The sequence below is a fragment of the Methylomonas sp. AM2-LC genome, from assembly GCF_039904985.1.
Lineage (GTDB): Bacteria > Pseudomonadota > Gammaproteobacteria > Methylococcales > Methylomonadaceae > Methylomonas.
Genome location: NZ_CP157005.1, coordinates 2,768,230 through 2,883,572, shown reverse-complemented (window position 1 = coordinate 2,883,572; position 115,343 = coordinate 2,768,230). Strand labels below are relative to the sequence as shown.

99 protein-coding genes and 1 pseudogene (2 of these 100 only partly in view) are annotated in these 115,343 nt (G+C 41.8%); 47 read left to right on the top strand and 53 right to left on the bottom strand.

The window, feature by feature from the left end:
• The 3 genes in view from ABH008_RS12960 to ABH008_RS12950 are tightly spaced (at most 5 nt apart) and all read left to right on the top strand, a layout consistent with a single transcriptional unit that may run on beyond the window.
• Nucleotides 1–871 carry the 3' portion of a hypothetical protein gene (locus tag ABH008_RS12960; protein ID WP_347986042.1) on the top strand. It extends 509 nt beyond the left edge of the window, so only the last 871 of its 1,380 coding nucleotides appear in the window; the start codon falls outside the window, past its left edge; the stop codon is at nt 869–871.
• A 5-nt stretch (nt 872–876) separates the two neighbouring features.
• Nucleotides 877–1,224, top strand: a complete 348-nt coding sequence (locus ABH008_RS12955) for a DUF2523 domain-containing protein (RefSeq protein WP_347986041.1) — start codon at nt 877–879, stop codon at nt 1,222–1,224.
• A complete protein-coding gene (locus tag ABH008_RS12950; RefSeq protein ID WP_347986040.1) occupies nt 1,224–2,579 on the top strand; it encodes a zonular occludens toxin domain-containing protein in 1,356 nt (451 codons plus the stop codon). Before ABH008_RS12955 ends, ABH008_RS12950 begins: the two co-directional genes overlap by 1 nt.
• A gap of 455 nt (nt 2,580–3,034) precedes the next feature.
• Here the strand turns inward: ABH008_RS12950 and ABH008_RS12945 are convergent, their stop codons facing one another.
• Complete coding sequence (locus ABH008_RS12945; RefSeq protein WP_347986039.1) at nt 3,035–3,364, bottom strand: hypothetical protein; 330 nt, start codon at nt 3,362–3,364, stop codon at nt 3,035–3,037.
• A gap of 739 nt (nt 3,365–4,103) precedes the next feature.
• Here ABH008_RS12945 and ltrA (ABH008_RS12940) point away from each other — a divergent pair.
• The 4 genes from ltrA (ABH008_RS12940) (at nt 4,104) to ABH008_RS12925 (ending at nt 8,699) form a co-directional block, all read left to right on the top strand.
• Nucleotides 4,104–5,813, top strand: coding sequence for a group II intron reverse transcriptase/maturase (gene ltrA / locus ABH008_RS12940; protein WP_347985959.1), 1,710 nt, complete (start codon nt 4,104–4,106; stop codon nt 5,811–5,813).
• Between the two features lie 164 nt (nt 5,814–5,977).
• Nucleotides 5,978–7,423, top strand: a complete 1,446-nt coding sequence (nhaD, locus tag ABH008_RS12935; RefSeq protein WP_347986038.1) for a sodium:proton antiporter NhaD — start codon at nt 5,978–5,980, stop codon at nt 7,421–7,423.
• Between the two features lie 437 nt (nt 7,424–7,860).
• Nucleotides 7,861–8,346: a hypothetical protein gene (locus ABH008_RS12930; protein ID WP_347986037.1), complete on the top strand. Its 486-nt coding sequence runs from the start codon at nt 7,861–7,863 to the stop codon at nt 8,344–8,346.
• 14 nt (nt 8,347–8,360) lie between these two features.
• The gene (locus ABH008_RS12925) at nt 8,361–8,699 is read left to right on the top strand and encodes a TfoX/Sxy family protein (protein ID WP_347986036.1); all 339 of its coding nucleotides are present in this window, start codon (nt 8,361–8,363) and stop codon (nt 8,697–8,699) included.
• A gap of 7 nt (nt 8,700–8,706) precedes the next feature.
• On the opposite strand, the gene ABH008_RS12920 is transcribed toward ABH008_RS12925, so the two are convergent.
• The 5 genes from ABH008_RS12920 to ABH008_RS12900 all read right to left on the bottom strand — a co-directional run bounded on the left by ABH008_RS12920 (nt 8,707) and on the right by ABH008_RS12900 (nt 12,590).
• Nucleotides 8,707–9,126: an energy transducer TonB gene (locus tag ABH008_RS12920; protein ID WP_347986035.1), complete on the bottom strand. Its 420-nt coding sequence runs from the start codon at nt 9,124–9,126 to the stop codon at nt 8,707–8,709.
• Nucleotides 9,127–9,136: 10 nt separating this feature from the next.
• Nucleotides 9,137–9,370, bottom strand: a complete 234-nt coding sequence (locus tag ABH008_RS12915; protein ID WP_347986034.1) for a hypothetical protein — start codon at nt 9,368–9,370, stop codon at nt 9,137–9,139.
• A gap of 34 nt (nt 9,371–9,404) precedes the next feature.
• The gene (locus ABH008_RS12910) at nt 9,405–9,944 is read right to left on the bottom strand and encodes a hypothetical protein (RefSeq protein WP_347986033.1); all 540 of its coding nucleotides are present in this window, start codon (nt 9,942–9,944) and stop codon (nt 9,405–9,407) included.
• A gap of 107 nt (nt 9,945–10,051) precedes the next feature.
• Nucleotides 10,052–11,158 carry a HupE/UreJ family protein gene (locus tag ABH008_RS12905; RefSeq protein ID WP_347986032.1) on the bottom strand — a complete coding sequence of 369 codons (1,107 nt, stop codon included), beginning with the start codon at nt 11,156–11,158 and terminating at the stop codon, nt 10,052–10,054.
• A 193-nt stretch (nt 11,159–11,351) separates the two neighbouring features.
• Complete coding sequence (locus tag ABH008_RS12900; RefSeq protein WP_347986031.1) at nt 11,352–12,590, bottom strand: HupE/UreJ family protein; 1,239 nt, start codon at nt 12,588–12,590, stop codon at nt 11,352–11,354.
• A gap of 722 nt (nt 12,591–13,312) precedes the next feature.
• Between ABH008_RS12900 and ABH008_RS12895 the strand changes: the two genes are divergently transcribed.
• The 3 genes and pseudogenes from ABH008_RS12895 (at nt 13,313) to ABH008_RS12885 (ending at nt 15,837) form a co-directional block, all read left to right on the top strand.
• The gene (locus ABH008_RS12895; RefSeq protein ID WP_347986030.1) at nt 13,313–14,758 is read left to right on the top strand and encodes a tetratricopeptide repeat protein; all 1,446 of its coding nucleotides are present in this window, start codon (nt 13,313–13,315) and stop codon (nt 14,756–14,758) included.
• Between the two features lie 40 nt (nt 14,759–14,798).
• Nucleotides 14,799–15,020, top strand: a pseudogene (locus ABH008_RS12890) (IS5/IS1182 family transposase); the annotation flags it as partial.
• Between the two features lie 316 nt (nt 15,021–15,336).
• Nucleotides 15,337–15,837 carry a transcriptional repressor gene (locus ABH008_RS12885; RefSeq protein WP_347986029.1) on the top strand — a complete coding sequence of 167 codons (501 nt, stop codon included), beginning with the start codon at nt 15,337–15,339 and terminating at the stop codon, nt 15,835–15,837.
• Between the two features lie 65 nt (nt 15,838–15,902).
• Here ABH008_RS12885 and ABH008_RS12880 read toward each other — a convergent pair whose 3' ends face one another.
• The 7 genes from ABH008_RS12880 to ABH008_RS12850 form a co-directional block, all read right to left on the bottom strand.
• Nucleotides 15,903–16,139 (bottom strand): hypothetical protein, encoded by a 237-nt coding sequence (locus tag ABH008_RS12880; RefSeq protein ID WP_347986028.1) that lies wholly within the window; start codon nt 16,137–16,139, stop codon nt 15,903–15,905.
• 244 nt (nt 16,140–16,383) lie between these two features.
• Nucleotides 16,384–18,771 carry a TonB-dependent receptor gene (locus tag ABH008_RS12875; RefSeq protein WP_347986027.1) on the bottom strand — a complete coding sequence of 796 codons (2,388 nt, stop codon included), beginning with the start codon at nt 18,769–18,771 and terminating at the stop codon, nt 16,384–16,386.
• Nucleotides 18,772–19,140: 369 nt separating this feature from the next.
• The gene (locus ABH008_RS12870) at nt 19,141–19,488 is read right to left on the bottom strand and encodes a hypothetical protein (protein WP_347986026.1); all 348 of its coding nucleotides are present in this window, start codon (nt 19,486–19,488) and stop codon (nt 19,141–19,143) included.
• Nucleotides 19,489–19,610: 122 nt separating this feature from the next.
• Nucleotides 19,611–20,894, bottom strand: a complete 1,284-nt coding sequence (locus ABH008_RS12865; RefSeq protein WP_347986025.1) for a PepSY-associated TM helix domain-containing protein — start codon at nt 20,892–20,894, stop codon at nt 19,611–19,613.
• Between the two features lie 432 nt (nt 20,895–21,326).
• On the bottom strand, nt 21,327–23,936 hold the full coding sequence (locus ABH008_RS12860) for a TonB-dependent receptor (protein WP_347986024.1): 2,610 nt from the start codon (nt 23,934–23,936) through the stop codon (nt 21,327–21,329).
• A 129-nt stretch (nt 23,937–24,065) separates the two neighbouring features.
• Entirely contained in the window at nt 24,066–25,046 is a 981-nt protein-coding gene (locus ABH008_RS12855) for a FecR family protein (RefSeq protein WP_347986023.1), read from the bottom strand.
• 413 nt (nt 25,047–25,459) lie between these two features.
• The gene (locus ABH008_RS12850) at nt 25,460–26,041 is read right to left on the bottom strand and encodes a sigma-70 family RNA polymerase sigma factor (protein ID WP_347986022.1); all 582 of its coding nucleotides are present in this window, start codon (nt 26,039–26,041) and stop codon (nt 25,460–25,462) included.
• A gap of 370 nt (nt 26,042–26,411) precedes the next feature.
• Between ABH008_RS12850 and ABH008_RS12845 the strand changes: the two genes are divergently transcribed.
• Nucleotides 26,412–27,047 carry a glutathione S-transferase family protein gene (locus tag ABH008_RS12845; RefSeq protein WP_347986021.1) on the top strand — a complete coding sequence of 212 codons (636 nt, stop codon included), beginning with the start codon at nt 26,412–26,414 and terminating at the stop codon, nt 27,045–27,047.
• Between the two features lie 152 nt (nt 27,048–27,199).
• Here the strand turns inward: ABH008_RS12845 and ABH008_RS12840 are convergent, their stop codons facing one another.
• The 5 genes from ABH008_RS12840 to ABH008_RS12820 form a co-directional block, all read right to left on the bottom strand.
• On the bottom strand, nt 27,200–28,504 hold the full coding sequence (locus ABH008_RS12840) for a PAS domain-containing methyl-accepting chemotaxis protein (RefSeq protein ID WP_347986020.1): 1,305 nt from the start codon (nt 28,502–28,504) through the stop codon (nt 27,200–27,202).
• Between the two features lie 468 nt (nt 28,505–28,972).
• On the bottom strand, nt 28,973–32,068 hold the full coding sequence (locus ABH008_RS12835) for an efflux RND transporter permease subunit (RefSeq protein ID WP_347986019.1): 3,096 nt from the start codon (nt 32,066–32,068) through the stop codon (nt 28,973–28,975).
• A complete protein-coding gene (locus ABH008_RS12830; protein ID WP_347986018.1) occupies nt 32,065–33,177 on the bottom strand; it encodes an efflux RND transporter periplasmic adaptor subunit in 1,113 nt (370 codons plus the stop codon). The genes ABH008_RS12835 and ABH008_RS12830 overlap by 4 nt, the downstream gene beginning before the upstream one ends.
• Nucleotides 33,174–34,721, bottom strand: coding sequence for an efflux transporter outer membrane subunit (locus ABH008_RS12825; RefSeq protein WP_347986017.1), 1,548 nt, complete (start codon nt 34,719–34,721; stop codon nt 33,174–33,176). The genes ABH008_RS12830 and ABH008_RS12825 overlap by 4 nt, the downstream gene beginning before the upstream one ends.
• Entirely contained in the window at nt 34,718–35,383 is a 666-nt protein-coding gene (locus ABH008_RS12820; protein ID WP_347986016.1) for a CerR family C-terminal domain-containing protein, read from the bottom strand. Before ABH008_RS12820 ends, ABH008_RS12825 begins: the two co-directional genes overlap by 4 nt.
• A gap of 476 nt (nt 35,384–35,859) precedes the next feature.
• Here ABH008_RS12820 and ABH008_RS12815 point away from each other — a divergent pair, with 476 nt between their 5' ends.
• Together ABH008_RS12815 and ABH008_RS12810 are read left to right on the top strand one after the other, a co-directional pair.
• Nucleotides 35,860–36,687 carry a penicillin-binding transpeptidase domain-containing protein gene (locus ABH008_RS12815; protein ID WP_347986015.1) on the top strand — a complete coding sequence of 276 codons (828 nt, stop codon included), beginning with the start codon at nt 35,860–35,862 and terminating at the stop codon, nt 36,685–36,687.
• A gap of 508 nt (nt 36,688–37,195) precedes the next feature.
• A complete protein-coding gene (locus tag ABH008_RS12810) occupies nt 37,196–40,255 on the top strand; it encodes a hypothetical protein (RefSeq protein WP_347986014.1) in 3,060 nt (1,019 codons plus the stop codon).
• A 248-nt stretch (nt 40,256–40,503) separates the two neighbouring features.
• On the opposite strand, the gene ABH008_RS12805 is transcribed toward ABH008_RS12810, so the two are convergent.
• The 5 genes from ABH008_RS12805 to ABH008_RS12785 form a co-directional block, all read right to left on the bottom strand.
• Entirely contained in the window at nt 40,504–42,342 is a 1,839-nt protein-coding gene (locus tag ABH008_RS12805) for an alkaline phosphatase family protein (protein ID WP_347986013.1), read from the bottom strand.
• Nucleotides 42,343–42,519: 177 nt separating this feature from the next.
• Entirely contained in the window at nt 42,520–42,750 is a 231-nt protein-coding gene (locus ABH008_RS12800) for a DUF2934 domain-containing protein (RefSeq protein ID WP_347986012.1), read from the bottom strand.
• Nucleotides 42,751–42,771: 21 nt separating this feature from the next.
• On the bottom strand, nt 42,772–42,966 hold the full coding sequence (locus ABH008_RS12795) for a DUF2934 domain-containing protein (RefSeq protein WP_347986011.1): 195 nt from the start codon (nt 42,964–42,966) through the stop codon (nt 42,772–42,774).
• Nucleotides 42,967–43,053: 87 nt separating this feature from the next.
• Nucleotides 43,054–43,494 (bottom strand): vitamin K epoxide reductase family protein, encoded by a 441-nt coding sequence (locus ABH008_RS12790; RefSeq protein WP_347986010.1) that lies wholly within the window; start codon nt 43,492–43,494, stop codon nt 43,054–43,056.
• 28 nt (nt 43,495–43,522) lie between these two features.
• Entirely contained in the window at nt 43,523–45,742 is a 2,220-nt protein-coding gene (locus ABH008_RS12785) for an EAL domain-containing protein (protein WP_347986009.1), read from the bottom strand.
• Nucleotides 45,743–46,118: 376 nt separating this feature from the next.
• Between ABH008_RS12785 and ABH008_RS12780 the strand changes: the two genes are divergently transcribed.
• The 5 genes from ABH008_RS12780 (at nt 46,119) to ABH008_RS12760 (ending at nt 49,763) form a co-directional block, all read left to right on the top strand.
• Nucleotides 46,119–46,604 (top strand): hypothetical protein, encoded by a 486-nt coding sequence (locus tag ABH008_RS12780; RefSeq protein WP_347986008.1) that lies wholly within the window; start codon nt 46,119–46,121, stop codon nt 46,602–46,604.
• A 37-nt stretch (nt 46,605–46,641) separates the two neighbouring features.
• Entirely contained in the window at nt 46,642–47,100 is a 459-nt protein-coding gene (locus ABH008_RS12775) for a PAS domain-containing protein (RefSeq protein ID WP_347986007.1), read from the top strand.
• A gap of 9 nt (nt 47,101–47,109) precedes the next feature.
• Complete coding sequence (locus tag ABH008_RS12770; protein ID WP_347986006.1) at nt 47,110–47,937, top strand: sterol desaturase family protein; 828 nt, start codon at nt 47,110–47,112, stop codon at nt 47,935–47,937.
• 261 nt (nt 47,938–48,198) lie between these two features.
• The gene (gene msrP / locus ABH008_RS12765; protein ID WP_347986005.1) at nt 48,199–49,128 is read left to right on the top strand and encodes a protein-methionine-sulfoxide reductase catalytic subunit MsrP; all 930 of its coding nucleotides are present in this window, start codon (nt 48,199–48,201) and stop codon (nt 49,126–49,128) included.
• Nucleotides 49,128–49,763 (top strand): protein-methionine-sulfoxide reductase heme-binding subunit MsrQ, encoded by a 636-nt coding sequence (locus ABH008_RS12760; protein ID WP_347986004.1) that lies wholly within the window; start codon nt 49,128–49,130, stop codon nt 49,761–49,763. The genes msrP and ABH008_RS12760 overlap by 1 nt, the downstream gene beginning before the upstream one ends.
• 275 nt (nt 49,764–50,038) lie before the next feature.
• On the opposite strand, the gene ABH008_RS12755 is transcribed toward ABH008_RS12760, so the two are convergent.
• The 3 genes from ABH008_RS12755 to ABH008_RS12745 all read right to left on the bottom strand — a co-directional run bounded on the left by ABH008_RS12755 (nt 50,039) and on the right by ABH008_RS12745 (nt 52,952).
• Nucleotides 50,039–51,403, bottom strand: coding sequence for a caspase family protein (locus tag ABH008_RS12755; protein ID WP_347986003.1), 1,365 nt, complete (start codon nt 51,401–51,403; stop codon nt 50,039–50,041).
• A 31-nt stretch (nt 51,404–51,434) separates the two neighbouring features.
• Nucleotides 51,435–51,902, bottom strand: a complete 468-nt coding sequence (locus tag ABH008_RS12750) for a hypothetical protein (RefSeq protein ID WP_347986002.1) — start codon at nt 51,900–51,902, stop codon at nt 51,435–51,437.
• Nucleotides 51,903–52,322: 420 nt separating this feature from the next.
• A complete protein-coding gene (locus ABH008_RS12745; protein WP_347986001.1) occupies nt 52,323–52,952 on the bottom strand; it encodes a hypothetical protein in 630 nt (209 codons plus the stop codon).
• Nucleotides 52,953–53,562: 610 nt separating this feature from the next.
• On the opposite strand from ABH008_RS12745, the gene can reads away from it, so the two are divergent.
• The 6 genes from can to ABH008_RS12715 all read left to right on the top strand — a co-directional run bounded on the left by can (nt 53,563) and on the right by ABH008_RS12715 (nt 58,743).
• Entirely contained in the window at nt 53,563–54,195 is a 633-nt protein-coding gene (gene can, locus ABH008_RS12740; RefSeq protein ID WP_347986000.1) for a carbonate dehydratase, read from the top strand.
• A gap of 25 nt (nt 54,196–54,220) precedes the next feature.
• Nucleotides 54,221–55,753 carry a SulP family inorganic anion transporter gene (locus ABH008_RS12735; protein WP_347985999.1) on the top strand — a complete coding sequence of 511 codons (1,533 nt, stop codon included), beginning with the start codon at nt 54,221–54,223 and terminating at the stop codon, nt 55,751–55,753.
• 52 nt (nt 55,754–55,805) lie between these two features.
• Entirely contained in the window at nt 55,806–56,156 is a 351-nt protein-coding gene (locus ABH008_RS12730) for a hypothetical protein (protein ID WP_347985998.1), read from the top strand.
• Between the two features lie 406 nt (nt 56,157–56,562).
• The gene (locus ABH008_RS12725; protein WP_347985997.1) at nt 56,563–56,808 is read left to right on the top strand and encodes a hypothetical protein; all 246 of its coding nucleotides are present in this window, start codon (nt 56,563–56,565) and stop codon (nt 56,806–56,808) included.
• A complete protein-coding gene (locus ABH008_RS12720; RefSeq protein WP_347985996.1) occupies nt 56,805–57,479 on the top strand; it encodes a response regulator transcription factor in 675 nt (224 codons plus the stop codon). The genes ABH008_RS12725 and ABH008_RS12720 overlap by 4 nt, the downstream gene beginning before the upstream one ends.
• Nucleotides 57,480–57,555: 76 nt before the next feature.
• A complete protein-coding gene (locus tag ABH008_RS12715) occupies nt 57,556–58,743 on the top strand; it encodes a HAMP domain-containing sensor histidine kinase (RefSeq protein ID WP_347985995.1) in 1,188 nt (395 codons plus the stop codon).
• 458 nt (nt 58,744–59,201) lie between these two features.
• Here the strand turns inward: ABH008_RS12715 and ABH008_RS12710 are convergent, their stop codons facing one another.
• From ABH008_RS12710 to ABH008_RS12665, 10 genes are all read right to left on the bottom strand, one after another.
• A complete protein-coding gene (locus ABH008_RS12710; protein WP_347985994.1) occupies nt 59,202–59,786 on the bottom strand; it encodes a hypothetical protein in 585 nt (194 codons plus the stop codon).
• Nucleotides 59,787–59,878: 92 nt separating this feature from the next.
• Nucleotides 59,879–60,148 (bottom strand): hypothetical protein, encoded by a 270-nt coding sequence (locus ABH008_RS12705; protein WP_347985993.1) that lies wholly within the window; start codon nt 60,146–60,148, stop codon nt 59,879–59,881.
• Nucleotides 60,149–60,240: 92 nt separating this feature from the next.
• Nucleotides 60,241–61,050, bottom strand: a complete 810-nt coding sequence (locus tag ABH008_RS12700; protein WP_347985992.1) for a heme-binding protein — start codon at nt 61,048–61,050, stop codon at nt 60,241–60,243.
• 448 nt (nt 61,051–61,498) lie between these two features.
• Entirely contained in the window at nt 61,499–62,056 is a 558-nt protein-coding gene (locus ABH008_RS12695) for a flavodoxin family protein (protein ID WP_347985991.1), read from the bottom strand.
• A gap of 770 nt (nt 62,057–62,826) precedes the next feature.
• Nucleotides 62,827–63,498 (bottom strand): SIMPL domain-containing protein, encoded by a 672-nt coding sequence (locus ABH008_RS12690; protein WP_347985990.1) that lies wholly within the window; start codon nt 63,496–63,498, stop codon nt 62,827–62,829.
• A 600-nt stretch (nt 63,499–64,098) separates the two neighbouring features.
• A complete protein-coding gene (gene accC, locus ABH008_RS12685) occupies nt 64,099–65,442 on the bottom strand; it encodes an acetyl-CoA carboxylase biotin carboxylase subunit (protein ID WP_347985989.1) in 1,344 nt (447 codons plus the stop codon).
• Nucleotides 65,443–65,459: 17 nt separating this feature from the next.
• Nucleotides 65,460–65,903, bottom strand: coding sequence for an acetyl-CoA carboxylase biotin carboxyl carrier protein (gene accB / locus ABH008_RS12680; RefSeq protein WP_347985988.1), 444 nt, complete (start codon nt 65,901–65,903; stop codon nt 65,460–65,462).
• Entirely contained in the window at nt 65,893–66,354 is a 462-nt protein-coding gene (aroQ, locus tag ABH008_RS12675; RefSeq protein ID WP_347985987.1) for a type II 3-dehydroquinate dehydratase, read from the bottom strand. The genes accB and aroQ overlap by 11 nt, the downstream gene beginning before the upstream one ends.
• Nucleotides 66,355–66,449: 95 nt before the next feature.
• Entirely contained in the window at nt 66,450–66,977 is a 528-nt protein-coding gene (locus tag ABH008_RS12670) for a TlpA disulfide reductase family protein (protein ID WP_347985986.1), read from the bottom strand.
• Between the two features lie 178 nt (nt 66,978–67,155).
• Entirely contained in the window at nt 67,156–67,716 is a 561-nt protein-coding gene (locus tag ABH008_RS12665; RefSeq protein WP_347985985.1) for a thioredoxin family protein, read from the bottom strand.
• Between the two features lie 239 nt (nt 67,717–67,955).
• Here ABH008_RS12665 and rpe point away from each other — a divergent pair, with 239 nt between their 5' ends.
• Both rpe and ABH008_RS12655 read left to right on the top strand, forming a co-directional pair.
• Nucleotides 67,956–68,627, top strand: a complete 672-nt coding sequence (rpe, locus tag ABH008_RS12660; protein ID WP_347985984.1) for a ribulose-phosphate 3-epimerase — start codon at nt 67,956–67,958, stop codon at nt 68,625–68,627.
• A gap of 159 nt (nt 68,628–68,786) precedes the next feature.
• Nucleotides 68,787–69,947 carry an IS30 family transposase gene (locus ABH008_RS12655; protein WP_347985983.1) on the top strand — a complete coding sequence of 387 codons (1,161 nt, stop codon included), beginning with the start codon at nt 68,787–68,789 and terminating at the stop codon, nt 69,945–69,947.
• 460 nt (nt 69,948–70,407) lie between these two features.
• Here ABH008_RS12655 and ABH008_RS12650 read toward each other — a convergent pair whose 3' ends face one another.
• Both ABH008_RS12650 and ABH008_RS12645 read right to left on the bottom strand, forming a co-directional pair.
• A complete protein-coding gene (locus ABH008_RS12650; protein ID WP_347985982.1) occupies nt 70,408–70,608 on the bottom strand; it encodes a type II toxin-antitoxin system prevent-host-death family antitoxin in 201 nt (66 codons plus the stop codon).
• 197 nt (nt 70,609–70,805) lie between these two features.
• Nucleotides 70,806–71,681: a LysR family transcriptional regulator gene (locus ABH008_RS12645; RefSeq protein WP_347985981.1), complete on the bottom strand. Its 876-nt coding sequence runs from the start codon at nt 71,679–71,681 to the stop codon at nt 70,806–70,808.
• Nucleotides 71,682–71,799: 118 nt separating this feature from the next.
• Here ABH008_RS12645 and ABH008_RS12640 point away from each other — a divergent pair, with 118 nt between their 5' ends.
• Nucleotides 71,800–72,126 carry an EthD family reductase gene (locus ABH008_RS12640; RefSeq protein WP_347985980.1) on the top strand — a complete coding sequence of 109 codons (327 nt, stop codon included), beginning with the start codon at nt 71,800–71,802 and terminating at the stop codon, nt 72,124–72,126.
• Nucleotides 72,127–72,288: 162 nt separating this feature from the next.
• On the opposite strand, the gene ABH008_RS12635 is transcribed toward ABH008_RS12640, so the two are convergent.
• Nucleotides 72,289–73,557 (bottom strand): PepSY-associated TM helix domain-containing protein, encoded by a 1,269-nt coding sequence (locus tag ABH008_RS12635; RefSeq protein WP_347985979.1) that lies wholly within the window; start codon nt 73,555–73,557, stop codon nt 72,289–72,291.
• 236 nt (nt 73,558–73,793) lie between these two features.
• Between ABH008_RS12635 and ABH008_RS12630 the strand changes: the two genes are divergently transcribed.
• Nucleotides 73,794–75,806 carry a multicopper oxidase domain-containing protein gene (locus ABH008_RS12630; protein ID WP_347985978.1) on the top strand — a complete coding sequence of 671 codons (2,013 nt, stop codon included), beginning with the start codon at nt 73,794–73,796 and terminating at the stop codon, nt 75,804–75,806.
• Between the two features lie 350 nt (nt 75,807–76,156).
• Nucleotides 76,157–76,705 carry a copper resistance protein NlpE gene (locus tag ABH008_RS12625; protein WP_347985977.1) on the top strand — a complete coding sequence of 183 codons (549 nt, stop codon included), beginning with the start codon at nt 76,157–76,159 and terminating at the stop codon, nt 76,703–76,705.
• A gap of 56 nt (nt 76,706–76,761) precedes the next feature.
• On the opposite strand, the gene ABH008_RS12620 is transcribed toward ABH008_RS12625, so the two are convergent.
• Nucleotides 76,762–77,052, bottom strand: coding sequence for a hypothetical protein (locus ABH008_RS12620; RefSeq protein WP_347985976.1), 291 nt, complete (start codon nt 77,050–77,052; stop codon nt 76,762–76,764).
• Nucleotides 77,053–77,299: 247 nt separating this feature from the next.
• Here ABH008_RS12620 and ABH008_RS12615 point away from each other — a divergent pair, with 247 nt between their 5' ends.
• Complete coding sequence (locus tag ABH008_RS12615; RefSeq protein ID WP_347985975.1) at nt 77,300–78,943, top strand: alginate export family protein; 1,644 nt, start codon at nt 77,300–77,302, stop codon at nt 78,941–78,943.
• A 90-nt stretch (nt 78,944–79,033) separates the two neighbouring features.
• Entirely contained in the window at nt 79,034–79,795 is a 762-nt protein-coding gene (modA, locus tag ABH008_RS12610) for a molybdate ABC transporter substrate-binding protein (RefSeq protein WP_347985974.1), read from the top strand.
• A 154-nt stretch (nt 79,796–79,949) separates the two neighbouring features.
• Here modA and ABH008_RS12605 read toward each other — a convergent pair whose 3' ends face one another.
• From ABH008_RS12605 to ABH008_RS12580, 6 genes are all read right to left on the bottom strand, one after another.
• Nucleotides 79,950–81,173, bottom strand: coding sequence for a hypothetical protein (locus ABH008_RS12605; RefSeq protein ID WP_347985973.1), 1,224 nt, complete (start codon nt 81,171–81,173; stop codon nt 79,950–79,952).
• Between the two features lie 20 nt (nt 81,174–81,193).
• Nucleotides 81,194–84,481: a transglutaminase family protein gene (locus ABH008_RS12600; protein ID WP_347985972.1), complete on the bottom strand. Its 3,288-nt coding sequence runs from the start codon at nt 84,479–84,481 to the stop codon at nt 81,194–81,196.
• A gap of 148 nt (nt 84,482–84,629) precedes the next feature.
• The gene (locus ABH008_RS12595) at nt 84,630–85,388 is read right to left on the bottom strand and encodes a proteasome-type protease (RefSeq protein WP_347985971.1); all 759 of its coding nucleotides are present in this window, start codon (nt 85,386–85,388) and stop codon (nt 84,630–84,632) included.
• Nucleotides 85,389–85,397: 9 nt separating this feature from the next.
• Nucleotides 85,398–86,399 (bottom strand): alpha-E domain-containing protein, encoded by a 1,002-nt coding sequence (locus ABH008_RS12590; RefSeq protein ID WP_347985970.1) that lies wholly within the window; start codon nt 86,397–86,399, stop codon nt 85,398–85,400.
• Nucleotides 86,400–86,403: 4 nt separating this feature from the next.
• Nucleotides 86,404–87,831 carry a circularly permuted type 2 ATP-grasp protein gene (locus ABH008_RS12585; protein ID WP_347985969.1) on the bottom strand — a complete coding sequence of 476 codons (1,428 nt, stop codon included), beginning with the start codon at nt 87,829–87,831 and terminating at the stop codon, nt 86,404–86,406.
• A 358-nt stretch (nt 87,832–88,189) separates the two neighbouring features.
• Entirely contained in the window at nt 88,190–88,945 is a 756-nt protein-coding gene (locus ABH008_RS12580; protein WP_347985968.1) for a peptidase, read from the bottom strand.
• Between the two features lie 371 nt (nt 88,946–89,316).
• On the opposite strand from ABH008_RS12580, the gene xrtB reads away from it, so the two are divergent.
• From xrtB to ABH008_RS12565, 3 genes are read left to right on the top strand one after another with little or no spacing between them, the layout of a single operon-like run.
• Nucleotides 89,317–90,174: an exosortase B gene (gene xrtB / locus ABH008_RS12575; RefSeq protein ID WP_347985967.1), complete on the top strand. Its 858-nt coding sequence runs from the start codon at nt 89,317–89,319 to the stop codon at nt 90,172–90,174.
• Between the two features lie 9 nt (nt 90,175–90,183).
• Nucleotides 90,184–90,849: an exosortase C-terminal domain/associated protein EpsI gene (locus ABH008_RS12570; protein ID WP_347985966.1), complete on the top strand. Its 666-nt coding sequence runs from the start codon at nt 90,184–90,186 to the stop codon at nt 90,847–90,849.
• A 3-nt stretch (nt 90,850–90,852) separates the two neighbouring features.
• A complete protein-coding gene (locus ABH008_RS12565; RefSeq protein WP_347985965.1) occupies nt 90,853–91,857 on the top strand; it encodes a type II secretion system F family protein in 1,005 nt (334 codons plus the stop codon).
• A gap of 864 nt (nt 91,858–92,721) precedes the next feature.
• Here ABH008_RS12565 and ABH008_RS12560 read toward each other — a convergent pair.
• The gene (locus tag ABH008_RS12560) at nt 92,722–93,195 is read right to left on the bottom strand and encodes a helix-turn-helix domain-containing protein (protein WP_347985964.1); all 474 of its coding nucleotides are present in this window, start codon (nt 93,193–93,195) and stop codon (nt 92,722–92,724) included.
• A 611-nt stretch (nt 93,196–93,806) separates the two neighbouring features.
• On the opposite strand from ABH008_RS12560, the gene ABH008_RS12555 reads away from it, so the two are divergent.
• The 4 genes from ABH008_RS12555 (at nt 93,807) to ABH008_RS12540 (ending at nt 97,356) form a co-directional block, all read left to right on the top strand.
• A complete protein-coding gene (locus tag ABH008_RS12555; RefSeq protein WP_347985963.1) occupies nt 93,807–94,943 on the top strand; it encodes a methyltransferase in 1,137 nt (378 codons plus the stop codon).
• Between the two features lie 273 nt (nt 94,944–95,216).
• Complete coding sequence (locus ABH008_RS12550; protein ID WP_347985962.1) at nt 95,217–95,993, top strand: tetratricopeptide repeat protein; 777 nt, start codon at nt 95,217–95,219, stop codon at nt 95,991–95,993.
• 256 nt (nt 95,994–96,249) lie between these two features.
• Nucleotides 96,250–96,771 (top strand): hypothetical protein, encoded by a 522-nt coding sequence (locus ABH008_RS12545; RefSeq protein WP_347985961.1) that lies wholly within the window; start codon nt 96,250–96,252, stop codon nt 96,769–96,771.
• 105 nt (nt 96,772–96,876) lie between these two features.
• On the top strand, nt 96,877–97,356 hold the full coding sequence (locus tag ABH008_RS12540; RefSeq protein WP_347985960.1) for a hypothetical protein: 480 nt from the start codon (nt 96,877–96,879) through the stop codon (nt 97,354–97,356).
• A gap of 161 nt (nt 97,357–97,517) precedes the next feature.
• Here ABH008_RS12540 and ltrA (ABH008_RS12535) read toward each other — a convergent pair whose 3' ends face one another.
• Nucleotides 97,518–99,227 carry a group II intron reverse transcriptase/maturase gene (gene ltrA / locus ABH008_RS12535; RefSeq protein ID WP_347985959.1) on the bottom strand — a complete coding sequence of 570 codons (1,710 nt, stop codon included), beginning with the start codon at nt 99,225–99,227 and terminating at the stop codon, nt 97,518–97,520.
• Nucleotides 99,228–99,887: 660 nt separating this feature from the next.
• Between ltrA (ABH008_RS12535) and ABH008_RS12530 the strand changes: the two genes are divergently transcribed.
• The gene (locus ABH008_RS12530) at nt 99,888–100,550 is read left to right on the top strand and encodes a hypothetical protein (RefSeq protein WP_347985958.1); all 663 of its coding nucleotides are present in this window, start codon (nt 99,888–99,890) and stop codon (nt 100,548–100,550) included.
• 224 nt (nt 100,551–100,774) lie between these two features.
• Here ABH008_RS12530 and ABH008_RS12525 read toward each other — a convergent pair whose 3' ends face one another.
• Complete coding sequence (locus ABH008_RS12525; RefSeq protein WP_347985957.1) at nt 100,775–101,830, bottom strand: bile acid:sodium symporter; 1,056 nt, start codon at nt 101,828–101,830, stop codon at nt 100,775–100,777.
• Nucleotides 101,831–102,254: 424 nt separating this feature from the next.
• Here ABH008_RS12525 and ABH008_RS12520 point away from each other — a divergent pair, with 424 nt between their 5' ends.
• The 5 genes from ABH008_RS12520 to ABH008_RS12500 all read left to right on the top strand — a co-directional run bounded on the left by ABH008_RS12520 (nt 102,255) and on the right by ABH008_RS12500 (nt 107,325).
• Nucleotides 102,255–103,853, top strand: a complete 1,599-nt coding sequence (locus ABH008_RS12520; protein WP_347989970.1) for a diguanylate cyclase — start codon at nt 102,255–102,257, stop codon at nt 103,851–103,853.
• A gap of 505 nt (nt 103,854–104,358) precedes the next feature.
• Nucleotides 104,359–105,135 carry a heme-binding protein gene (locus ABH008_RS12515; protein WP_347985956.1) on the top strand — a complete coding sequence of 259 codons (777 nt, stop codon included), beginning with the start codon at nt 104,359–104,361 and terminating at the stop codon, nt 105,133–105,135.
• Nucleotides 105,136–105,212: 77 nt separating this feature from the next.
• Nucleotides 105,213–105,482, top strand: coding sequence for a hypothetical protein (locus ABH008_RS12510; protein WP_347985955.1), 270 nt, complete (start codon nt 105,213–105,215; stop codon nt 105,480–105,482).
• A gap of 77 nt (nt 105,483–105,559) precedes the next feature.
• A complete protein-coding gene (locus tag ABH008_RS12505; protein ID WP_347985954.1) occupies nt 105,560–106,105 on the top strand; it encodes a hypothetical protein in 546 nt (181 codons plus the stop codon).
• A gap of 614 nt (nt 106,106–106,719) precedes the next feature.
• Nucleotides 106,720–107,325, top strand: a complete 606-nt coding sequence (locus tag ABH008_RS12500) for a hypothetical protein (RefSeq protein WP_347985953.1) — start codon at nt 106,720–106,722, stop codon at nt 107,323–107,325.
• 91 nt (nt 107,326–107,416) lie between these two features.
• Here the strand turns inward: ABH008_RS12500 and ABH008_RS12495 are convergent, their stop codons facing one another.
• Entirely contained in the window at nt 107,417–108,541 is a 1,125-nt protein-coding gene (locus ABH008_RS12495) for a hypothetical protein (protein ID WP_347985952.1), read from the bottom strand.
• 56 nt (nt 108,542–108,597) lie between these two features.
• Complete coding sequence (locus ABH008_RS12490; protein ID WP_347985951.1) at nt 108,598–109,218, bottom strand: ABC transporter ATP-binding protein; 621 nt, start codon at nt 109,216–109,218, stop codon at nt 108,598–108,600.
• Between the two features lie 624 nt (nt 109,219–109,842).
• On the opposite strand from ABH008_RS12490, the gene ABH008_RS12485 reads away from it, so the two are divergent.
• Together ABH008_RS12485 and ABH008_RS12480 are read left to right on the top strand one after the other, a co-directional pair.
• Entirely contained in the window at nt 109,843–111,087 is a 1,245-nt protein-coding gene (locus ABH008_RS12485; RefSeq protein ID WP_347985950.1) for a hypothetical protein, read from the top strand.
• A 195-nt stretch (nt 111,088–111,282) separates the two neighbouring features.
• Nucleotides 111,283–112,212: a prolipoprotein diacylglyceryl transferase family protein gene (locus ABH008_RS12480; RefSeq protein ID WP_347985949.1), complete on the top strand. Its 930-nt coding sequence runs from the start codon at nt 111,283–111,285 to the stop codon at nt 112,210–112,212.
• Between the two features lie 68 nt (nt 112,213–112,280).
• Here the strand turns inward: ABH008_RS12480 and ABH008_RS12475 are convergent, their stop codons facing one another.
• Both ABH008_RS12475 and ABH008_RS12470 read right to left on the bottom strand, forming a co-directional pair.
• A complete protein-coding gene (locus ABH008_RS12475) occupies nt 112,281–113,321 on the bottom strand; it encodes a zinc-dependent alcohol dehydrogenase family protein (protein ID WP_347985948.1) in 1,041 nt (346 codons plus the stop codon).
• A gap of 124 nt (nt 113,322–113,445) precedes the next feature.
• Entirely contained in the window at nt 113,446–114,399 is a 954-nt protein-coding gene (locus tag ABH008_RS12470) for an IS1595 family transposase (protein ID WP_347985947.1), read from the bottom strand.
• A gap of 439 nt (nt 114,400–114,838) precedes the next feature.
• On the opposite strand from ABH008_RS12470, the gene ABH008_RS12465 reads away from it, so the two are divergent.
• A protein-coding gene (locus ABH008_RS12465; RefSeq protein WP_347985946.1) for a D-alanyl-D-alanine carboxypeptidase family protein crosses the window boundary here: on the top strand, nt 114,839–115,343 show its beginning. 836 nt of this gene lie beyond the right edge of the window; only the first 505 of its 1,341 coding nucleotides appear in the window; its start codon is at nt 114,839–114,841; its stop codon lies off the right edge, out of view.

Genomic DNA, 115,343 nt, shown 5'->3' with positions numbered 1-115,343 from the left:
TGTTAACGCCGCTAAACAAGCTAGCATCGCTGCCGTACCACCTGCCGCCGCCGCTGCTAACAAAGCGCTAGCCGATGCCGCCGCCGCTGATTCTCAAGCTAATGCCGCCGCTAATGCACAAGCTGCTGCTGCTAAAGCCGCTTCAGATCAAGCCGCCGCTGCCCAAGCTGCTGCCGCCGCTGCTCAGTCTCCCAATCCACAATCTACTTCCGCTCTAAATGCAGATAAAACTGCCGCTAATGATTCCGCTAATGCCGCCGCTGCTAATGCCGCCGCCGCAAACGCCGCTGATGCCGCTGCCGATGCCGACAAACAGGCCAAAAAAGCGTCTGATAGTGCATCTTCTATTACTTCTGGTACAGGCGCTAATAATGCAAATGGTTATGCTAAATCCGCTTCTGATGCTGCCGCAGCCGCCGCCGCTGATGCCCAGGCCGCACTCAATGGCCAACCCCATCCAGGCGGCACCGCTGCCACTGGTACTGGTACGTCTGTTACTGGCTCTAATGATGGTCAATGTTTAGATTGTCCTGATCTTGAGTCTATGATGAAAGGTACTGGTGATAAACCATCTTCGGGTACTTCTAAAGGTTTCTCCGATCAAACAGTAACCGACTCTATCACTGCCGCTCAAAATGCGTACACTGATAAATTAGCTTCTGTACAAAAAGACCTTGGTAAATTAGTTTCTATTCCCGCCGCTAATGCTAACGCTTCCATGCCGAAAATAAACTATGGTGATTTCAAGATTGCAGGTCAGACCATTACTGTAGCTGCTGATTATTCACAATATAACGACCAATTTTCGTGGGTAGGTGCTGCTGTTATGTTTATGGCCGCTTTTTTTGCAATTCGACTATTTCTTGATTAACTTTTATGTCCGTTTTTGTTGATATTGTTAACGCTATCGTTTCCGTTCAAAATGAAGTTTCCGAATTTGTTGATACGGGTATTTATGATCTTTTGACCAAGTTCACTGCTTGGTTAATTCAATGGCTAACTGTCGCTTGGTTTAAAGCCAAATTACTAGCACTTACGTTTTCTTACTCTGTTGCTCAGCAAATGCTGACTAATCTCAATATTTCAAGTTACCTCACCACTACATACAGTAATCTCGATTCCCAAACATTTGCCGCCATCAATTTTTTACGCATACCAGATGCTATTAATTTAATGATTTCCGCTGCTATGACTAAGTTCGTTTATCGTGTCCTGGGCTTCTAATGGCAACAGCAATACACCACGGCGCTTACGGCTCGTTTAAAACCTTCTCACTTATTCAGCGTTTTGCTATACCCGCTCTTCTCGATGGCAGAACAGTTGTTCATAATGTACGTGGTTTCTCTTTTGACTTGGTTAAAAAGAATTTTCCTGATTACGTTTTTCCAGACACTGCAAAAGTTCTTAGTTTAAATACCGACATTAAAGAAAACAGACCGATTATGGCCAGATGGTTCCACTGGGTTCCTCTAGGTTCTTTAGTCATCATTGACGAAGCTCAACGCATTTACCCTAAGCGCCGAGAATTTAAAATTTCCGATCTTGACCAGGCACAATATCCAGATGGTTACATACCTGACGTAATCGATGTTTCGTATATTGATGAGACAACAGGCGAACTCATCCGCGCTGGCCGTCCAGAATCTTTCGAAACGGCCGTTGATATGCAACGGCACTACAATTGGGATTTATTCCTTTCCACTCCCGCTATTTCAAAAATTAGTGACGAATTCCGTGAAGGTGCCGAATACGGATATTTACATAAATCTTTATCCGGTAAACTTCCTTTTCTTTTCAAAAACTCATGGTATGAATTTCAACATCACCCGTCTAATAATGGTGTTGCTAAATCAAACCAAAACGGCACACCCAGGCGGTATAAAGCTGATGAAAAAGTTTTTAAATGTTATCGCTCAACGATTACAGGTAAACACGTTGACAGTAAAGCAGGTCTCAACGCCCTTAACGATCCTGCCGTTATCGGAAAACTTGCACTTGTTGTTATTTCGTTTTTGCTCTTGGGAGTTTTGGCGCTCTATAATCTCAACAAGCAAACTGATAATCAAAAAGACATTGTTCCTACTGTCCTGCAGTCTCCGCCGCCTACTGTCGTTATTCCTGTATCTAGCCAAAAAGATACTATTACGCCTCCTGATGGTTCTCTTCACAATGTTTCTAATAGGGAAGGGGGTTCACACGATCTTTTAGCGGGTTTTCGCATTGTTTCTATTGCAAAGCAATTTTTAGACAATCCTGATATTAATCATATTGAATTTTTAACAGATACACCTGACGATCTTCAAACCGTTTCATATAAACGTTTAGCATCTTCAGGCATACGCCTTGCAATTCATGGTTTGTGTGATATTTCTCTAGTAGCCACTTCCGGTCAAGTTCTAAAACTCGGCTGTTTTTCAAACATTATTCGTTATTGCCACGCCACTCTCGATACTGACCGATCTTACTCCGCTCGCGGTTGTTCTAAGCTTCCAAAGCCAAAACCTGATACTCGTATTAACGCTACTGCACCGCCACCAAACGCTATCGTTACCGCCGCAAATAATGTAATAGGCAAATAAAAAAGCGATGCCGCGAAGCTTGCGAGAGCGGCAAGCGTTTATTTGCCTAATTACTGTTGTTACCAAAGATTTTTTACGTTTATAGGTTAACGTTCCGGCAAGCGCAACGCAGCCGGCCTATAACATTCATGTGCTGACCACCCTATAATAAGACGATCTAAACGCCGCTTTGATAGCTTGCGCGTAAAATTTGCGTGGTTATGCTTTTAATTTGCTGACATTCCGAACAACGCACTCACTCATAATTCTGAAGTTTTTGGCCTGGTATTCATAAAAAAACAAAGTCGGGTGTTTTACTCATTCGACTCTGCCGCTTTTTAGTGCCCGTACCTGTAACACGGGCACTTAGTGCCATGGGTGGCACAATTCACCTGTTTCTGCAAAAAAAATATGTTAGAGTCCAAGCCTTGTTTGTTTTTGTTTTGTTCTAAAGGCAAGAGGCCACCTTGTGTGGCCTATGCCTTTGTTTTTAAAGCTTTGATGATGTCAAAAGCGTCTCTTTCTAGCTTGTTTCTAAAATCTCTATCTCTCAGAATTGACTCTGGCCTAAACCGTTGACCTTTGAACAGTAAAACATCTTGACTAAAAAGCCATCCGTTCCAACCATGGCGGCCTACGTGTTTTTTATCCCAGATTAGCAATAAACGCTCGTATGCTATAGGTGCGCCGTTCTTACAAAAATCATGCACGTCCGCAACTTCAACGCCTAAAATTTCCGCTGCTCGTTTTTCATTGATTTCAACTTTCTTCAGCGTGTGGTAAAAGCTTGGTTTTTTAACCGCCATAAATTCGACTCCTTGAATAAAAACAATATTACAGCAATCACTATACCAACTCGGTACACTTCGCATAATGTATATTATGTTAAATAACTATACTGAATACATGGGTGAACTTAAGGATTCATGCGAAGTGCGACGTGAAGTCGTATAAATAATTGTTTAGCTTTAGCAATCATGACTAAACCTGCCGTTCCTCCGGCAGTAGCCTAAGAGTGCAGGCATTAACAGTAATGTGATGTTTGAAGCCATTCCGACAATGTAACCCAATCGAAAGATGAAGTCGAGCCCGTGAGGGCAAAACGGAACTGCGAGCATTACGCGGTAGGGTGCTAGGCTTAGAAGGTAAGGTGAACACATGTGAATCAACGATAAATCTCGTTAAATCCGAGGAGTCAAAGATGCTGATAGACTCTAGCCAAAAGGCAACATGGTTAGTTTGGTATTTTCGCATAACCAAACGAGGATAACAAAACCATCGGGAGATAGTTGGCACCTAACCCTTCAGTGTTATTTATATGGAACACGGTAAACCCGTATTTTCGCCTATTTAGGCAAGTTGACCGCGAGGGAAACTGATGGGAATGCGGGCATAGGAGGTTGGAAAAAGCGAAGGCTATTCTGTAATGGAATAGATAGAGATTAAGGTATACCGCCAATATCATCTTGCTCGAAAGAGCGCAGACTTCCAACGGGTCTCAAATTGCAAGATAACTAATAGAACCTTTATAAGGAGGAAGAGCAAATGACGACGACACCTAGTGCAGTTGGTGCAGCCTCCCATTATGACGTGAACTGGCACAGTATTGACTGGGGGCAGGCTCATCGAATAGTGAGAAGGCTACAAGTACGTATTGCAAAGGCAGTCAGCGAAGGCCGCTGGAATAAGGCGAAAGCTTTACAATGGTTGCTGACGCACTCATTTTATGGCAAGGCAGTTGCTGTAAAACGAGTTACTGAAAATCGCGGTAAAAACACCCCAGGAGTTGACGGGGAAACTTGGAATACTCCTGAGCAAAAGGCCAAGGCAATTAACTCGTTCAAAGGAAGAGGCTATCAACCACAACCGCTGAGAAGAGTCAAAATTCCCAAAGCAAACGGTAAACTGCGTCCTTTAGGGATTCCAACCCTACGAGATAGAGCAATGCAAGCGCTGCATTTACTGGGCTTGCAACCGATAGCTGAAACCAAAGCGGATCACAATTCCTATGGATTCCGTCCAGAAAGAGCTTGTAGAGATGCGGCGGCACAATGCTTTGCGGCATTAGTGAGTAAAAACTCAGCGCAGTGGGTTTTAGATGCAGATATATCTGGATGCTTTGACAATATTAGTCATGACTGGTTACTGGCGAATATCCCTATGGATAAAACCGTACTCAGAAAATGGCTGAAAAGTGGTTTTGTTGAAAAAGGAAATTGGTTTCCAACGCAAGCCGGCACTCCGCAAGGGGGTATTGCCTCGCCAACGCTGGCTAATATGGCTTTAGATGGTCTTGAAATCGAACTGGCCGCGCACTTTGGTACAAAAACCAGCAAGAAAAGATGGAAGGGAAAAGTCAATTTTATTCGATATGCAGATGACTTTGTTATCACCGGCGCAACGAAAGAAACGCTGGAGCAGGCAAAGTTGATTATTGAGAACTTTCTGAAGGACAGAGGATTATCGCTATCAGAAGAAAAAACCAAGATTGTGCATATTGATGAAGGCTTTGATTTCTTAGGGTGGAACTTTCGTAAATACGGTGGGAAACTACTCATCAAACCTGCGAAAAAGAATGTACAAGCATTCTTACGGAAAATTCGACTGATAATCAAAGAAAACCAAACAGCAAAACAGGAAAATGTAATTAGGCTCCTAAATCCAATCATAAGGGGATGGGCTAATTATCACCAAAATCAGGTGGCGAAGGAAACCTTTTCTAAGGTTGATCACTTCATCTGGAAAAAGCTTTGGCAATGGGCTTGTCGAAGACATCCAAATAAACCACTTCGGTGGATAAAGGATAGATATTTTGAAAGCGAAGGACTGCGTAACTGGGTGTTTGCCACGAAGGTTAAAACTGAGGATGGAGAAGTGATAAGGGTTAAACTGGTAAATGCTAGTGATACGCCCATTCGCCGACATATCAAGATAAAAGCGGAAGCACACCCGTTCAATCCGGTCTGGGAAGAGTATTTCGAAAACAGGCTTGGCCTGCAAATGAGAGAAAGCCTCAAAGGAAAGAACCAATTGCTTTTTCTTTGGTACGCACAGGAAGGCAAATGTCCGAACTGCAACGAAAGAATTACGAAGGATACGGGGTGCAATATTCACTACATCCAGCGTAAAACAGACGGCGGTAAAAACAGAGTAACAAACCTTATGTTATTACACCCGAACTGTCATAGACAAGTCCATAACCGTAAAAATAAGGAAACTGCCGGTTCTGATCAAACAGGATTTATGGAGGCTTGAGCCGTATGATGGGAAACTATCATGTACGGTTCTTAAGGGGGGATGGCGTAGCAATACGCCGTTCCTACCTGACAATGGGCAATAGCGTCTATACTCATTGACGGAGCAATCTTTACGGTCACATTATGAGGTAATTAACCCTATTTGTTTAAAAGGTCAATTAATTGAACAGTAAATTATTTAAGTTCTTAAGCTATGCATTTTTACTATTTCCCACTGCGGCATTTGCTGGCGAAACTTTGGAAATTTTAAACACACCCAAGTCATTGGACTTAACGCATCATATCATTGGCTATCTTTCTTTAGCATTTACCGTTCTGGCTTATGTAGCCGCAATGTCTGAAGAAGTAATCGAACTTCGCAAGTCTAAACCAATGGTGTTGGGTTCTGCACTCGTGTGGTTTACGATATGTATCTACTATGCTATGCATGACGAAGCCAAAGTTGCTGCAGTCGCATTTGAAAGCAATCTACTGGCTTATATCGAATTATTTTTATTTACCCTAGTGTCGATGACCTACCTAAACGCGATGGAGGAACGCGGTATATTCAACGTACTCAGGATTTGGTTGTTAAACCGACAATACAGTTACCGGCAATTGTTCTGGATTACCGGAGTTCTTGCCTTTCTACTGTCTACAGTGATAAGTGGTATGGCAGTTGCGCTTCTAATGGGTGCTGTTGCTGCGGCGGTTGGTAAATATAAGAAAGAATTTGTTGCCCTGGCTTGCGTTAATATTATCGTCGCAACCAATGCTGGAGGTTCGTTAAGTCCATTAGGCGGCATATCAACTTTGTTCGTCTGGCAACATAAAATCCTGCATTTCTATGAATTTTTCTCATTGGCTGTTCCATGTTTGGTCGATTTTCTTTTACCAGCAGCCGTAATGCATTTTTTTGTCCCCAAAGAAATACCAATAGCGTCCACTCGTTCTATGTTGCTTCGTCGCGGAAGCAAGCGAATTATTTTACTATTCATCGTAACACTCATAATTACAGTTTGGTCTAATGTTGTTTTGGAACTGCCCCCTGCCGCTGGTATGATGGCTGGGCTTGGTATATTGGAATTTTTTTGCTTTTATCTAACCAGGACGAAACATGAAGGTAAAGGTAAATTAGACCATGTATCTCAGCTTCAGGGAGTAGTTACTACCGATAATAGGAAACAGGATTTTGACATCTTCAAAAATATAGGCAATATAGATTGGGATACGCTACTATTTTTTTATGGTGCAATGATGATGATTGGTGCTCTGGGGTTCGTTGGCTATCTTAATGCTATAGCACATTTTATGTTCGGAATGATTAGCCCCACGATTGCCAATATTAGTATCGGCCTTTCATCTGCGTTTGTTGATAACGGCACATTAATGTTTGCCGTATTAAGTATGCATCCTGAGCTTCCTAATGGCCAATGGCTGTTGTTGACGTTAACTCTCGGTGTAGGCGGTAGTCTACTTTCAATAGGATCAGCGCCCGGAGTCGCATTGCTCGGACAAATCAAGGAAGGCTATACTTTCGCTTTCCACATGCGCTGGATGCCCGTAATTTTGCTTGGTTATATAGCTAGTATTGTTGTACATTTTTGGATAAATGCCAGATATTTTTAAGCTAGGCAGAGTGAGAACGAGATTGGCCGCAGTTGGTTTAATTTAACAACAAATAGTGTCTTCGGATTTATCGGTTTCTGTAAAAAGCCTTGACTGTTTAAAAATGGCATATTCAAAGGCCAAATCTTTATTTAATACAAAAACATTACCAGTTGGCAGACTAAAGTTGTTCGAAGTAGCAGTCAAGCCAGCATCCTGGTTAACTTTAGGATGATATGTTGCAGTACAGCCTTGTATTAAGGATATCAGAACAAAAATTATAATGGTATTTATTACTCATGGAATATAAAGTTGGTTATGCTAGTAACAATGCTATGCTTATATTTTGAAAAGTGCATATACTACTCCCCTATACTATTACATCAGTGTATTGCTCATTATCTTACAATCGGTGATCATATAGCTTAATTTATCAAAGACAATCAATGGAGGTCTCTATGCAATTGCCTACCCAAGTTATCCCCATACTTGAAGCGGTTAGCAAAAGCCCAGTTGCTCCTAAGAACACACCAATAGAAATTTGGAAAGCCAATAATCACTCTAACTGCATAGACTTATTTATGGAGCTTGGAATAGCTCTGTTCAATTCTGATATTGCTGAAGAAGGTTTGCCAAAGGGGTATATTCTGGTGGCCTATCTCTTCGATTGGGAGGCGCAATGCCAATTTTCAGGCTGGTATGCTTTCGGCAACCGCGAAGCCACTATTCAACGCGTTATCGATTCATACAAGGCGGTGGGTTTAAGGTGTGAAGCTGATGCACTAGAACGCGGCTATGATGCCTGGTTATCTACCGATGGCGATGTTGATGCAGTAACGACAGCCTATAACGACTTACCGAATGAGTACACTGTTGATATTGATCGAATGGAATTTCTAGTCAGTTACTTCGTTGATAATGCAAATAGCTTATTCTATCTTTAAATTAAAATTGTTGAATGACAGCAAATACACAGCAGTTTGTTAACTACGTGTTGGAACAGTTAGACTCCATCACTGCCCTATCCTGTGTTTCATTTTTTGGCGGTATTGGCCTAAAACAGGATGCAGTACAATTTGCTATGGCTATGGGAAATGTGTTGTATTTTGTGGTTGATAACGCCACTCGCACAAAATATCAAGCACAAGGAATGAGCTGTTTTCAGTACCAGACTAAGGTAAAAACTGTGTATGTTAACAAGTACTTTACAGTGCCTGATGACGTCATAGAAAACCAAGAATTACTCACCGAATGGGCTAAAGAAGCCATACAAATCGCCCGAAAACTAAAAAAATAAGCCGCCTCTATTCACTTAAACTGAATGAAATGGGTACGATAACCGAACTAGCTACCGGCGTGTCTCCACGTTTAGCGGGTATAAATCGCCATTTTTTAACGGCCTCAATGGCGCAATCGTCCAAAATATCATGACCGCTACTTTTATCTATCTTTACACTTTCGGTTAAACCCTCTGCAGATACTTGTACACGCAATAACACCTTACCTTCCCATTCGCGGCTTCTGGCTATAGCGGGGTATTCTGGTTTTGGGTTAATCGCATAGTTAGCACGATAATTGGCCTGAGTAAAAGTTTCAGGTTCGGATGACACAGCGTTAGTGGCTGTTGTGGACGTTGAAGTGGTTGATGTTGTAGGTGTTTGTGTTGCCACAGGTGCTGGAGCCTGAGTTTCTGCTGGCGTTTCAACCACTGGCTTAGTGACCACTGGTGTTGGTTTACGGCTTAGCTTCTGTGACGACTTCGTCCTGATTAAAACGTTGCCATAAGATCCCCCAAACATGCAGCAATAGCACTAAAATAAATATGAGTATAAACATATCTCTGGGGCGTTCTTCACCTAATAAAGTCGCCCCTAAGCTTGGCTTTCGTCCCCTATTCAAGTTAGATCTAAGCTGTGTTGAGCCCATGTCAGATAGCGCAGCTGATTGTTCATTAAAAGATATATACATTGTTTATGTGCCAATACGTAAAGTATTAATTAAATTATTGTGTTCTTTTACTTCTTTCTTGCGCCAAAGCTTTATGGCGTAAATCGATATAATTGGTACCAACCCACTGCCAAAATGTTGCAATGGCATCTGGCTGAGTACTTAACAGTTTAACGGCAATCGCACCATTACTACTGATGTCGGTAATTTCGGTGTCAATATCAACTACCGCTTTACTATTAACCACCCGTCTGTCCGGTTCGAAGCGCATAGTGACTTTTTCGCCGACTTTAAATAACAATTCACGTTTCAATCCCCCCAGGAATTGCAACCGGTATTCGTTAACAGATTGAAAGGGTGTTACGAATTCTGCATGCCAACGAAACGGTGGACACTGAATGGGCCGGCTATCCTTAGGGAAATGAACGGTATATCCGTCGTCGACTTTAGATTTAATCACCCCTTTAGTGTAAATATCGTGACAATTGGTTAATACAATGTCACCTGGCTCTAAACTGTATTTATTGGCAGCCTGCGCTGGAAACTGAATAAAAATCAGTACCAAGCTTAAATAGAAGAGTTTTAACATGTTCATACTGCACCTCTTTGTTATTTTAATTATTAGCGACTATCAAATACCACTGTTAAGCATTTAACTATCAGTTTGTACGAAATCTGCCTAGCCAATAAAAACATTTATGTTTATAAAAACACAGTCCTTTCTAGTAGCCAGTAAGTACCCATTAAACAGACCGATAAGGAACAGCCTTTCAGTAGTTTTTCGGCAATCTTCATATTATTATTGATCCACCAAATGATGGGCAATACGATAGCTGCTACTGTCAATTGCCCTGTCTCTATACCTAGGTTGAAAGATAATAAGGGTACCAGAATACCCGACTCGCCAGAGGAAATGCCCATTTCTCTCAGTACACTGGCAAAGCCAAAACCATGTATTAAACCAAAACCAAATGTTAGCCACTGCCGACCTTTGGGGTGATCACCCCGAAACACATTTTCCAGACTGACGTAAATAATAGTTAAAGCAATGACAGGCTCTACAAAGGAGCTGGGTAATTCAATCAGACTTAAACCGGCACAGGCCAAAGTAATGGAATGGGCAATGGTAAAAAAAGTAATAATTTTAAGCGCAGGCCAAAAACTATGCGTAACTGCTAGTAAGGCAAACAAAAACAGTAGATGATCATAACCAGTTAGTATATGTTCAACACCGAGTTTGAAAAAATCACTAAACGAACCTAACCAGGTATATTGTGCAGCCGTTTGCTGCGCCCTGCCCTCTGCTATTACGCTATAATTCAGCTGAGCATCCTGTTTTAGCAACATTTTTTCAACCAGAGTTTTACCACTATCATCACGTAGGGTTAGATATTGTTGATGCCCCTCCGGCAGCTGTGATAAAAATCGTGAATCAATAGTCAATTGCTGCTTGGGTGTGGCTTGATAAGTAAACGTTACATGGGCGTTATTTTGCTGATCAAACTCCACTTTGCCGGGTGCTATGGGTACATACTGGCTACCATCGATGCTGATATGTAGTTGTTCGGCCAGTAATTTTGCAATACTGGGTTTAGCTGCATCGCGTTCTGCATCGCTAACTTCAGCATCTAAATCACTATCCATGGGGGCGAACGCCTCAATGTCTTGTAAGGCAAAGGTCACTTTCACCAGAGTGTTATCGGTATTAAGTCTCACGTCCATAGAACTTAAGCCTGGCGCATGTGCAAAAGCGGAAGCAGAAAATACCGTCAGTAAAAGCGCCAGCAACCCTTTAATGTAAAAATTCATTAGCAAACCTTCTCATTAATCGTTACTTGTTGGACAGTTTTTTTGAATAATAGTTTGTTTAGCTGCTGCGCAATTTGAGCGTTGGAAAGTTTAGTCAGTAAAGCCAGGGCATGGAAACCTAGACGCGTCACTAGCGGTTTTTGAATTAAAGAGTGGGTGATAGTCACGTTCATAATGATTATTGTTATTGTATTTAGCCCAATCCAAGCTGGAGAGTGCGTTGACTTTTAGGTGTAAAAAAACATAACACTACCTTGTCGGGGAAAGTGCTATTAGCGGTACTGGCTGGGTTGATAATGTTTACATAAAAACCAAAAAACAAAGCGAAATTATCGAAAGGATGAAATTTTACTTTTGTGCTGAACTTGCTTAGATAAGCGAAGGTATTGGCTAATTGCAGTGATTGAGCAGCAATAATTGAAGCGAAGCCGGAATATAAAGCAGAAGTGATTTTTATAGCAGATATAGCGTTAAACAAAGCAGGTGGTGAAGTAACACCCACACCATTGCTCAGTAAATGACGACCGGGTGATTGGTTAATATCAGGAAAAAAATGTTTAAAATGCAAGCCACTGTTAAATATATAACGGTAACTTATATTCACTATAGTTTGAAAAGGTAGCAGAACCAAAACTATCAGCGTTTCTGAAAACACTGCACTGCAAGCACTGATGGATAACGGTGTTGCTGCGCTGTTATAACTAACCGATTTGCTAACACTTTCAGAAATTTGTCCACTATTAACCGCACCTTTTACGGCATTCTGAGCGCGCTCTAAACTGAATGTAGAACTGGCAGATATAAGATTTTGCTGGGCGAATTCTAGCGTGGTAATAGCCAACGCAGAGGTAGAAAACATTAAGGTCAACAAAAAACTAAGCGATAAAACCACCAGTTTTGCCAGTAATATGCCTGCGCCATGTAATAACAGTGTGGCCAACATAAACCCAAGCGTATACGAAATTAGGCTGGCAGATGTCGAAATTTCCTGACCATGTGCAAAGCCGTGGAAAAACGCAAAAAATGCGACTATCAGTACATTAACCTTGCTACTGAAACGCACTTTACGAGTTATAAGCACGCTAAATACCGCGCTAGACAGCAGAATAATACCTTCAACACTGGGTATGCAAATCCCCGAAGCACCAGCAAGTCCACCCAGACTCATCACACCCACAAAAGCCAGTGGTAACATCCAGATAGCTTGTCCGCGTAGTTGTGCTGCCCAAATACCCACTGCCAGCATAGTTAGCAAATGATCCCAACCCGTTAACGGGTGATTGAACCCATTATTTAAACCAATACTGTCTAAGTCGATGATCTGCCGGCCTAGAAATGCCGCTAGCAATAGGATAGGCAATGCCACAGACAGCAAAACTCTGTAAGGTGTGGAACCTGTATCAGATGATTTGCTAATTAATGTGGCTGACATAGGTGTTTTAATTAAATTTTCGCATGAAAAACAATCGAAAAATAATACCAGATTCTGCTAGAAACGCCGCAATAATTTTGTAACTAAACGCGTATATAAGATGTACAGACGCTAGGTGACGCATCAATCGTTGCAGATGCACGATACTGTTTAAGCTCATCTAATTTTTCTTTAGATTTAATGGCTAATTGCAATCTAGGGTTGGAAATCAGAGCAGTTTCTGTGTGTAAATGCACTTTGTATACAAAACAAAGTTGGGTAATCGTGGCTCGTTACCGTACAAGATTGGAGGGATATTTTTTCTGATGATCGTCTATTGATTGACCTACAGCTGGCAGCCATAAACCCAAAAATGTACAACTCCCTATAGGTTGTGCCGAGCCATGCGAGGCGCAACGATCGCCAACGGTGCGCCTGACGGCAGCTCCCTATCAGTATAGCGCACATTATGGCTATGGCCTTAGCAAACAGGTTATTCATTAACACCCCGCTAGCATTCAAAAAGTCTGCGGTTAATACTGGCAGTTCTACGTGTTTTGTGGCAAGATTGATCTGAGTGTACTTTTTATGGTATTTGGTCTTCAACTAACCATTTGTATACTCTTTTAGGACACATTATTTATTATATATCAATAGTATGCATTATAATAAGCAACTTCGAAACTTTAGTTAAAAACATGTAATATCGACAATAAAAAAATAATAGGGCAAGGCGAACCATAATGAGACTAGCGTTAAACTTAATGATAAAGCGTATATCTCTACCTCTGCTGGTTCCCCTCGTTGTTTTACCCGGCTGCGCTGCTGCCCCGCAAATCACAGCCACTCCCGGCCCGGGAAAATCGGCCGCTGCTTTCGATGGTGATGACAAATATTGTAAACCGCTGGCTTTCCAGTCTCCTGACAAAGTGAGTGTCTACACAAATTGCATGCGTCAGCGTGGTAATTATGTCCAGCCTATACCGGGTGCATTTAAACCCAATCCCAATGCGACAACTCAAAACTCTCCCAGCCATTTAAAACAGCAAAACGCAACAGCTTCAGCAAACCAAACAAATCCTGAACCGCCAACTGCTTGTAATTTCAATTCTTCAGGTCATATCGCTTTCCAACAAAGGGATTACGCTCAAGCCCTGCAATTACTGCAAAACTCCAGCTCGCAGGGCGACCTGTGTGCCGAAACTACTTTGGGCTTGATGTATTCTTCGGGAAATGGCGTTCCGGTAGATCAGCAACATGCCATGCAATTGTGGCTGGACGCTGCAAACAAGGGAAACCACAATGCCGCCTACATTTTAGGTATAACCTATGGGTACGGAAATTCAGGACAGCCTATAGATGCAGCAGAAGCCTGCAAGTGGTATGAAAAAGCAGGATTATCGCCTATCGAAGCACAGGAAAGGGTTGTTAAGGATAAAGCTGCAGCGCAACGCATGGCAGATTTGGCGGCGCAGTCAAACGATAACATATCTTCAAAAAATGCGCATGATGTCAATACCAACGTGAATCTGCACCAACAAACTTTAGCGAATGCTACGAAACCAGTTAATGCAGAAAATAAGGAACAGCAAGAACAAAAAATGCTTACTAAATTGTTAAATGAAGTGCTGACAGATGACTCTAAAAGTTGGGTATTAAATCACTACGATCATGATAGCGTGAGCAATGCAAAAATTCTAGCTGGAAGCTTAGCTAGTGGAACTTATCAAGTACGAGGTGATTATAATTACAATAGTGGTAAATCTGGATGGTTTATGGTGTCGGTCGAACACAACAAGGAGCATTGCCTAACCTATTTCGACTTCCCTGGAGTCTGTCGGAAACCGCGCGATCTAAACATTTTGGTGAAGGGTATCGCCGCTTTAGCTGTTCTTTCCGCTGCCAGCGGAGGCGGACATTCGGGTAGCGACTATTCATATAGCGCCAACACTACTAACAATACCTCGGAAACAACCGCAAAACAATGGAATGAACCAGAAAACGAATACTTCAGTTATACGAACCCAAGATATAAGAATGCGGGAGTCGGATACGAGGATGCAACAAATAACCCATACGGCCAGCCCCCTTCCAATGCTTCCGATGCATACAAAAATGGCTTTAATGCTGGTCAAATGAATGAGTTTTTCCGAAGAAATACAAGCAGTTCCGAACATTCCGATGAATAGTTGTAGCATCTCGCAATCAAAACCCCGCAACCAGGGGAGGCAGTCTAGGTTGGATAGATCTTCGGACAGTATGCATATAAGAGGGCAAACCGTGGAACATCCGTTGGGTAACATTAAGGCTTGGATGGGGGCAACTCATTTTTTGACCAAGAAACTGAATCACATTAGCACCGAAATGAGCTTACATGTGTTGGCCTATAACCTGAAAAGAGTGATGAATCTGTTAGTAACTACAATTCTGATAGAAGCATTGGTGGCCTGACAGCCATTTTTGCCCATCACTAATAGCTATTAACGTCGAGTAAGTCGGTTCAAATCAGATGTACCAGTAAATATAATTTAGAAACATTCGTCGCTCAGGATGGCTTAAGTTCAACTGAATTGGCCTATACCCACGGTGGGTTTGATACTGTCGACCTTTTTACACAGCCTGGGTCGAAACAAGAAGCTCATGTTATCAACCAAACTATGAATTATCAAAAACAAATTGTGTTTAATTTTTTTAAAAAACGAACATCTGTACAGTGATAGAGAAATGTTATATAGTAACAAAATAACCTGTGAACGCCTATATAGCTATGCAATTAACTTTATCACCCTTAAACGCCCCATTTCTGACAGTTAATCACGATCATAACGGATGCCGAGATAAAGCACTCAAATCTGCCGAACGTATTTGTGATAATCGTGGGGTGCGTTTAACACCAATTCGCCGTCAAGTATTAGAGCTTATCTGGGAAAGCCACCGCGCTATTAAGGCATATGATCTGCTGGACAGAATAAAGCCCAAAGCCGGCACGGCAAAACCAGCCACTGTTTATCGGGCCTTGGATTTTTTGATGGAACAAGGTTTAATACATAAAGTGGAAAGTCTGAATGCCTTTATCGGATGCAGTTATTCCGAACATCAACACCAACAATTATTACTGACTTGTACTCAGTGCCAGGAGGTTGAAGAAAGACCCGCTGATGAGGTTATGGAAGCAATAGCAAAAGAACTTGAACGCGCGGCTTTTATTATCCATCACAAAGCCATTGAGATACATGGCATTTGTGGTCGTTGTACGTCAATTCAATAAATCATTTCAAAAAGTGTTAATTATTGAATAGTGAATCAATACAATTATGCTAGCGGTCTGAACACTTACAAAATAAATGTGTCTATTTTTTCATGATCCCAATCTAGATCACCCGCTTGTTTAATAAGACTAAAACAGCTTGAACTTTTATTGTTATTTTCTTTAATAAAATCAATTAATTGTAGCGTGGCTTTTTCCTGGCTGGAAAAAGGACCAAAATCACCGGCACTTGAACGGATGTACCATTCAAGTATTTCTGTTCCCAGTTTTTTTTTAGAAAAAATGGGGTCGGACTTAAACATAACGCCAATTAGTTTTATTCATTTTTTTATGCACCTAAAAAATTAATCACAAACCCAATATCTATAATATTAATTTTTCGAATGTACATTATCAGTCAAATGTACTAGAACTTTGCGTGGCTTTGTGTAAAATAATGTAAAGTTTTGTTAAACATTTACCTGATTAAGTGGATAGGAATTGCCACTAGTTAGGGCTGGGATGCCTATTAACGCGCTTGCGAAAAATAGTGAATCGCAGCGGTTATTAGTAAGTAATACGTATGCCTAATTGCGCACCACGTCCTGGCTCCGGTGCAAAGTTACGTAAATAGGACACCGAGTTACGGATATTTTCATTTAACAGGTTATTACCTTTCAGGTATAACAGCACCTGACTATCTTGAAAGTCTTTTATTTTATAATCTACCCCCATAGTCAGCAGATAATATCCGGCTGAGGTGGTGTCGTTAGCGCCAGGGCGATCTTGCGCCTGTCCACGGGTAAAGCGTAGATTAGCCGTCCAATCTTTATGCGTGTAATCCCATTGAAAACCAAAACGCAAAGGCGGCATACGCGGCACTGCCGCACCTGTGGACACAAAAGTGCCATTGGTATAATCGCTAAATAGCGTTAAATCTAAAGCGCCCTTCCCTAATTCCGCAATTGGAAACACCAGTTTACTTTCATAGCCTCTAAAAATAGCGCCGGCCTGATAACTGGCCGTTACAGGTGTACAACTGCCTTGTGAACCCGATAGACATTGAGCATTTGCTGTATTTAAAGAATTACCTAATGTGGGTGTAAATCCAGAATTTACAAATTCACCGGTACGTTGTTGGTATATGTAATTGTTTGCCCAATTATTGAATAAATCCAACTCTGCCCTTACCCAGCTGGTTTTATATTTATAACCCACATCAAGGTTGTAAGAGGTTTCCATTTGCAAATTTGGATCGCCTAATTCATAGCTGCGGGTGGCGTCATGAAAACCATTGGCAAACAGCTCCTGTACCTGCGGTGCCCGTTGGGAACGGGTTAGCGCCATATTCAGGCTGTTGCTACTATCCAACTTCCATAAAGCCGAGGCCGAGGCACTGACGGGTAAGTAGTTATAGGAAGAATTCACTGTATAGTTATCGGCTGCACTGCCGCTTAACATATACGGAGCTGTATAGCTGCTGCTGAGATTGGGTGTCAGTGTCGTGTCTTCAACCCGTATCCCCACTTCGTATTTAACCGGACCGTAATCTAAAGACTCTTGCCCGAACACTCCAACACTGTTGGTCTGCGTATTCGGTACTATATTGGTGACGGGTGCGGTAGGGTCTATCAGCGTATCAGGAACACCGCCATTTGGAAACGAGAAGGCGGCAAATTGGCTTGAAATGACTTGTACACCCACAGCACCATTCAAGGCACCTAAGGCTTTGTGGGTTAATTCGACCCGCCCTTCGTAGGTTTTGTTACTAAACGCTGTACCTGGGTTATAAGTAATGCCTGGCACACCACCATCCCACTCAGTATGATAATAATCTGTGTAACCTAAACGCATTTTTAATTTATCCGCAAAACGAAACGGATTATTCAATTCGCCTTTTAAATCGTACTTGGTTTGCATTTGATCAATACGCACATTAGGATCGGCATAAGTCGTATTATTGGCACCTTGGATAGAGGTACCACCATCTGGCGCTATACCGTAATTATTATGAAACTGATTGATACCAAGCCCAACAAAACCCTTATCAGTGACATAAGATCCGCCTAATGCACCATTCAGTGTTTGCGCAAATGTATTATGAATTAAACCGTGCGTATTACTCACTACGCTTAAGGTGGGATCTAACGCTTGTGCTTTAGTTGCATCAATTGATGACCCGCCGATTGCCATATCTCCGCGGTCCCGATACAAACCGTCGATATGGTAAGACCAGTTTTGATAACTGCCTTCTGACTTCATTGCCGAACTGGATTCGTTAAATGCGGTATCATAACGCTGATCAAAAACTATATTTACTGGCTTGCTATACAGATGAGTAGGAATGCGATTATCGATAATATTGACCACCCCACCCATGGCTCCACTGCCATATAATAAAGTTGCAGGGCCTCGTAATACTTCTATACTCTCCGCTAATGCGGGTTCTATACTGGTAGCATGATCTGGACTTAACTGTGACACATCATTACTGCCTATGCCATTCTCCAACACCCTTACCCTAGGTCCACTTTGCCCGCGGATTACCGGTGTACCTACACCTGGTCCAAAAGACTGACTGGTAATACCCAATTCTTGTTTTAAAGTCTCGCCTATGGTGTGACCCATTTTCATCGTTAGTTCGTCACCGCTAAGTACAGTGACAGGTACAGTGGCATCAGATAGTTTAGTCGCTAGTGGTGCTGTGATGATAACAGTATCCAATTCTGTGACTGGCGTTTCGGTTGTTGTATCTGCAAACGCTTTAGGCTTAACAGCATCTAGTTTTACATCGGTACGCGTATCTGTATCAACCACCATCAAGTGTGTGTCGGCTTGATCATCGCTGGGCGTTGGCGCAATCTGATTTGTTGCTGATTGCATGGTTTGTTCAGCCGCTTGAACGGCCAAAGCAAAGCTGGCTGAAGCCGCCATTAATATTAGTTTTTTATACATAGCTTATCCCTATCATCTTTAAACTAATGTTATAACATTACGTTTATAGTAAAAAAATACAAAAAATAATCCTTCTTATGGCATACAACGAGTTATCAAATTATAGACCATAATTGCCCAATCACATTTCCAAATACAGATATAACGTGTAGACATCTGCATACCATGAGTACGCTATAACTATCGCCAATATATCTTGCGGTAAGTGTGTTTTATAAGCAACCAACACATTATCAGGATTTGTGGTTGTCATAAAATCAATTACAGTTGGACTGTGATTAAGCATTGAAATGTGACTATATAACATTTCAATGCTTATGTCTAGTTGTGGGTGTTTCTGATATTTAAAAAACTAATAAGCTCAAAGGCCTATTTCTTATCCAGTTTTTTCTTGGCAGCATCCAGTGTGGTACCAATAGTTTCTACGCTTTTTCGATAGTCTGCCTGTTCTTTATTAGCGGTATCTGCAATCACGGTATTATCGGTATTGGCTTCATTAATCAGGCATTCGAAGTAAGTTCTGGCTTGCAGTTGCCATTCGTTGGTGGCCTTAACGCTTTTATTAAAACCGTCCACATCTTTATCATCCACGGCTGGCGGTATTGGTTTTTCACCGCATTTAGCCGGTTTCCAACCACCATCACTTAGTGTTCCAGCTTGGGCAATATTTGCTAGCGGCAATAGAATAAAGGTAGTGATTAATACAAACAGTTTCATTCGTTATCTCCGAATAATGATAAAAGAACAGGATTTTGGATCGGCTATATAAAATTTTCAAATAGAAAATAATAGAAGCATGGCTAATATTTCTGATTCAGATATTTTGGCGGGGTATTGGCTTAAGGTGTTAAACCTTTACTTTCATGCGGTATACTCATCTGCCGTTTCTGTGAGAATAATCGCGCCCGGCGTTTTTTTAGCCAAATATAGACGCCAGTGATAGACAGCATCGCCACCACCAAGCCCATGAGACAGACGAAAATCTGAAAGGGTAAACCCCAGATACCGGCCATGTGCAACGTCACCAGCCAAAGGGTAGCGGTAATACCGGCATTCTGCCCGGAAGGCATAAAAAGTGAAACAAACTTGCCACTGTCGCCATCGAAATACACAGCTGTGCCACCGTTTTTGTCACCAATATCTCTATCGGTTTTAGTCCCATAAGCGAATAAACCTTTCTCGGGCAGATACAACAGGGTGTCTTCTGCATAGATATTAAAATGCTGTAATTCTGCCTGTTCAGCCATAAACCGCTGCCCTATCGTTTGCGCGGTATGCCAATCGATACCCGGCTCGGGGCGCGGTTGCGGCAGATTGGCTATCGGTAAATTGCCTATATCGGGTAAATCAAACAGCGCGACCATTACCGGTTGATAAACTTGGGTACGCAGATTAAAGCAGACCGATGACCAAGCAAATACAAACAACATAATCCAGGTCCACAAACCTCCAGCGCGGTGCAAATCAAAATTAATGCGATAATTAGAAGCGGGCCATTTTATTTTCCAGGCGACAACCCACCGCGACCAGTAGCCTTTTTGCTGTTGTGCTAAAGGCTGTTTTAACCTGACTTCGCTATTATTCCGCCGTATTGGCAAAGTTAAATAAAAACCCACAAAACAATCCACCGTCCAGATCAGCGCCGCAATGCCGAACAGCCAGCCGCCCACTTCGCCCAGGGCTAGTGAGTAATGCAAACTATAAATTACGCTTAAAATATTGCGGCGGGATAGTGGCCATAACCCTTCATCCTTGCCATACTCGATCAATTCGCCACTATATGGATTCAGCCGAATCAAGTTGTGCCCTAAATCATAAGGCTTGCCGGTTTCTGGATCGTTTCTTGGTGATAGAAATATCTCATAGACCTGCCCCGGCTTAAGATTAAAACTAATCATGTTGACTTGTGCATGTGGCTCCAATGCCAGGGCTTTTTCACGTAAGGTATATCCATCCAGCAAGGGTTTGTCTTGTGGTACGACATAATGGCGTTCGGGATTCAGCCAGCCATCCAGTTCTTGATAAAAAGCCAGCACACTACCCGTCATTCCGGCTACGGTCAGAAAAAAGGCCATATACAGGCCTGCATAGCGGTGCACCAGCACCCAAAATTGGCGTGTCATTGGAAGGATCTCATGGATTGTTTGGATGTGAATAGCCGAATGTATAATCCGGCACAGCAGCAAAATAATGCCTTATTTAGGTAAGACGTATCAGCGCGTTAAAATCCTCATTTTTGTTGGAAATAAATGGATGTGGCATTAGCCAATCCACATTTTCCTCCCTAAATTCTTAAGCAGGATGTAACAAATCAAAATAAGTTAGGCTAAATGGCGCAACATTTGTTTGCACCGAACAAGGTATTAAATTGGATTTAACGGCCTATACCACAAAAGAAAATGTTATCTAGATTTCACCATTTCAAAGATTTAGAGACAGTAAAAAGATAAAAACCTATTACTGCTATCCAGAAATTTAACAAACAGCTCAATTCTATCAAGCTGTTTGTTAAGCAATATACAAATGATTCCAGATTTAATAAATGAGAAATATGGCTAAAATTGAATACCAATAGACCCCATAAAAAATCGTGGTTGACCAAATGTCGAAAACATACCGGTTGAAGACCCATTACCCAGAGGATCTATCCCTCCACCCAGAATATAATATTTATCAAGCAGATTTTTGATATTAAACTGCGCTGTCACTTTGGTTTTGCCAACATTAACACTATAAGCTGCCAGTAAATCAACTGTGGTGAATCCTGGAATTTGAGACAAATTGGGTTGGGAACAACAAACCAGTTGACCATCTTGAAGATTTACCCCACCACCAATTTTAAATCCCTTAAGCTCATCTTCCATAAACTCATAAGTGGTAAATAAGCTGGCTGTGTTTCGTGGTACGCCCCAGTAACGGGTGCCGACGCTGTATAGCCCTTGATAGAGTGAATTTTGCGCATCTGTTTTGGTTACATGAATATCTGTATTGGCATAGGTAGCAATGACGTTCCAATTGGGTAGTATTTGCCCCTGAATGTCTACTTCTGGACCATGGCTATTGATTTGGCCTATGGTTAATTGACAAGCACTACCGTAACAAGCAAAAGGATGCGCGGGATCGTTTGCTGCAACATTGGTTTTGGTTAAATCGTAATAGGCAAAATTAGCGCGTAAGCGACCATCATAAAATTCGGTCTTGATGCCGCCTTCATATTGCGCGGCACTGGTAGGAGCCACTGCTTGAAAATTCGGCCATGTGAAACCCGTATTCGCACCAAATCCTTCGACGTAATTGGCATAGGCGCTTAACCAGTTTTGTGGTTGCCACAAAATACCGACACGCGGAGTAACGGCATCTTGAGTTTGTGGTGGTGTAAATGATAGTGCCCCCAAATAATCTTGGGTTGATGATTTTTGATGTATGTATTGGTAACGAATACCGCCCATGACATGAAAATTGTAAGGCAGTTTTATCTGGTCTTGTATATACAGACCGTATTGATCGGTAATATTTCGAGTTTTAGTCCAGGACGTTGGGTCAACCGATGACGGATAATTATTTCCAGGATGGACAGGGTTATAGGTATTGATATTAGATAACGGTTGTCCGCTGTTAAACAACCAATTGATAAAAGTTGCATTATCGGTTGCATTGCTAGCGGTTGAATTAAGACGATAATAATCGCTACCCATCAGCAAGGTATGTTTTAGTCCTACGGTATCAAAGTGTCCGGTTATATCCAGATTAGTTGAATAGGTGTCATTAGCTGTTTTCTGATCGAAATAGTCTAAACGGTACACTGAATTAGTGCTGAGATTGTTAGTAAAGCGTTGGAAAAATGCAGCGGCAGTAGGGTCGTTAAACTGATAACTCGGATAAGAGGCAATGGGAATATTACTAGATACCCTATTTGCAGAGACTCTATGTTTTATATTCCAATCATCGTTAAATTGGTGCGACCAATTCATGCCAACAAAAATAGTATCCTGAATGCCGGGTGAGTATTCACCATAGTTATTTTTGATGGGCATATTCATGAGTTGACCGTTGATGATGGGTATAAAGCCAGTATCCACATCAAAGTTTTTATGTTGATATTCCATTTCCAGTGTTGCTTGGGTTTTTTTACTAATATTCCATTTCAATACCGGTGCCAGAAACACATTATCGTTAAAGACCAAATCGCGAAAAGATCCGCTGTTTTCATAGGACATATTCATCCGGTACAACAATGTATCATCTATGGTTAACGGGCCAGTGGCGTCAAGCGTGGTTCGGTATAAATCGTAGGATCCGAATTGCTGATTCAATGCATAATAAGGCGTGGCTAATGGCTGTTTGGTGACTACGTTTACCATGCCACCCGGTTCAGCCAAACCGTATAAAATAGCTGCTGGACCTTTTAGTACCTCAATACTTTCTATATTGGCCATTTCACGACTGGCAGAGCCCTGTTGTAAACGGAAACCGTTCCGAAAAAAAGTTTGAGAGGCAAAACCGCGTATAGTAATTTGTTGGGTTGGTGCATTGGCGTTGCCAAAACCGAAAGCAAAACTGCCTGTGGTTACCCCACTGACATTTTTTAAAGCATCGCCCAGATTAATGACTTGTTGATCTTTCAAAACCTGTTTGGAAATGACCTGTACATTCAGTGGTGTTTCCATAATGGGTGTATCGGTCTTAGTGCCGCTGGTTGCGCTGGGTAGCACATAGTCTGCATTATAAGGATCTTTAACATCATCAATGCTATTACCCACTACTGTAACCTTGGGTAAGGAAATTGGATCAGCCTGATTGATGTGTGGTGCGGGAGGCAGTTCTTCCACAGTAAAAGCGTTATCGGCGGTCTTACGAAAACCCAACCCAGAATGCCCCAGCAGTATTTTTAACGCTTGTTCCGGTGAATATTGACCAGATACAGGTTGTGAGCGTAACTTTGCGACCAAGTCTGCTTGATACAATAGACGCAGATTGGTTTTATCGGCCAACTCGGTTAACGCACTGTCTAGCGGTAGCGCCGGAATATTGAAGGTTTGCGGCTTATCGTCCGCCCAGGCAGCCATGCTCACGCTGGTAATCAACATTAGCGATGCGATTTGCTTGAGTGTAAAAATAGGAGGGGTATTTTGTCTGGAGCTGCCTATTTGACGCGTTTTTTTCATATCCATTCCATAATGTTTGCACGGTTCCACAACCGCTTCAGTGTTAGGACGGATGAAACGAAAAATCCTGTAAAGGATTTAGAAAATTGTTATGTGTAACTGATCAAACCATAACAATACGAGCCAGAATTAACCATGCAGGAGCGTCAACCAAGGGGTAATCCGGGTGACTTTAATCGGCAAAATTTGCTCGATCATGTACATGCTGGCAGCGGGATCATTAATAGGAAATACACCACTGACGCGCAGATTCGCCAAGCGATCATCGACTATGGCGATACGTCCATACACGTAACGGTCAAGCTCTGCAACCACCTCTTGTAGCGGCTGGTTTTTAAATACTAGCTTGCCACGTTGCCAAGCCGTGGCTTGATTAATATCCACAGCAACAATGGATTGCAGGCCGTTTTCCTGGTCATAAAAGCCTTGTTGTCCTGCATTGACCCGAGAGGTCTCTGCGTAGTCTTTGTCATGCAGGCCTTTGACACTAACGGCGTGTTCTTGTACTGTGATAAACGTTGTTTTTGATCGTTCCGTCACTTCAAACACTGTGCCCAAGGCTTTGATAATCGCGATGTCAGTAGCAACCTCAAAAGGTCGGTTGCGATCAGTAGCGACATGAAAAACAGCTTGGCCGTGTTTCAGTACCAACTTTCGGCCTGACGCACTGTAGTTAACGCTTAGTGCAGTGTCAGTATTCAACTTTACTTGACTGCCATCAGCAAGGGTGATGGTTTTTTGTTCGCCAACAGCAGTGTAGTAGTCGCTAAACCAGTGATCATTTAGGGAGATTAGAGGCAGCGTCAGTATAAACAGGATACTTGCTACGGCCAAACCGCGTAAGCGTCGGCCGTCATGTCTAACGCGTTTGCTGTCAATCAACGGCTGCGGTTCGCTACTAATGGGTTTTTCTGTGCCCATCACCTCGCCCATATCCAGCATCAATTGCTCTGCTTCGATAAACGCCTTTTGGTGCGATGGACTACGATTGATCCATTGTGCAGCCAACAATTTATCCTGCTTAGTCACCTTATCGGAATTCAAGCGAATGATCCAATCAATGGCTTGATCGGATAATTCGGTAATTTCTGAAACGGATGCTTTGGACATAAAGGGCGTAGTGATGTTTGTTATTATTATGACGGATGAGTGAACATTTCCTTTCGTTTTTTTTATTGACGAGGCTAACACATTCAGCTTACGCTGAAAATCGTGCCAAAGGCAGGTTATAAACGAAGGACTGATAATTTTTCCAGATACCTGTGGTACCTGGCGTTTGTGTAGCTGACGAGAAAAAATTTAAGGCATGCTAAAACGGCTTAAAACTAATGCAAACCTTGTATTGCTTTTAATCTAACCTAGTATTGATACCTAGCTTCAGCTTAGTTCTCTTGGTTAGCTAGCATGACGCACGGTAATTATTTCGCACAATAAGTCACTTAGCACTCATCTTCGATTAATTTTTACTTAAACAGACTCAGATAGTTGAGTAATCATTTTGTTGGTAACCTTCATCAATCTAATTAATGTTGTCTTAACCGATCCCGGCAATGTTTAATGGCTTGCGCTAGGTGTTTGCCAACTGCGCTTTCTGAGATGTTTAAACTGGCTGCGACTTGGGTATAGCTATAACCCTCCACGCGATGCAAATAAAAAACCTTGCGGCACAGCTCGGGTAATTCATGCATGGCTTTGTTTATCGCGGCCAAACGCTGTTGATGCAGATAATGCTTATCCGGTCCGGGTAGCATGTCTGGAATATTCTGTATCACTTCGTCGTCCACATCCAGTGATAACCGATTAACACTTAAGCGTTGGTAATCAATCACCAAATTGGCAACAATCCTATACACAAAGGCACGCGGATTGTCGATGGTTTCAGCAGGTAAGCGATTGCTAAGACGCAAGTAGGCATCTTGCAGTATGTCGGAAGACAAGTCTTCGGAACCTAGTTTCCTGGCAATAAAACGGCTAAGTTCATCCCGATGTTGCTGGATGAAGTTGGCAATAATTTGGGGCGTTAATTCTGTTCCGCTAGTATTGAGGGAATTTTCATTGTCAGCTTCTATGAAGTTTTTAAGTGGTGATAAAGTTGGATCGACCATGTAATATCAATGTATTTGCTGAAAATGATGGTTAATAGCATTATTTATGCCAGTTAGCTGAAATCATCTGTAATGTAGGTAGAGCAAGGGATTGCTGAGCAGAAAGACTGCAAAATTTGAAATAAATAATTAAAGATTACGTGATATAACACAACTTATTTATGTGAAATAACATAGTTTAATTATTTTGCAGCGCTTTTTTTAGGGCATAAATTAAAATACCACCTTGTTTACATCCATACCCGCCATTAGTACTGGTAAAAAGCCTCAGTTTTGTGTAGCTTAGTCAATTCCATAAGACCGTATCTAGCGCAAATTACATTTTCTATTCTATTACCCATTAAACTGACGACAAGCCTAAGGAGCATTTATGCAACAGTCTGAATTACCCTTGATTCTCTATACACATCCCATGTCACGCGGGCGAGTGGTACGCTGGATGCTGGAAGAAATTGGCTGCGTTTACGAGACAAAATTACTCGAATACGGCACCAGCATGAAAGCACCCGAATTTCTTGCTATTAACCCAATGGGCAAGGTGCCTGTTCTTAAGCATGGTGAAGCAGTCGTTACTGAAACTATTGCCATCTGCACTTATTTAGCACAGGCATTTCCAGCAGCCCTACTAACACCAGATCAGGATGATCATCATGCTTGGGCGGATTATTATCGTTGGTTGTTTTTTGCCGCTGGCCCACTGGAAGCCGCAATTACCGACAAATCGCTGGGAATCCAGATACCAGAAGAGCGACAAAGGTCTGTCGGTTATGGTAATTTTGAACAGGTAATAAGTGTAATTGAATCTACACTAAAACATAAAAAAGTGATTGCTGGCAATCGCTTTAGTAGCGCAGACCTTGTTCTTAGTTCCTACCTTTCCTTCTACTCCCAATTTGGAATTATTCCAGCCAATTCAATTATTTCGGACTATTTTACTTTACACAAAAACCGCCCCGCTGCTATTCGTGCAGAGCAGATTGATGTAGCCTTGTTAGGCAAACCCTAGTGATATAAAGTGTAATTTAGTTTGGTTTTCAAAAAAACTGTAGGTATGGATGCTGAGTAATTTAATGATGTAGGGTGTTAGCCAATGGAATGCCGACACCCGTATTGCCATATACACCTTTTAACGATAAATGAAGCAGTCTGGGTCTACCGCTAAAATAACGACGCTACTGTGTTAGAAACGTTGACTGCGCCTTGGTAAATTTCCTTCATGACCGCTGATACTTGCGAAATTTGCTCATTGCTGGATTGGGCGCTATTTTTAACGATATCCATACGTTCAGTAACTGTTGATGTTAAGTTACGATTAGCATCTACCACTTGGTCGATTTCGGCAGTTGCTTTGCTGGTACGTCCTGCCAACTGTCTAACTTCGTCGGCAACCACAGCAAAACCTCGCCCTTGCTCACCAGCGCGAGCGGCTTCGATGGCGGCGTTTAAGGCCAGTAAATTGGTTTGATCGGCAATTTGGCTAATGGTTGATACTATGGAAATAATACTGCTAGATTGCTCGTTTAATTGTGCAATCACTTCGCTAACTTGATTGATTTGCAGAGTAATTACATTTGACATTTCAACTGAAGTTGCTAACAGACGGGTACCATTTTCTGCGATTTGGCTGGTTTCTTCCGCCGTAGAAAACGACATTTGTGCTGCTTGAATCACGTTATTATTGCGGTTAACTTTATGGGTGATGTCAGTTGCAAATTTGATGACTTTAATCACTTTTCCATCGGCGTCGATGATGGGATTGTAGGACGCCTCTAACCATACCTGCTCGCCACGTGAATTTCGACGTTGAAATTCTCCAGCTTGAAATTGACCGCTTTGCATCAACCTCCAAAAATTGGGATTGTCAGTGTAGAAACTATCAAAACACAACATTCGATGATGATTGCCGACAATATCATGTAATTGATAGTCCATTAATTGCAGAAATTGGTTGTTTGCCGTTACGATTTGACCGTCTGGTGTAAATTCGATGACTGCCATTGATCTGTGCAAGGCTTGTTGAATGGCCAGTTGATCGCGTAATGTATTGTGCATATCAGTCACGTCACTGGCAATTTTAAATACTTTGGTAATATGGCCTTGCTGGTTAGTGACTGGAAAATAGCTGGCTTCCAGCCAGATGCTATTGCCCGATTTATGCCGACGTAAAAAGGTGCCATGTTGTTTTTTACCTGCGTTAAGATTTTTCCAAAACAATGCATATTCACTACTGTTCACATAGGATTGTTCACATAAGATTTTATGGTGACGACCTTCTAATTCGCTGGCGGTATAACCCACAGTATCCAAAAACAATGGATTGGCTTTTATGATTGTCCCATCGGGTGAAAACTCAATGGTAGCGACATTCGCTTCAATTGAGTTGCTCATATCGGTCAATTCAGCTAATTTACCCAGAGTTTCGGCTAAATTGGTTTTGAGTTTCTTGGAAAAGAAATCGAACACTATGTACTCCGTCAGTTAAAGGGGGGGTGTTAAGGAACTGAAATTACCGTTAATTTTAGCTATGGCTTACTTTACCGAGCACTTTTAGAAATTATAGACCAACCCTGATTTTTTTTTAGTTGCTAAACCAGCGTTTACTAGCGACACCCTATATTAATGCAGTTAGATGATGATAGTGAGCAGCGTTGTTCTGGATATTCCAGTTAAACAATGTAAGCGGGGATAGGTTTGCGGCGCCAGTTTGAGCGTGCCTTTGATGTAGAGGGATTTAAATACAATTGATTCAATTGCAAAACCCAATAAAGTCAGATGCGTTGGTAGTCAGAATGACTAGACAATCCAGTATCATTTCTCGCCTGTTGGGTTAATTTCCAAAAGGCAAGAAATGCTAAACATGATACTTCAATTAAATATCAATTGCTTATAGCTAACTTAACATAACTTGCAATTGAGCGACGCACAACAATGTTACTCAGATACTTTTTTATGATCAGTACGGGTAGATTTTTTTGTTAAACCTAAAATAATATTCTTTAAATCATCCAAATAGGTATAGGCAACCGGAATCACTAACAGGCTCAGTAGGGTTGATGTGACCAGTCCGCCAATCACAGCAACTGCCATGGGGCTGCGAAACGAAGCATCTGCCTCCCCCATTCCCAGGGCGATGGGCAGCATCCCCGCCCCCATGGCTATGGTAGTCATTACAATAGGCTGCGCACGTTTATGACAGGCATCCAGCAAAGCATCTACTCGACTCATGCCATGACGTCTGGCAACAATGGCATACTCCACTAACAGAATAGAGTTTTTGGTAGCAATACCCATTAACATCACCAAACCGATTAAGGAAGGCATGGAAAAACTTTTGTTGGCTAACAATAAAGCCACAAAACCACCCCCGAACGATAATGGTAAGGCCATCAATATGGTAATGGGTTGAATAAAGTCTTTAAACAATAACACCAAGACAATAAAAATACACAGCACACCAGTAAGCATAGCTAAACCAAAACTGCTGAACAATTCGGTCATCATTTCCGCATCACCAATATTGATTTTTTTTACACCATTTGGCAAATTCTGCATACTGGGTAAGTTTTCTACAGCATTGGTTACATCACCCAAGGGTAGATCAGACAGTTCTATTTCAAAGTTAACGTTACGTGAACGATCATAGCGGTCGATGACAGCCGGACCACTGCCCAAACTCAGCGTAGCCACTTGTTTAAGCATAACAGCGTTTAAGCCTGCTTTTATACTCGGTACAGCCAAGCGTTCCAACACAGACAGATCACTACGTCCTGTATCAGTCAGTTTAACCATAACAGGGACTTGTCGTTGCTCAAGATTTAATTTCGGTAAGGAATAATCATAGTCGCCAACCGTTGCAATGCGTAGCGTTTGCGCAATACTGGCACTGGTTACCCCTAAATCGGCAGCGCGTGCAAAATCGGGCAGTACCGAAATTTCGGGCCTTACCAGTGCAGCGGAAGAGGCAATACTGCCCAGTCCAGGTATGGTGCGCAAATCTTTTTCTACTGCACGAGCAGCGGTATTTAAAGCTAAGCTATCATCACCACTCAGCACTAACACATACTTTTCGCCATTGCCCCCTAAGCCCACTTTAAAGCGTGCGCTAGGTAATTGTTCCAAGGCTATGCGTATATTTTGTTCTATAACCTGTTTACGCACTGGACGGTCCTGACGCTCAGTCAATGTAACGGTTAGTGTGGCTTTACGTACTTCGCTAGATTGACTGCCAGAAAGTGCATCGCTACCGGCTGAACCACCACCAATAGTGGTATAGATAGAATCGACGTAAGGTACTTTTTTGACTAACTCCCGCGCTATTTCCGCCGCTTCATGCGTTTGTGCCAAGGTCGAACCTGGCGCTAATTCCACAAAAACTTGTGTCTGAGAACTATCATCGGCGGGGATAAAGCCTGTCGGTAATAACGGAATTAAAAATAATGTACCCACAAAAAATACAATGGCACCCATTAATGTAATCAAGCGATGCTTAAGGCACCAAGTTGCCAATTGCATGTAATATTGCATGATGCGACCTGTGCTATGTATTACCTGTCCGGTGTCTTTTAACAAATAGGCAGCCATTAACGGGGTCAGCATACGCGCAACCACCAGAGAAGCCATGATGGCAAGTGCAGCCGTCCAGCCAAATTGTTTAAAGAATCGACCGGGAATCCCATCCATAAATGCGGTAGGCAAAAACACAGCCACCAAGGCAAACGTGGTGGCAATAACCGCCAGCCCAATCTCATCAGCCGCTTCCATTGCAGCTTGATAGGGGGTTTTGCCCATCCGTAAATGACGGGTAATGTTTTCTACTTCGACGATGGCATCATCAACCAAAATGCCAATTGACAATGATAAAGCCAGCAAGGTAACGGTATTAAGCGAAAAACCAAAATAATGCATGCCAAAGAATGCTGGAATCACCGATAAAGGCAAGGCGATAGCGGAGACAAACGTTGCTCGCCAATCACGTAAAAATATCCAGACCACCAATACAGCCAATACAGAGCCTTCATAAATCATATTCATGGAACCCTGAAAGTCTTCTTGCACCATCGTAACGAAATCAAACGCTTGCGTAATTTCAATATCGCTATTTTCGGCTTCTAATACTTTCAATAACTTTTGCACGCCCGCGGCCACTTCCACTTCACTGGCGCCACGGCTACGCGTCACTTCAAAACTGACAACCGGCTTACCATTCAATAAAGCCATTTCGCGTGGTTCTGCAATCGCATCACTGACTGTGGCTATTTGCTCTAAACGTATACGGCTGCCATTATCAAGGTAGATGGGTATTGCCCCTATTTCCTGCGCAGATTTTACGTTACCCAAGGTACGCAAGGGTTGTTCGCCAACGCCCAACACGGCACGACCACCGGCACTTTCCTGCTGTATCTGCTTCAGTTGTTGTGAAATACTGGTAGCAGTGGCGTTGAGTGCCTGAAGTTTAAGTGGATCTAAAGCAATAGTAATCTCACGACTAACCCCCCCTACCCGTTTAACAGCACCCACACCTGGCACAGTTAACAGTTTTTTGGCGATAGTGTTTTCGACAAACCAGGACAAGGCTTCTACATCCCTGCTGGATGAGGCCACGGTGTAAGCCAAAATAGGCGAACTGGCCAAATCCACTTTGGTAACAATAGGATCTCTGACATCGGTGGGTAGATCAGCACGCACTTTTGAGACTGCAGAGCGAACATCTTCCATGGCTTCTTGTACGGGCTTTTCTAGACGGAACTCAACCGTAATTTTGACACTGCCATCCTGTATTTTGGTGGTCATGTGTTTTAAGCCTTGCAAAGTTGCAATCGAATCTTCGATTTTACGCGCAACTTCGTTTTCAAGCTGAGTGGGCGAAGCACCGGGCAAGCTGGCCGATACCGTCACCGTTGGTAAATCTAAATCCGGAAAATTTTGTATTTTCATGGCTTTGAAGCTCATGATGCCACCAAAACTTAACAACACAAATAACATGAGTGCCGGAATGGGATTGCGGATACACCAGGCTGATACATTCATGGTTGCACCAACCTGACGCTATCGCCGTCGTTCAAAAAGGTAGTACCACTAGCAACCATGTTATCGTTAGCACTAATGCCAGACACAATTTCCAGCGTGTTATCCTGTTGTCGCCCTACTTGCACTTTTAGTTGGCTGACGGTAGCCACATTGTCCTTTGCCTCTCCAACTCGGAATACATAGCTGAAACCTTCTCGAAATGAAACAGCAGTTTGTGGCACGGTTAATCCTTGCGTGGTATCTAATTGAAAGTGACCCGTGCCAAACATGCCGGCACGCATTCCTTGGGCAGTGGCTGCCGGTAAATCGACATAGACCAGACCATTACGGGTTTGGTTATCCAACGCCGGTGCCAGAGTACGTACCTTACCTTTAACAGTACCCACCCCAGTAACAATTACTGAAACGGGTAAGCCTGGTTTTATTTTTACCATTTCACTGGCGGTAACTTCGCCGCGCCATTCCAGGCGGTTTTGCCTGATCATGCGAAACAGTTCCTGTCCCTTATTGGCTACTGCCCCCAACGTGGCGGTACGTGAAGAGATAACCCCATCATCAATAGCCAATACCCGTGTATATTTTAATTGTATAAGTTGCGCATCCAGTTGTGCCTTGGCAGATTGCACCTTGGCGAGTGCGGTTTTTTGTGTGGTTAAATATTGAGCGATTTGTAATTGACTAATCGCACCGCTATTATTAACCGCTTCAGCCCGTTTTGCGTTCAATTGTGCATCGGCCAAATTGGCTTCGGCTTCGGCCAATGCAGCACGGCTTTTGGCGACATCCGTGGAGACAGTTTCGTCGGCAAATGTGGCCAGTACTTGTCCTTTACGCACATTATCACCCACTTGCACGGCCACTTCGTTTAAATGCAAATCGCTCACTTCTGCACCAATAATGGCTTCCTGCCAAGCTGCGATAGAGCCGTTGGCAAGTATCTGCACGGGAATGGACTGATATTGCGGGCGCACAACATTGACATTCAATGAGGGTTTAGTCGCTGTGTGACTGGGTTTTTCTTCAGCATAGGCGCAAGGGGTTGTCGTCAGCGCCAAAGCGATTATGAAGCTAGCTATACAAAGCGTGGCGTTGTATTTTCCTTTGCTCATGATTTTTCTCCTGATAAACTTTGTTGTGGATTGGTTGAAGTGGGAGGCTGTACATTGGGTTGACTAGTCTCTATTGGTTTAAGCTCACTAGTGGATTGCTGCGCTTCTTCCCAACTTCCACCGGCGGCTCTGTATAGGGCTATCCAGGCACTGACTTGTTCTTGCTCTAAATCTTTAACCGCCAACTCAGAGGATAACTGATTGCGTCTGGAGGTTTCCAAATCGATTAAACTGCCTAACCCGTTTTCAAATAATTGGCGACTGGCTTGAAAACTTTGCTGATACGCACTGGCGGCCTGACGTGCATGAACTATGCTTTGCGCAGCAGTATCAAGCCTGACCAATGCTTCTTCCACCTCTTTAACAGCAGTACGCACTTTACTGTGATAATTACTCACCGCTGCCTCATATTGCGCACGCATCGAGTCTACATTTGCAGCACGTTTTCCCGCATCAAACAACGGCAAACTCAGCGTAGGGCCAATCGACCAGGTTTGCGCCAAAGCTAGCGCCGCACCATTCATACTTTGCAAGGTTGGTGTAATATTGCCTGACAAACTTAACTTGGGATAACGCTTGGCTTGTTCAACGCCTATATTGGCACTGGCTTCTGCAACATCACGTTCCGCAGCCGCCAGGTCTGGCCGTTGAAGTAAAGCATGAGCTGGCACACTGTCTAATTTAAAAGCAGGTGCAGCAGGCAGTTTTGCTATCAATTCCGGTTGTTTCTGCAAAGACTGACGTACAGTGTTTTCATCCAATGCAGTTAAGGCAACCAGTCCTTTTATAGATCGCTCGCATTGCCCTTGTTTTTGCAGCAACGTTTTTTTAGCTTCTGCCAAGCTGGCATGACTGAGAGAGGTATCGGCCAGCGAGCGAAAACCGTGTGTTTGCGCAAGATCTAGAAGATTACTGGCGACTTGTCTAGATTCGCTATCAGCTTGCAGTTGTTGCACTTGCACTTCACAATAGCGGTAACTCAGATAAGCATTAGCCACTTCCACTGCTACGGCGACTCTGGCATCGTGCCAAGAGGCGTTGCGCGATTCTAATTGACTTTGCGAAGCTTGGGTTTGGCGGGCCAGGCCACCAAATAAATCCAGCTCCCAGCTGGATTGTAAGCCAGCTTGATACTGGGTACGGTAAAAGGCCGGACCACCAATTGAGAAAGAGGATCTGGTCGCGCCTAAATTGCCATCCAAAGTCGGTAAGAATGCAGAATCGGCACCTATTAAACTGGCACGTGCTTGCTCAATTCTTGATGCCGCATTAGCGACCGAATAACTGGCATTTTCTGCTGATTGCAAAAACTGATTTAGAGTAGTATCGTTAAAGCGTTCCCACCAGTGTAACAATGCGTCTGGCTGTCCTTGATGCGCTAACGGCAGTTGTTCTTCCTCTGGTTGCGGTGCTTGCCAGTGGTCTGCTATAGACAGCGACGGCGGGCTATAATCCGGCCCCACGGTTGCGATGAGTCCAGTAGAACACGCGGTCAACAATGACAGTGAAAATAACATTAAATAGTTTTGTTTAGTTGTCATCATACAGCGCCCTCCTCTGCTCTACGTTGCGCTTCGTTATTCAGCATTGCCAGAGCGTATCCCGACAAGCGTTTAGCCAAAATATCCACTGCCTCTGGTGTAGTGAGCATTTGCGGTGCAATAGCTGCCACAATATCCTGCCCAACAAACATATGCACACCCATACCTACAATCGCAAATGCCAGTCTTTGCATATCAATATCCACCTCTGTTACACCGAGATGCTGTTTCAGCAAGCTTAACAATTCTTCGTGTTGTGGTTTTATTTCGGTCTCAATTTCTTTCTGCCAGGCCCCGGTTGGTTCTAACATTTCCCGGTAATGTAATTTCATCACCAAGCCAATGTCATCTCCCAGTTTAAAGGGGGTTAGAAAATCGCTGAAAAATAGTTCAAGGGCCTCAGCAATAGGTAAATTGGCATAGCGTTGTCGATTGCCACGCGCAGGCATTTTTATTAGAGGCTCTGAATAAACAGCGCGATACAGCCCGGCTTTATCACCAAAGTAATAGCGGATGGCAGATATATTGGCACCTGCGGCTTCGCAAATCTCACGAGTGGTGGCTGCAACAAAACCTTTTTCGGCAAATAGCCGCAACGCGGCAACTAATAAACATTGACGAGGATCATTACTGTCTTTGACATCTGGCTGTTGTGTGTTGGACATATGAATTTATAGTGGTTAAAGTTGATTAAATCAAACGATTGAATTTAATTGTATCAATCAAACGATTGATTGACAAATTTTTTTATAAAAAAATGGATAAGCCACCTTCAACAGATAGTTATTATTTTACAACGCAGTTATATATTCATAGATATCAATGAGCTGTAGCATATGATGAATGACGCATAATTGGCAGCCATGGTGCAGTTTTAAGATTGATACTGGAGATTACGGCTTTTGTTGCGGTTCGTACCTCACCACAACCTACGAACTGCATTGAGTTAACTGTATCAACTTAGGCCATCGATTTTGATACAATTACAACAGCAATTAAAGTTGGCTTGTGAGAGTGGAAAAATTAGTGTCCTTTTTGTGTAATTTATAGTTTTCGATTGATTATCTAAACACCGCCCCATAACTATTAACTATCTAATTTCCAGTGTGCATACTGAAATCCAATTGTCCTTAATATTTCTATGAATTATCGCGCTCATCTTATATTTATTGGTTTATTTTGTATTTTTTATTTCAAACAATCACACGCCATTGATGCAATTGAAACATCCGAACATCACGATAAATCCTGTTTTTTGCTATATGAATTTGGGGTTGGTGAAATAATCCAGAATCCATCCGAAGCTTGCAAATTGAGATTGAGTCCTGCGTCAATATTCAAAATTCCACACGCATTGGCGGCACTGGATTCTGGAGTAATCACAAGTCCAGAACAGGAGTTAGAATACGATGGAAAAGGGAACTGGGCCTATTCGGCACGTCGAAACCACACCCTAGCCTCAGCAATTCGTAATTCAGTCGTTTGGTATTTTCAACGTATTGCATTACTACTTGGTTTAGAGCAAGAGAAAGCTTATTTGCATAAATTTGCTTACGGCAATGAAGATATTAGTGGAGGACTCACTAGCTTTTGGCTTGGAAATTCACTATTAATAACTCCTGAAGAGCAATTGATTTTTTTAAAAGCTCTATATCAAGATGCTTTGCCAGTAAAAAAATCAGCAATGACTGATGTTAAGACCGTTCTATTACAACCAACTAATGTCGTGGTTAATGCAGCAGGAGAGCAATCGTTTGCTGCACCTTGGCCAAATGATGCAAGAGTAAGCGCTAAAACAGGTAGTATAAATGATCAATTTGGACAGGGAATTCGATGGGTAATTGGATATATACATCGCGGTGAACGTGAGTATATATTTGTCAGTTGCGTAGTAGGAACTCCAGATATTTATGCAAATGCCGCAATAGATCAAGCAGCAAAATTACTGCATGAAAAAGGAATTTTATAGGATTTCAGCAGCCTGCCTACGGCTTACTACTTTCCAAGATTAACCCAGTATTTATTTGGCATTATTTATTGGCCTACCATTGATTATGCAGAAGCTTACTTTGACTACTGCATTGGCTTCTATTAAGCAATGATTTAATTCGGGCAAGCAACAGTCATAGATTGAACATTGTCGATAGGCTGCTGGTTGCCGAATTATCACATTGAGGTAACCAGCAAATTATCTTGTCGTCTTGTCGCCTACATCTGATCACTTTTGGTTTTTTTGAATAGGACAAATTAGCGCAGAACGAACACTTTTGGAGATGATTCAACAGGCCCCCTATACCTTTCACTGTGATATATTTAACAAATATTTGGTTAAAACACTAACAGATTAAGTATGCAATCGTTAATATAATGGTTTTAAATAGTTAAGCCCTTTCACCAAGCCTTTACTGATAATAGCCGCAGTAAGACTTGCCGATATACTGGCCGAATGTAGAGTTTAACCCCACGAGGTTTTGTGTATGGCAGAAGAAAGCAATTCTAAATCCGATTTTTCATTAGCGCATGTCACCTATTTATTATTAATAGTGGTGGCCGGCGGTTTATTTGTCGAACAAGACTCATTTCATGAAACCCGCCCTAATCAAAACCAAACGCATTGGGGTTTGAGTAACCATTTTCAGGATATAGCGGTACGTTTATGGCAGGATCCGTTTGAAGCCCTAAATCATCATAAAACCCCTAAGCTGGAATTAGTCAATAACGAAGACGCGTCGTTAGTATTGAAAAACGAGTCGAGTAACGAGGAAATGCATGACTTGCAATGGTTTAATGAACATTTGCGTGAAAAGTTTCAGAACAATTCAAACAGCATCATCATGGCCGTCATGCTTCCCGGAGGCCCCTATTATGAGGATAGTGAAACCCGTCGGCGCTTACGCTATGCCGTATTATCAGGCTTTAATGCTGCTCTGGCGTATGAGCCGGAAGATTCTGAACATATTGGTGTGTTTAGATGGTATGAGCCCAATATTGAAATCAGCTACGAAATGCTGGCTGAAACGCCTAAGCTTGATGCAACCGAATCTAAACAAGCCATAGTGCTTTATTTAAACAGTCAAGATTTTCAAAGTAAACCTTACGAAAAACTCAATAAGCTATTTGTTAATTTAGCCAGTAACTGTAATCCAAACAAGCATTGTGAGATTAGCCTGTTAGGGCCAACCGATTCGGCAATGCTACTGGAATTAGCCTCAGAAACAATGGATATGGAAACATGGCACCCGCCACTGTTAGCGGCCAATTTTCGAATATATTCGCCTCGAGCCACAATTGATGAAAAAAGCTTATTTCAAGATACAACTTTGAATGATGATCCGATTTCGGCCAATTTTAACCGCATAGGTTTAAACTTTAATCGTGTAACTGCTACTGATAAGGATTTAGCCAAACGCTTAAGCGCAGAACTCGCATTACGCGGTATTCAAATCAGCGATGCGTCGCAACATATAGTACTCATTTCGGAAAACGACACACTCTATGGTCACCATATAGGCACTACCTTTGCCCAACAACTGGCACAGTGCAATGACATTACCCCGCAAGTTTGCCAACAAAGATTAAATCAAATTCATAAATTTAGTTATTTTCGTGGTTTGGATGGTGAAAAACCCAATAAAACAGCACAAGGTACCCGCACACAACATACGGAAGGTGCCAGTAACGAAGGCAATAACGATAAAGAAGCGCAATCAAAAGCCATGGAAAGTGCTGATGGTGACAGTCAATTTGATTATGTGCGGAGATTGGTGGAAAAGCTGGAAGCATTGAATACCGACTTGGCCACTAAACAAGCCAGCATAACGGCAATTGGCGTACTCGGTAGTGATGTATACGATAAGCTACTCATATTGGAGGCATTTCATGAAAGCTTTCCGCAAGCACTATTTTTTTCTAACGAAATGGATGCGCGTATTTTACATCCTGATCAAAACCAATGGACACGTAATCTGATTGTTACTTCCAGTCTGGGATTGGAGTTGGCAGAACAATGGCAGAAAGATATACCCCCGTTTCGCGATAGTTACCAAACGGGTTATTTTCTGGCTACCGAAATGGCGTTATGGGATGCGTTTCATGCTCCTGTGCTTACGTCATCCATCTATAAGCAGACAGTTATTCATGAAATTGGCCGCACCCGCGCGTTTAATCTGCCTGATAACCGCCATGCCAATCAAGATATGCCGGATATAAACGACAGTGATTCGCAAACCATACCTGCTCCGTTGCAGATTCCCTCCCCCTATGATTCGGCCATTCAAGAGGCTGAATATCCGACATTGCCGGCCGCTAAACATATATTAGCCATAGCCAGCATTGGCTTACTGGTACTGTTTATCCTCTGGCGTTATTTTTCACATCAGCTACAAAGTGATGAATCCTACCCGTTGAAATATCAACTGCGTAAAGTTCAGAGGCAGATAAGCCTAGGACTGTTTGCTGGCGCTTTTGTGCTGATATCTGCCTTGTTAGCTGTTTGGTATATTCAGCCTGCCTGGTATCCTGCAGAACCGATAGCATGGTTAGAGGGGGTTAGCATTTGGCCAACACTACTGATTCGTTATATTGCTATTGTGGTGGCCGTTAACGGTATCGTTGCCGCCTATCATTGGCCTGATGTTATCAAAGAACAGTTATTTCATAAACTGAGTATCAAGCTAGATAACAGTATCGACTTTAACTTTAAATATGAATTTCTGGAAAATGCTATACAACGTTATCCCGCTTGTAAATCATACTTAGATTATAGTTATAAGGGTTTTAGCGTATACACGCTGTTGGGCATGACCATTAACATTTTGATCATTGCGACCTTTTCTATCATACTCATCAAAGGGTTTGGTTCCTTAAATATTCCATTTCGGGGAGAATTATCGTTCGATATTAATGCATTAATGATGATGGTGTTATTAATCACCTTTATCTTGGCACTGGTATTGGTCATTACCCGCACCCAAACCATAATTCGCTATATTGAAGACAATATTGAGACGGCGCCCCGTCACATCCATTTGCTGAAATTTTGCTGTCAGCAATTCAGTCAACAATTAAATATCCCTGCTACGCAATTGAGTGAATGGGCAAAAATTCGCCTGATTAGTGAATTAGCAGTTGAAGTAAATCAGCTTATCTTCTATCCATTAATTGTGGTGGCATTACATGTGTTTTCGCGCATGAGTTATTTTGACCACTGGAACACACCGCCGGGATTATTACTAGCACTGGCATTGTGTTTTGGCTATTTGTTTTATTGCGATTTTCGCTTGAAATCTGTGGCCGAAGAAGCGGAGAAAGAAACCATCAAAAAGATGAAGCGTCGTCTGATGCGCAGTGATGGTCGTCAGGATAGCGCATTGTCTACACAATTAAAAACACTTATTGAACGCGCCGAAATCTATGCAGCCTTAGCCTATAAACCCTTTTTGCAACGTCCTATTTTTCAAGGCTTTATGCTCATCATTGCCGCTACGGCAATCGGTTATTCGGATTACGCGTCATTAATGACGAAATTTTTGAAATAAATAACGCTATCAGCTGGATAAGTCGTAATTGGCGAAGCCGTATTGCGACACTGTTGCCTTCGACCATGTCGTGTATTACGCTGAAGCCAATGCGCTCTAAGTTGGTAATGACGACTTAGCGCCGTTGAATGTACGTTGATTTAATACATTCATACAAAGTGACGGTGGGTTTAAACGATAAGCCTATCAGCTGGCTATTAGCCAGCTGATAGGTAAAGCAGTATTATTTAATACCAGGTAAAACAGTATTATTTAATACCAGGTAAAACTTTGGTATTTTCCACTTGAACAGCTTGCAGTTCGTATGGATCAAGACCTAACAGATGTAAAATGGTCGGTGCAATTTGCACAGTTTGTACATTACTGTTGTTTACAGCATGGGCAACACCCGGCGCAGAAACAATAAGAGGTACATTACGATCATTAATATTAGCACCGCCATGCTCAGCTACTTTAGATAAGCTGCTACCAGCAAAAACGCTGCCGGTTTGAGCAATACCAATCACATCTGGATAACGGCCATCAGTGGCTTTAACACCCAATAGATTGGTCACGTCTTTACCAATTAATACGCTCGATAAGCCTGCGTTGTTAATGGTAACTGAAGTGGCTTTACCTTGATCGTCAGAACCAATGGCTGAAGGTACCACAAATGATGTACCTGCTACAGTGTTGCCTGTAGTGTAGTTTTGCAGGAATGCTTTAGCAAAGGCTGGACCGTTAACTCTATCGTTCAACCACCATAAAACACCATCGTCATCCATAGGATGCGCAATTAAAGGTTGAACGGCAGATGGATAAGCGGCTGCCCATGCTGCGTTAGCGGCATCTGTTAAGCCAGGGCCAGTAGTAGGATCCAAAGATACAGAGTTGTTACCATCGTTAATTAGTTTCAGGTCCGCTCTTAATACAGGAGACTGGCCGTGTTTGGCTGAAATGATCACTGCAATGTTATTCTTCAGCTTTGCATTATCACTAATAGCTGTTTGCATTTGTTTCAAACTGTTATCAACAAATTTAATAGCGGAAGTAACCACTGGGCCTGGAGTACCATCGGCATTATAACCACCTAATAATTTGGTAGTTGGGCTTTCTGGAATATAAGAAGCATTCAGTTTTTGTGCTGTAGATACCGCTTGGAAATTCATACCAAAAATAGCAGGAACACCCGTGGTGTTAACACCTGAATGATCTTTACCATTAATTTGGTTTATGATGGCAGCCACTTTAATGGTGTCATATTTTTGAGTATTCAGATTGCTTTTGGTCCAATCTTTATCGCTCGATAAATCAATAATACTGTTGATTTCAGGAGAGAATAGCTCATCTATACCGTAACCTGAAGGTCCGTTCAGAATTTCATAAGCGGCATGTTTGTCAGACCAAGCAGTGTGTAAACCATGAGCTTTAGCGACTTCAAAAATGGTGTTCACTTGAACATATTGATGCGGATAAACAGGCGTACAAGTGCTAGGATCTACAGGCAGAGTGCTTGGGTCGATCTCAATGTTTCTGACATCATTGGGGCTAGTTGCCAGTTTCAAGATAGTAGATGGCACACTGCTCACATCGCCAGGAACTAAGGTATTAACGATAGGATACAGGTTAGGAATGCCTTGGCCTGCGTCTAAAGAAATGTAGTTATTGGGCGCAGTACCCAATGTAGGCTCGTTGCCTTCTGTGTAAAACACTTCAACACCTGGTTTTGCTTTAGAGCAATCTGTTGTGCCTTGTGGATACAGAGTACGGCTATAAGCATCATCATAATAGATGCCGGTGGTTTTTGGGTTGCCACCTGTTACTTGACCGACCATACCAGGAAAAGAATCAGACGGGAATGGCGTTAACGCATTGTTGTAAGATGCGCCAGAATTAACCAATGCAGCTAAAGTAGGACAGGCATTGTTAGCCACACACCATTTAAGATCGTTTTGGTGCAAACCGTCGACAGAAATCAACAGTACGTGTCTAACTGCCGATTGATGATCATGGTCGCGATCAAAATGATCATCAAAATCAGCTAAAACCGAGTTAGACGCCAGAGCCATGGCAATGGCCACTGGTAATAATTTTTGAATCAGTTGCATTTTATACTCCTGCTATATTTGCGTTGTGTAGATATGCCAATCTAGCATTGTTAGGTGACAAAAATATGACAACTGCTTCAACGCAATAAGCCGGAATAGGTCGTAATAGGCGAAGCCGAATCGCGACACTGTTGCTGAAAAGAATTTTAATGGATAGAAAAATATTACCCTGACATTTCAGCCTGTTTTGTTTTGATTAACCGTCAGCATAGGGACTTGGGGTATGGGATTTGCCAATTGAACTGGATGATGTTGCCAGGCACTCAAGTGAGCGTTACCAACAGCATAAACCCGATATTCCATCTCCGCACTCAGCCAGTCATCCACTTTATGGCCTGGCGAAAATCTCCGCGCTTCAGCCTTGAAATGGGCGGATTCGGCAATAGGTAGCGAGTAAGTTTCGCTCACAGTGATTACCGTTATCTAAGCCTATTCGTAGTGATGTATCACTTCTTGCTCGGCTTCTAACCAATCGTCTATCTCATGACCTGGTTCAAAACCTCGGTTGCTGGCTTTGTAATAAGCCAGTTCAGCAATTCTTGTAATATCTGGATGCAGATTTATAATTTCTGCCGTTTGTTCAGGATTATGAGTAGTTGCCTTTTTTTCAGCTTTTGCTGCCATGTTGTTCTCCTTTCAGTTTTAAATGTTAGTAAGCTCAGTATGGCGCTTAAAATCGATAATAAATATTCGTATGATTACTGACTAAAGTTACTGGGTTGAACGCAGATAACCACGAATGGCCATCAGAAAATCTGTCAGGATCAGCAAGGTGCAAAATAGACATAATGGACACAGTTTTTGAATATAAACCACTTCGTTGTATACATACACCAAGTTAAGCATCAAGCCCATGGCGGCTATAATCGTGATAGCGTAGAACCGGTTGCGGGTATGAGTTTTAGACAGTAATTGCCATGCTAATACCATTAATATGGGATACACAAACAATGCAATACTACACACTGGCACCCCTAAAAACTGGGCGTAAGGGCTACTGATGACACTGGAACAGGATAGAGTGCTGTTGATGTCACATAGGCCAATGACGTTACTGTCCGCTGTCTCTTGCCAATACAGATAAGTTAAGTAACCCGCATTAAGCATACCGATAGTGGAAGCGGCAAAGATAGTTTTGGCGGCAAGTCTCATGGTTTATGCTCCTAATGCTAAAAGGCGTTTAATAAAATAATGCTGCAAATTCTTCAGCAGACACAGCCTTGCTTTTATAATAGCCCTGAAAATAGTCACAGCCCTTCTCTTTTAGAAAATTAAACTGTTCCACCGTTTCAACGCCTTCTGCAAGTACTTTTAAACGTAGGATATGTCCCATGCCAATAATAGCGGCAGCAATTTCCATATCATCTTCAAGTTGAGGTATATCATTAACAAACGATTTATCAATTTTTAGAATATCTATTGGAAAATGTTTTAGATAAGCCAATGAAGAATAACCCGTACCAAAATCATCAATGGCTAACCGTACACCTAAAGCACGTAAACGGTTTAAGATTAATACCACTTCTGTTTCTCTTTCCATTAGAGCACTTTCTGTTATTTCCAATTCCAGATACTCAGCAGGAAAACCTGTCTCTTTTAGTACCTGTGTTACTGTCGCGGCGATATCATGATGCCGGAACTGATGAGCGGAAAGATTGACAGCTAATTTTAGCAGTGGTAACCCCGCTTTAATCCAGCGTTGTCCTTGTAAGCAGGTTTCTGTCAGTACCCATGTACCAATTTCTTTGATTAGCCCAGTTTCTTCTGCAATAGGTATAAACTGACCAGGGGGTATGATGCCCTCCTCATGGCAGTTCCAACGTAAAAGTGCTTCAGCACCAATAATATTGCCAGTTGCAATTTCTATCTGTGGCTGATAATTAACAACAAGCTCATGTTTACTGATTGCTCTGCGTAGCATTGATTCTAAGTTTACGCGACGCAAAGAAGCATGGGTAAGGTTTTCTGAATAATATTTAAAATTTCCACGCCCTTCAGCTTTAGCGCGGTACAAAGCCGCATCGGCCTGTTTTAGAAGCTCTTCTGAAGTTTTTCCATTATCAGGGAATAAACTGATACCCACGCTGGCACCAATATGTATTTCAATTCCACTCGATAGCAGCCAGGGTTCACTCAGTGCTGCAATAATATCGGTAGCGACAATTGCGGCATCTTGTGGATGGGTTAAATCTTCTAACAGTAACGCAAATTCATCACCACCTAATCGGGTTATGGTATCAATATCACGAAGCCGGTTCGATAATTTTTTCCCGACTTGTTTTAATAATTCGTCACCGATCAAATGCCCAAAACTATCATTAACGTCTTTAAATCGATCTAAATCCAGTATAAGCAAGGCTGCCGATTTACTTTCACGATGCGATATCGAAATACAATGCTCAAGGCGCGAGAATAACAATAATCGGTTAGCTAATCCGGTTAATGGGTCATGGTGCGCCAAATAATCTAGACGTGCAAATGCATCATTTATCTGGGTATTGTCGGAAAATACACCAACATAATGTGTAATTTGATCACGTATATTACGTATGGCACTGATGCTCAACAACGCAGGATAAAATTCGCCATTTTTGCGTCGGTTCCAGATTTCGCCCTGCCAGTAGCCTGTTTTATTTATTTCAGCCCACATCGCAGCATAAAAACTACTATCTTGATGACCCGATTTAAAAGTGCCTGGTGTTTTTCCAATCACTTCATAGTTAAAATATCCAGTTAATCTACAGAAAGCCTGGTTAACAATTAGAATGCGAGTATTAGCATCAGTAATGATGACTCCCTCACGCACGCACTCAAATATAGCAGCAGCTTGTTGCATATTTTCTATATTTGCCATGCGTTTGTTAATATCGCTCATCACCAAACGAAATATTTTACTGTTATCAATATTCTTAGCCTGATTGGCTTCAAGCCTGACCCAGAAGTCAGTACTATCTGATTTAGCTAAGCGTATATCAACAGCCTCCAGCCTTCCGTTTTCAGTTAACAGCTTGCTAGCTCGATAATAAATATCCTGATCATCGAATGCTATAAATTGTGTTAATGGTCGATTGATTAATTCATTGGGGGTTTTACCAAACCATTTGCTGGCGGTTAAATTGGCCTCTAATATGAGACTCTGCTCGTTCATGGTGATATAGCCAACTGGTGCCAAATCGTATAATTCAAAATAACGTGCCTGACTAATCTCCAGATCGGTGTGCGTAGAACGCAGTTCTTCATTCTGAATTTCCAATTCTATTTGATGAACTTGCAGTTCGTGGATCAATCGTTTGTCTTGCGTTTTCTCATCTAAACGAATTTCTTGTTTAGCGAGTAGACGCTGTTCAGCCAGTTCACGTAATTCTGAATTGACTGGAAACACATTAATTTTGCTGTGCATGGTGAAATGCTCCTATCACTGTTCTAGTTTGGCAACATAAACAAAATGTAAGCTGAATAGATTTCTTATCCAAGGATGCATCGAATTATTATTTTAATTAAATCAAAGCCTTAATAGTAATGTATTTTGTAGGGCTTTTTGATTTTACGCTTTTTTAGAAAAAAAACAATGGGGTGAGCAGTTAGGCTATTAAACAGTGACTAGCTTTTACACCGTAAAAGGCATCAGCGCTGGTTGAAAGAAACGATTTTGTGACACGTACATCTTTTGTACAACTCGATTATTGACAATACTCGTACATGAAGAGCAATAATACCTCACGGTTTGCAATAAAAAATATAATTACTTAATGCAGTTTTCCAGATAGGGGGGAAACATGTCCATCGCCTTACCGTTTAACTTTTCAAAACCCATTGCTGGTGAAGCCAGTATTTCTATTGAAACACCTATTCAGAGTGTTTTTAATTTCATAGCGATTCGCTTCTTCGAAAATTACCCGAAATGGGCGGCCGAAGTATCTGAATTGCATTGTCTTGATGGCGAGGAAGTGTATGTCGGTGCCAAAGCCAAACAGATCCGCGATGAAAATGGCAGTGAGGTGGAATCAATCTTTGAAATCACTGAACTGGAACCCAACCTAAAATTGGTGTTATCCGGTATTTCTTCACCTTATAAACAATGCTATCAGCTCAATAATACAGAGGAAAGTGAGGCAACACAGTTAACCTTTCGTTTTGAGTTATTAGAGCTGGAAGTATTTATGCGGCCCTTTGAAAAACTGATTCGCTATGCCATTGAAGAAGGCGCTGAAAATACCGTAGAAAACATCCGACAACTGATTTTGCTTGATGCGCAAGCATAGTTGACAAACTAGATAAACTGAACACCGGAGTACAACAATGACATTTATAATTGATAAAGAAAACAGTTTAATTCCACAAGTATTGTCAGCTATTTTGGATGAATGCGTTAATGGAGTAACCCTGGCAGATCCTGATTTGGAAGATGCACCAATCATTTACGCTAACAAAGCCTTTGAAAAATTAACAGGCTATAGTCAAGAAGATATTATCGGTTTTAATTGTCGGTTTTTACAGGGCGAAGACCGTGAACAAGAAGCGCGATATAAAATTGCTGAGGCAATGCGTAACCATCAGGCGACAGAGGTAACTCTTAGAAACTACAAAAAAGATGGTCAATTATTTCACAACCGTTTAAAAATTATACCCTTATTTGATAAAAAACAACGGGTAGTCTATTACCTGGGTGTGCAATACGATATCAGCGAACAAGTACAAGCAGCCAATGAAATACAACAACTGTCTTCGTTACTGGAAGCTTTAGCTCCCCAAAGTTAGGAGTATTTCATGCAAGATACTATTGATACAAACGCAGGTATGCCTTATTTGGTGGCATTATTCAGTTTAGCTGCCGTGTTTTTTGTGTTGTTACTGGTGTTGGAAAAGCGTCATCCTTACCGCACTTTTCCCATACAGGTACAAAAAAACTCTTTTGTAACCAATACCTCAGTGTTTCTATTAAACAATCTGATACTGACCATACTTAAAGCGTCTTCATTGTTTCTGGTGGCAGAAAAATTCTCGGGTAGCGGTCTGTTGGCAAACATGGATGACGGCATTTTGAAAAGCCTACTTGCGTTTGCATTATTTGATCTGGCTATTTACGGTTGGCATTACGCTGGACATAAACTGGAATGGATGTGGCGATTTCATAAAGTTCATCATAGCGATAAAAGCTTTAATGTCAGTACGGGTATACGCTTTCATGTTTTCGATTTACTTTTGGAAATAATCTACAAATGTGTTTTTGTCGTGGTAATAGGCGTAAATGCCTATCTGATCTTAGCTATTGAGATAGTTGAATTATTTTTTATTTTTTTCCACCATGCCAATATCCGTTTACAGATAGAGCCACAACTTTCCGCCTGGATTATCACACCATCATTACACCGTACCCATCATTCTACTTTGCGCAATGAACACGACAGCAATTACGGCATCGTACTGGCAGTATGGGACAAACTGTTCGGTACGCGCTTGGAGCATGAGCCTGAACAGATCGGTTTAAACTTAATGGCTGCCGAAAACGTAGTGCAACTATTTTCACTGGCATTTATTACCGAACGCCAAATGAAAAAAATACTGAGTTTGATACCCAATAACAAGAAAAAGTAAGTATTGGATGTATTGATTAGCCCGATTTTATAGTCGTTAAATTATGCCCAGTGCTTAAGCTGTGTATCGGCTAATCAAGTTCTATTTAACCACCAATGTCTTGGGAGCTTCGAAAAACCTGGCTTTTGTGCTTCGACAGGCTGAGAACGAACGGTAAGCTATTGATATATATGCCGCCGTTCGCCCTGAGCTTGTCGAAGGGTGGTTTTTCGAAGTTCCCTCTTATATCCAAGCGGTCTAAACAGTACCGGAGGAATGCAAATGTCTATTAACCTAATTAAAGCAATTCCAGGTACCGAGATTACGGATGAAGAAATTTTTGTTAATCGCCGTGCATTTATTAAAAGCATGGGTGTTGGTGTGGGTATAGTCAGCAGTTTATCCCCATTTAAAAGTTTGTTTGCCAGTGACAAAGAACCGAAACTATTGGAGTCTACCCCACTTAAACTCATCGAAAATTATAATAATTATTACGAATTTAGTTTTAAAAAAGAAGATGTTAATACTCTTGCGCAATCGCTGCGCATTGATCCGTGGTCGGTGGAAATTAGTGGTGAAGTGGAGAAGCCGACAGTTTTTCATTTAGAAGATTTACTAAAACGCTTTCCAGCACAAGAGCGCCTATATCGGTTTCGCTGTGTGGAAGGATGGTCTATGGTGGTGCCGTGGCAAGGATTTCCTTTAGCCGATTTATTGCAAGCGGTTAAACCTTTATCTACCGCGCACTTTGTCAGGCTGGTATCTACCAGCCAACCCGAAGCAATGCCAAATTTGAGCAAAAATGCCATGTTGCAGTGGCCTTACGAAGAGGGATTACGCATGGACGAAGCTATGCATCCATTAACCTTACTAGCCAGCGGTATGTATGGTAAAAGCCTGGCTAAACAAAATGGTGCTCCCTTGCGCTTGGTAGTGCCGTGGAAATACGGTTTTAAAAGTATCAAAGCCATCGTAAAAATTGAGTTACTTAAACGAGCGCCCTTAACCACCTGGAATCGCTTTGCACCCAATGAGTATGGGTTTTACGCCAATGTTAATCCCGCCGTGCCACATCCACGCTGGAGTCAAAATAGTGAACGCTTATTAAGTAACGAACTATGGACACCGCGACGCACAACCGAATTGTTTAACGGCTATGCTGAACAGGTGGCTCATCTTTATAGTGCAATGGATTTAAGGCATTTTTTCTAATGAAACTATCCACACAGCAACTCAAAACCTATAGTATCGGTTTATGCCTGGTTCCATTGCTGGGTATAGTGTTTGATATTTTAACCAATAATTTGGGTGCTAATGCCATGCAAGCCCTACATATCCGCTTAGGTGATTGGGCGTTACGGTTTTTGTGCATTACCCTGCTTATTTCTCCCCTGCAAAGCATGACTAAATGGCGAGGTATGGCCGATTTTAGACAATTGTTTGGTTTATTCAGTTTTTTTTATGCCTTTCTGCACGTACTGGCCTATCTGTTATTAGATTTTCAAGGTCAATGGTCGCTTATCTATATCGACATTCTGGAAAGTAGTTATCTGTGGTTTGGATTAATTACCTTTGTGATTTTATTATTGCTGGCCATCAGTTCTCCAAACGCCGCTAAAAAAAGATTGGGCGTAAAATGGAAGAAACTGCACCGTTTTATCTATCTAGCTGCTGCCACTGCTGTGCTGCATTTTCTATGGCAATTAAAAGGTAATATGGCAGAGCCGCTGTTTTATATGCTAATTATTGGTTTATTGCTTTTATTTCGCGTGGTTAATTATTATAAAAACCGCAAATTCAGTAAATTAATGCTACCCATTGGACGCAAGAAAGTAATTGACGAATAAATTAGGTTTAATTGGTAGAAAATTAAAAATTAATGGGCTGTTACGCGTTATGCCGGATGGAACTGTTGGATGTGCTAAACGAAGTGCAGCGCATCAATCACGATTGAATTGATTACTTACAATAAGCCAGAATAGGTCGTAATAGGCGAAGCCGTATTGCGACACTGTTGCCTTCAACCATGAGACAAATTACACTGAAACTAATGCGTCCTATGAGGCCGGTGCGTGAGTAATGACAACTTACCTCGTTGCCACTAGTTACTGATGTTGAGTGCTCAACCATCGTTAGCGGATTCATCTATGCATCTGGCACCCCACTCTTGTTTGGTGCTATAAGCATCTTTTGCGACGCCTGCGGTTCTTAAACGGTTTACCAAAGTCTGTGCTTCAACCTGATTTAAGCCGTGACCGGCAACAATGGCAAATTGTTCGTTACTCTGACCATCTCTAGCTACAGTGGTCCACAGCTTGAACCTAAACTCTGGAAATTGATTGCGGAAAATCTGCAATTTATCAATCGCTTCAGAGTTATTGGCAGAATTGGGAAAGGATGCCACGATGACATTATGCGTATCAGCCAAGCAGGGTTTAAAGTAGATTGGAGCATCTGGTAATAATTGGCTATTTGAAGTCAGGGCTGGCGCTGGCGTTATTTGCTGGGGTTGGCTTAATAACAGGTTATCAGTCTTTGGCTTAGCCAGTTCTAAACGATTTACCCCCTTGAACTGATCGAACTGAAAAACAATATCACCTTTATCAAGATCAGGATTGGGAATGGGTTTTGACAGCGGATGCTGAGTATTGCCAGTGTAAGTGGATAACTTTTTTTTGAGAAAATCGCCCAGTTCTATACCGCTTAAAAAGCCACCATGCACAATTTCCGGGTAATCGCCTTCCAAGGCCTGTGTTAGCACTTTGACAAAAGTACCGTCCGTGGGCAACCTATCGTTTTCATCGCCAGCGGTGATGAATTGCCTAACAGGCGAATGACCGGTGGAGAGGATATATTGCGTCATATCATCATTAGTTAAGGTTGGACTTGTTGTATATCCCATATCTTTGAATATCATCCCGGAAAAACAACTATCAAAGATTAACAGTGCATGTCTGGCTTTAACCAAACTCTTAACTTGGTCAACTATGCTGGGCATGGACAACGCTTTTATGCGCAACTGCGTTATATTGGCTGCTTCGTTAGGTGCGTCGATGGGTACAATATAACCCACCTTGTTGTCTTTATCAGTCCAGCCATGCCCAGAATAATAAACCACTAGCCTGTTTTCACTATTCTGCCCGTAGGTGGCAAAAAACTCTTTGAAAACTGTTTGCAGGGAGATGTAATCTAAATTGGGTTTTGCGATAATTTGAAAGCCGTGCTTCCTGAGGGTATGGCTTAGACGCTCGGTTTCTTCTGGCACATTATTAAGCGTATCCCAACCACCTTTGTTTTCGCCAAGATAATTAGACATGCCTATCATCAGTGCATAACTTCCACCACTATACAGCAGGGTCTTCTTGCCTAAAGCGTTATCATAATAGGGTTGCGGCTCTGGTTGAATATCCGCTGCCAGACATTGAAGTTGAAAAATAGCTAACGATAGAAATGCCAGTACCAAAAATAAACGCTTTCTAATCGACATGATTGCCTACTCTATCTAATACCCGTATTCATTACTTTTTAGTAATGGAACTGAGTAAGTCTATAAGCTGTTGCACGGTGCCTTCGGGTGGAAAAATCTCAGTTTTACCATTACGATGCTTAATAATGGTAGTGCCTGGTATCAGTGCCTTATCGCAGCTGACTTCCAGTTTGCCACCCTTGTCAAGGATAACAGTACCCCCGCAGCGTATATCATGAGCCAGTGTTACCGTTTGTCTGGCTAATACCGTAAGTGTAACAGCTGCAACCACTACCAAAATTTCGGCACCTTTCGAATCACTATCGGCTTTTTGTTCAGTTCCCGTGCCCAGCTGGGTAATTAAATCCGCTCTAATGTCTTGTGGCACATTCCATATGACTGCCGAGACTTGTTCCGACTCCGCATAAACGGGTGGTAAAAGCAGAAAAATCAAAGCAAGTGCAAAAATGCCTATTACATAGGTCTTTTTAAAGTATACCTTGGTTAAATATATAGACATTACACTTCCCCCATTTGTTAGTAAATTCTGAAACAAACTCGGCAGATCAAAACATAAGTCATGCTATGGACGTATTTCTCGATGGAAACACTATCAAGAGATTGGGTTTAATTGGGACGTTAATATTATGGCATATGCTAACGATATGTTCATCAGTACCTGGAAAAAACAAACGTTCAGACACTGTAACAGCAATCAATGTTACTGCTAAATAACCGCCAGTGACAGCAACAGACAAAACAGAGCTGTGTGCATAAACAAATCCTAAATAGAAAAAGTAAAAAATAGATTGTACCAAGCCCCACCTATAAAAAATAAAAACTGGACGCTGGTTGGGTACTTTTAAAGCTTAAATAAACATAAGCTCTGAAATTGCTTTAATTTCAGTAAAAAAAACCGCTATTCAATAACTTAATATAATTACAGTTTAGTGATTTTTGTTTTCAAGTCAACTTGCGATTGCTGCAAACCCTTTAAAATTTTTCCATTTGCCTCTAGTTTTTTTTGAAGTAGTGAAAAATTTTCTAGAGTCGTATTGAGTGAAGTTTTAGTATTACTTCCAAATTCATTAATGTCTGTTAGAGCTTGTTTTTCTATATTTAATAGATTGGTTGCTTCTTTACGTTGAAGATTATAATTATAAACTTGGTAGCCAGTGAATATAGGGCCGAAATAAGGTATAAGGCCAATACCTTTTTTAACTAAATCAACCGGGGTTGGTATTCTTGGCTTCATAGAGAATGGACTATTAAACTCAACATCTTTTAGATTGTTTTCTGCTTCTTTTACCAACATTTGCATATGTGCAACATCATCATTATTTTGCTTTAAACTATTTTGTAACAATAATTGCTGAGAGACTAACTGATTCTGTTGTTGCTCAAGTGATGACTGTAACCTAAGCTGCTCAGATTCGTTTTTCTTGACTGATTCAAGCTGCTGATTCAGTCCTTTATATTCAGTAGCATTTCCACTAATGTAAGTCCAAAAAGGAACACTGGCATATTGATGGAAAAAGCCTTTTTTCATTTCTTCTTCTGACACACTCATAATATGATCTCCAAAATTGCTAGTTTGTTAAAAAACCAAAAAACCTTGTTTGGCAGAAATATTGGACTAGTTACCGGTAAAATGATGTATGAAGTGGCTGAACTTGATGGAACGTTTGATAAAAAGAAAATAAATAACAAGACCGCAAGCGTATTTGATTGTGTTAAAAACATAAGCAAAATACCTTAGCGAATTTAAAAAACGAAGTTATTTACACCCACTTATGCTTATAAATAGCTGTATTAGCCTAACATCTGTCATGGCGGATTATACATAATTTTATCTATTAAACAAGATGATAAGAAATTTTAATTGTTAGTAAAGCCGCTAATCTCCACATGACTAAGGTGTTAAGGGGTTAACACTTATTCAAATCTACTCAATTTAATTATACCTGACACCTTTGTCATATAAATTATGCCGATGTAAGGTACATGAAAGGTGACATTGGTAGGATGCAGTCTTAGTTCGAAAAAGACTTTTTAACCCGTTGGCTTGTCCCAGGTAATGCAATTACGATTGATACACCTGTCAAAAAGTACAGTTCGACCGATTAAGTAATATTTTTCTTCGAAAAATCCGTATCTTAAAACTTATTCATACAACTATCATGCTAAATCCAGAAAAATTACTATTAGAAAACAGAGCTTGGTCGGAAGATGTTATTAGCCGGGATCCTCATTTTTTTGAAAATCTTGCCAAAGAACAAACGCCCGAGTTTTTGTGGATAGGCTGTTCAGATAGCAGAGTACCCGCTGAAACGGTTGTTAATGCTCAGCCTGGTGAAGTTTTTGTACACCGCAATATTGCCAATCAGGTAATTAATACCGATTTTAATTGCCTGAGTGTATTGCAATACGCTATCGAGGTGCTTCACGTTAAACATATTATCGTCTGTGGGCATTATGGTTGTGGTGGTGTTAAAGCCGCACTGGAAAAGCAAAAATCGGGCTTAGTGATCACCAACAAATGGCTAATGCATATTAAAGATCTGTATCGTTTACATCAGGATGATTTGATTGCACTGAATCCCGATAAAATGTTGGATCGACTCATCGAATTGAATATTATCGAACAGGTATACCGTTTAGCGCACACATCAATTATTCAATTTGCTTGGAAACATGGTCATAAACCGACTATACATGGCTGGGTATATGGCTTAGAAAATGGTTTGCTGCATGAGTTGATCAAGCTGGATGAAAATAGCCCAATCAACAAAATTTATCAACATGCGGATTAAATGAATTAAACAAGGAATAGATTTGATGAGCTCCAATATTCACTATTACATACACTATTTACGTAACGACTTATCAGCAAGTATTGTGGTTTTTCTAGTAGCATTACCCTTGTGTCTTGGTGTAGCTTTGGCTTCTGGAGCTCCGCTGTTTTCAGGAATTATTGCTGGAATCGTGGGTGGCATCGTGGTGTCATGGGCTAGTGGCTCGCAATTAAGCGTATCTGGACCAGCAGCGGGACTGACTGTGATAGATTCCAATGCAATTGAAACTTTAGGCAGTTATAGTGGTTTTTTATTAAGTTTGGTCATTGCAGGTTGCTTACAAATCATATTCGGCTCTCTGAAAGCTGGATTGATTGGCGCTTTTTTTCCCACATCGGTGATTAAAGGCATGCTGGCCGCGATTGGATTGATTTTACTGATTAAACAGATACCCCACGCAACCGGCTATGACATCAGTTATGAGGGGGACGAAAGCTACATGCAGGAAAATGCTGAATCCAGCATTTTTGAACTGCTGCAAGCTCTGAATGGCATAACGCCCGCTGTAATGTTGGTTAGCGTTGTCGCGCTGTTAATTCTGATAGTTTGGGACACTAAATTTATCAAACGAATTAATATCTTACGAATGGTGCCCGGACCTTTAATGGCAGTAGTCTGGGGAGTCAGTTATAACTACTGGGCTTTGCAATATGTGCCAGAATGGGCTATTGGGTCGAAGCATCTGGTTACATTGCCGGAATTAAGTTTTATTGACCAGCTGCAACTGCCGAATTTCAATTTATTCACTAATCCGAAAATATACAGTATTGCATTAAGCTTGGCGATTATAGCCAGCTTGGAAACGTTATTGAGTCTGGAGGCGGTAGATAAATTAGATCCGCAAAAACGTATTGCACCCACCAACCGCGAACTTAAAGCCCAAGGTTTCGGTAATATTATTAGCGGCATGCTTGGAGGTTTGCCCATTACAGCGGTGATTGTACGCAGCTCTGCTAATATTAATGCCGGTGGGCAAACACGGGTGTCAAGCTTTATCCATGGCGTGTTGCTGCTGCTAAGCATTTTGTTCTGCGCAAGTTTACTTAATACTATCCCCATTGCTTGTTTGGCGGCAATTCTTTTACAAACCGCTTATAAACTGGCTAAACCAAAATTGTTTATAGAGTTCTACAGGAAAGGCTGGAATCAATTTTTGCCGTTTGTGATTACCGTGCTGGCAATTTTAATTACCGATCTGCTGATGGGTATTGCAATTGGCTTGGTCAGTGGATTCTTTTTTGTTTTAAAGGCTAACTTTCATTCGGCAATCACCTTGACTCGACACGGTTCTCATTACTTATTGCGCATGCACAAAGATGTCTCTTTCCTCAATAAGGCTCTGTTACGGAAATATTTGCGCGAAATATCGGATGAAAGTGAATTAATAATTGATGGCAATAAAGCTCAGTTCATTGATCATGATATTCTTGAAACCATTTCAGACTTTTTGCTGGTTGCGCCTAGCCGTAGTATCACTGTGGAAATACAAGGGCTTAAAGTTGATAGTATAACTTAGCTTTTGTTAGGTTTTATTGAACCTTCATGAATTTATGTACGGAGATTATGCTATGAAAATACTCGTTGTTTCTATCATTGTAGGCTTTGTTTTTCTCTATTTCTTTAATATGGCAGTATTTAAAGTACCTTTGCTTAATCTTATGTGGTCAATTCATGCAGGCATAAGATTTTTGGCCGGATTTTTATTACTTGGCGTTAGTTATTTTTATGCAAAAGCGCTTACATTTAAAACTGCTTTGTACATAACAGTTAGTATTATTGCTGTCGATTACATCTATGATTACTATATGCAAGATTATAGGCTTAATTTTGAGATCATATTACATGGCATTTATATGCTAGTTTGGGGTGCTACATTGGGTTATCTGACAGCAAGACATATAGATAGAAGCCGTGCGTAGTTGTCGCGATTCCCATACATCGTGGCTATGTAGGCTGCATGATGCCCCCTCCTCCAGTTCAACGGTTAATGCCAATCCAGGGAAGCCGTCAATGACCAGAATTACCAAGAGTATATAGATAAGTAATAACAGTACATTGCTATTGACTTAGCCCCCACCTAAAACAACTAAAAATACTATTCCAAAAATAAGTTGACGGATACTGCCACCTCGGCTGCAATCTAAACTGTTCATAATACTTGCTTTTCTTTTTACAAACTTTACATGCTGATTTTTTTGCTATCTGTAAGGTTGCTGAAAGTTACGATTGTTAGGATGCTTATAAGACTCGCATCTTGCGATGCTACGTCTAGGAAAATGTTTCAGCGGCATAAACTATGCAGTTATATTTAAGGTGTTTTAAGTTATGAATAATCGAACTAAAGTTTACGAAACAGTATTGTTGTTGGTGGGGTTAATATATGCTTGGCCTAAATCGCAAGTAAATATCCATCCTGAAGAGACTAGCTTATCGTTTGATGCAGATACGCACAGCTGGTTGCTGACGATCAGCGAGGAATTGTCCTCTGGCATCATCGTCAGTTTATTGATTTGTTTGGTCTATGCTTATTACTGTTATCAATATCGAAATGAGTGCAAAAAAAGCCGATGAGAATCTTAGTTGTTGAGGATGATGCGGTGTTAGGGGATGGTCTTTCTCAAATGCTCATCGACAATGGATTTACTGTTACGCTAGCCGTGACTGGGGGCTATGCGGACTGCGTGCTACGGACGCATACCTACGACTTGGTAATTCTGGATCTTGGTTTGCCCGATATTGATGGTCGGGACGTTTTGCGGCAATTACGAGCGCGTAAATCCTCCGTGCCAGTTCTAATTCTAACCGCACGAGATAGACTTTATGATCGGGTGGGCGGACTCGAACTTGGCGCCGATGACTATATGACCAAGCCTTTCGAGGTTTCGGAACTGGTTGCCAGAATTCGAGCATTACTGCGCAGAAGCCAAGGTGGTTTTAATCATACTGTCATACTCGGTCCGCTTGTGCTTGACACCCTCAACCATCAAATCAGCGTCGATGAGGAGCCATTGTTTTTGCCAATGCGTGAGTATGGGGTACTTGAAATCCTAATGTTACAAATTGGACGAGTCGTTAATAAAAATAGTATTGCCCAGTGGCTTTCCATGGAATCTGCCGACCTGACCGACAACGCCATTGAAGTTTATGTACATAGACTACGTAAACGGCTAGAACCAATAGGAATCAGCATAAGAACCGTGCGGGGATTGGGTTATTTATTGGAGAGGAATGCTAAAGAATAAATTAATGTAAGCACCAAGCAATCGATATCATAGGTACATTTAGGCCAACTGACATAGGTTTTGTTTTTCAGCTTCGATGGAGAATTTGTTGATTCAAATTAAGCACCCACTGTTAAAAAATTTTCTCAGATACTTGATTGCAATGCTCATATTGGCAATCGCCATTTTTTTGCGTTTTTGGCTTTTACCCGTGGAAGCCGGCTACCCGCATTTAACCATTTACCCAGCAACCATTCTTTGCTTTCTGCTTTGCGGCTTGGGACCCGGTATCCTTGTTACATTGATCAGTACAGTACTCACCTTTTACTTTTTTGTGAAACCGCATTATACATTCGATCTGAGTGACGAAGCCCTGATTGTTTTGCCGATCTATTTAATATCCTCTTTAATGTTAGGCTTCATTGTCATGAAATCGCAAAATTTCGCAAAGAAACTTCAGTTGGCTAATGACAAACTGAATCTAACCTTAAACTCACAAAGGCGCTTCATTGAAAACGCTTCGCATCAACTGCGCACGCCGCTTGCCGGATTGAAAGTCCAGGCGGAACGGGCGATATCCGCTAAGGATTTGGAGACGATCAAACCCGCATTGCTGCAAATCAAAAACTCAGCCGATAGGATCGCGCATTTAAGTACGCAATTGCTGGTGTTGGCACGATCAGAGTCTACCATGCAAAAATCATCAAGATTTAAAACACTGGACTTAAGTAGGCTTGCCCGATTATGCTGCATGGATTGGGTTCCCAAGGCACTAGAAAGGGATATCGATCTGGGTTTTGATGCTCCAGTCGAGCCATTGTATATTAGCGGTGATGAAACATTACTATGGGAATTGCTAAGCAACCTCCTAGACAATGCTGTGCGTTATGGCCACCCCGGTGGAGAAATCAACGTCAAAATCGAGGCGAATACCAAAGTATCATTGATCGTTGAAGACAATGGACCTGGCATCCATTCGCAGGAGACGGATAAAGTTTTCGAGCGTTTTTATCGCATTCCAGACAGTCCCGGCGATGGCTGCGGATTGGGTCTAGCCATTGTCAAAGAGATTGCCAACCTACATGAAGCTCAAGTGACAGTCGGTATTGGCTTGCTTGGTCACGGAACTCGATTTGAGATTTCATTTGAGAAAAGCGCCCGCAATGGAACCCATGGCAAATCAAAGCAGGATAAAAAGCATTTTCTCAAGTTGCTTATCGGGGCTCTAAGCCCTATACCACGTAATATTTCCAATACATTAAAAAGCAATAAGATAGCAAAATGAATTTGAAAATTTATGTATTTCAGGTTATTGATTCATAAAAGCGATAAGCCGCTATAGGTCGTAATAGGCGAAGCCGTATTGCGACATTCTGCCTTAGCATTATGCCGACGCTACTACGCCCTATGAGGCTGCGATGGAAATTACGAAATACTGTTTCATTGTTTTGAGCCCGCCCGCGTAGCCACGATTAGCGAAAGCGTAATCGTGGGAATGTATATTCGACTGCAGATACAATGGCCAGTATTTATTTAATCATCGCCACAAATTCAAATACCAAATCGTTTTAGAAACAATAAAGATGAAAGTTAGCGGCCAATCGCAAATTTTGGAAACATGTCCTTTTTATACGGGAATAAAATGCAAATAATCAACATGCCATACAAAATTTAAGTCATCCCCACGATTACGCTTGCGCTAATCGTGGCTACGCTAGCTCCATAAAGGCTAGCCAATGTGTGCTAAAAGATTATCAGCTGTTTATGGCAAAACCAATTCATTTTTTTTAAGCCAATAAATCTAGATCCTAGTCCCAGAAAGCCTAAACCAAACAAGGCGATTGTGGATGATTCCGGCAATGACTGAATAGTTCCAGAAACCAAAAAATCAGCATTGCTGCTTACGGTATTGATGCCATTATCGTCTGGGGTGAATACCGGAGCCAATGGATTGGAAAAATCTATGCTAAATAATATGCTATTGTTGACACTGCCGTTTTGTACATCTGCGGGAGATACATCCAACCACCAATTAACAGCGGTAAGAGGCGTGTTGGCATAATTAAAGGTGGAGTCAAAAACATAGGAGATCGTTTCGCTGACTGAATTGTCTACGAACCCCGCCGTACCCAACTGGTAACCGGTAAGCGTACCGTAAATTGATGTTGGCACTAGGAGGTTGTCATCAAAAGTAGCGATCCCGTTAAAAACCGCACCGGATGCGAATTGTTCAGTAATTTGGTCCTGATAGCTAGCGAAGCTCGGTTCGGTAAAGCCTATGATTGCTATCATTACGGCAGTCGCCATTGCTTGTTTTAAGTTATTCATCTCTAACTTCTCGTAAAATTTGTTGTAGAAAAAAATATTCGCGACAATCGCAATACAGGCTGGTTAAGGCCGGAGAAAATATTCCTTGGGGATTATTTGCCTTGCTTTTGTTCTGTCGGCTTAGCATTTGGACTAAACCCCGCGCTAGAATCAAGCAGCGCCGGATTGGCTTGCTGATTTTGATTTAATAGGGTTCGCAAACGATCGCCCTGCTCCAAACGGTTCTGCTCCAATTGTTCCAGCAGAACGGTGGTTTCTGCCTTGGACTGTTCTTGTTTATAACTCCACCAAGTTTCCACCATAAATAAGGCAGGTGCCGAGCCGAGAAATACACCCAAGGCAATTTGTAAAACCAGTTTCATACTGATGCCTATTCGTCCTTCGAATTCCAAAACCTATGACACTTGCAGGTAAAGCCGTAGTAAATGCTACGGCTTATTCATGATTAGAAGCGCTACTTGGGAACAGTAGTAACGACAGGCAAGGAGTTAGCTATACCCGCCACATCCTTATTACAAGCCGGATGTCCCCAACCACTGGCGCTCACACCTATTTGTAAACCTGGTACGGTGTGAATATCGTAAACAATGTTATCTGGACGCGTTTTGTCAGGTGAAACACCGGCAGGTACATGATCCAATCCTAATAAACTACGGGTGCGCCAGGCAATATTATGATCGGCACAAGAGGTGTCGCCGCTGACGCCGATAGCACCAACAATACCAACGTATGGATCGTACAATGCCAGACCGCCTCCAAAAACGTTAACCCCGCCAACGCGTTTACCGACTAAAGGATCTTGATCTGTTCCAAAATAACCAATCGGACCTGCATACGCTAAGGTCGTATCGACCGGATTACTATGTTGCAAACCAAATAAGGTGCCACCAGGCTGTACAGCTGTGTATAGATTTGCCGTTGAAAGCGCGAGGTTAGATAGGCTAAAGGCATTGGCGGTATTCGCTTTTTGTGCGGAAATAACCCGGCTGCCAGGCCACTGGTCGTTTCTTTTGTTTCCTGTATAGGCTACCGCGCAGACGAATCCATCACGATTGACTACCGTTACCCACATTTGCAAGCCAATACCACCGTTAGCGGCTTGTTGCGCTTGCGCGAGTTTACTCTGTAAAGTTGACCAGTCTGGCAGGTATTTACATTCGCTAAACGGCTGTTGTGGATCAACATATATTGTTGCAGAAAATGTGCTTTGCGACGCTAAACACATACTTCCAAAAATTGCAAGGCTAGCAATGACTTTCTTCATTTTAATACTCTCGTAAATTACAAAGGAAAATAAAAAATCTCTTCTCAAATAACTCGGTATAAATGAAAATACGCTGATAAGATTACATATCTACTATTTAACTGCATAAGAATAATGAAAACCAACCTTATTTGTTTTGGTTAAAGTTAGGTTTTTCAGTTATGGTAATGAAGTTGAATTAAATAGATATATATAAATTGGCAGCGTCAAAGTTAAGCATTTATCGGCCAATTTTCATTTTTTGTGATTTGTATCACAAAATTAAGTGCAGGTCAAACATTCCAACTTCAGCCAGCGTAGCCACGATTGATACGCCAGACGGCAACGCGATAAGCCAGAATAGGTCGTAATAGGCGAAGCCGTATTGCGACACGGTTGCCTTCAATTACGCTGAAACTAACGCGCCATATGAGGTTGGCACGTTGGTAATTAAGCCTTACCTCATTAATCAGTTACCGTTAAATTTACCGACAACTTCTGCAACACGCGCACCATACAATCTAGCCGTTTCTAAATCACCTAAATTGACTTCGTCTGTGCTGGCATCGGATGGAGTTTGCATCATAGCACCCGCAAAAGTACCCAGGTAGTTCACATCATCTCGCTTAGCCGCTTTGCTACTAGAGGGCATCAAACCTGTTCCAACCCAGAGCCCAGAATGTTGCATAGCCAAGGTGAAGAAATAATGCAGCGTAGAATGCTTATCGCCGTTCATGCTGGCAGAATTGGTGAACCCACCAAATACTTTATCTTTCCATAGCTGGCTAAACCAAGGCTTAGAGGACGCATCAGCGAATTTCTTAAATTGCCAGCTGACGGATCCCATATAGGTTGGGGAACCGAAGATGATAGCGTCGGCATTGTTCAAGGTAGCCCATTGTGCTTCGGTAATATTACCTTCTGCATCAATTACAATTAATTCAGCCTTCGCGCCTTGTGCTACTGCTTCGGCTTGTTTAGCAGTGTGGCCGTATCCACTATGAAAGACTATCGCAATTTTAGACATATTGTTCTCTAGGAAAATTTAGTAGTAGTTGATTTTGGTTGGGATTGTGCAATTCGTTCATTGATCTACTTATATCCAATTGATATAAATAGGATGCTACCTATTAATTGGCTAACATAAAAGTCGCCTATTACTCTCAAGCTTCAGCTAAACAGTCATTCCAACTGGAATGCGGGTATGCGTAAGCTTTAAAGCTGAGTTGCATTTTTATTCAACCCAGTCTACACCCAGGTTCCTGACAGTCTATACCGGAATGATGGCTTCGATGATTTAAAATTGATGTTGCTGAAGCTTATGAATATTCAGATTAAAATATATTTTATAAGGTTATCTTGGCTCTATCCGTTCGGTATAACACATAGGATGCCAACGCAAATACAAATCCGCGTAGCCACGATTAGCGACAGCGTAATCGTGGGAATGTGTACGCCACTCCATATCAATGGCCAGTATTTATTAAATCATCGCCATCAATTAAACATCTAAACCGTTACCGAAATAATAAATATTAATTCCATTTTTTGCATAATGGAGAAAGATTGAGTAGAACCAATTGTGAACTTTGAATACATGCCCATTTTATGCCGGAATTAAATGCAATTAATCAAAATGTGGTACAAAATTTAACTCAACGCGGCAATACTAACAACCTGTTGTAAAAAGCACATCTAAGAACGGAAAGTTTTTCATTCCTACGATTACGCTAACGCTAATTGTGGCTACGCTGGCTTTAAATGTTTATTGATCATTATTATTCTAAGCAATAACGGTTATTTTTCACTTAATTTGTAGATAACATTTACTTTCTTCTCAATTTTTATGACAGATGGAATATATGTTATGGAGTCTTTTCTGAATTGAGACTTTTTAAACATCATCCTGTCAGAATTATCGTCTTCATTTGCGAAGCCAAAAGCCTCATCAATGGAAAAGAATCTCTTTTCAGCCATTGCAAAAACAGAGCCTAATTGACTACCAACTCCATTTGCCATGACTTCCGCTTTATGTTTAGCATCCGCGCATGCCTCTGCTGTTAGCTGTGATTCGATCTCTTTACGCTCAAGTACGTCAAAATTTGAGTTAAAATCAGCTATATTTCGATATTTTATCAACCTGTTCATCAATGCCGTATATTTGTCTAGATCAAGCAATCTAATATGAAATACTTGTTGAATATCATAACCCAATACTTTGAGTTCTTGACCGTCATTATTAGTTTCTCTGACGGTTGACTTATCAATATCAAATGCCTCTATACTGTCATCTGAAATTTTAATTTCATCAAACAGCTTTTTCAGCTCAATATTTTCATTTTGCAGCAACTTAAAAGCTTTATCAGGATTCTCATCAAATGTTTTGATTGAAAATTTAAGATCAACCATATTAGGCTTTATTTCTTTTTTAGCTTCACCTTGCGAATAAACAAATGGAGCGTCTGGCATTTGTACTGCGTATGCGCAGGAAACCAACAGTTGAAATAAGATGACTGATAAAACTTTGTATATCATATTAATCCTAAAAAATATTATTGATTGATATTGATTTTGTATCATTTTGATAAGTTCATTTGTTGAACAACTCGATTTTTTCCTTGATTTCAGTAAATATTGGCGGTTCCAATACCAATTAAATACCTATTGTCACGCAAAGTATCAGCGACATTCAAAAGCTGCATCTGCAACTGTCTTCTTTACTCTTCTGACATGATGGATTAACACGTTAAGGCGTAATCACAAACGGAGCCAACCTCATAGGGCGACAATAGCGCAGCGCGTATTGCGCCGGATTGCATAGACGGTATATATCTGTGTAGATATGTCTGTTAGAAACTGCAAATAAATGCACAAATGGACTATAAAAGCTGTTGTTACAAGCTTTCGGCGCAATACGCGCTCTCTTTACACTTAATGCTTTACGACTGACTGCCCTTGTAACATTGTAGCGCACTACAAGCTCATTTAATCATTCGATCTAATTTCGACCGCAATATATAAAAAAAGAATAACCCCTTGCCAACCAAGGGGTTATAACAAACCAACCGCTTAATGAATACCTAATTTCTTTTCCAGATAATGAATATTCTGACCGCCCTGTGCAAATGCTGCGTCGGCCATAATGTTTTGCTGTAAGGGGATATTGGTTTTAATACCATCTATCACCATTTCGCTTAACGCGGTTTTCATGCGGGCGATGGCGCTGTTGCGATCTTCGCCGTGGGCGATGAGTTTGCCTATCATGGAATCATAATACGGCGGTACTTTATAGCCGTTATAGATATGCGTTTCGCAGCGGATGCCGGGGCCGCCAGGCATGTGGAACTGCTCTATTAAGCCTGGGCAAGGCATAAACGTTTCAGGGTCTTCTGCGTTAAGACGGCATTCAATAGCGTGGCCGGTAAATGTTACTTGATCTTGAGTAATCGATAAAGGCATGCCTGCTGCTATGCGCAATTGTTCTTTAACGATATCAAAACCGGTAATCATTTCGGTAACGGGGTGTTCTACCTGGACGCGGGTATTCATTTCGATAAAGAAAAACTCGCCTTTTTCGTACAAAAACTCAAAAGTGCCAGCACCAAGATAACCAATTTCGCGACAGGCTTGTGCGCAACGTTCGCCCATGCGGTTACGTTCTTCAGCGGTAATGCCCGGCGCAGGTGCTTCTTCAACCACTTTTTGGTGGCGGCGTTGCATAGAGCAGTCGCGTTCACCCAGATGGATGGCATTACCAAAAGAATCGGCCATCACTTGAAACTCAATATGACGCGGATCTTCCAGAAACTTTTCCATGTACACCGTATCGTTACCAAAAGCGGCACCGGCTTCGGCTTTAGTTAAGCCAATGGCTGCAATCAGTGCGGCTTCAGAATGCACGGTACGCATACCTCTGCCACCGCCGCCACCCGCCGCTTTAATAATCACCGGATAGCCTATTTCGTGGGCCATTTTCAAATTAGTTTCGTCATCATCGCCTAATGGATCACCATTGCCCGGTACACAAGGGATGCCGGCGGCTTTCATGGCTTTTTTGGCCGAAATTTTATCGCCCATCATACGGATAGTTTCTGGGCGTGGACCAATAAAGGTAAAGCCGCTTTGACTCACTTTTTCGGAAAAATCGGCATTTTCAGATAAAAAACCGTAGCCAGGATGTATCGCCTGCGCATCGGTCACTTCGGCGGCGCTGATAATGGCTGGTATATTCAGATAACTTAGGTTGGAAGCAGCCGGTCCTATACACACGGCTTCGTCGGCCAGTCGTACATGTTTTAAATCCCGGTCGGCCTGAGAGTATACCGCAACGGTTTTAATACCTAGCTCACGACAAGCTCGTAAAATTCGTAACGCAATCTCGCCGCGATTGGCGATGACAATTTTTTCAAACATAGCAACCCCTTTACTGATTATTCAACAATAAACAAAGGTTGCCCGTATTCAACAGGGTGACCATTTTCTACCAAAATCTGTTTAATTTTGCCGGATTTATCCGATTCAATTTGATTGAGGATTTTCATTGCCTCAATAATACAAAGTGTCTCACCGACACTAACGCTCTGACCAATTTCCACAAACGAGGCAGAACCCGGTGAAGCAGAACGATAGAAAGTCCCTACCATGGGTGATTTAACCACATGACCACTGAATTTTTCTTCTGCAGGCGCAGAGGTGTTAGAGGTTGTTGTGGCTACTGTCGGTGCGGCGATAACGGGGGCAGGCGCATACTGTACTTGTGGTGCCGCACTGTAACGTATGATGCGTACCGATTCTTCGCCTTCACTAATTTCTATTTCTGCTATATCAGATTCCTGTATAAGATCGATGAGTTTTTTTATTTTTCTAATATCCATTGTTCTGGGTTCTCTCTATTAATAACTGATTAGCGGCTTGTAAAGCCAATTCGTAGCCCATTGCACCTAATCCGCAAATTACACCGACTGCAATGTCAGAAAAATAGGAATGTTTGCGGAAAGGTTCGCGGGCATGTACATTCGATAAATGTACTTCAATAAATGCAATTTTTGTCGCCAGTAAGGCATCGCGTATTGCCACGCTGGTATGCGTAAATGCAGCAGGATTGATAATGATAAAATCAACTTGCTGCTTAAAAGCGTGGTGAATTTGTTCAACAATTTCGTGTTCGGCATTGCTTTGTATAAAAACCAGCTGGTGACTCAAGCGCCCGGCAGATTCTTGTAATCCGGCCTCAATATCCGCTAAGGTTTTGTTACCATAAATACCGGGTTCCCGGATACCTAGCAAGTTAAGATTCGGACCATTTAAAACGTAAATTTGCGCCATCAAAAAGTTAAACGTTGATAAATTAGGGGGCAAATTTTGCCTAATTTGCGCAATTTTGTCCAGAAAATCTGTATAAAAAGCACAAATAGTTTTATTTATATTTTTTTACTCAGCAATGGCGTCACTAATGCCTGCAAAGCTTCGCGACTTAACTCGCCCATTTGCCGATGTATCACTGCTCCTTCCTGATCGATAATTACCGTAAATGGAATAGCGCCAACAATATTACCCATTTGCATGGATAGATTCATACCGGTGTCATTGGCCAGTAAAATCGGGTAATTGACTTTTACATCCTGCAAAAAAGCTTTAACATCCGCTGTTTCATCAATGGCCAAACCAATAAATTGTAGGCCTTGTTGCTGCATTTCGGTTTGCAACTTAATAAACTCGGGTATCTCTTGCAAACACGGCCCACACCAGGTGGCCCAAAAATTTACCACCAGCACTTTGCCCTGCCATTGGCTTAAGGGCTGCATATGCCCTTCTACATCCGGAAAACTAAAGGCTAACGGCTTAATAGTTTCCACTACATTCTGGTAAAGTGAGCCAATTTTTACCAAAAAGCCTGCCGTTAAGGCTAAAAAGCCAACCAGCACCATAATCAAAGTGGTTTTTTTCATATCTATCCAGATAGCAATTATTGTCTTTATTCAGTGATTTAAAATCAATGTACGTAAATGAGAGAAGTTGTCTCAATGTTTAGCTTATGCACCAGATGCGCACCGTATACCTTCGGCTTGGCTGATTTATAAGACCACAAAAATTTGAAAACGTTCGACACTAACCGCATTAACTCACTTACGCCTTCCATTTGATATTACAGCCTATACTGGGGATTTGTTGTTGGGGAGCATTTTCTCCTGCCAATAACGCCTGCATTGCCACCCTTAAATCTGCCCCGTCACTCACCTCTTGATTGCTTGGTGTGGCGGCATCTAACCGCCCACGATAGACGCAACGCAGGTTTTTATCAAATAAATAAAAATCCGGTGTGCATGCCGCTTGATAAGCTTTAGCCACTTGCTGTGTTTCATCATATAAATAAGCTGCAAACGGATTGCCCCAGTCAGCCATCATGGCGTGCATTTTATGCGGCGCATCTTGTGGGTAATTGATTATATCATTGGCACTGATGGCAATACTGCTAATCCCTAGCGGTGCATAGTGTTGAGCGATAGCGATTAACTGCGTTTTAACATGCAGCACAAAAGGACAATGGTTACAGATAAACAAGATTAAGGTGCCCTGCTCTCCGCGTAAATCCTGCAAATTAAATGCATTACCGCTAATGGTATCGGGTAAATAAAAATCGGGTGCCAATGTGCCTAAAGGCAACATGGTAGATTGGGTTGCGGCCATAAAAATTCTCTTTAACGATAAAATATATCACCATTATATAGATTAAGACAGTCGGTTTAGTAAATGTTATGCTCAATAAAAAACAGCATCATAAACAATTAATATAATGGCCACTTTGCTTGATTCAACATTCAATTTAGATGCGTCACTGAGGATGTAATTGTTAATTTGCCTATTAAGCATTTATCAGAAACAGGCTATAATAGCTGTTTTTAACCCTACTTTGAGAGGATCACAAAATGGCCGATAATTTAATTGCCCCTTCTATTCTTTCCGCTGATTTTGCACGTTTAGGTGAAGAAGTGGTAAATGTTTTAAATGCGGGTGCCGACATTGTGCATTTCGATGTAATGGACAACCATTTTGTGCCTAATCTGACTATAGGGCCCCTAGTATGCGAAGCCTTACGTAAACACGGCATTACTGCACCTATTGATGTACATTTAATGGTAGAACCTGTTGATCGCATTATTCCTGATTTTGCCAAAGCAGGTGCCACATACATTACTTTCCATCCAGAAGCGTCTGTACACATAGACCGTACCCTGCAATTGATTAAAGACAACGGCTGTAAAGCCGGTCTGGTTTTCAACCCAGGTACACCTTTGCATTATTTAGATTATGTAATGGATAAACTGGACATGATTTTGTTAATGTCAGTTAACCCTGGTTTTGGTGGTCAATCCTTTATTCCTTCTTCATTGGAAAAATTGCGTCAAGTCAGAAATCGTATAGATGCCAGTGGCCTTAACATTCGTCTAGAAATAGACGGTGGCGTTAAAACTGACAACATTCGTGAAATCAAAGAAGCGGGTGCTGATACTTTCGTGGCTGGCTCGGCCATTTTCAGCAAACCCGATTACAAAAAAGTCATTGATGAAATGCGCGCTGAATTAGCCAAAGCTAAATAATAAGCAATATCACCACACTCGGCTGTTTTTACTCCACAAACAGCCGAGTACTCGCGTTTAAGAACACAGCCATCTGTGTGTTGCCCTAAATACCATCCGGTGAGTTCAACTGGTCATTGCAACACTATCTGATTTAATATTATTAACAGAGGTGAATCAATGGCACAGAAAGGTCGACCCGGTTTATCCGCAGCTCAAAAGGTTGAGTTGTGGCAAAGATGGAAATTAGGACAATCACTCAGTGAGATAGGTCGTGCCCTTGGTAAGCATGCTGGATCCGTGCATACTGTTTTATCCGCTCATGGTGGAATTATTCCTGCAACTCGCTCAAGATCGGCTAGGTCACTGAGTCTAGTTGAGCGCGAAGAAATATCGCGAGGACTGGCGGCTGGTGAATCAATGCGACAGATTGCATCAAAACTAGCAAGATCACCCTCTACTATCTGCCGTGAAATTGCCCGTAATGGTAATAAAGATCAATATCGAGCAATCGAAGCTGATTCAAAAGCATGGGATCAAGCACAGCGACCTAAGCCCTGTCGACTGGCTACACATTCTCAACTACAAATCATGGTGGCAACTAAACTCGGTTTCGATTGGTCTCCTGAGCAAATTGCTGGCTGGCTTAAACATGAATATCCAAACGATATCAATATGCATGTCTCACATGAAACAATCTATAAAAGCCTGTATATTCAAGCACGCGGCGTTTTGAAAAAGGAATTAATCGGACATCTACGATCGAAACGAATGATGCGGCGAGGTAAGGCATCAACAACTGAAGGCCAGCCAAGAGGGCAAATTATTGATGCGGTATCGATAAAAGATCGACCTGCAGAGGTTGAGGATCGTGCAATACCTGGGCATTGGGAAGGTGATCTGATTACGGGGTCTAAAAACAGCCATATTGCTACTCTAGTTGAACGTCGGTCACGATTTGTGTTGCTGGTTCAAGTTGATGGCAAAGATACGACGAATGTTGTGAATGCATTAATTCGTCAGGTACAGCAACTTCCTTCCGGCTTAATGGCTTCGTTGACATGGGATCGTGGTACTGAATTAGCTCAACATAAAAGATTTACTGTAGCCACCGATGTGGCAATGTATTTTTGCGATCCAAGAAGCCCTTGGCAGCGAGGAACCAATGAAAATACAAACCGATTATTAAGACAATATTTTCCCAAAGGGACCGATTTAAGCGGTTATAGTCAGCAAGACCTAGATGAGATTGCTTTAAAGCTTAATACGAGACCTAGAAAAACACTGGGCTACATGATGCCTGGTGATAAACTAAACGAATGCGTTGCAATGACCAGTTGAACTCACCCCCCCATTCTTTAATAATCCCCCTAAAACCAGGTAACCGACATAGAACGTGACTGGTTACCCATATTACGAAAATTTGACCTAAATCAATATTTTTTGTAAATTAAAATCCTTAAATTATAATAAGTTATGCTTATGCGCGACAATTTGTCGCACTTTTAGTAGACAAGTGTTTTTTTTTGGAATATGATGCGTACACCTTAGTTAAGGTGGTTGTGGTTCGAAAGAATCATAATTTTTTCGGGGGAGGGAGCGACCGTGAAAACGGTATAACAACAATAATAAACGCGAGAAATTAAACTGTCGTTTCTAATGACAGGCGTCCATATATAATTATAAAAACAGAACCGGACGAAGCCCACTTATGTGGGCTTTTTTATTGCTTGTAGCCTTTGAGCGGCTTGTCATTTAAGCCAGGTGTGTCAGCCACTGACAATACTAATTAAGCAATTTATTATGCAAAGCTCAAATCTAAGGGTTCAGTTTTTTTGATAAACCCCTGCTTACGCAACTCTAAAAGCTCTTCCATATCGCTAATCGATACTAAGCACGCTATTGAGCGTCCACGCCGGGTAATCGTCACCGGTTCGTGTTGCGCTGTTTCCAGTAATTCACCAAACTGATATTGAGCCTCTACCGCAGTCACTTTACGCATAACTTACTCCTGTTTATAACGGATAAATCAATTATAGGCAAAGTTTCAATTTAATCAAGCACGTTAACCATACATGTTAAACCACTGCATGAATTGCTCCCCTTAAACTAGCTTAAATTAGTTTTGCAGCGTATCTTAAGTCGTTTAAATAAAAAATTTCGCGCAATTAAAGACCATCCCCCACTGCTTAGCCTTGCTTAAATACCCACCCGCAAGCTTTCTAATGCTTTAAATATTTCGGTGTTTTGTGGCAAGTTTGCTGGATAGATTACATATATGGTACGACGAATATCCGGATCAGATAGATAACGAAACATCAATTTTTCGCTGTGTTTAGGCACAGTAAATTCTGGAACCAATGCCACACCCATACCGGCACGCACCATGCTTAATATCCATTCTTCATTGTTACTTCTATAAGCGGCGTAAAGATCAATGTGTCGATCCAGACACACACCACGCAATGTTTCACGCAATTCACAGTTCAGGCGATCCAGGTAAGGTTCTGCCTGAATAGTGGCTAGATCGATGCTTTGCAGTTGATTGAAGCGATGCTTGTCGTTGAAAACCACCACATAGCGTTCTTCATATAGCTTTAGATATTGATAAGGCGTGCCCGGCTTGACAACCGGGGCGCTAATCACTAAATCCAAACTATTTTCATCCAGTTGTTTTAACAAACTAGCCTCGTTATCGACAATCAATTCCAATTCAATATGCGGATTATCTTGCTGAAAATCCACGAAGAATGGACTCAAATGCTGCGCAGCAATAGTGGTCATTACCCCAATACGCACAGGGACAGTATTTAAGCGTTTAAAGCGGATAGCTTCTGCTTTAATGGATTGTGCGCTACGAAAAATCTCACGCAACGAAGGTTCAATTAAGCGACCCAGTGCCGTCAACCGGCAACCACTGCGCTCGCGACTAAATAACTCGCCTCCCAGTTCTTCCTCTAGCTTTTTGATGGCTTGAGTTAACGAGGGCTGCGCCACAAAGGCGGATTGTGCTGCGCGGGTAAAGGTTTTTTTATCGCAGACAGCCAGAAAATATCGTATTTGCTGCATTTCCATAACAAGTATCCGTATAGTATAGGTAAAACCTATTATTTCATAGAAAAGTGATATTTTACTATTGTTGTTAATCGGTATTTACTATGCACTCCCTATCAACTAACTATTCGAGAAACCTATGAAAGCAGTAAAACTAATTGTCATGTACCCAGCTCCAACTGATTTACTTACCTTTGAACGTCGTTATGCCGAAGAGCATGTGCCAATGGCCGTTGAAAAACTGGACGGTAAAACACGTTTTGTGGCATCTTTAATTCTCAGTAATGCGGATAAAACAGCGGCATCGTTTCACCGTATTGCCGAAGTGTATTTTCCATCACTTGGTGATTTGCAAGCCTGTCTTAGCTCACCAGGCGGTCAGGAAACAGCGGCACACGCAGTTGAAATATCCAGTGGCGGCGCACCTGTGTTTTTGATATCTGAAGTTGAAACGTTTGATTTTTAGTCGTAATTAGTTAAAAGATCACAAATTAACAGAGTAACGCATATGTAGGGGATGTACAGCATACGCCCAAATATCCTAAGCAGAGGCTTTGGGCAGAGCATCCCTCCCCTACATAAAGGGTTGTTTGCTGTGTATCAGCATCGATTTAAACCGTGCAATTAATCAACCCGAATTATGGTGATTTATTCTGCGCTGCGCTTGAGCATGTTGTTTGGCGCGGCGTTTTTGCCACCAAATATAAACACCCGTAATAGACAGCATGGCCACCACCAGTCCAAACCCAGAAACCAGAATTTTGTAGGGCAATCCCCAAACACTAGCGGTATGTAAAGCGACCAGCCATCGTGTGATGGTGGTGCCGGTATTCTGTCCTGATGGTAGCAATACAGCCACAAAATCGCCGCTATCAGCATCAAAAAAAACACTGGTATCTGACACTTTATTATTAATGTCTTTGTCGCTCCTAACGGTGTAAGCAAACAGACCTTTATCCGGTAAATAACTGAGAGACTGTTCTTCAATGAGTTTAAGTCCGTAAAGTTGCGATTGTTCCAGCATGTGTTGCTGAGCAATAATATAAGCTTTAGACCAGTCTAAGCCCGGTGTAGGTTTAGGATGAGGTAAACTAATAGGCGGAAAATTTCCCGGTTCCGGCAGATCAAACAATGCGCTCATCACAGGTTGATAAACTTGTTTGCGTAAATTAAACGATACGGCTGACCAGGCAAACACCAACAGCAGTAGCCAAACCCACAAACCACCCGCGCGATGTAAATCAAAATACAGCCGATAGCGGGAAGCTGAGCATTTTATTTGCCAGGATTTAGCCCAACGCTGCCAAAAACCAGGCTGTGGTTGATTCGTAAGTGTCTTATCACTGGCAATCAAGGTCAGCGGCAGTGTTAAGTAAAATCCAACAAACGTATTGATGGTCCAAAATAATGCGGCAATGCCAAATAACAAAACCCCAGTTTCACCCAACGCCAAAGAAAAGTGTACCTTATAGATAAAATTTAACAGTGTATGGCGGGTTAATGGCCAAAAGTTTTCATCCTGATCAGCAACTAATTCGATTAAACTACCTGTATAAGGATTTAAGCGAATAGCGGTATACGGCAACTCTACAAACACATCACTATTGGCATCGTCATTGGGTAATAAAGCGGCTTCGTAAACCTGTCCTGGTTTAAGCTTAAAAGTCACAGTATTAATCTGCGCTTGAGGCACCAGCGCCAGAGCTTGCGTTCTTAGACTAAAACTATCCAGCATGGCTTGATCTTGCACAGCCACATAATACCGATCAGGGTTTAGCCATGCATCCAATTCCGGATAAAAAGCCAGGATACTTCCCGTTAAGCCCGCTATAAGCAGAAATGCCGCCATGTATAAGCCGCTATAGCGATGCAACAACACCCAATATTTGCGCGTCATGTTAAGGTTCTCTTTCTAAAATTATGCCAGTTGGTATAGCAAAACGCATTCGGTTAACGCTAAATACTTGGCTGTGTGGCGGTAATTATAGCATTTTGTAAACTCCTTCTTTTAAGCTAACTGCAATACACGGCAGCAAAACTTATACTGCAACTTTAATTGTTAAGTACAATTGATACTGATTCTCATTTGTATTAGTATGTAGCCTACATTAATATTAGAGGGGGATCTAATCAATGAAATATAGGCTGATGTTGGCAATTTTATTAATAGGCGTTATGAATAACGTCAAGGCAAATGAACTGCACGAACCACCAGTGTTTAGCAGTGATAAAAAAACGAGGGTTTTGGATTTATTGATGATAGCCAAAACCTCTTCAATTGCAGAAATTCCAAATGTGACCGCTTGGGTATATGAAATTTGCGAAAGGAAATACAGTATTGGTGATACTTGTATAGCAGGAAAACAAAACACCAATCCTTATGGGGGCGCACGACTGCAACTGAATGCGGGTGATACCCTTAAAGTACATTTTATAAATAAGTTACCATTGATTACTGACTCGGATAAATCAAGTAACGATGGCGAAGAGTTTTTGGCTCAAAATCCAACCAATATCCATACACATGGCATGCTGGTGTCACCCAGCGCCCCTTTACCTACCGATACAAATCAACTGTTTGGCGATAATATATTTGTATTGACCTTTAACTCGGCAAATGGCGCACCCAAAATAAATGAATCTTCCCATATTCATGGTGCCATAAATAATGACGCCACAGATTATCAGATAACGTTGCCCGCGCACCACCCGTCTGGTTTGTTTTGGTTTCACCCACATGCGCATGGTATTTCTTTAAACCAAATTTCAGCTGGGCTTTCTGGCATTATTACGGTTGGACAGGTGAGCGATTATGTAAAAGGACTGCCGCATAATCTAGCCATACGCCATTTAATTCTTAAAGATACGCAAGTAAATAGTGATTTTTCCATGCAAGATCAGGAAGATCCCGGCTTTTGTGACTTGCCCTCGTCAACACCAGGCGAATGCGAAAACTCTAAGGGTGGCAAATGGCACTTTACGGTAAATGGCCAGAAAAACCCTATAATAGACGTGAAAGCGGCCGGTGAAATTTGGCGTATTACCAATGCATCGGGTAGTGCCACTTATGAATTGCAATTGAGTAAAAAAAATAAATCTACCTCAACGCCGCCTAATGGCATGGTGATGCAATTATTATCTATAGATGGCGTGAGCGTTACGCCTAGTCGTGGCAGTTCTCTTGGTCATTTTAGACAAATAGGCGGGGCTAAATTTAAACCGGTTACCTGCCCTGGTAGCAAATGGGATAGCCCGCCCGCTATCTGCGCTACTCAGTTGCATATGATGCCAAGCTCCCGTGCAGAAGTTTGGGTGGTAAATCGTGATGCCAAAGGTAATATTATTAATGGTGATGGCAGTCATGCTACGCTGGAAACGGTGGGATACGCCACTGGGCTGGATGCAGACGACTGGCCGGCAGTGGAATTGGCTCAAGTAACGTTTAATAATAAGGAATCTGTCAAACATTCGCCCGTTTTTAACATTCAGGATGACAAGCATGACAAAGGCGGTTTAAATTACATTCAAATTGCCAAAGACTTGGCAACTGCCAATGCTGCTGTTAATGCAGATACTAACTGCAAGCCATTACCTAAAGGCTGGAAACGTCGTATTTACTTTGGCTATCCAACACCGGACGATTTTGGTTTAGGCCAAGAGTTAATCGATGAAAAAGGTAATGCCGTGCCAGGTACTTTTCAAGATGTGACCGAATTTACGGGTATGGGACATTCTATCTGCCTACCTTTGGCTAGCGGTAATATGCCCGTATATGAACATTGGGAAGTGGTTAATTTAACGGGTGAAGATCATAATTTCCATATACACCAAACTAAGTTCAGAGTGTTAACACCTGGAGAAATTACTGGCACTGACACAGGCTTATCTACAAAGAGCATACTTCAGGATAATGTGCCATTACTGGCAGGAAACGAGGGTTGCGATGGTACTTATCTGTCATGGAAAAACGGTAGTTGTCAGTCACACCCGATAGATGTGGAAATCCCTTTCGCTATTGCCGGCGACTTTGTTTATCACTGTCATATTTTGGAACACGAAGACGGCGGCATGATGGAAACCATTCATGTAGTCAGCGCCCCAGATGCTGCACCCAACAAAAGCGGACATGATACACATCATCATTAACCGCTAATTCTGACAAAGTTAAGGCAGTTTAACCGCTGCCTTAACTGCATATTTAACCGTTGTAAAATCTACAGGCTAAGCTTATCTAGCCATACTCACTAAATCTACTATGCTCAGATCAATATTATTGGTTAAATGATTAACCTAGTATTGATCTCAGAAATTTTTCTGGTAGGCTAAACGCTGTTGCGCTTTAACTTATCCTGTCTCTATGTCCGTCGTTAACAAGGAGCGTTGCTTTAAGATACAAGAATAACGAGAGTGCACATTGTCTGTCACTCGACGCCCGTGCCAACCCGTATAAATGTGTTTGGTCGGCTACTTTACAACCAGAAACAGAAACAACGTATATGCAAACATCAAATAATAAAATTATAAAAAATATGACCTTGATTCTTATAGGTGCATTGCTGCCATTAATGAACACTGCTTGGGCAGAGTCGGATATGAAGTTGCAGGAAAAGGCCTTGATGGCACGCGAGCTTAGTCGTAAGCAAGCGGCAGGTATAACTGATCACTCAGAGCATATGCAAGAAGCCGATGTAAGTACCAATTATCGTGGTGTATTTTTTGGCTATTTACCCTGTAAAGAAAAAGATTGCGATGGTTTGAAAATGACGCTGTCTTTAAAACAAAAGAGCAATTATTTATTAGTGTCCCAGTATGCAAAAGCTTCATCCAGAGAATATTTTGATAAAGGTAAATATATCTGGGATGATGAAACCCATACCTTGTCTTTAACCTCTAATAAAGACGATTTAAAACGTAAATTCATCATTAAAGATGAAGGTACGCTGACGTTACTGAACAGTGACGGTAAACCTATGCCGGGTGATCAGGATGACTATACCTTGAGTAGAAGTGATAAAGCCAAATCTCGGGAAGTACATATTCATTAATTACTGGCGTTGCAAATGGGGTGCCTTAAGTTTTATTATCTAAGCTTAGGCTCCCTTTAGCCCCAAACTGGCGAACTTGGACCTGTAAAAGGTTGCAAATTTAAACAGTATTTAATTATCAACTTATCACTGTCGGATAAGATAAGGTGTTTTATTGAATGCACAATGTAACGTTTCGGCAGTTGAGACGATGCAATGACGCCAACGCCATCCAGCCTATCCCAGCCCGTATCATCAAATCGATCACCGATATTGACAGCAATAAAGGGAGTGGAAGAGTTAAAGCGCGCAATCGGCTTATGTTCACCCGATGTATCACATAATTCAAGTATATACAGTGTTTCCATGTTCCTATCAAACTATTTCGATGCGGAAAAACCAGCATAACAACTGCCTACGTTACTACACTCTACACTGAATGCTAAGCAGTTATTTATCATAAAATTGATATTGTTAACAAAAAAGCAACAATTCATAGCAGGTTTGCTTATTTACCCAATGCTATAAACGTATTACAATCCGAGCTCGTTATGAATTAACAAAGCTATCGACTTTTGAAAAAGAAGTCAGCAACAACAATAACAGGTTACGGATATGCAACAAATGACACCACAACTGCATGGGTTTCGCTATTTATCAATGGCAATATTTGCATTGATTAATATCGACACCGCCTATTCAGATCAAGCACTCAATTCAAATCCGGCTGCCACTACCTTGCCCGCACCCACCTACACACGCGCCCCCATGGCCGCGTATAATTTCATGATGGATGACCCTTTGTTGGGTAATAGCTACGAAAAACCCGTGTGGAATCTGCATGATACCTTAGGTTTACCCGATTGGTTGAGCGTAGGTGTTGAACAAAGAACCCGTTACGAATCGCTTTCTGATGCGTTTAAAGGTTCGCAAAAAACCTCGCCCACTAAACTTGGGCAATCTAAAGGGGGCGATCAGCAAATTGCCTTTCAATCCGACGTATGGGTACAAGCCAAATTTAATAAATTGCGTTTTGCAGTTGAATTTCTGGATTCGCGCACAACTGGTTCTGACGCAGGTACGAATAACACCCCCTTCCCTACCAATAATTCTTCTGTCGATACCTTGGATTTTGCTCAAGGCTATGCGTCTTGGGCAGATCAAAATGCATTTCATAGCGGCTTAGGCGCAGAAGTTAAATTTGGCAGACAAACCATGGATTTAGGCAGCCGCAGATTGGTTGCAAGACCGATATTTCGTAATACCGTTAATAATTTTACTGGCTTAAGAACACGTGTAGTCAGTTACGATAAATGGCAGTTTAATGCGTTTATGACCATGCCAGTACTCAAATATCCTAACTATAACTCTATCACACCCAATGCCAATATGTTAAATAATCAACAATGGGATAAAGAGGATTTACATACTTGGTTTTCCGGCGGTATTTTTGAATATTCCAATTTGTATAAAGAGATTAATGCTGAAGTGGCTTTATACCAACTCAACGAAGGCGATAGCACACTCAATCCGACCCGCAATCGCAACTACTTCACCCCAACCATACGTTTTTATCAAAAACCTAGCAAAGGCAAGTTTGACTTTCAAGCCGAAGGTATGGGCCAATTTGGTACTGTAAAGTATGCGGCTACTGGCAATTATTTAAATACTACACAACAACATGAAGCATGGTCTTCGCATGTTGAGGCCGGATATAGCTTTGATATGCCTTGGAATCCTCGCTTCTATTTTGAATATGATTATGCCAGTGGTAGTTCAAACTGGAAAAATCATTCTGCATCGGCCACCGATGGGCGTTTTGATCCTCTGTATGGTGCATCAGATTTTGATTTTGGACCAACCGGAATTTATGGTGCTTTCCAAAGAAGCAACATAAACTCACCCGGTTACAAACTAGACTTTGCACCACGAAGTGATTTGTCATTCAAACTGTCACAACGTCTGGTTTGGTTAGCTTCAGCACAAGATTGTTGGGGTAGCTATACCTGTACTTCTGCTACCACACCTTCTCTTGCTAATGGCCAGGGATCTTTTGTCGGTGATCAGATTGGTTTTACCGGACGCTATAACTTTAACAGCAGCATCAATTTTGATGCAGGTTGGTATCATCTTTTCAAAGGTGACTTTGCTAAAACTGCCCATACCACAACCAGTTCCGGTACTTATTTAACCAATGTCACGGCAACACCCGGCACCGATACTGACTATTTCTTTGTGCAAAGTCAATTACGCTTCTAAGTTGCGTTTCTACTAGCATTTTTGAGGGATATTTATCTTACTACTTATCCTTGTATTTACGATTTTTACTGCAAATTTTTGGAGATTTACATGTTTAAACTAACGGTAATACGCGCTGTTTACATATTGTGTTTGGCGTTGTGCAACAACTTGGTTAACGCTGATACCACGCTGGTAGCTGTGGCTGCCAATTTCTCCAAACCCATGACCGAGATTGCGGATAGCTTCGAAAAAGCTACTGGGCATAGTGCCAAGCTATCATTCGGCTCTTCGGGTAAATTTGTCGCACAAATTGAGAATGGCGCACCGTTTGAGGTGTTTCTATCTGCTGATGAAAGTGGCCCTGCGAAAGTTGAGCAGGATGGTCTGGCAGTATCAGGCAGCCGTAATACCTATGCCATAGGTAAACTGGTGTTGTGGTCTTCAACACCTGGCTATGTTGATTCTGAAGGTAAAATTCTGGCAACCGGTGGCTTTAAACACGTGTCTGTTGCCGATCCAAAACTAGCACCTTATGGTGCCGCCGCCATTGATTATCTTAAAAAACAAGGTTTATTAGAAAAACTACAACCTTTAATGGTGTTCGGCGAAAATATTACCCAAACACAACTATTTGTCAGTAGCGGTAATGCCGAACTGGGTTTTGTAGCACTCTCACAAGTTTATGAAGATGGCCATATCAACAGCGGTTCTGGCTACATAATCCCTACCAGCCAGTATGCGCCCATTAAACAAGGCGCAGTTTTGTTAACCAAAGGCAATGATAATCCAGCTGCAAAAGCACTGATAGACTATCTTAAATCTGACACAGCCCGGAGTATCATCAGTAAATATGGCTACGATTTACCTTAATAGAGTTCACTATTCAATGTAAAGTATCAATGGCAGCGACGTTGCACTTCAGCTTTAGAAGCACATCCAGCCGTCATTGACACTTTAACTATTAATTTAATACAGTTTGCTAATTGACTCGCGTATCACAGAGCGACATCATCACTCACTTTAACTACAATACCTTATCTTTTACCCCTTCCTCCTGTCCGGCGGCAAAGGTTAAACGCGCCACATTGTCCCTTGCAAAAAAGCCCTGAAAGTCACCAAAGCGTTGTACATATTCGATAATTAAAGAGGAAAAATCGGACGCAGACGAGAAAATTTGTTTTAAACCTTCTTCACGCGAACCTACGGTTTCTAGCAGAAAGCCTTTTCCCTGCGCACTGATTGCATCGACCACTACATCAATGTTTTCGCGGCCCATGCTTTGTCCGTCTTTAACTTCCACCGCCATATGATGTAAACGTGGACCAAAATTACGCACAAATGTCTCAGTCGGACTTGGCAAGTTATCTAAATGATTAACGCAATAAGGATGATTATTGGCGGTAAATACTTTGGCAGGACTGACTGACTCTGGTACCTGACGGATATTTTTAGTCACATTGGTGGAGGAGTTTTGATCTTTAATATCATAACTGCCCCAATAGTAATAACTGGATAAGGCCAAGTATTCCAGTAAGGCGGCTTCGCGGTTTTGACTGTACACCCGTGTAGCGAGATGGTCTATGGGTAAAATAAGGTCTTTGATGCCCAATCGTTCCTGCATTTCTTTACCGCGATCATTGGCGGCATGTGCTGCCGGCAAAATAACACAATTACCATGTTGGTAGACGCGAATGCTATTGGCTGGACGCTCCATATAGCCAATGACATTTTGGGTATACGGAGACGGTTTGGAAATACTGACATTCAGTGGTAAATCCATTTCCGCCAATTGCCCAATCGGGAAAAAGCGAAACTCACGTTGCTGCTGCAAAGCTACTACCTGATGACGGTTTTCGCAATGTAAAATTTCACCCAGATAACGACTGTGCGGGCGACGCGCACCAACCGGGTATAAGTCGTTAAGACTACGGAATATATCATTCAGATCATTATGTTTAACTTCGCGCAATAGAATGTCAGGTGAATGCATATCAATGCGTAATACATGCGTCCAATGCTGTTCGCTATCCAGGGTAACCAGGTATTGATAAGGAGTCATCAACGCCAATTCGGTAATATATTCAATGGAATTACCGGGTTCCACACTAATCATCAAGGCTTCAATTCCGCCAATCATATCGGTGAGTCCTGTGCGATCACGTTCTTCAAGTAAGCGATGTAGATATTCTTCAAAAAAAGGCGAGTTTTGTTTATCGCCGTAACGGGTTTGCTGGGTGGAACAAAGCATAAAATTAATCCTATCTGTAATTAAGACGCTTGCCAGCGTAAATCAAGGGTTAATGGAAAACGTGGATTACTGGTTTCGGGTTTAACATCCATGGGGCCAGCACTATGGCCGTGTTCCCAAAATCTAGCGCGACGTCTAGCTTCGGCTTCGTTGGCATTAACTGGAAAAGTTTCGTAATTGCGGCCACCAGGGTGACAGACATGATAAGTACAACCACCGATAGAGCGACCATTCCAGCTATCCAACAAGTCGAAAACCAATGGTGCATGTACTCCGATGCTGGGATGCAATGCAGACGGTGGCGCCCAGGCTTTAAAGCGAACGGCAGCAACAAATTCACCCGGAATGCCGGTAGGATGCAAAGGCAAGGGTCTGCCGTTACACACGACTTGATGACGCGTATCGATCATACCGGTTACTTTTACTTGCAGGCGTTCAACAGAGGAATCCACGTAACGTGCGGTACCGCCGACACTGATTTCTTCACCTAACACATGCCAGGGTTCTATGGCCTGACGAAGTTCCAACTGAATACCTTCATAGACCACCGTGCCATAGCGAGGAAAACGAAACTCCAAAAAGGGAGCAAACCATTCATCAGCAAACGGAAAGCCCGAAAATTTTAAATCTCGGCAAATATCACGTAAATCCTGTTCGATAAAGTGCGGTAACATGAATCGATCATGTAAGGCAGTATCCCAGTATACCAATTTGCCATGATAAGGCGTCTTCCAAAAACGGGCTACTAAAGCACGCAGTAATAGGGACTGAAGTAAGCTCATCTGATAATGCGGCGGCATTTCAAATGCGCGTAATTCCAGTAAGCCTAATCGTCCAGTGGCAGAATCCGGCGAATACAGTTTATCGATACAAAACTCAGCACGGTGTGTATTACCGGTTAAATCGATCAATAAATTGCGCAGTAATCTATCCACCAGCCATGGTTGCAGACTTTCTTCGCCACTGGTAATTTTTTCCTGCATTTGTTGAAATGCAATTTCCAGTTCATACAGATTATCATCGCGTGCCTCATCAACACGCGGTGCCTGACTGGTTGGACCAATGAACTGACCGGAAAATAAATAAGACAAAGCCGGATGTTGTTGCCAATAGCTGATTAAACTTTTCAGTAAATCTGGGCGTCGTAAAAATGGACTATCAGCAGGTGTAGCACCACCCAAGGTAATATGGTTACCACCGCCCGTACCTGTATGACGGCCATCCAGCATGAATTTTTCGGTAGCCAAACGAGTAAGTCGGGCTTCTTCATAGAGGATACGGGTACGGTTTTCCAGTTCTGACCAAGAAGCGGAAGGATGAATATTGACTTCAATGACACCTGGATCAGGCGTTACAGATAAAGAACGCAAGCGTGGATCGTAAGGCGGTGTATAACCTTCCAAACGTAGGGATTGTTTTAAGTTGGCAGCACAGTCTTCAATGGCAGCCAATAAAGCCAGCCAAGCTTCCAAACTGGTACAGGGCGGAAGAAACACATATAAAAATCCATCTCGTACTTCCATAGCCAGTGCCGTATGAATCACTTCTTTAGGTGTCGGTGTATCCTTAACGGCTGCGGTTTTAGCTTGTGTTTGCTGACGCGGAAAATCGGCAAGTTTACCTCGTTTTGCAAACGGATCAGCAGGCAATTCCACTTCAAAATCTTCGGGGGCAACCCAAGGCAAACTGTTTAAGGGCAAACGTAAACCCAATGGAGAATCACCGGGAAGTAAAAACAGTCTTTCATGTTTTAATGGCCAGCAACTGGAGTGCCAGTGTAGTTCTGTTTCAAGTTCAGTATCGGCTTTAAGCGGTAAGACATAACCCACCACGGTGTTCAGACCCTTGCGTAGTTTTTGTGACAGCGCTTGCCTGACACCAGCCTGCTTCAAATCTGTCTGCGTAATATCAATATTAGCGGGCAGGCGGCTTTCTTCATCCAAGGCCAACCACGGATCTTCATAGGCAGGTATTAGATAGTCAGGATTCAAACCTAAACGTTTGCAAAGTGACTCGGCAAAGCTGTGTAACGCAGCCGGGGTAATAGTTTGTGCCAGTTCTGCAATCAGTTGTAAATCATGCCAGACAGGTACACCATCCTGCCGCCAATAGACATTTAAAGCCCAGCGTGGCAAGGGTTCACCTGGATACCATTTACCCTGGCCGAAATGTAATACCCCGCCCGCAGCAAATCGCGTTTGCAGGCGGCGGATCAAATGATTGGATAATTCCCATTTTTCCGCACCCAAGGCACTAATGTTCCACTCAGCACCTTCCATGTTGTCTACCGAAACAAAAGTAGGTTCGCCGCCTTGTGTAAGACGTACATCCGATTTCAGCAATATTTCATCAATAGTCTGTCCTAAGGCACTGATGGTTTGCCATTGCTGTTCTGTATAGGGTTTTGTAACGCGCGGGTCTTCGTGGATACGAGTGACAGTCATTTCCACAGCCAGTTGTGACTCGCAAATACTGGTCATACCACTTACAGGCGCTGCTGAAGCGGGAATGGCGGTCACGGCCAGAGGGATATGCCCTTCTCCGGCCAGTAATCCTGATGTTGCATCCAAGCCTACCCACCCGGCTCCCGGTATATAAGCTTCACACCAGGCGTGTAAATCGGTAAAGTCCGCACTTGGACCGGCTGGTCCATCCAAAGGTTTTTCATCAGCTGTTAACTGAATTAAATAACCCGACACAAAGCGCGCGGCTATACCAAAATTACGTAGAATTTGTACCAGTAACCAAGCGCTATCCCGACAAGAGCCCGATTTTTTTTGCAGGGTTTCTTCACAGCTTTGCACCCCCGGTTCCAGTCGGATTAAATAGGCAACCACGGTTTTTAATTTCTGGTTAAGCATAACCAGAAAGTTAGTGCTGGTTATTTTTTCCGGTATATCTTTACGTAATTCCGCTAATAAATGTGCTAACAAAGGGCCAACAGGTTCAACTTCCAGAAAGGCAGCCAGTTCAATTTGTAAAGTATTAGGATAACTAAACGGATAATACTCTGCCCACTCTTCCACAAAGAAATCGAACGGATTTATAACCGTCATATCCGCCAACAGATCGACCGTTATGTCAATTTCGTTAGTGGGTTCTGGAAAGGTGACACGAGCAACAAAGTTACCATAAGCATCCTGCTGCCAATGTATAAAGTGTTTTTCCGGTTTAACACTTAACGAGTAGCCAGAGATGGGGGTGCGGCTATGCGCAGCCGGACGCAGCCGAATTTCATGTGGCGTAGCGACAACGGGGCGGTCAAAAACATAGTGCGATTTATGATGTAAAGCTACACGGATGGTCATATTAATCTTTCCATAAATTCTCGCAGGGTTAAACGCTGGGCAACGACTAGTTTGCCAATCTTATTTTGACGAATTAGAGTGCAGATGTGGTCAGGCATCGTAAAAGTAACAGATAAAAAACCCGTTCCGGGTTAATAAAAATTATTTGTTACTGTGGCGGCGGCACATGATCAATATCTCCTAACCATTCTGGCGTAGGTAATGAAGCAAACACTCCGCGCAAACCTTCGCTCCAACGGCGGCTGATTTGCGAAAAATAGGGATCGTCCTCGGTAATGTGCTGTTGAAAATCTAAATTTAAGGATTGATTTTGATAACACGCCAGATCAATAGGTAAACCCACGGATAAATTACTGCGCATGGTCGAATCAAAAGACACCATGACACATTTAACAGCATCCGCCAGTGCCGTGTCTGCACGAATAACCCTATCGATGATTGGTTTGCCATATTTGGTTTCACCAATCTGAAAATACGGTGTGTTGTCACTGGCTTCAATAAAGTTGCCTTCCGCGTAGATTAAGAATAAACGCATGCGTTCACCTTGGATTTGGCCGCCCACTAAAAAATTAGCACCCGCATCTACATTGCTTTGCTTTAGAAAAACACCATCATGATCGCGCACCTCGCGCAAACATTCACCCAGCAACTGTGCCACATCGAACATCGATTCTGCATTCCAGATATTAAGCCGGTCTGCATGGCGGCCGTGTTGTTCCAGCAAATTGACGGCATTTTGCGTAATGGACAAATTACCGGAACTTAATATAACGATAGAACGATCTCCAATTTTATTAAAAGTACGCATTTTTTTAAAACTGGAAATCTGGTCAACGCCAGCATTGGTTCGAGAGTCAGACGCGAAAACCATGCCTGCGTTTAATTTCAGGGCAATACAATAGGTCATAAAATTCTATTAGGCAGTTACAATACTTTGACTTTGTACCATTTTACGTTTTGGTAAAGTAATAAAATCATCACGACGCGATAAATAAGAGTCGCGAATTTCCTGACCTAATAATTGTGCATCACTGATAAAATCGGTCAAATATCCATGCAGACCTTGATCAAAAACATCTTCAATACGCCCAAAATGTAAGGCCGAATGAATTTCACCTGCTCTACGCCGCGCTTCCTTACCTGAAGAACCGTTAATATCAATTAAGGCGGCTTCAACTTCATTCATGCAGGCATGCAGGGAGCGTGGCATATCTTCACGTAAAATTAAAAGCTCTGCGACTCTAGACGGTGTGAGTACATCACAGTAAATTTTACGATAAGCTTCAAAGGCACTGACAGATTTTAACAAGGAACCCCATTGATAAAAGTCTGCGGTGTTATCCACATCCTGTACACCGGGTAACAAAATATGAAATTTCACATCCAAAATGCGGGCGGTATTATCAGCACGCTCTAAAAAAGTACCCAGCTTAAGAAAACTGAGGGCAATATCTTTAAGGATAGTACCCAAGGTAACACCGCGAAACAGATGGGAACGTATCTTTACCCAGTCAAAATAATCGGCAATTTTTTCATCCGTTTTTGCTTGCGACAAGCCTTCCAGCTCTAACCAGGTAGCATTGATTACTTCCCACATTTCTGAGGTAATAGCGCCGCGAACGGCGCGGGCATTCTCGCGCGCCAAGCGTAAACAATTATAAATACTGGCCGGATTGAGCGGATCGAATGCCAGAAAATGCGTGACAGTATCGGCTTTTGCCAAACCGTAACGCGCTTCGTAGCTATGTGCGCAACCGGTAATATTAAGCGGCGCATACCACAGATAAGCCTCACTTCCTTCTATGTCCAGCGGTAATAAAGAGGTACGGTGAGCAACATCCAATACCCGTGCCGTATTTTCCGCACGCTCTATATGACGTGCCATCCAAAATAAATTATCAGCAGTGCGTGATAGCATTTGATTAGTCCTCCAGTACCCAAGTATCTTTGGTGCCGCCACCCTGTGAAGAGTTAACGACCAGCGAGCCTTCGCTTAAGGCAACGCGGGTTAAACCGCCTGGCACCAGACGCACTTCCTTACCCGACAGAATAAAAGGGCGTAAATCGACATGACGCGGAGCCACACCCGATTCCACCAGTGTTGGGCAGGCAGATAGTGCCAGCGTGGGTTGTGCTATAAAATTACAAGGATCGGCCAAAATTCTGAGTCGATAGGCTTCGATTTCGGCTTTGGAGCTGGTCGGGCCAACTAACATGCCATAACCACCAGAGCCTTGTACTTCTTTAACGACCAGTTCGGGTAAATTAGCCAGTACATATTTGAGATCATCGCTTTCACTCAAGCGCCAGGTGGGCACATTGTTCAATAACGGTTTTTCGCCTAAATAGAAATTGATCATATCGGGTACATACAAGTAGGTGGATTTATCATCCGCCACCCCGGTACCAATACCATTTGCCAGTGCAACATTACCACTGCAATAAGCATCTAATAAGCCACGCACACCTAGGGTCGAGTCAGGTCTAAAAGCAAGTGGATCCAAAAAGTCATCATCCACACGTCGATAAATAACATGCACTTGCTGCGGACCTTCAGTGGTATGCATATACACTTTTTGTTGATGCACAAAAAGATCCTGTCCTTCAACCAGTTCCACACCCATTTGACTGGCCAGAAAAGCATGTTCAAAATAAGCACTGTTATAAGAACCCGGTGTCATAACGACAATCACAGGATCAGAAACATGGGGGGGTGCCGATTCTCGCAGGGTATCCAGTAACATTTGCGGATAATGCTCAACGGGTTCGACAGTATGGCTGGCAAATAACTCTGGAAACAAGCGCATCATGGCCTTGCGATTTTCCAGCATATACGATACTCCAGAGGGAGTACGTAAATTATCTTCCAGAACAAAGAACTCGTTCTCGGCAACGCGCACTAAATCGATGCCGGCAATCTGCGCATATACCTGATTGGGTAAATCGATGCCTACCATTTTCTGGCAGAACAACACATTATCCAGTACTTGATGCGCACTAATCACACCTGATCGAATAATTTCCTGATCGTGATAGATATCGTGCAGAAAGGCATTTAGGGCTTTCACTCGCTGTTTGAGACCGGTTTCCAGACGCTGCCATTCGGCCGCACCAAAGATACGCGGTACAATATCAAAAGGAATCAAGCGTTCCGCACCATCGGCTTCACCATATACGGCAAAGGTAATACCCATACGCCTGAACAGCAGTTCTGCTTCGCTGCTTTTGCGCTCGAGTATCCCTTCCGGCAAATGTTGTTGCCATTGGGCATAACGTTGATAAATGTCACGTACTACACCAGAGTCAGTACGCATCTCGTTAAAAAAGCTGGGGGTAGGTTTCGTATTCATGTCTATAGTACAGCAAGAGATATGCCAAACTAACTAAGGCCAATCTGGCGGGAGTGAAACACGAGTAGATAGTTTAATTAAAATAATGCTGTATGCAAGCGTTAGCCAAAAACGGCTGTTTATCGCCAGATAACCAGCATAACAGTTAAACATTACAAAATGTATTTTTTTATTAGGCGATTGAAAGAAAAGGTTTTTTCTTTAGCAATTAGAAGCGCATGAATGTACAGCTGCAGAAACAGGCTTATGCCAGCAAGCTTGGCTTGCCATTTAGCACAATTAGGCAAAAACTGCGTCTTAATAAATTCATGCACCAAACAAGGTTACAAGCAGGTGCGTACGCACCATTTCAGTGCAATTATCGTTTGTGAAGTGGTAATGAGCGCTTATCATTTTGATTAATACTCGGCAAAGAAAGAAAACCTGCCTTTAGTTTTTCATGCCAGAGGCGACGCAATTGAATTAAATATTCATCGTCTTCTTGAAAGCTGTAATACTCGTTCAATAAAAAGCTGTCTTTTTGATAGATCAATAAATCCACAGGTGGCCCGACACTAGCATTACTGCGCATAGTGGAATCCATAGAAATCAAACAACAACGCCCTGCTTCGTGCAAGCCCGTATCCACTTTTAAAAACCGATCTAACACAGGTTTACCATATTTGATTTCGCCTATTTGCAAATAAGGCGTGTGTGTAGAGGTGGTAATGTAATTACCTTCTGGATAGATAAGATAAGCACCATGCGCATGCGTTCCTATTTGTCCGGCTAAAATAAAGGTCGCTGCGGGATAGAAACCATTTTGACCTGCATTAGCGTGTCGACATTGTTTATTGAGACTGACCTCGCCCAAATATTCTGCTGCTTCGGACAAAAATTTAACGGTATTTAAATTGATCTCGGCGTTTTCTTTAATATCCCGATCCAGGCGATCGATAACCGATTGTGTTGTGGCCAGATTACCAGCGCTCAACAGTATAATGGTGCGATCAGGATTAGTGGGTAAAGCATGCATCTTTCTATGGATGCTAACATTATCAATACCGGCATTGGTTCTGGAATCCGCAGTAAGAACCAAACCTTCTTCAACTGAAACAACAATACAATAAGTCATAATGCATACTACCTAACTCAGAGTTAACTGACGAACCGCAAAAAAACAGTTCATAGTACCAATCATCAAACTTAATACCTAGCATTTTTAGTCTATAATGCTGTTTGTTTTACATATTAAATCAGTTGCCAAGCTGATAAATGGTTAAAATGCAAACAGTAATTTTACAAGACTGTTACAAAATACTCGCTGTATTTTTGCGTGCTAAACGGTAAAATTATATTTGTGGTATTGCGCGCCAATTCACAGAAACACAGTTGTTAGTGTATAACAGAACAGTTACTATAAAGAGCAGTGGATCAGCCTTGCATTTTTGCACAGCTGCTACGTTTAATTTAATTGCATCAATTTTATTGTCGAGTAACTAATACGTGCCTATCTCGTCCCCAAACAAAGACTATCTTATTGTCATTATTGGTATTGTGGCTCTGTACGCTCCCACAATCTATGATTTAGCCAATAGCTTATGGATGACTGACGAACAATCTTATGGCTCGTTGGTGTTTTTAATTGAGTTATGGTTACTCTATCGGGCTAAAGACGCTTTATTACAATTAACCCCAAAGCCTGTCATTGCTTGGGGTGGCTTTGTGTTTGGGCTGGGTTTGATTATTTACGTGCTGGGGCGCTTACCGAATATCCCATTGTTTGAAGTAGGTTCACTGATACTAATTATGATGGGTTGCACGCTGATAATGATAGGTTCGGCCGGGCTACGCGTACTTTGGTTTCCCCTGTTTTTTATCATTTTTATGGTACCGATACCCGGCTCTATCATTGATGCCATGACCCAACCCATGAAAATTGCAGTGTCTTATGTCACTGAAAATATACTCTATAACCTGGGTTTTCCTATTGCCCGTACCGGAGTCATATTGCACATAGGCTCTTATCAGTTATTAGTGGCCGATGTGTGTGCGGGTATGCATACGCTTATTTCGCTGGAAGGTTTGGGCCTGCTTTATTTAAACTTGGTGCAACACGACTCCAAATTGCGTAACTTGTTTATGGCCATTTTGATCATCCCCATCTCATTTACAGCTAATGTGACGCGTGTGATAGTTCTGACACTGGTTACTTTTTATTACGGTGCCGATGTGGGCCAGGGTTTTGTGCATGGCTTTGCAGGCATCGTGTTGTTTAGTGTGGCGCTATTATTAACCATTAGTGCCGATAGCCTTATCCAAAAATACGTCGATAGACGTGCCAACCGAATCAGTCACGCCTAAAAAATCATCATGACCACTTTTAATAAGAGTTATTTACTTGCCTTGCTGATGATTTGCATGCCTATAGTGGTGCATTTTATCCAACCCGGTCAAAAATTGGCAGATAGCAAGACCAGCCTCAATCTGGAAGACGCAATACCCTTGCAGTTTGCTGACTGGAAAATCGATGCTAAAGATTTTAGCCAGTACACCGCCACCAGTCGTGTGTCTAATTACGACCAACTATTGAATCGTACCTACATTAATAGCCAAGGCGAAAAAATACAACTGACTATTGCTTATGGCAGTGAACAAACGCATGATTTAAAAGTGCATCAACAGGAAACATGTTACAAAGCCCAAGGCTTTAACATTCAAGAACTGTTACATTCAAATTTACAAATACACGATTTAGATATCCCCATTACCCAGATGTATGCCACCCGCAAAGATCGTAACGAGCATGTGACCTATTGGTTTACCATTGGTAATAGTGTTATCGCGGGACGAGTGGAACGTTTCTTTACGGTATTAAAATATTTATTTTCTGGCTATATTGCCGATGGTTTTTTAATCCGTATTTCTAACACATCACCCAAACTTGATGAAATTTCTTATGTTAAACACCAGAAATTTATTTTGGACTTAATCGCTGCCTTGCCTGATACAACCACGGATCGATTAATAGGCCGCTAAATAATGTCGGTAAAAAAGCCATCTGTCACCCAACAGAGGCTTAACAGCCAACAACTGGCTTTATTATTTACGCAACTGGCACGCTTGGAGGCTGCCGGCCTACCTACACAACAAGGCATATCTCTGATTTTCAAAGCCGATAAAGCGCTGCAAGGCTATTATATGCAGTTGCAAAATTCGCTACAAAGGGGTGCCTCTTTCGCTGCAAGCGGGTATAAGATAGGACTATTCACAGCTAACCACTACGCCATACTTAACGCCGCTGAAAACAGTGGCCAGTTAGCGCGTGTTTATCATTATCTGGCCCAGTATTACACCCGCAAAGCTTCACAATTAAAAAAATTAAAATCACGCTTAATGTTGCCGCTACTGGTACTGATAATCGGCATTTTTCTAGCACCCATAACCGATTTGTTTAAGCAAAGCATTAGCCTATCCGATTATTTAAAACAGACTTTAGGCGCATTATTGCTGCTTTATATCAGCATATACACTACGTTAAATTTTGCAAAAATAATTGCCAAGCTAAAAATAGAAGCAGACTGGCATCGCTTACAGTTACGCATACCCGCCATTAAAAAGTGGATTAGCCAACGACAAAGCAACGATTTTTTGACTTACCTGGGTTTAATGTTAGCAGCGGGCCTGCCTTTTGCGGAAGCTTTACCGTTAGCGGTAAACACCCTAAGCAATAGTGTACTGAAAAGCCAGTTTAACCGGCTAGTAAGCCCGCGATATTTACAGGCAGGTCATAGTGCTTATAGCGTGTTAACATCCGTTCAGTTGTTAGACAAACTGGCATTACAAATAATTAATAGCAGCGAACAAAGCGGAAAGCTTGCCGATGGCTTGTTGCACTACACCCAGCAAACCGCAGAAACCCTTGCTAGGCAAGATGAAGAACTGGCAATCTGGATACCCCGCATTTTGTATAGCCTGATTGCTATTGGTATGATAGTTTCAATTTTTACAGCTTATACAGCCAGATTGGCAATGTTGCCAAGCTAAATTTAGCTGCGTGGTGTACTGGTAAAATTAATGCTAATTATCTAAACAAGTGCCTAAATAGCAATCTATCTTATGCAACACTACTGTGTTAAGTAATGACGTTTTGTATCGTAGCCTGGATGCAATGCAATGGAATCCGGGGTTCGAAGTCAATTAGTTTTAGTATATTAAGACGTGTGCCGATACCCAAAGTTTGTTCTAAAAACTAATCAATTTGGCTATATAGAAACCTGTATCCATAATTTGTGGTTTACTAATAAAAGCATAATCAATCAATCTAAAACCTACACGCTAACTAATTGGACATTAACTTATTATTTAATATCCAATTAAAAAAAACTTACGCAGCAGATCTTGTCAACTAGCAAAATACCTACTTTAATTTATCTCAAGTTAATAATGCAAAATTCCTATAACGATAGGAGTCGCCCTTACTGGGTATCTAATAGCGTAAACGTTTTGTATTGTCTATTTGATTATTAAGTCGTTTGTAGCCAAGGCGCTTTAAGATTGTTGAAAAGTTGGAGGGTGTTAGCAAGGCCATAAGCCGCAATTATCAAAGCGGTTGCCTCATAGGGCGTCAATAGCGAAGCGTATTGCGCCGTATGCATGGTAGGCATCTTTTGTTTACGAATACTTTTAGCACATGAATCGCTATAAAAATCAACAGGGTCAGTTCAAAGTTGCGGCTGGGCAATCCCGCATATTCTAGTAGGTGATAGTCCTGTCCCTTACTCTACTCCTTTTACCCTTACCACGCCAACTTCTAGGTATCGAATGGTTACAGTATATCAATAAAGACTATTGTTAGAATTACGAAAGATGCGGTTCATACTGCACCGCATCTCATCATTCATTTACCTGCTAAAGTGAACGGCCTAACCGTTTTTCGACTTGCTTTCGCTCCCACTCAGCACCCAATATTGGCAGAAAATTATATATTGACGAGGCATGGAACACTAAACCCAGCCCCCACCCTAACGCAGGCCACAGCACCCAAATATGATGTGGTGTTTGCAGCAGGTTCAATATCGTTAGACTACCGATAACAATAAAATATTGAATTAAATGAATATAAAATCGCTTAACTTTACGCACATGTTCCAAGGCAAGAATTTCTTCTCTGCTAATGCCATCATTTAAGTTACTGACCATACCAGACTCCGTTTTTAAGCTTGAAAAATCGATCTCAAAGACCGCTGCCAGTGATTTCAGGGATTCAACACTTGCCGATTGCCCCCGCTCTATTCTTTGAATAGTACGGATACTTAAGCCACTTAAGTCTGCCAATTGTTGTTGAGACCAACCGTGTTTTAATCTCAGTTTTTGTATAAGCATTTGAAACTCCTGTTATCACCAAGCATTAGTCTAAAATATAAATTGCTTTTTCTGTTACGCCATTTAGCTGACAAGGGTACGACACTCCGCAGACAGACTGCGCAAAAAACCTGACAATCTGGCGACAACTAGCACTTTTAGACTGATTTAATACCCAAGCGGGTTAAATGTCTCCATCCCTAACCGTTTAAGGGCATGACTTACTCCTAATAATTTCGACATTATCATAAAACCTTAAGCAAACCAATCTTACTTTTATCACAACCTTATTGGACGATATAAAACAAATTCGAGGTAGGATAGCCAAGGACATAAGCCTCAATTTTCAAAGCAATTGCCTCATAGGGCGTCAATAGCGAAACGCCAGATGCATGGTAGGCATATTTTGTTTACGCATACTTTTAACGCGATAAGGCGCGCCCAATAGAATACTGCCATCAGGTACATCAATCACGTACAATGGCCGCCAATAGAATCCACATTAATCGAAAAATCCGACTCTATTGACGCGCGGAAGTAAGTGTTCATTTACATATGAAAAACCACCACCAGAGACCCCATCAATTAAATGGGCGCCGCACAAGCAGAAAATCATAGAGAGGAACAGGCACATGAAAAAACTTGCTACTAACACACTCCGAGTTAAGCTCTTCAATATATTGATGGGCATTGCCAGTGCGCTCCAAAATATACCTGCGAAAGTCACTCCACCACCCTTCAGACTAATGCAAATTGGCTCGCTGTTTTGGCAGTCGCGTGCATTGTATGTGGCAACCAAACTCGAATTGGCTGATACGCTTGGCGACTCCGAGAAAAGCACACTGGAAATAGCTTCGGCTTTACATCTTCATGAAGATCACCTCTATAGATTATTGAGGATGCTGAGTTCAATGGGCATTTTCGATGAAACTGCTCCGCGTGTATTCAAAAATTCCAAAACATCAGCTTATTTGCGTCAAGATAATCCTAAAAACGTGCGTGCTATGATCCTTATGCACAATTCACCAGAAATGACTATGCCGTGGATGGAATCTTTGGAGGAAAGTATCCGCGATGGCGGTGTGCCATTTTCCAAAGTGCATGGTGTTGATTTCTTTAACTATATGGATCAGAACAAAAACTTTGATTTACTATTTTCTCAAGCAATGGATGCCGTGGAAAACCTCACCGGTAACTTATTTTTGGACGACTTCAATTGGGGTATGTTTGACCGCATTATTGATGTAGGTGGGTCTAAGGGTAGTAAAACGCTATCAATTCTTAAGCTATACCCCAATCTAAAAGCCGTTGTGTTCGACAGACCGCAGATTATCGAAGAAGCCAAAACCCACTGGCAAGGTAAGATAGCTGCTGAAATACTTGCACGTGCTGATTTTCAGGGCGGCGATATGTTTGAGTTCCTACCAGCCGCAACCTCAGATAATGATCTCTTCGTATTTTCAGCCATATTTCATGGTTTAAATAACGAAGAATGCACAACCGTATTAAGCAAACTGAAAATAGCCATAGGCACTCACCAAGCATCTGTACTTTTTGCGGATGCCGTTGCAGAAGAAACCAATATTAATCCAACAATAGCTGCTTTCGACATGCAAATGTTAATCGGCACAACTGGACGTGAGCGTACTCCCAGCGAATGGAAACAGTTACTGGAAAACGCTGGATTTGAAATTGTGGAGATTATGAATGTAAGAACATTTGTTAAATTCATTATTGCTAAACAGATCCAGACTAGTCATTCCGCATAATATGGAGGCTGAAGTCCAACTGAGTTGAGTAGCCAGAACGAACACTTTCGTTGGTTATTCCTCAGTCCAATCACATTAGTAGTAAAAAGTGGAGCGACAAAGTTTTTATGTTAATATTAATCGGCAATCTAATCATAAAAATTGATTATATACTTGTCGTTCCAGAAATGTGCTTCCCAATATTCATGTGCATATTATTTAACGGGGCAATAATCGCCACGTTTGCAGCGGATTACCGATTTTGTATCGAAGTAAAAGGAAGAAAAATGGGACATGCAACGCTATATTACCCTAAAAAATGCATATTCTAATAATTCCACGCACATTATGAAATCATTATTCTTTATTTTCTGCATGCTAGTTTGGTTTAATGCTCAGGCCGACTCAAAACCTGTTACAACTGTAACGCCTTTAATCTTAACGGACAAAAATACCAAAGGTTATGAATTAAGAGGACAAGCTAATACATTAATTGAGTTAGTAAAATCTAAAAAATTGGATGAAGCTCAACAACTGGCAATGCAATTACGACAATCTTACGAAGAACAATTTAATAAAAACATAAAGCAATATAGTTTTCAATCTGAAAACGAATATACCGAATTTAAAAAATCATCTACGGAAGAATTCGAATGGATAGATTGGGGCTATAAAGAATGTTTACAAATGTTAGCATTCATACAATCTGAAAAACGTAATTATCAAACAGCCATTGAATATTTAACCAAGATTGAACAAATCGCCCCTATTTCATCATCTGCATTAATAGAAACTGGCTACGTTTTAAATCAGCTACACCACTATAATGATGCTTTAGCTATTTACCTTAAAGCATTAGATTTATCTATGCAATACAGCACTCAGCGCCCCTATAAAGCATCGATATTTCGAGGTATCGGCTTTAGTTTTATTGAATTAAATGAACTAGATGAAGCAGAGAAAGCTTACCAGGATGCGTTAGCGCTTGAACCGACCAATCAAGTCGCATTAAAAGAATTAACATATATACAAAGCTTACGTGAAGCAAATAAGGCTAAAAAAACACCCTAAATTAGCATTCATCACTGCCAATCATGTCCATAAGCACATTAGCATTTTGGATTAAGAAAAGTTTTGAAGCAATGTAACTTAGTTCCAAAAAAACCGCTTTCAGACAAATATCAGGTATGATTTGTTTCGATTATTCGGTTAACCCCATTTCCTTTTAAGGTGAGCCAGATATTTCGATGCAGCAATATTGCCACATGCAAAATTTTAATCACAATACCTACTAAATCTTCTACTTACTCAACACTGGAGTACTTGTATGAAAAACCAGACTAAATCGCTGTATTTTACGGCAGCAATACTGTTTGCAGTTATGCTAATTCCTGCACAACAAGTGGTAGCTGCACCTGCGCTGGTTAAAAATGTGGATCAACCTGGGCGTCAGCCATATGAAATGTGGATAGAGTTTGGTACTAGCTATTGTTCGTTTAACTGTTCAAATATTTATAGCTATGGCGGGGTTACTTTGTTTGATGGGCCTGCGGTACCCGCTGGCAAGCGTTTGATCATCCAAGGGGTTTCTGCATCAATACCCGCCAACAGTTCGATGATCACGATTTCTCTGCAAACCTCGCAAATTCTATCCAATCAATATGTTAAATGGCAATATTCCGGCCCATATTATTTGCAATATACTTCCGGCAATTCCTACGGTATGAGTTCGCCTACTTTTGTGGAATATGGCCCAGGCGAATCGCCACACCTGCGTATTTATACGGCCAACCCCAACAGTGTTATCGGAAATGTAACGCTTAACGGCTACCTGATAGATGCTAACTGATAGTCGAGTGATGAAAACCGGAACTCTGGCCTACTAAGCTTTCCGGTTTTCAGCACTAACCAACGTGTTTTATTTATTCACCGACAGCTATCAGGTTAGTAAAGTATGAGCAAAAAATCGGTTTTATTTATTTTGACTTTATTGTTACTCAGCACCCTAGGTGGACTTTATCTGACAAACAGCGTCAAGAGTACTGTCGTTACGGCTAACACCTCAAATCTGCAAACTCGCCTTGATAGTAAGCCCGTTCAGCAGACGCAGCCAGTTGTAGTAGCGCAACCTAGCCAGCCCGTAGAAGCGACCCTGCCCCCTATTCAACCAGAGATAATTGAACTCCCCGCCGAGGCGCTTATCGCCATTAAATCTAACAATTCGGAACCACCGCCCATGGCTTTAATACCGCCAGGTTTACAATCCACCGATATTGAGGTTTCTCCAGAGGGCGGCGTAATTAAAATATTACGAAAATTTCCAGAAAACACACCCCCACCCGCCAACTACCAAGCCGTTGTTCCACAGGGTGTGCGTGCCGATACCTTTGAGTTAACCACAGAAAGTGGTGCAATTAAAATTAAGGACAAATAAATCGGGCTGTTAACGTCAAGTGCATAGTAAATCATTTAACAGTATCCAAATTTTTAATAAACATGCATAACCTTTGCTAATACTCATTGTCAGGTAGGAACGGCGTATTGCTACGCCATCCCCCCTTAAGAACCGTACATGATAGTTTCCCATCATACGGCTCAAGCCTCCATAAATCCTGTTTGATCAGAACCGGCAGTTTCCTTATTTTTACGGTTATGGACTTGTCTATGACAGTTCGGGTGTAATAACATAAGGTTTGTTACTCTGTTTTTACCGCCGTCTGTTTTACGCTGGATGTAGTGAATATTGCACCCCGTATCCTTCGTAATTCTTTCGTTGCAGTTCGGACATTTGCCTTCCTGTGCGTACCAAAGAAAAAGCAATTGGTTCTTTCCTTTGAGGCTTTCTCTCATTTGCAGGCCAAGCCTGTTTTCGAAATACTCTTCCCAGACCGGATTGAACGGGTGTGCTTCCGCTTTTATCTTGATATGTCGGCGAATGGGCGTATCACTAGCATTTACCAGTTTAACCCTTATCACTTCTCCATCCTCAGTTTTAACCTTCGTGGCAAACACCCAGTTACGCAGTCCTTCGCTTTCAAAATATCTATCCTTTATCCACCGAAGTGGTTTATTTGGATGTCTTCGACAAGCCCATTGCCAAAGCTTTTTCCAGATGAAGTGATCAACCTTAGAAAAGGTTTCCTTCGCCACCTGATTTTGGTGATAATTAGCCCATCCCCTTATGATTGGATTTAGGAGCCTAATTACATTTTCCTGTTTTGCTGTTTGGTTTTCTTTGATTATCAGTCGAATTTTCCGTAAGAATGCTTGTACATTCTTTTTCGCAGGTTTGATGAGTAGTTTCCCACCGTATTTACGAAAGTTCCACCCTAAGAAATCAAAGCCTTCATCAATATGCACAATCTTGGTTTTTTCTTCTGATAGCGATAATCCTCTGTCCTTCAGAAAGTTCTCAATAATCAACTTTGCCTGCTCCAGCGTTTCTTTCGTTGCGCCGGTGATAACAAAGTCATCTGCATATCGAATAAAATTGACTTTTCCCTTCCATCTTTTCTTGCTGGTTTTTGTACCAAAGTGCGCGGCCAGTTCGATTTCAAGACCATCTAAAGCCATATTAGCCAGCGTTGGCGAGGCAATACCCCCTTGCGGAGTGCCGGCTTGCGTTGGAAACCAATTTCCTTTTTCAACAAAACCACTTTTCAGCCATTTTCTGAGTACGGTTTTATCCATAGGGATATTCGCCAGTAACCAGTCATGACTAATATTGTCAAAGCATCCAGATATATCTGCATCTAAAACCCACTGCGCTGAGTTTTTACTCACTAATGCCGCAAAGCATTGTGCCGCCGCATCTCTACAAGCTCTTTCTGGACGGAATCCATAGGAATTGTGATCCGCTTTGGTTTCAGCTATCGGTTGCAAGCCCAGTAAATGCAGCGCTTGCATTGCTCTATCTCGTAGGGTTGGAATCCCTAAAGGACGCAGTTTACCGTTTGCTTTGGGAATTTTGACTCTTCTCAGCGGTTGTGGTTGATAGCCTCTTCCTTTGAACGAGTTAATTGCCTTGGCCTTTTGCTCAGGAGTATTCCAAGTTTCCCCGTCAACTCCTGGGGTGTTTTTACCGCGATTTTCAGTAACTCGTTTTACAGCAACTGCCTTGCCATAAAATGAGTGCGTCAGCAACCATTGTAAAGCTTTCGCCTTATTCCAGCGGCCTTCGCTGACTGCCTTTGCAATACGTACTTGTAGCCTTCTCACTATTCGATGAGCCTGCCCCCAGTCAATACTGTGCCAGTTCACGTCATAATGGGAGGCTGCACCAACTGCACTAGGTGTCGTCGTCATTTGCTCTTCCTCCTTATAAAGGTTCTATTAGTTATCTTGCAATTTGAGACCCGTTGGAAGTCTGCGCTCTTTCGAGCAAGATGATATTGGCGGTATACCTTAATCTCTATCTATTCCATTACAGAATAGCCTTCGCTTTTTCCAACCTCCTATGCCCGCATTCCCATCAGTTTCCCTCGCGGTCAACTTGCCTAAATAGGCGAAAATACGGGTTTACCGTGTTCCATATAAATAACACTGAAGGGTTAGGTGCCAACTATCTCCCGATGGTTTTGTTATCCTCGTTTGGTTATGCGAAAATACCAAACTAACCATGTTGCCTTTTGGCTAGAGTCTATCAGCATCTTTGACTCCTCGGATTTAACGAGATTTATCGTTGATTCACATGTGTTCACCTTACCTTCTAAGCCTAGCACCCTACCGCGTAATGCTCGCAGTTCCGTTTTGCCCTCACGGGCTCGACTTCATCTTTCGATTGGGTTACATTGTCGGAATGGCTTCAAACATCACATTACTGTTAATGCCTGCACTCTTAGGCTACTGCCGGAGGAACGGCAGGTTTAGTCATGATTGCTAAAGCTAAACAATTATTTATACGACTTCACGTCGCACTACGCACAAATCCTTAGCTGTTACCCACCTTTTAATGGAGAGAGAAATATGCCTAGCTTGACTGAATTTAAAGAATTAGTAAAAAGTAATCCCGAACAAGCATTTCTTGATTACGTTCTGGAGATCGACGAAGAGAGTTTTGACTGGCAGGACTCTAATGCAGGCATTCGAGCGGAGCCAGGCCCCCGCGACATTGAATGGCAGTTTGAAGAACCGAATAAAATCAAAATGTACCCAAGCCTTAATCAGGATACTGCTAAAAAAATATACTATTTACCTTGGAAGAACAAGAGTTTAACCCAGGTTACACTTGACAAGGATAGTCCGGCACAATTTTTAACATCCGAATTTAGTAATTGTCGTTTCACCATACATTATCACGACGCCGAGGGTAAGACTGTTACCGTTATGCATATAGCGGGTGATGTTACCGGTGGCGGAAGTATTTCCGGTGGAAATACTAGAAATGACATGGAAACCAACGCTCCACTGCCCTCCCCCGCTGTTCGATCTAGACGCTTATCCGTTAGTAAGCCAGTGCCTGGATTTAAAGGTGCTGCGTGGAAAAAATACGATGCAACGGCAAAAGATACGGTTTACTACGATTCACAAGCTGTTGTATTTGGGTACCGCAAAAAAAATGGCGGCTGGGTGTTTTATGCACAAAATCTAGACCAAAACAAAGTTAGCAAAGGACGAATCGAATTGTAATGTAAATACTACGCCCACCGAGCAAAGTAGAAGGGCTCAGGGCGAACAGTGGTTATATATATCAATAGCTTACCTTGTGTGCTGAGCCTGTCGAAGCACACAAGCTAGGTTCCAGTAAGCCAGACACAGCATAATCTAATAATTTAAGCGATTCTAGCTGACAAAACTACGCGCAGAAATTTACAACTAAACCGCCCTGTTTACAGATTAATAATGGCTAACACTTATTCATCCAGACTGCTAAACATGTTTCTATCGACAATAGACGCAACCAAGTGCTGAACCAAATTGTAAAAAATAATAGGTAACAGCACTTGTGGATGATCGACTAAAGCCACCGACGCTAAAACCAAGCCGGTTCCATTATTATTCATGCCCAATCCAAACATGAGTGCAATCTTACTGTTGCGATCTGCATTAAAGTAATTGGCCAGCCAGTGACCAGAGGCAAATGCCGCAATACATAGTGAAGTTACCACCACCAGGATGAGTAGCAAATAATCATAATCTGGATCTGAAAGCACCTGCGGCAATGTTAACGATGCATTACAATAATTTAGCAAAATCAAAATGATATAGTTAAACAGCTTTAAGTTAAGCTTCATTTCATTATAATATTTTTCACCCATCAACTTGCGTGACAAAATACCCAGTAATGAAGGCAGAATAACCCATACCCCTAGAAAAGATACAACACCACCGGATGCTAGTTCATGTAAGTCTTCAGAATAATCGCCTGTCGTTACAAAACCAACGGCATGTAAAATCAGTGGTGTCAGTAACGGACTTAAAAAAGTGGTTAATAACACCAAGCCTAAACTTAAAGCTAGGTTGCCATTGGCATTCTGAGACCACGCAGTTGATGCACCGGCAATAGGCATTGATGCCACCAGCGCCAATCCCACTAATATTTGTTGCACTTCTTCAGGGCTGTGCCATAACTTCATCAAAACACTGACAGTACCAATAAACAGCAATGGGGTTAACACGTTTGCCAAAACCCCGCCTATCAGTAGCGACGACTTGGAAAACAGATCGGTCAATTCAGTTAACTTTACCCCCAAACCGGCGTTAAATAATAAGATAGCTAACATAAGCTGCGGCATAGTAAACATTAAGTCGCCGCCCAGGAAATGAACACTACCTAAGCTAACCTGGCGCATCCATATACCCAATGCGGGTAGCAGTGTGGCAATCAGGTAGGAAGTCACGATTAACCAAATTAAATTTTGATGGATAAAATGTACGATAGCTGAATTAATGCTACTGGTTTTGCTCATAGTTGGGATTATTTATCAATTTGATTAATGATGTGAGACATGTGACAACCTTAAACGATAAGGATATGAATTTACAGAAAAAAAAGGCATTAGCCAACCAGCTTTTAGTCCGCTTTTAGACATGTTAACCGTTTTGCACTCACCTAACAACATTGCCAGAAACGATGTATCGATCATTGGGCGCTAAAGATGATTTAGGGTCTCCTCCAGCAGTATCGGATTAGATAGCTAAAGTAGCCTACAATAAATATAAACTCTGTAATATAGCGATCCTAGGCTAATTGCTAAGATAGTCGGTTAAAAAATGGTATCTTTTGCTGTATTATCCACAATAATAGAATAAAGTTGCAGATAAACTAGCACTGTTAACAGTAGATGGGTAGTTTAAACTAATTGAATTAAAGGAGTTTATTTGAACTTGAAGATGCGTGTAGATGCCGCGTTGTTTGACCACCTGATAGCTTATTCTTCCATTCCATTGATTGGAAGCGCGTTAGGTAGTTTATTAATCACCGTTTCGCAACTAGCATCCAACGAAAGTCGCATCGTGTTAGGCTGGCTTGGCCTAGTCTATTTAACCCTTGGCATCCGCATTTGGCTTACCCAACGCTGCAAACGCCAACTAGTTTCAATGGGCTATGATCCGGCTATCGCCTTTCGGTACGCGATGACTACCGGCTTATCGGGTATTGCCTGGGGAATGGGAGGATGTTTGCTGAGTGAGGCAAACCCGACAACCATGATTATAACCATCACCGCCATGCAGGCTATGGTAATGGGTGGTGTGTTAACATTGGGTACCTATATGCCTTCTTTTCTGGCTTTTGCTATACCCGCAACATTACCCATGAGCGTGGCTTTAACCTTAAATGGCGGCACCGCAAATAGCGTATTAGCCGTTTACAACTTCATCTTCCTGCTCATCATGATTAACATTGCTCAGCGTGTTAACAATTCGATACGCAGCAGATTGCAGTTAACTTTCGAAAATGAAGATCTGGTAAAAGCCTTATCTCAGGCACATGCCCATGTTTTAACCGCAAAAGAAACCGCAGATCAAGCAATAAAAGAACTTGAAACCATTTATCATAATATATGGGTAGGCATTATAGTTCTGAGTACTGATCGCGTTATTTTACGCACCAATCGCCATTTTGAAGAAATTATGTTTCGTTGGCAACATAATGAAATGATTGGGAAATCGACACGTATCGTCTATGCTTCTCAAGAAGATTTTGAATTAATTGATCGTACCGTTTATCCGCAATTTAATACCGGCAAAAATTACTTTAAATTCGAATCTTTATTTATTCGCAAGGATGGAACACAATTCTGGGGAATTGCAGTAGGATCGTTTATCGACCCCACTGATATTGAAAAAGGGTTAATCTGGTTTATTCACGACATCAGCGAAGAGCATCATTCTCAAGAGGAATTAAGTGCCGCCAAAGAATCCGCCGAGCAGGCATCTTTAGCGTTAATCGAAGCCAATAATAGAATATTATTTCAGAATAGCGAATTAGAAAGACTCTGTATTACCGATCAATTAACCGGTCTGTACAATCGGCGCAAACTCGATCAAGTGATTGTTGTCGAGCAAAAACGCCTGGAAAGAACCTTTCAAGCTTTATCGATTATCTTGACCGATTTAGATAATTTTAAGTCTGTAAATGATGTATATGGACACCAGGCAGGTGATGTTATTTTATCCACGGTCGCTCAACTACTTAAACAAGAGTTACGTGAATCGGATATTCTAGGTCGCTGGGGCGGCGAAGAATTTATGATTATTTGTTTAGATACCGATCTAAATGGCGCACTGGCACTGGCCGAAAAATTACGCAAGACGCTAGAAAACCACGTATTAGACATAGTCGGCACGCAAACCTGTTCATTTGGTGTTGCACAACTAACACAAAAAGAATCTATCGATTCGTTAATTACCCGAGCCGATAATGCCCTGTATAGTGCCAAAGATGCAGGACGTAATTGCGTTCATTTTGATAAAAGCGCTGCGGAATAGTCTTTAAATTAGTAGCATAAGTAGTGTTTACTTTTAAACTAAAAAAGTCATTGGGCTATTACTAAGATATCAGGATAAGCCATAGAAAAAGCTAAGTATCATGAGACAAGACGACTTAAAAATTTGCTGGGATAGATTAGTAACATGCAGATTGGAATAGACATAAACTTGTTTTAAATAGTGGTGTAATAGTATTGGTTACGAAATAGGGAAAAGTTATGCACATGTTTTTAATAACTTCCAAAATTTCTGTGGTTCGGACTTAAACCTCCTGTAGATCAATTTTTTTAGCAACAGGTTTGTTTGCCTCTTTCTATAATTTAATTAATAATATAAAAACTCGTTGATTAGGTTTTTTGTGTTGTTTTTTAGTCACTAGCTTCTAACACGTCACTGTACAACGAGTTTGTCTGGTTGGACCTATCGACGGCACTTTTGGCTGCGGTTTGAATGCCGGTTAGTATTAAAATTGTATCTACTTAACTTAATCAAAAGGAGAATAAAAATGAAAAAAAAATTTGTCAAGCTAGCACTTCTGTCTTCCCTGGCCTGTACTTCGCATAATGTTTTTGCGGCTGACCCCGCGGCTGATTGCTCAAATCTGCCTAATTGGAATACTTTGCAGAGCCATTTAGCCACAGTGGCACCCAATAAATCCTTAAACGGCGGTTTTGGTCTAAATATGTGGGCCACTGTCGTTAACCGAGACGGTTATGTGTGCGCAGTTGCCTATACAGGTGCGGATAGAAATGCACAATGGCCAGGCAGTCGGATTATTTCAGCACAAAAAGCCAATACCGCCAATGCCTTCAGCTTACCTAATTTAGCTTTATCTACAGCGAATTTATACACCGCCGTGCAACCTGGTGGTAGCTTATACGGTTTGCAATTTAGCAACCCTGTGGATACAAATGCGGCATATGCAGGACCTGCCGGAAATTACGGCCAAGCAAATGATCCCTTAGTTGGAACGCGAGTAGGCGGCGTGAACGTATTCGGCGGCGGATTGGCTCTCTATAAAGCTGATGGTACTCTGGTAGGCGCTATTGGTGTTAGCGGTGACACCTCTTGTGCAGACCATAATATTGCCTGGAGAACACGTCTTGCCTTAGGATTGGATCATGTACCCGGTGGAGTTTCCCATGATTCAGCCCGCCCCGACAATATTGTGTTTGATATCCACACAGTACCGGGTCTACAAACTGGAGTCAGTGCGAGTGGTTGGGGTCATCCAACATGCGTAAACACTGTGACAGCTGGCTCATTACCTGGCACCCACTAAACGGGCAGTGATCAGAAGCTGTTGTGTGAGCAACGGCTTCTTGATGACTCGATAAATAACAGACCACGCATTTTTTCATGAAACTTATCCTGCAAATCACCTTAGGCGTTTTTTTGGGTTCCTCAGCCTCAAGTTTGCTGCAGGATGTCTGGCAGCAGCATAAAGCCGAATTGCAGAAAGCAGAAAACGAAAAAGTTCTGGCGGAACAGGAAAAAATTAGGGAAGAACAAGGCAGACTGTTCGGTAACATCTTACAGCAGAGCCGGCAGTTAAATCCTGCGACCGCCCTAACGCCACCTGGAGATTTTATCCCGGATGATGCGCAAACTGAAAAGTCTAAGCCTTAATTAAAGGTATTGACATTTATTTTGCCCGCTTGCAAGTCGTGTTCTTTATACAACCAACACACATTGGAAACTAATTTATGAATTTTAATATACAGGCTGTTACAGCCGCATTAATATTGAGTCTGGGGCTTGTCGAAACCGTTCAAGCTAATTATATTGAGGCATTGAGTGAAACATTCGAGTCCGGTGCTACTTTTAACGGTATCGTCACTTTTGATAATAACTTTGATGCTCTTGCGGTTTCCGGCACACTTAGTGGTTATGCCCTGGGCACGGCAGGCTATGTGGGAGGTTCTGCGAATGAGTCAATAAGCTGGGTTTTTGATCCTACTTTTGATTATGCAACTGCGCCCCTTGCTTCAAATTTCTTATTAGATGCAGACCCAGCATCCTACGACGCAACGATTAATAATAGTCTGGTGTTTACTATTGACTTTACAAATGCCTCGGCTCCAGTATTTACTTCAAATGCATTTGATAATGGTATCAATTCGGGTTCAAGCAATTGGGATGCCTTAGTTTCGGGTACTGTAACGGCGGTACCAGAACCAGCCCTATTTTGGCTATTTGCCAGTGGCATACCGTACATAAGCTGGGTTGGACGACGGAAAACAACAGCATAAAACTCAGCGTTGATGAAGTTTTGAATATGTTCTTGTTTAGATAGGGTTAGGCGTGTAATAAATGATTGCACGTCATAACCCTTTTTGGCTAATACGACCTATTTTGGCTTATCGCATTTATCGTGGCAAAAGCGTGCATATAGGGGGCAGGATAGAATGGCACTGACTTAAGCGAGTTTTCTTTAATATTCAAAGATATAATTACGTAGAATGTGGTGAGGCACGAACCGCATCTTCCGCGAATTAGGCATAAGCTGAATGTTCAGCCGACTTGATGCGGTTCGTTACCTCCATATAGGGGTCAGGTTAGTTTACTGCTAAGTTAAAGTAACAGTGTCGTAATAGGGTTTCGCTTATTATTACGCTAGTACCGAAATGGGCAAATTTCCACAATCGGCTCGCCAACGTCGCCCACGCACCAAAACTCTCCACCTAACTTGTCGATCCGAAGCGGACACTTGCTAGACAAAATCTGAAGCATTTTACTAACAGGAAAACTTATTGCCTTAGATGCAGAGTTTTATTATCATTGCACCCAGCTTAGTTCTAGAGCCTCCGTTAAACCGCTTGCACTCAACAATTTTTAAAATTCAGTTAAATTAAAGGTGTTTACGATGACTACTACGCAAAAACAAGAATACCCCAATTCCTGCGCAGCAACGAGCTTATTATGCGCAGCTGTTGAGTTAGGTGTTACGACACTTCCAAAAAACAACAATTATAGCCTTTGGGGATCCGACGACTCCTTATTGGTAACCACCGATTGCCAAAAAAGAATTTACCAATGGACTAGCAATAATCCAAATAGACTCGATGCTAAAAATTGGGGGTATTCTATGCCATCCGATATTGCTAATTGTGCTATTTATTTAGGCTTGACTGTTAAAATCATGGTGTATTCTACCTATACAGTGACCGGTCTTAAATTTGCCTACAAAGATGAATGGAACAGGATAAGTACCCACCCAAGTTATGTAAGTAATTCATCAGGTAAATCAAACCATATACTTGCTAATAACGAAAGAGAGCTAAAAATTCTTGCCGAATGGCAAGATTTGTTAGGGCCTATCAAAAATATAGGTGCAATGCATTGTGTTATGGTTCGTCCAGGTGGCTCGGTCATGGAACCTGACGATGGAACAGACAAATCCAGTATTGCGAGCGATAAAAGTTATAATGGAATGCATGGCACCGGGATTTCCATAATAGTATCAAAGTAAGTTAATTCATGAAATAACGAGGACATACCTCGTTATTTCAGACGCGCGGTTACATAGGTAGGGTGTCGCAATACAGCTATGCCTATTCTAACTATTCTGGCTTATTGCGTTTATTTATTCTCCTGTAGTTTATAATCATAAATATAAATAGTATCATCATAGCAATGGGCATCACAGCTATGGCGTACCAAGATAGACATTGCTGATAGAGTACTACGACGATAGGCAAACAAAGAATACAAAATATAGCTTGGAGAGTTATGAAAGTCAGTGTTTTCAGCCCAGTAGCGCCAGCATGATAGATAGCATGTAATGCATACATTGGGTTATGTAAACGATGTAGATCGAAAACAAGTCCGGCTATATTGTGTACTAAAGGTATTAAGCTCAGATCAGCAATAATCATTAAAATTAGTGATTGGACATCCTGCTTGCGCAATAACTCAATCATTAATACTGGTAAAGTTATATAAAACAACCCACCTAAATATCTCCATAGATTCAGTCTGCTGTATAGATATCTAAAATTGATGATTAAAATATTTAGAGACGGGCTTCTCTCGGCAGATAGCCGCAAATAAGAACAAGGCTGGATATGCTGGCTGAGTTTTATTTTGCGATATCGAATGGAATATACTAAGCTGATCAGGCTGCCCAGAACTACTGCTAACGATAAAAACCATATGGATAAGTCGATTGCCATTGCCCACATCCCGACTAAATCTGCAAATACACACAAGACTAATCCCGGAAAAGCCTGCTGAAACAGTAATTGAAATACAGGTAGTTGCATCGCAAGAATTGCAATCGCAGTAATACGTGGAATGGATGATAAGTCACCCTGTCGTAAAAGCGTAATTTCTGCTCCGATAAATGGTAACAGTAACGGTAAATCTACTATCAACAATACCATTAGGTTTAACAGCATTAATTGGCGAGCTGATAAGAGCCGGGCAATATAACTCCAAGCACTTCCCCCACTTAAAGCCCTGATCTGCAATGCGCTCCAGCTCATGGCGATCAGTAATACCAACAACCACAATGCGATGGATTTTTTAATATGCCCCGGTTCGACGATGATAAGTACAGGTAAGCCTAGCATATGTAAAAGCATATTCAGCGGAGTTAGCGCTGGCGAGAAAATGAGTAAAAGGAATAAAGTCGTTTGCCAGCGCCTGAGCACTAAACCAAATGTTTCTGCAGCAAAAAAACGCATTCGCCACCAAAACAATTTTGCAAATATAGCTTTGTCTGATTTAGGAATGCACCTCATCATGAGCGCTCCAAACTACATAATTCGATCGTTCTGGCACCCAACTGAATTTGTTGATGCACATCCAGACAACTCAGTACGATTAAACTTTCTGATTTGCGCTGTTCTAGGTGTAAGCAAAGAAAATCAAACGAGGTATTATCCAAGCCATTACTCGGCTCATCTAATATCACCAGCGATGTATGGCACATTAACGCTGAAGTTAACAGAAATTTTCTTGAAGTACCAAGCGACATCTCGCCAAATTGGCAATTTAGATAGGGTACTAACCCAAAGCCTGCTAGCAGTTCTTCTTCAAGTTCAGGATCGAAAGCTCGAAGCGACTTGACGAATGATAGCCACTCACCACCACTTATAAAAGAATAAACTGGACAATTATCAGGTACATAGGCTATCTGTTGCATTAAGTCATGAGACTTATCAAGCAGATCTTCACCCAAAATAAATATTTCACCAGCGTCAGGCTGTATAACACCTGCCAGCAATGATAGTAACGAAGTTTTACCTGCCCCATTTGCGCCTGTTATGCAGATAATTTCTGGATTATCCCATACAAAATCGAGTTTACGAAAAAGCACACACTTACCCAAACGCTTTGTCAGTCCTTGTACTTTTACCATTTAAATCCATGCCTTAATCATATTTAATTTTTAAATATCGTTTTTTGATTATGAATACAACTTACTTTGATTGGTTTGTTGTTTTAAGTAAATTTTCCCTATAAATTTGATCTAAATAAGTAATTCTAAAGTTAATAAATCTACTTAGCATCGATAATTAGCATTATATATGCCAATATAGGCAACAAGAAAATGCGTGTAATTCACCTGTTCAATTCTAATTTTGTTGATTAACTGCTTATAGAACTACACTGTTGAATCACTTATGTTGCTACAGAAACAATCAGGGATATAGGTGTCAGATATAGGGGTCAGGTTACTTTATTACCCAGTGCAATTAGTTGTAAATATCTCAATCTCCCCCTCCCAAAGCTATTAGAAACAGACTTCTATCAAATAACGGATTAAGACCCTGAGTATACAAACGCGTAGTGTAAACAAGAATGTCGCAATACGATTTCGCCTGGCCCACCCTATTCTGGCTTTTCACGTTAATCTAAGTGATTCTAATAATTAATGAAAAATAGTTAGAGTGTATGCTATCCAAAATACATAGCTTTTTACCTAGACTATAGCGATTGGCGGTGATATAAAGAATACCAAAATCTACTAGGCATCTTAAACATGCAAACCAATGAAATTTTACTTTTTCTAGATGACCCAAACGCTCTAGAAAATATATACCAAACTAAACAATCTCAATTCTTGACTTGGCTAGACGAAGCGACTGATAAATATCCTGAATCAGAAACATTACGGGTTTGGAAGGCACGCTTGGCTTATTCGAAAAGTTTAACTGCAGATAAATCAGAAACTAAAATATTCTATGTAATTCTCATAGCCTTATTTGCAGGCACTTTGGTTAAATTACACGGACTCTGGTTCGTTAATGAAGACTGGTATCTGAAACGTTTTGTTTCCGTAATAGTTATTGGATCGCTCATTAGCTATTTTTTGTCTGCAGATTCTACTCTCGATAAAAGAATTCCAATATTAGGCGTGCTACTCTGCATCACGGTATTGATACTGATACCCAATACAAAAGATTCGCAATCTATAATCATGGCATTACTGCATATGCCATATGTTATGTTATCGCTACTAGCATTTACTTTCATGCACGGCAATTGGCAATCTAGCCATGCTAAGTTGCTTTTTGTGCGTTATCTCGGCGAAATGCTTATCTATGCTTCGATTATTTTGCTTGGGGGAATTGTACTGACTTTATTAACCTATGCATTATTCTCGCTAATTCATATCAGGATAGAAGAGTGGTATATGAGTTATGTAGTGGTCTACGGTTTGGTGGCATCGCCAGTGGTTGCGACGTATATTTACGATGTAGTTTTGGGTAGAGAGAGTCGTTTGGCGACTATTATCGCTAACATTTTTTCGCCCCTGGTATTGATTACCGTTTGTGCGTACTTACTGGTTATTATTTCTCAAGGGAAAAGTCCCTATTCAGACCGTGACTTTTTAATCACTATCAACGGACTATTGCTTATTGTATTGGCAATTACAGTTTATTCGGTCGCTGGTAAAAATAGTAAGGATAATAATAGTCAGTTACTGGATGGTATTAATATTGGTTTGGTGACGGTAACACTACTTATTAATATCTACGCACTTTCTGCCATCGTTTTCAGGTGGGCAGAATATGGTGTAACGCCAAATCGGTTAGCAGTAGCAGGTGCAAATGTTTTGATATTTGTACATTTGCTACTGATTTTGAAAGATTATATTGCACATATCAGGCAGCAGGCTACATCGCAACAGTTACTAAATACCGTTGCTAACTATTTACCACTTTATTCAGCATGGTCAGCTTTAATGGTAATTGGTCTGCCTTTGGCATTTGGTTTTGTATAAATACTATTTGTGTTAAGGGTAAAAATGAGACAAACTGCTTTATGCTAATATAAATCCTACTTTGCATATGGGAATATGATTTCGCCTATTACGACCTGTTACGGCATTTCGAGTTGAATAAAACTAGTGATTAACTGGCACTACATCAACAATATGCCGAATTAAACTCGGAATTCAATTTTAGAGGTATTCTTAATGTCTTTTCCCTATTTGAGCGATTTGATCAATCCTATTTTTGGGACCCAATGGAATATTCCCATCGCCATGTTTGGTAGCTTTGTTGCGATCGCCATGATAGTCTCAACAATAGTAGCCAAACGCGAAATCATTAGATTAGAAAAACTCGGCCTTTTAACAAAGGCTACAATCGCACCAGGCGTTTTCGTACCAACACATAAAATCGTTGACAATTTGACCGTAATTTCTTCGCTATTTGGGATGCTTGGTGCCCGCCTTTTCCACATTCTTGAATACCCACAGGTATTCCTTGATAACCCAATAGGCATGATATTAACCCGTGGTGGATTCTCTATTTATGGAGGACTCATATGCGGCGGAATTGCCGGGGCGGTTTACTTAAAAAAACGCGCGGTTCCCCTGCTCCCCATGCTTGACGCGCTTGCACCTTCAATGATACTTGGATATGGAATTGGACGGATCGGTTGTCAAATATCGGGTGACGGCGATTGGGGTATTGCCGCAATCATGGACTTGAAACCAAACTGGCTTCCTGATTGGTTGTGGGCACAAACCTATACAAACAATATTGTTGGCCTCGTAATCCCAAGTCCCGGTGTTTATCCAACACCACTTTATGAAGTATTAGCGGCCTTTGGCATTTTTTTATTTTTATGGGCAATAAGGAAAACAAAATATTCAAAGGGGTACATGTTTTCAAGTTATTTACTATTAACTGGCTTTGAAAGATTGCTCATTGAAAAAATTAGGATTAATAGTAAATATCATTTTTTTGGAATTGACTTCACTCAAGCAGAATTTATTTCAACTGTTTTAATATTAATCGGATTATTAGGCATCCTAAAGGCGACCCAGGCAAAGCGAATATCTAAGGTAGTATTTTCACTATTTATTTTAGGCGCATTGTCAGCCTGCTCTAAATTGTAAGCATGTTGGGCTTCGCGTTGTTATAATCAACCTACATTTTGGGTTTGTAACCTATTTATGGCGAGGTTCTATGACAGTAGTGACTGTCCAACAACCAACACCTTAGCACCGCAAATATTACCTTGTTTTAAGGCGAGCAACGCCTGATTTGCCAGTTCCAAATCATACACTTCAACTTCGGGTTTAAGGTGCATGTCTGCGGCCAAACTCAAAAATTCTGTGACATCTGCACGGGTAATATTGGCAACGCTTTTTATTTCCTTTTCTTGCCATAGATGCTTAGAATAATCTAATTGCAGCAAACTTTCTTTATCATGTTCTTTGCGTATAGCATTAATCACCAATCTACCCCCTGCCTCCAAATTAGCCAAGGCTTCCACAACTGGCAGCCAGGCAGGTGTCGTGTCAATAATATTATCTAACTTAACGGGTGACGTTTCAGTCGTGTTTCCAGCCCAATTAGCACCTAAAGACAGCGCAAATTGTCTTTCTTCTAAACTACGGGCAAACACATACACTTGCGTGTGTGGATACAGGTGCTTTGCCATTTTTAGCACCAAATGACCCGAGGCACCAAAACCTGTTAAACCCAGAGACTGACCATCTTTATGTTGAGTCAGTCGCAACGCGCGGTAACCAATTGCACCCGCACATAACAAGGGCGCTGCTTCTACATCCGAAAAAATTTCTGGAATGACATAAGCAAAATGCCCTGCAACCGTCATGTATTCAGCATAACCACCGTTTGCATCACGTCCGGTTGCCAAAAAATCGGGGCATAAATTCTCGTTGCCAGCTAAGCAAAACTTACACTTTCCACACGCAGTAAAAATCCAGGCAACCCCTATTCTGTCACCGACTTTTAAGTGGATAACAGACTTACCTAGCGCCACAACTCGGCCAACAACTTGATGACCTGGCACTATAGGTAAATTCAGAGGTGGTGTTCTACCCTCAATTTCATCAAGCTCAGTATGACAAACGCCACAGCAAGACACTTTCAGCAGAATCTCGGCGTCGCCCGGTACCGGTACCGGTATTTCCGTAAGCACTAAAGGTGATGGGGTATCATTGAGATTGCAAAGCTTATTCAAGAGCATGGCTTTCATTAAAATATCTCCACTGGGATAGGGTCGAATAAATCAAAAATGCCATTTTGATGCTGGGTAAGCTGGGTACCGCTAATCTAACATAACACACTTGCTAATATTAATGACTAATAATTGTACTTGATTAGCAAGATACCTCAGCTGAACGAAGCCAAGCAGCAGGACGGGGCCCTACAGATGCAGCCGCCACCAGAAGTCTTATCGGGAGCGTATCGAGTTGGAATCGTCGATTAAAACGAAACTCAAAAGCCGCCAAGTAGCGAGAAGCATATTTGGCGAAGTTGAATGAATGATAAGAACCGCCCAAACTGGTTTTGAGATTACCAAGGATGGTGTTAATCCACTGAAACACAGGTAGATCTTTGGGTTTACGACCAGCTGTAACGATGACATCATGCTGACAACCGGCTTCTGTCACCCCGGCAAAACAGGCGAGGCCATCAGAAAGTACTGTACAATCTGAGACCAAATTTTCTTTGGCCCACTGAGCAATCGCTTTGAGTGTAAATCCACTCACTGGCGTTAATTTGAGATACCTGGGGTGTCCATTCTCATCCAGTGATAGTGCCGCCACAAAGGGTACCTTGTTTTCAGAACCCCGTCCGGCCTTGCCACCGCTAAGCTCACCGCCTAGATAGGCATCGTCAATCTGGATTTGGCCGCTCAGCGGATATCTTGTTTCACGTTCGGACATGGCTTCCATCAACTTATGCTGCATAAGCCATGCTGTGTGGTAACTGACCCCGAGATATCGCTTTAGCGCGAGCGCAGACAAGCCTGTCTTCGCTTGACTGATCAGATAGATCGCCAGAAACCAGGTCGTTAGCGGAAGCTTGGTGCTCTGGAACAGCGTACCGGCTATGAGTGATGTTTGGTGTCGGCAAGTCGTGCACTGAAACATTTTGAGCGTTCCTATCTGGAATTCACAACAATTTGTGTCTTCGCAGCAAGGGCATACAAAGCCGTCAGGCCAGCGCGATTTCTCCAGAACGGTTTCACATTGGGCTTCGGTGCCGTAGTGTTTTAGAAACTCAGGCATAGACATACCGGGTTGAAACTGGATGCGATTGATTGACATGGTGCACCTCTTAGATGGGCTGTGCTCAGTCTACTCGCTTTGCGGAGGCTCGGCTGAGGTATCTTGCTAATCAAGTAATTGTATGGTTAATTAGAAATCTGCTAAATTTATTGATGATAGACAATGCAACGCGATGGGTGCCTTGCAAATAAAGGCCTGGCGAGTCAAATTAATGCGTATATGCAATGCGGCATAAATACAATAAAATATTGGGTTAATGTCAGAAAATGTGAACCATTCACGGTTTATAGTCATCCACAAAAAATAGAGCTTTTTTGAAACATGAAAATCTGATTAAATAGTATACTCAATCAGTTAAGACAACTTCCTATAGCAAATTAACAGCTTCCATGCCGTGCAAAAATCAATTTTTCGTGTAATTTTTTTAATTTTCATGCTCTTACAGAGCGTTAACGCATCAGCCCGATATGCTGCAATCGTGATAGACGCCGACACCGGCCGAGTTATACACGAAAATGAAGCCTCACAACGCTGGTATCCCGCGTCATTAACCAAAGTCATGACTATTTACATGACTTTTTTGGCGTTGAAAGCGGGTGAACTTAATTTACATGATACCTTAACGGTCTCCAAACATGCCTCTATGCAGCCCAATTCACGATTGGGATTACGTTATGGACAAACTATCACTGTTGAACAAGCCATTATGGCGGTCACTACTCGTTCCGCTAATGATGCGGCTGTTTTACTGGCTGAAACACTGGCCGGTGGCAGCGAACAAAACTTTGCCGCAAAAATGACCCAACAAGCCAAACATTTGGGCATGGTCAGCAGTTCTTTCCAAAATGCCAGCGGCTTACCGGATGAAGGACAAATTAGTAGTGCCAGAGACTTGGCCGTGTTATCACTGGCAGTCATTCGCGATTTTCCTCAATATTACCCGTTTTTTTCAGCGACTGAATTTGTCTATAAAGGTCGGGTAT

Coding starts and splice junctions, on each gene's coding strand:
- ABH008_RS12485 (WP_347985950.1), top strand. CDS start 109,843: ATGCAAACCAATGAAATTTTACTTTTTCTAGATGACCCAAACGCTCTA.
- rpe (WP_347985984.1), top strand. CDS start 67,956: ATGGCCGATAATTTAATTGCCCCTTCTATTCTTTCCGCTGATTTTGCA.
- ABH008_RS12730 (WP_347985998.1), top strand. CDS start 55,806: ATGAAAATACTCGTTGTTTCTATCATTGTAGGCTTTGTTTTTCTCTAT.
- ABH008_RS12545 (WP_347985961.1), top strand. CDS start 96,250: ATGAAAAACCAGACTAAATCGCTGTATTTTACGGCAGCAATACTGTTT.
- ABH008_RS12520 (WP_347989970.1), top strand. CDS start 102,255: ATGCGTGTAGATGCCGCGTTGTTTGACCACCTGATAGCTTATTCTTCC.
- ABH008_RS12630 (WP_347985978.1), top strand. CDS start 73,794: ATGAAATATAGGCTGATGTTGGCAATTTTATTAATAGGCGTTATGAAT.
- ABH008_RS12830 (WP_347986018.1), bottom strand. CDS start 33,177: ATGAGCAAAGGAAAATACAACGCCACGCTTTGTATAGCTAGCTTCATA.
- ABH008_RS12860 (WP_347986024.1), bottom strand. CDS start 23,936: ATGAAAAAAACGCGTCAAATAGGCAGCTCCAGACAAAATACCCCTCCT.
- ABH008_RS12910 (WP_347986033.1), bottom strand. CDS start 9,944: ATGAACATGTTAAAACTCTTCTATTTAAGCTTGGTACTGATTTTTATT.
- ABH008_RS12480 (WP_347985949.1), top strand. CDS start 111,283: ATGTCTTTTCCCTATTTGAGCGATTTGATCAATCCTATTTTTGGGACC.
- aroQ (WP_347985987.1), bottom strand. CDS start 66,354: ATGGCGCAAATTTACGTTTTAAATGGTCCGAATCTTAACTTGCTAGGT.
- ABH008_RS12895 (WP_347986030.1), top strand. CDS start 13,313: ATGAGACTAGCGTTAAACTTAATGATAAAGCGTATATCTCTACCTCTG.
- ABH008_RS12735 (WP_347985999.1), top strand. CDS start 54,221: ATGAGCTCCAATATTCACTATTACATACACTATTTACGTAACGACTTA.
- ABH008_RS12870 (WP_347986026.1), bottom strand. CDS start 19,488: ATGAAACTGTTTGTATTAATCACTACCTTTATTCTATTGCCGCTAGCA.
- ABH008_RS12775 (WP_347986007.1), top strand. CDS start 46,642: ATGACATTTATAATTGATAAAGAAAACAGTTTAATTCCACAAGTATTG.
- ABH008_RS12955 (WP_347986041.1), top strand. CDS start 877: ATGTCCGTTTTTGTTGATATTGTTAACGCTATCGTTTCCGTTCAAAAT.
- ABH008_RS12495 (WP_347985952.1), bottom strand. CDS start 108,541: ATGCGTTTTTTTGCTGCAGAAACATTTGGTTTAGTGCTCAGGCGCTGG.
- ABH008_RS12760 (WP_347986004.1), top strand. CDS start 49,128: ATGAAACTATCCACACAGCAACTCAAAACCTATAGTATCGGTTTATGC.
- ABH008_RS12585 (WP_347985969.1), bottom strand. CDS start 87,831: ATGAATACGAAACCTACCCCCAGCTTTTTTAACGAGATGCGTACTGAC.
- ABH008_RS12640 (WP_347985980.1), top strand. CDS start 71,800: ATGAAAGCAGTAAAACTAATTGTCATGTACCCAGCTCCAACTGATTTA.
- ABH008_RS12620 (WP_347985976.1), bottom strand. CDS start 77,052: ATGGAAACACTGTATATACTTGAATTATGTGATACATCGGGTGAACAT.
- ABH008_RS12555 (WP_347985963.1), top strand. CDS start 93,807: ATGAAAAAACTTGCTACTAACACACTCCGAGTTAAGCTCTTCAATATA.
- msrP (WP_347986005.1), top strand. CDS start 48,199: ATGTCTATTAACCTAATTAAAGCAATTCCAGGTACCGAGATTACGGAT.
- ABH008_RS12780 (WP_347986008.1), top strand. CDS start 46,119: ATGTCCATCGCCTTACCGTTTAACTTTTCAAAACCCATTGCTGGTGAA.
- ABH008_RS12815 (WP_347986015.1), top strand. CDS start 35,860: ATGAATTATCGCGCTCATCTTATATTTATTGGTTTATTTTGTATTTTT.
- ABH008_RS12825 (WP_347986017.1), bottom strand. CDS start 34,721: ATGATGACAACTAAACAAAACTATTTAATGTTATTTTCACTGTCATTG.
- ABH008_RS12615 (WP_347985975.1), top strand. CDS start 77,300: ATGCAACAAATGACACCACAACTGCATGGGTTTCGCTATTTATCAATG.
- ABH008_RS12905 (WP_347986032.1), bottom strand. CDS start 11,158: ATGAATTTTTACATTAAAGGGTTGCTGGCGCTTTTACTGACGGTATTT.
- ABH008_RS12690 (WP_347985990.1), bottom strand. CDS start 63,498: ATGCCAGACGCTCCATTTGTTTATTCGCAAGGTGAAGCTAAAAAAGAA.
- ABH008_RS12900 (WP_347986031.1), bottom strand. CDS start 12,590: ATGTCAGCCACATTAATTAGCAAATCATCTGATACAGGTTCCACACCT.
- ABH008_RS12950 (WP_347986040.1), top strand. CDS start 1,224: ATGGCAACAGCAATACACCACGGCGCTTACGGCTCGTTTAAAACCTTC.
- ABH008_RS12715 (WP_347985995.1), top strand. CDS start 57,556: ATGGAGAATTTGTTGATTCAAATTAAGCACCCACTGTTAAAAAATTTT.
- ABH008_RS12700 (WP_347985992.1), bottom strand. CDS start 61,050: ATGAAGAAAGTCATTGCTAGCCTTGCAATTTTTGGAAGTATGTGTTTA.
- ABH008_RS12725 (WP_347985997.1), top strand. CDS start 56,563: ATGAATAATCGAACTAAAGTTTACGAAACAGTATTGTTGTTGGTGGGG.
- ABH008_RS12810 (WP_347986014.1), top strand. CDS start 37,196: ATGGCAGAAGAAAGCAATTCTAAATCCGATTTTTCATTAGCGCATGTC.
- ABH008_RS12565 (WP_347985965.1), top strand. CDS start 90,853: ATGTCGGTAAAAAAGCCATCTGTCACCCAACAGAGGCTTAACAGCCAA.
- ABH008_RS12925 (WP_347986036.1), top strand. CDS start 8,361: ATGACAGCAAATACACAGCAGTTTGTTAACTACGTGTTGGAACAGTTA.
- ABH008_RS12625 (WP_347985977.1), top strand. CDS start 76,157: ATGCAAACATCAAATAATAAAATTATAAAAAATATGACCTTGATTCTT.
- ABH008_RS12500 (WP_347985953.1), top strand. CDS start 106,720: ATGACTACTACGCAAAAACAAGAATACCCCAATTCCTGCGCAGCAACG.
- ABH008_RS12875 (WP_347986027.1), bottom strand. CDS start 18,771: ATGTATAAAAAACTAATATTAATGGCGGCTTCAGCCAGCTTTGCTTTG.
- ABH008_RS12530 (WP_347985958.1), top strand. CDS start 99,888: ATGCCTAGCTTGACTGAATTTAAAGAATTAGTAAAAAGTAATCCCGAA.
- ABH008_RS12600 (WP_347985972.1), bottom strand. CDS start 84,481: ATGACCATCCGTGTAGCTTTACATCATAAATCGCACTATGTTTTTGAC.
- ABH008_RS12595 (WP_347985971.1), bottom strand. CDS start 85,388: ATGACCTATTGTATTGCCCTGAAATTAAACGCAGGCATGGTTTTCGCG.
- ABH008_RS12710 (WP_347985994.1), bottom strand. CDS start 59,786: ATGAATAACTTAAAACAAGCAATGGCGACTGCCGTAATGATAGCAATC.
- ABH008_RS12745 (WP_347986001.1), bottom strand. CDS start 52,952: ATGAGTGTGTCAGAAGAAGAAATGAAAAAAGGCTTTTTCCATCAATAT.
- ABH008_RS12930 (WP_347986037.1), top strand. CDS start 7,861: ATGCAATTGCCTACCCAAGTTATCCCCATACTTGAAGCGGTTAGCAAA.
- ABH008_RS12515 (WP_347985956.1), top strand. CDS start 104,359: ATGAAAAAAAAATTTGTCAAGCTAGCACTTCTGTCTTCCCTGGCCTGT.
- ABH008_RS12650 (WP_347985982.1), bottom strand. CDS start 70,608: ATGCGTAAAGTGACTGCGGTAGAGGCTCAATATCAGTTTGGTGAATTA.
- ABH008_RS12655 (WP_347985983.1), top strand. CDS start 68,787: ATGGCACAGAAAGGTCGACCCGGTTTATCCGCAGCTCAAAAGGTTGAG.
- ABH008_RS12720 (WP_347985996.1), top strand. CDS start 56,805: ATGAGAATCTTAGTTGTTGAGGATGATGCGGTGTTAGGGGATGGTCTT.
- ABH008_RS12805 (WP_347986013.1), bottom strand. CDS start 42,342: ATGCAACTGATTCAAAAATTATTACCAGTGGCCATTGCCATGGCTCTG.
- ltrA (WP_347985959.1), bottom strand. CDS start 99,227: ATGACGACGACACCTAGTGCAGTTGGTGCAGCCTCCCATTATGACGTG.
- ABH008_RS12580 (WP_347985968.1), bottom strand. CDS start 88,945: ATGACTTATTGTATTGTTGTTTCAGTTGAAGAAGGTTTGGTTCTTACT.
- ABH008_RS12770 (WP_347986006.1), top strand. CDS start 47,110: ATGCAAGATACTATTGATACAAACGCAGGTATGCCTTATTTGGTGGCA.
- ABH008_RS12510 (WP_347985955.1), top strand. CDS start 105,213: ATGAAACTTATCCTGCAAATCACCTTAGGCGTTTTTTTGGGTTCCTCA.
- ABH008_RS12795 (WP_347986011.1), bottom strand. CDS start 42,966: ATGGCAGCAAAAGCTGAAAAAAAGGCAACTACTCATAATCCTGAACAA.
- ABH008_RS12560 (WP_347985964.1), bottom strand. CDS start 93,195: ATGCTTATACAAAAACTGAGATTAAAACACGGTTGGTCTCAACAACAA.
- can (WP_347986000.1), top strand. CDS start 53,563: ATGCTAAATCCAGAAAAATTACTATTAGAAAACAGAGCTTGGTCGGAA.
- ABH008_RS12855 (WP_347986023.1), bottom strand. CDS start 25,046: ATGTCCAAAGCATCCGTTTCAGAAATTACCGAATTATCCGATCAAGCC.
- ABH008_RS12550 (WP_347985962.1), top strand. CDS start 95,217: ATGCAACGCTATATTACCCTAAAAAATGCATATTCTAATAATTCCACG.
- modA (WP_347985974.1), top strand. CDS start 79,034: ATGTTTAAACTAACGGTAATACGCGCTGTTTACATATTGTGTTTGGCG.
- ABH008_RS12525 (WP_347985957.1), bottom strand. CDS start 101,830: ATGAGCAAAACCAGTAGCATTAATTCAGCTATCGTACATTTTATCCAT.
- ABH008_RS12665 (WP_347985985.1), bottom strand. CDS start 67,716: ATGGCCGCAACCCAATCTACCATGTTGCCTTTAGGCACATTGGCACCC.
- ABH008_RS12880 (WP_347986028.1), bottom strand. CDS start 16,139: ATGTTTAAGTCCGACCCCATTTTTTCTAAAAAAAAACTGGGAACAGAA.
- ABH008_RS12750 (WP_347986002.1), bottom strand. CDS start 51,902: ATGTCTATATATTTAACCAAGGTATACTTTAAAAAGACCTATGTAATA.
- ltrA (WP_347985959.1), top strand. CDS start 4,104: ATGACGACGACACCTAGTGCAGTTGGTGCAGCCTCCCATTATGACGTG.
- ABH008_RS12505 (WP_347985954.1), top strand. CDS start 105,560: ATGAATTTTAATATACAGGCTGTTACAGCCGCATTAATATTGAGTCTG.
- ABH008_RS12645 (WP_347985981.1), bottom strand. CDS start 71,681: ATGGAAATGCAGCAAATACGATATTTTCTGGCTGTCTGCGATAAAAAA.
- ABH008_RS12790 (WP_347986010.1), bottom strand. CDS start 43,494: ATGAGACTTGCCGCCAAAACTATCTTTGCCGCTTCCACTATCGGTATG.
- accB (WP_347985988.1), bottom strand. CDS start 65,903: ATGGATATTAGAAAAATAAAAAAACTCATCGATCTTATACAGGAATCT.
- accC (WP_347985989.1), bottom strand. CDS start 65,442: ATGTTTGAAAAAATTGTCATCGCCAATCGCGGCGAGATTGCGTTACGA.
- ABH008_RS12755 (WP_347986003.1), bottom strand. CDS start 51,403: ATGTCGATTAGAAAGCGTTTATTTTTGGTACTGGCATTTCTATCGTTA.
- ABH008_RS12820 (WP_347986016.1), bottom strand. CDS start 35,383: ATGTCCAACACACAACAGCCAGATGTCAAAGACAGTAATGATCCTCGT.
- ABH008_RS12695 (WP_347985991.1), bottom strand. CDS start 62,056: ATGTCTAAAATTGCGATAGTCTTTCATAGTGGATACGGCCACACTGCT.
- ABH008_RS12635 (WP_347985979.1), bottom strand. CDS start 73,557: ATGACGCGCAAATATTGGGTGTTGTTGCATCGCTATAGCGGCTTATAC.
- ABH008_RS12605 (WP_347985973.1), bottom strand. CDS start 81,173: ATGCTTTGTTCCACCCAGCAAACCCGTTACGGCGATAAACAAAACTCG.
- ABH008_RS12590 (WP_347985970.1), bottom strand. CDS start 86,399: ATGCTATCACGCACTGCTGATAATTTATTTTGGATGGCACGTCATATA.
- ABH008_RS12490 (WP_347985951.1), bottom strand. CDS start 109,218: ATGGTAAAAGTACAAGGACTGACAAAGCGTTTGGGTAAGTGTGTGCTT.
- ABH008_RS12850 (WP_347986022.1), bottom strand. CDS start 26,041: ATGGTCGATCCAACTTTATCACCACTTAAAAACTTCATAGAAGCTGAC.
- ABH008_RS12885 (WP_347986029.1), top strand. CDS start 15,337: ATGCAATTAACTTTATCACCCTTAAACGCCCCATTTCTGACAGTTAAT.
- ABH008_RS12845 (WP_347986021.1), top strand. CDS start 26,412: ATGCAACAGTCTGAATTACCCTTGATTCTCTATACACATCCCATGTCA.
- ABH008_RS12915 (WP_347986034.1), bottom strand. CDS start 9,370: ATGTATATATCTTTTAATGAACAATCAGCTGCGCTATCTGACATGGGC.
- ABH008_RS12470 (WP_347985947.1), bottom strand. CDS start 114,399: ATGTCAATCAATCGCATCCAGTTTCAACCCGGTATGTCTATGCCTGAG.
- ABH008_RS12785 (WP_347986009.1), bottom strand. CDS start 45,742: ATGCACAGCAAAATTAATGTGTTTCCAGTCAATTCAGAATTACGTGAA.
- ABH008_RS12705 (WP_347985993.1), bottom strand. CDS start 60,148: ATGAAACTGGTTTTACAAATTGCCTTGGGTGTATTTCTCGGCTCGGCA.
- ABH008_RS12835 (WP_347986019.1), bottom strand. CDS start 32,068: ATGAATGTATCAGCCTGGTGTATCCGCAATCCCATTCCGGCACTCATG.
- ABH008_RS12670 (WP_347985986.1), bottom strand. CDS start 66,977: ATGAAAAAAACCACTTTGATTATGGTGCTGGTTGGCTTTTTAGCCTTA.
- ABH008_RS12475 (WP_347985948.1), bottom strand. CDS start 113,321: ATGAAAGCCATGCTCTTGAATAAGCTTTGCAATCTCAATGATACCCCA.
- ABH008_RS12945 (WP_347986039.1), bottom strand. CDS start 3,364: ATGGCGGTTAAAAAACCAAGCTTTTACCACACGCTGAAGAAAGTTGAA.
- ABH008_RS12865 (WP_347986025.1), bottom strand. CDS start 20,894: ATGACACGCCAATTTTGGGTGCTGGTGCACCGCTATGCAGGCCTGTAT.
- ABH008_RS12540 (WP_347985960.1), top strand. CDS start 96,877: ATGAGCAAAAAATCGGTTTTATTTATTTTGACTTTATTGTTACTCAGC.
- ABH008_RS12570 (WP_347985966.1), top strand. CDS start 90,184: ATGACCACTTTTAATAAGAGTTATTTACTTGCCTTGCTGATGATTTGC.